102 protein-coding genes and 3 tRNA genes (2 of these 105 only partly in view) are annotated in these 115343 nt (G+C 53.3%); 44 read left to right on the top strand and 61 right to left on the bottom strand.

The window, feature by feature from the left end:
* A protein-coding gene (locus tag JRC49_09610) for a hypothetical protein (protein QTE70060.1) crosses the window boundary here: on the top strand, nucleotides 1-1002 show its 3' portion. Its footprint begins 666 nt before the window's first position; the window shows 1002 of its 1668 coding nt (coding positions 667-1668); its start codon lies off the left edge, out of view; its stop codon occupies nucleotides 1000-1002.
* Between the two features lie 110 nt (nucleotides 1003-1112).
* The gene (locus tag JRC49_09605; GenBank protein QTE70059.1) at nucleotides 1113-2621 is read left to right on the top strand and encodes an SIR2 family protein; all 1509 of its coding nucleotides are present in this window, start codon (nucleotides 1113-1115) and stop codon (nucleotides 2619-2621) included.
* A gap of 149 nt (nucleotides 2622-2770) precedes the next feature.
* Here JRC49_09605 and thyX read toward each other — a convergent pair whose 3' ends face one another.
* The 11 genes from thyX to JRC49_09550 all read right to left on the bottom strand — a co-directional run bounded on the left by thyX (nucleotide 2771) and on the right by JRC49_09550 (nucleotide 10732).
* Nucleotides 2771-3394 (bottom strand): FAD-dependent thymidylate synthase, encoded by a 624-nt coding sequence (gene thyX / locus JRC49_09600; protein QTE70058.1) that lies wholly within the window; start codon nucleotides 3392-3394, stop codon nucleotides 2771-2773.
* Between the two features lie 24 nt (nucleotides 3395-3418).
* Nucleotides 3419-5365 carry an HD domain-containing protein gene (locus tag JRC49_09595; GenBank protein QTE70057.1) on the bottom strand — a complete coding sequence of 649 codons (1947 nt, stop codon included), beginning with the start codon at nucleotides 5363-5365 and terminating at the stop codon, nucleotides 3419-3421.
* Nucleotides 5366-5370: 5 nt separating this feature from the next.
* Complete coding sequence (locus JRC49_09590; GenBank protein ID QTE70056.1) at nucleotides 5371-6576, bottom strand: hypothetical protein; 1206 nt, start codon at nucleotides 6574-6576, stop codon at nucleotides 5371-5373.
* Nucleotides 6560-7642 carry a hypothetical protein gene (locus JRC49_09585; protein QTE70055.1) on the bottom strand — a complete coding sequence of 361 codons (1083 nt, stop codon included), beginning with the start codon at nucleotides 7640-7642 and terminating at the stop codon, nucleotides 6560-6562. The genes JRC49_09590 and JRC49_09585 overlap by 17 nt, the downstream gene beginning before the upstream one ends.
* 514 nt (nucleotides 7643-8156) lie before the next feature.
* A complete protein-coding gene (locus JRC49_09580; GenBank protein ID QTE70054.1) occupies nucleotides 8157-8399 on the bottom strand; it encodes a helix-turn-helix transcriptional regulator in 243 nt (80 codons plus the stop codon).
* 31 nt (nucleotides 8400-8430) lie between these two features.
* A tRNA-Ile gene (locus JRC49_09575) sits at nucleotides 8431-8504 on the bottom strand.
* Nucleotides 8505-8512: 8 nt separating this feature from the next.
* A tRNA-Arg gene (locus JRC49_09570) sits at nucleotides 8513-8586 on the bottom strand.
* Nucleotides 8587-8591: 5 nt separating this feature from the next.
* Nucleotides 8592-8665, bottom strand: a tRNA-OTHER gene (locus JRC49_09565).
* A 327-nt stretch (nucleotides 8666-8992) separates the two neighbouring features.
* Nucleotides 8993-9139 (bottom strand): hypothetical protein, encoded by a 147-nt coding sequence (locus tag JRC49_09560; GenBank protein QTE70053.1) that lies wholly within the window; start codon nucleotides 9137-9139, stop codon nucleotides 8993-8995.
* A 68-nt stretch (nucleotides 9140-9207) separates the two neighbouring features.
* Nucleotides 9208-10503, bottom strand: coding sequence for an SPASM domain-containing protein (locus JRC49_09555; GenBank protein ID QTE70052.1), 1296 nt, complete (start codon nucleotides 10501-10503; stop codon nucleotides 9208-9210).
* 70 nt (nucleotides 10504-10573) lie between these two features.
* Complete coding sequence (locus tag JRC49_09550) at nucleotides 10574-10732, bottom strand: hypothetical protein (protein ID QTE70051.1); 159 nt, start codon at nucleotides 10730-10732, stop codon at nucleotides 10574-10576.
* A 452-nt stretch (nucleotides 10733-11184) separates the two neighbouring features.
* On the opposite strand from JRC49_09550, the gene JRC49_09545 reads away from it, so the two are divergent.
* Nucleotides 11185-11742, top strand: coding sequence for a hypothetical protein (locus JRC49_09545; GenBank protein QTE70050.1), 558 nt, complete (start codon nucleotides 11185-11187; stop codon nucleotides 11740-11742).
* A gap of 880 nt (nucleotides 11743-12622) precedes the next feature.
* Here JRC49_09545 and JRC49_09540 read toward each other — a convergent pair.
* From JRC49_09540 to JRC49_09530, 3 genes are all read right to left on the bottom strand, one after another.
* A complete protein-coding gene (locus tag JRC49_09540) occupies nucleotides 12623-13684 on the bottom strand; it encodes a DUF4179 domain-containing protein (protein ID QTE70049.1) in 1062 nt (353 codons plus the stop codon).
* A gap of 329 nt (nucleotides 13685-14013) precedes the next feature.
* Entirely contained in the window at nucleotides 14014-15522 is a 1509-nt protein-coding gene (locus JRC49_09535; GenBank protein QTE70048.1) for a hypothetical protein, read from the bottom strand.
* Nucleotides 15523-15679: 157 nt separating this feature from the next.
* Entirely contained in the window at nucleotides 15680-17983 is a 2304-nt protein-coding gene (locus JRC49_09530) for a leucine-rich repeat domain-containing protein (protein ID QTE70047.1), read from the bottom strand.
* 306 nt (nucleotides 17984-18289) lie between these two features.
* On the opposite strand from JRC49_09530, the gene JRC49_09525 reads away from it, so the two are divergent.
* Together JRC49_09525 and JRC49_09520 are read left to right on the top strand one after the other, a co-directional pair.
* Complete coding sequence (locus tag JRC49_09525; GenBank protein QTE70046.1) at nucleotides 18290-18529, top strand: hypothetical protein; 240 nt, start codon at nucleotides 18290-18292, stop codon at nucleotides 18527-18529.
* Nucleotides 18530-18659: 130 nt separating this feature from the next.
* Nucleotides 18660-19355 (top strand): HAD family hydrolase, encoded by a 696-nt coding sequence (locus JRC49_09520; protein QTE70045.1) that lies wholly within the window; start codon nucleotides 18660-18662, stop codon nucleotides 19353-19355.
* A 55-nt stretch (nucleotides 19356-19410) separates the two neighbouring features.
* On the opposite strand, the gene JRC49_09515 is transcribed toward JRC49_09520, so the two are convergent.
* Together JRC49_09515 and JRC49_09510 are read right to left on the bottom strand one after the other, a co-directional pair.
* Nucleotides 19411-24210: a hypothetical protein gene (locus JRC49_09515; GenBank protein ID QTE70044.1), complete on the bottom strand. Its 4800-nt coding sequence runs from the start codon at nucleotides 24208-24210 to the stop codon at nucleotides 19411-19413.
* Entirely contained in the window at nucleotides 24197-24712 is a 516-nt protein-coding gene (locus JRC49_09510) for an RNA polymerase sigma factor (GenBank protein QTE70043.1), read from the bottom strand. Before JRC49_09510 ends, JRC49_09515 begins: the two co-directional genes overlap by 14 nt.
* 230 nt (nucleotides 24713-24942) lie before the next feature.
* Here JRC49_09510 and JRC49_09505 point away from each other — a divergent pair, with 230 nt between their 5' ends.
* Complete coding sequence (locus tag JRC49_09505; protein ID QTE70042.1) at nucleotides 24943-25260, top strand: hypothetical protein; 318 nt, start codon at nucleotides 24943-24945, stop codon at nucleotides 25258-25260.
* 26 nt (nucleotides 25261-25286) lie between these two features.
* Nucleotides 25287-25871: a hypothetical protein gene (locus JRC49_09500; protein ID QTE70041.1), complete on the top strand. Its 585-nt coding sequence runs from the start codon at nucleotides 25287-25289 to the stop codon at nucleotides 25869-25871.
* A 279-nt stretch (nucleotides 25872-26150) separates the two neighbouring features.
* Here the strand turns inward: JRC49_09500 and JRC49_09495 are convergent, their stop codons facing one another.
* Entirely contained in the window at nucleotides 26151-28490 is a 2340-nt protein-coding gene (locus tag JRC49_09495; GenBank protein QTE70040.1) for an FAD-binding protein, read from the bottom strand.
* 138 nt (nucleotides 28491-28628) lie between these two features.
* Between JRC49_09495 and JRC49_09490 the strand changes: the two genes are divergently transcribed.
* Nucleotides 28629-29372, top strand: a complete 744-nt coding sequence (locus tag JRC49_09490) for a MerR family transcriptional regulator (GenBank protein QTE70039.1) — start codon at nucleotides 28629-28631, stop codon at nucleotides 29370-29372.
* 445 nt (nucleotides 29373-29817) lie between these two features.
* On the opposite strand, the gene JRC49_09485 is transcribed toward JRC49_09490, so the two are convergent.
* The 3 genes from JRC49_09485 to JRC49_09475 all read right to left on the bottom strand — a co-directional run bounded on the left by JRC49_09485 (nucleotide 29818) and on the right by JRC49_09475 (nucleotide 32527).
* On the bottom strand, nucleotides 29818-30846 hold the full coding sequence (locus JRC49_09485) for a hypothetical protein (GenBank protein QTE70038.1): 1029 nt from the start codon (nucleotides 30844-30846) through the stop codon (nucleotides 29818-29820).
* A gap of 171 nt (nucleotides 30847-31017) precedes the next feature.
* Nucleotides 31018-32007, bottom strand: coding sequence for a hypothetical protein (locus tag JRC49_09480; protein QTE70037.1), 990 nt, complete (start codon nucleotides 32005-32007; stop codon nucleotides 31018-31020).
* Nucleotides 32000-32527: a sigma-70 family RNA polymerase sigma factor gene (locus JRC49_09475; GenBank protein ID QTE70036.1), complete on the bottom strand. Its 528-nt coding sequence runs from the start codon at nucleotides 32525-32527 to the stop codon at nucleotides 32000-32002. Before JRC49_09475 ends, JRC49_09480 begins: the two co-directional genes overlap by 8 nt.
* Before the next feature lie 508 nt (nucleotides 32528-33035).
* On the opposite strand from JRC49_09475, the gene JRC49_09470 reads away from it, so the two are divergent.
* From JRC49_09470 to JRC49_09455, 4 genes are all read left to right on the top strand, one after another.
* On the top strand, nucleotides 33036-33890 hold the full coding sequence (locus JRC49_09470; GenBank protein ID QTE70035.1) for a hypothetical protein: 855 nt from the start codon (nucleotides 33036-33038) through the stop codon (nucleotides 33888-33890).
* Between the two features lie 477 nt (nucleotides 33891-34367).
* Nucleotides 34368-36827, top strand: coding sequence for a DUF4214 domain-containing protein (locus tag JRC49_09465; GenBank protein QTE70034.1), 2460 nt, complete (start codon nucleotides 34368-34370; stop codon nucleotides 36825-36827).
* A gap of 73 nt (nucleotides 36828-36900) precedes the next feature.
* Nucleotides 36901-39684: a DUF4214 domain-containing protein gene (locus JRC49_09460; GenBank protein QTE70033.1), complete on the top strand. Its 2784-nt coding sequence runs from the start codon at nucleotides 36901-36903 to the stop codon at nucleotides 39682-39684.
* A 170-nt stretch (nucleotides 39685-39854) separates the two neighbouring features.
* Complete coding sequence (locus tag JRC49_09455) at nucleotides 39855-40772, top strand: magnesium transporter CorA (GenBank protein QTE70032.1); 918 nt, start codon at nucleotides 39855-39857, stop codon at nucleotides 40770-40772.
* Between the two features lie 132 nt (nucleotides 40773-40904).
* Here the strand turns inward: JRC49_09455 and JRC49_09450 are convergent, their stop codons facing one another.
* From JRC49_09450 to JRC49_09410, 9 genes are all read right to left on the bottom strand, one after another.
* Complete coding sequence (locus JRC49_09450; protein ID QTE70031.1) at nucleotides 40905-41228, bottom strand: antibiotic biosynthesis monooxygenase; 324 nt, start codon at nucleotides 41226-41228, stop codon at nucleotides 40905-40907.
* A 149-nt stretch (nucleotides 41229-41377) separates the two neighbouring features.
* Entirely contained in the window at nucleotides 41378-42544 is a 1167-nt protein-coding gene (locus JRC49_09445) for a hypothetical protein (protein QTE70030.1), read from the bottom strand.
* Nucleotides 42545-42617: 73 nt separating this feature from the next.
* Nucleotides 42618-43766 (bottom strand): hypothetical protein, encoded by a 1149-nt coding sequence (locus JRC49_09440; protein QTE70029.1) that lies wholly within the window; start codon nucleotides 43764-43766, stop codon nucleotides 42618-42620.
* Nucleotides 43767-44014: 248 nt separating this feature from the next.
* Entirely contained in the window at nucleotides 44015-44881 is an 867-nt protein-coding gene (locus JRC49_09435; protein QTE70028.1) for a hypothetical protein, read from the bottom strand.
* Between the two features lie 16 nt (nucleotides 44882-44897).
* Complete coding sequence (locus JRC49_09430) at nucleotides 44898-46052, bottom strand: hypothetical protein (GenBank protein QTE70027.1); 1155 nt, start codon at nucleotides 46050-46052, stop codon at nucleotides 44898-44900.
* Complete coding sequence (locus JRC49_09425) at nucleotides 46049-46510, bottom strand: RNA polymerase sigma factor (GenBank protein ID QTE70026.1); 462 nt, start codon at nucleotides 46508-46510, stop codon at nucleotides 46049-46051. The genes JRC49_09430 and JRC49_09425 overlap by 4 nt, the downstream gene beginning before the upstream one ends.
* 112 nt (nucleotides 46511-46622) lie before the next feature.
* On the bottom strand, nucleotides 46623-47012 hold the full coding sequence (locus JRC49_09420) for an MmcQ/YjbR family DNA-binding protein (protein ID QTE70025.1): 390 nt from the start codon (nucleotides 47010-47012) through the stop codon (nucleotides 46623-46625).
* On the bottom strand, nucleotides 47009-47764 hold the full coding sequence (locus JRC49_09415; GenBank protein QTE70024.1) for a hypothetical protein: 756 nt from the start codon (nucleotides 47762-47764) through the stop codon (nucleotides 47009-47011). Before JRC49_09415 ends, JRC49_09420 begins: the two co-directional genes overlap by 4 nt.
* A complete protein-coding gene (locus JRC49_09410) occupies nucleotides 47742-48182 on the bottom strand; it encodes a DUF523 domain-containing protein (protein ID QTE72857.1) in 441 nt (146 codons plus the stop codon). The genes JRC49_09415 and JRC49_09410 overlap by 23 nt, the downstream gene beginning before the upstream one ends.
* Before the next feature lie 265 nt (nucleotides 48183-48447).
* Here JRC49_09410 and JRC49_09405 point away from each other — a divergent pair, with 265 nt between their 5' ends.
* The 3 genes from JRC49_09405 to JRC49_09395 are packed head-to-tail and all read left to right on the top strand — an operon-like array spanning nucleotide 48448 to nucleotide 52912.
* Complete coding sequence (locus JRC49_09405; protein ID QTE70023.1) at nucleotides 48448-50193, top strand: leucine-rich repeat domain-containing protein; 1746 nt, start codon at nucleotides 48448-48450, stop codon at nucleotides 50191-50193.
* Between the two features lie 47 nt (nucleotides 50194-50240).
* Entirely contained in the window at nucleotides 50241-51851 is a 1611-nt protein-coding gene (locus tag JRC49_09400) for a leucine-rich repeat domain-containing protein (protein QTE70022.1), read from the top strand.
* A gap of 5 nt (nucleotides 51852-51856) precedes the next feature.
* Complete coding sequence (locus tag JRC49_09395; protein ID QTE70021.1) at nucleotides 51857-52912, top strand: substrate-binding domain-containing protein; 1056 nt, start codon at nucleotides 51857-51859, stop codon at nucleotides 52910-52912.
* A 154-nt stretch (nucleotides 52913-53066) separates the two neighbouring features.
* Here the strand turns inward: JRC49_09395 and JRC49_09390 are convergent, their stop codons facing one another.
* Together JRC49_09390 and JRC49_09385 are read right to left on the bottom strand one after the other, a co-directional pair.
* Nucleotides 53067-53540 (bottom strand): NUDIX domain-containing protein, encoded by a 474-nt coding sequence (locus JRC49_09390; protein QTE70020.1) that lies wholly within the window; start codon nucleotides 53538-53540, stop codon nucleotides 53067-53069.
* A gap of 171 nt (nucleotides 53541-53711) precedes the next feature.
* Nucleotides 53712-54572 carry a helix-turn-helix transcriptional regulator gene (locus tag JRC49_09385; protein ID QTE70019.1) on the bottom strand — a complete coding sequence of 287 codons (861 nt, stop codon included), beginning with the start codon at nucleotides 54570-54572 and terminating at the stop codon, nucleotides 53712-53714.
* Between the two features lie 323 nt (nucleotides 54573-54895).
* Here JRC49_09385 and JRC49_09380 point away from each other — a divergent pair, with 323 nt between their 5' ends.
* The 3 genes from JRC49_09380 (at nucleotide 54896) to JRC49_09370 (ending at nucleotide 59492) form a co-directional block, all read left to right on the top strand.
* Nucleotides 54896-56128, top strand: a complete 1233-nt coding sequence (locus tag JRC49_09380; GenBank protein QTE70018.1) for an endo-1,4-beta-xylanase — start codon at nucleotides 54896-54898, stop codon at nucleotides 56126-56128.
* Nucleotides 56129-56289: 161 nt separating this feature from the next.
* Complete coding sequence (locus tag JRC49_09375; protein QTE70017.1) at nucleotides 56290-57639, top strand: MATE family efflux transporter; 1350 nt, start codon at nucleotides 56290-56292, stop codon at nucleotides 57637-57639.
* 122 nt (nucleotides 57640-57761) lie between these two features.
* Nucleotides 57762-59492, top strand: a complete 1731-nt coding sequence (locus JRC49_09370; GenBank protein QTE70016.1) for an ABC transporter ATP-binding protein — start codon at nucleotides 57762-57764, stop codon at nucleotides 59490-59492.
* A 309-nt stretch (nucleotides 59493-59801) separates the two neighbouring features.
* Here JRC49_09370 and JRC49_09365 read toward each other — a convergent pair whose 3' ends face one another.
* A complete protein-coding gene (locus JRC49_09365) occupies nucleotides 59802-60023 on the bottom strand; it encodes a hypothetical protein (GenBank protein QTE70015.1) in 222 nt (73 codons plus the stop codon).
* A gap of 905 nt (nucleotides 60024-60928) precedes the next feature.
* Here JRC49_09365 and JRC49_09360 point away from each other — a divergent pair.
* The 7 genes from JRC49_09360 to JRC49_09330 all read left to right on the top strand — a co-directional run bounded on the left by JRC49_09360 (nucleotide 60929) and on the right by JRC49_09330 (nucleotide 66958).
* Nucleotides 60929-61675, top strand: coding sequence for a hypothetical protein (locus JRC49_09360; GenBank protein QTE72856.1), 747 nt, complete (start codon nucleotides 60929-60931; stop codon nucleotides 61673-61675).
* Complete coding sequence (locus tag JRC49_09355) at nucleotides 61672-61932, top strand: PqqD family protein (GenBank protein ID QTE70014.1); 261 nt, start codon at nucleotides 61672-61674, stop codon at nucleotides 61930-61932. Before JRC49_09360 ends, JRC49_09355 begins: the two co-directional genes overlap by 4 nt.
* 4 nt (nucleotides 61933-61936) lie before the next feature.
* Nucleotides 61937-62377: a S24/S26 family peptidase gene (locus JRC49_09350; GenBank protein ID QTE70013.1), complete on the top strand. Its 441-nt coding sequence runs from the start codon at nucleotides 61937-61939 to the stop codon at nucleotides 62375-62377.
* A complete protein-coding gene (locus JRC49_09345; GenBank protein QTE70012.1) occupies nucleotides 62370-64037 on the top strand; it encodes an ABC transporter ATP-binding protein in 1668 nt (555 codons plus the stop codon). Before JRC49_09350 ends, JRC49_09345 begins: the two co-directional genes overlap by 8 nt.
* Nucleotides 64034-65155 carry a nucleotidyltransferase family protein gene (locus tag JRC49_09340; protein ID QTE70011.1) on the top strand — a complete coding sequence of 374 codons (1122 nt, stop codon included), beginning with the start codon at nucleotides 64034-64036 and terminating at the stop codon, nucleotides 65153-65155. Before JRC49_09345 ends, JRC49_09340 begins: the two co-directional genes overlap by 4 nt.
* Before the next feature lie 11 nt (nucleotides 65156-65166).
* Nucleotides 65167-65817 (top strand): GNAT family N-acetyltransferase, encoded by a 651-nt coding sequence (locus tag JRC49_09335; protein QTE70010.1) that lies wholly within the window; start codon nucleotides 65167-65169, stop codon nucleotides 65815-65817.
* Between the two features lie 91 nt (nucleotides 65818-65908).
* The gene (locus JRC49_09330; GenBank protein QTE70009.1) at nucleotides 65909-66958 is read left to right on the top strand and encodes a WYL domain-containing transcriptional regulator; all 1050 of its coding nucleotides are present in this window, start codon (nucleotides 65909-65911) and stop codon (nucleotides 66956-66958) included.
* A gap of 350 nt (nucleotides 66959-67308) precedes the next feature.
* Here JRC49_09330 and JRC49_09325 read toward each other — a convergent pair whose 3' ends face one another.
* The 7 genes from JRC49_09325 to JRC49_09295 all read right to left on the bottom strand — a co-directional run bounded on the left by JRC49_09325 (nucleotide 67309) and on the right by JRC49_09295 (nucleotide 73038).
* On the bottom strand, nucleotides 67309-68229 hold the full coding sequence (locus JRC49_09325; protein QTE70008.1) for an ABC transporter permease: 921 nt from the start codon (nucleotides 68227-68229) through the stop codon (nucleotides 67309-67311).
* Nucleotides 68226-69128 (bottom strand): ABC transporter ATP-binding protein, encoded by a 903-nt coding sequence (locus JRC49_09320; GenBank protein QTE70007.1) that lies wholly within the window; start codon nucleotides 69126-69128, stop codon nucleotides 68226-68228. The genes JRC49_09325 and JRC49_09320 overlap by 4 nt, the downstream gene beginning before the upstream one ends.
* A 366-nt stretch (nucleotides 69129-69494) precedes the next feature.
* Complete coding sequence (locus JRC49_09315) at nucleotides 69495-69929, bottom strand: DUF3021 domain-containing protein (protein QTE70006.1); 435 nt, start codon at nucleotides 69927-69929, stop codon at nucleotides 69495-69497.
* Between the two features lie 2 nt (nucleotides 69930-69931).
* Entirely contained in the window at nucleotides 69932-70366 is a 435-nt protein-coding gene (locus JRC49_09310; GenBank protein QTE70005.1) for a LytTR family transcriptional regulator DNA-binding domain-containing protein, read from the bottom strand.
* A gap of 18 nt (nucleotides 70367-70384) precedes the next feature.
* Nucleotides 70385-70831 carry a flavodoxin family protein gene (locus tag JRC49_09305; GenBank protein ID QTE70004.1) on the bottom strand — a complete coding sequence of 149 codons (447 nt, stop codon included), beginning with the start codon at nucleotides 70829-70831 and terminating at the stop codon, nucleotides 70385-70387.
* 117 nt (nucleotides 70832-70948) lie between these two features.
* Entirely contained in the window at nucleotides 70949-71698 is a 750-nt protein-coding gene (locus JRC49_09300; GenBank protein ID QTE70003.1) for a transposase, read from the bottom strand.
* A gap of 197 nt (nucleotides 71699-71895) precedes the next feature.
* Nucleotides 71896-73038 (bottom strand): hypothetical protein, encoded by a 1143-nt coding sequence (locus tag JRC49_09295; GenBank protein ID QTE70002.1) that lies wholly within the window; start codon nucleotides 73036-73038, stop codon nucleotides 71896-71898.
* A gap of 171 nt (nucleotides 73039-73209) precedes the next feature.
* Here JRC49_09295 and JRC49_09290 point away from each other — a divergent pair, with 171 nt between their 5' ends.
* The 3 genes from JRC49_09290 to JRC49_09280 all read left to right on the top strand — a co-directional run bounded on the left by JRC49_09290 (nucleotide 73210) and on the right by JRC49_09280 (nucleotide 76885).
* Nucleotides 73210-73668: a GNAT family N-acetyltransferase gene (locus JRC49_09290; GenBank protein QTE70001.1), complete on the top strand. Its 459-nt coding sequence runs from the start codon at nucleotides 73210-73212 to the stop codon at nucleotides 73666-73668.
* 70 nt (nucleotides 73669-73738) lie between these two features.
* Nucleotides 73739-75685 carry a VanW family protein gene (locus JRC49_09285; GenBank protein ID QTE70000.1) on the top strand — a complete coding sequence of 649 codons (1947 nt, stop codon included), beginning with the start codon at nucleotides 73739-73741 and terminating at the stop codon, nucleotides 75683-75685.
* Nucleotides 75686-75979: 294 nt separating this feature from the next.
* Nucleotides 75980-76885 carry an MBL fold metallo-hydrolase gene (locus tag JRC49_09280; GenBank protein QTE69999.1) on the top strand — a complete coding sequence of 302 codons (906 nt, stop codon included), beginning with the start codon at nucleotides 75980-75982 and terminating at the stop codon, nucleotides 76883-76885.
* Nucleotides 76886-76944: 59 nt separating this feature from the next.
* On the opposite strand, the gene JRC49_09275 is transcribed toward JRC49_09280, so the two are convergent.
* From JRC49_09275 to JRC49_09260, 4 genes are all read right to left on the bottom strand, one after another.
* Nucleotides 76945-78177, bottom strand: coding sequence for a hypothetical protein (locus tag JRC49_09275; protein ID QTE69998.1), 1233 nt, complete (start codon nucleotides 78175-78177; stop codon nucleotides 76945-76947).
* Entirely contained in the window at nucleotides 78168-80084 is a 1917-nt protein-coding gene (locus JRC49_09270; GenBank protein QTE69997.1) for a hypothetical protein, read from the bottom strand. Before JRC49_09270 ends, JRC49_09275 begins: the two co-directional genes overlap by 10 nt.
* Before the next feature lie 5 nt (nucleotides 80085-80089).
* On the bottom strand, nucleotides 80090-80587 hold the full coding sequence (locus JRC49_09265) for a sigma-70 family RNA polymerase sigma factor (GenBank protein QTE69996.1): 498 nt from the start codon (nucleotides 80585-80587) through the stop codon (nucleotides 80090-80092).
* Between the two features lie 154 nt (nucleotides 80588-80741).
* On the bottom strand, nucleotides 80742-81893 hold the full coding sequence (locus JRC49_09260) for an MFS transporter (protein QTE69995.1): 1152 nt from the start codon (nucleotides 81891-81893) through the stop codon (nucleotides 80742-80744).
* Between the two features lie 316 nt (nucleotides 81894-82209).
* On the opposite strand from JRC49_09260, the gene JRC49_09255 reads away from it, so the two are divergent.
* On the top strand, nucleotides 82210-82362 hold the full coding sequence (locus JRC49_09255; GenBank protein QTE69994.1) for a DUF4177 domain-containing protein: 153 nt from the start codon (nucleotides 82210-82212) through the stop codon (nucleotides 82360-82362).
* Nucleotides 82363-82438: 76 nt separating this feature from the next.
* Here the strand turns inward: JRC49_09255 and JRC49_09250 are convergent, their stop codons facing one another.
* The 3 genes from JRC49_09250 to JRC49_09240 all read right to left on the bottom strand — a co-directional run bounded on the left by JRC49_09250 (nucleotide 82439) and on the right by JRC49_09240 (nucleotide 84688).
* Nucleotides 82439-82849 carry a peptide deformylase gene (locus JRC49_09250; protein ID QTE69993.1) on the bottom strand — a complete coding sequence of 137 codons (411 nt, stop codon included), beginning with the start codon at nucleotides 82847-82849 and terminating at the stop codon, nucleotides 82439-82441.
* Nucleotides 82850-82986: 137 nt separating this feature from the next.
* Nucleotides 82987-83556 (bottom strand): alpha/beta hydrolase, encoded by a 570-nt coding sequence (locus JRC49_09245; GenBank protein ID QTE69992.1) that lies wholly within the window; start codon nucleotides 83554-83556, stop codon nucleotides 82987-82989.
* 220 nt (nucleotides 83557-83776) lie between these two features.
* Nucleotides 83777-84688 (bottom strand): AEC family transporter, encoded by a 912-nt coding sequence (locus JRC49_09240; protein QTE69991.1) that lies wholly within the window; start codon nucleotides 84686-84688, stop codon nucleotides 83777-83779.
* Nucleotides 84689-84970: 282 nt separating this feature from the next.
* Here JRC49_09240 and JRC49_09235 point away from each other — a divergent pair, with 282 nt between their 5' ends.
* Nucleotides 84971-85531, top strand: a complete 561-nt coding sequence (locus JRC49_09235; protein QTE69990.1) for a hypothetical protein — start codon at nucleotides 84971-84973, stop codon at nucleotides 85529-85531.
* A gap of 147 nt (nucleotides 85532-85678) precedes the next feature.
* Here the strand turns inward: JRC49_09235 and JRC49_09230 are convergent, their stop codons facing one another.
* Entirely contained in the window at nucleotides 85679-86344 is a 666-nt protein-coding gene (locus tag JRC49_09230) for a Crp/Fnr family transcriptional regulator (GenBank protein ID QTE69989.1), read from the bottom strand.
* A 157-nt stretch (nucleotides 86345-86501) separates the two neighbouring features.
* On the opposite strand from JRC49_09230, the gene JRC49_09225 reads away from it, so the two are divergent.
* Nucleotides 86502-86747 carry a hypothetical protein gene (locus tag JRC49_09225; GenBank protein QTE69988.1) on the top strand — a complete coding sequence of 82 codons (246 nt, stop codon included), beginning with the start codon at nucleotides 86502-86504 and terminating at the stop codon, nucleotides 86745-86747.
* A gap of 139 nt (nucleotides 86748-86886) precedes the next feature.
* On the opposite strand, the gene JRC49_09220 is transcribed toward JRC49_09225, so the two are convergent.
* From JRC49_09220 to JRC49_09200, 5 genes are all read right to left on the bottom strand, one after another.
* Complete coding sequence (locus tag JRC49_09220; GenBank protein QTE69987.1) at nucleotides 86887-88380, bottom strand: hypothetical protein; 1494 nt, start codon at nucleotides 88378-88380, stop codon at nucleotides 86887-86889.
* Between the two features lie 216 nt (nucleotides 88381-88596).
* Nucleotides 88597-89058, bottom strand: a complete 462-nt coding sequence (locus JRC49_09215) for a leucine-rich repeat protein (protein ID QTE69986.1) — start codon at nucleotides 89056-89058, stop codon at nucleotides 88597-88599.
* Between the two features lie 253 nt (nucleotides 89059-89311).
* Nucleotides 89312-89866 (bottom strand): hypothetical protein, encoded by a 555-nt coding sequence (locus JRC49_09210; protein QTE69985.1) that lies wholly within the window; start codon nucleotides 89864-89866, stop codon nucleotides 89312-89314.
* Nucleotides 89867-93202 carry a leucine-rich repeat domain-containing protein gene (locus tag JRC49_09205; GenBank protein ID QTE69984.1) on the bottom strand — a complete coding sequence of 1112 codons (3336 nt, stop codon included), beginning with the start codon at nucleotides 93200-93202 and terminating at the stop codon, nucleotides 89867-89869.
* A gap of 138 nt (nucleotides 93203-93340) precedes the next feature.
* A complete protein-coding gene (locus JRC49_09200; GenBank protein QTE69983.1) occupies nucleotides 93341-94033 on the bottom strand; it encodes a hypothetical protein in 693 nt (230 codons plus the stop codon).
* A 249-nt stretch (nucleotides 94034-94282) separates the two neighbouring features.
* Between JRC49_09200 and JRC49_09195 the strand changes: the two genes are divergently transcribed.
* Nucleotides 94283-94666, top strand: coding sequence for a hypothetical protein (locus JRC49_09195; GenBank protein ID QTE69982.1), 384 nt, complete (start codon nucleotides 94283-94285; stop codon nucleotides 94664-94666).
* A 45-nt stretch (nucleotides 94667-94711) separates the two neighbouring features.
* Here the strand turns inward: JRC49_09195 and JRC49_09190 are convergent, their stop codons facing one another.
* Nucleotides 94712-96550: an ABC transporter ATP-binding protein gene (locus JRC49_09190; GenBank protein QTE69981.1), complete on the bottom strand. Its 1839-nt coding sequence runs from the start codon at nucleotides 96548-96550 to the stop codon at nucleotides 94712-94714.
* A gap of 154 nt (nucleotides 96551-96704) precedes the next feature.
* On the opposite strand from JRC49_09190, the gene JRC49_09185 reads away from it, so the two are divergent.
* The gene (locus JRC49_09185) at nucleotides 96705-98063 is read left to right on the top strand and encodes a M20/M25/M40 family metallo-hydrolase (GenBank protein QTE69980.1); all 1359 of its coding nucleotides are present in this window, start codon (nucleotides 96705-96707) and stop codon (nucleotides 98061-98063) included.
* 515 nt (nucleotides 98064-98578) lie between these two features.
* Nucleotides 98579-99067 carry a hypothetical protein gene (locus JRC49_09180; GenBank protein ID QTE69979.1) on the top strand — a complete coding sequence of 163 codons (489 nt, stop codon included), beginning with the start codon at nucleotides 98579-98581 and terminating at the stop codon, nucleotides 99065-99067.
* On the opposite strand, the gene JRC49_09175 is transcribed toward JRC49_09180, so the two are convergent.
* On the bottom strand, nucleotides 99068-99916 hold the full coding sequence (locus JRC49_09175; protein ID QTE69978.1) for a patatin family protein: 849 nt from the start codon (nucleotides 99914-99916) through the stop codon (nucleotides 99068-99070).
* Between the two features lie 150 nt (nucleotides 99917-100066).
* Between JRC49_09175 and JRC49_09170 the strand changes: the two genes are divergently transcribed.
* Complete coding sequence (locus JRC49_09170; protein ID QTE69977.1) at nucleotides 100067-100573, top strand: sigma-70 family RNA polymerase sigma factor; 507 nt, start codon at nucleotides 100067-100069, stop codon at nucleotides 100571-100573.
* Complete coding sequence (locus JRC49_09165; GenBank protein ID QTE69976.1) at nucleotides 100560-101603, top strand: hypothetical protein; 1044 nt, start codon at nucleotides 100560-100562, stop codon at nucleotides 101601-101603. Before JRC49_09170 ends, JRC49_09165 begins: the two co-directional genes overlap by 14 nt.
* 64 nt (nucleotides 101604-101667) lie before the next feature.
* Here JRC49_09165 and JRC49_09160 read toward each other — a convergent pair whose 3' ends face one another.
* The 3 genes from JRC49_09160 to JRC49_09150 form a co-directional block, all read right to left on the bottom strand.
* A complete protein-coding gene (locus JRC49_09160) occupies nucleotides 101668-101943 on the bottom strand; it encodes a DUF4298 domain-containing protein (protein ID QTE69975.1) in 276 nt (91 codons plus the stop codon).
* Between the two features lie 81 nt (nucleotides 101944-102024).
* Entirely contained in the window at nucleotides 102025-102855 is an 831-nt protein-coding gene (locus tag JRC49_09155) for a zf-HC2 domain-containing protein (GenBank protein QTE69974.1), read from the bottom strand.
* Nucleotides 102842-103291, bottom strand: a complete 450-nt coding sequence (locus JRC49_09150) for a sigma-70 family RNA polymerase sigma factor (protein QTE69973.1) — start codon at nucleotides 103289-103291, stop codon at nucleotides 102842-102844. Before JRC49_09150 ends, JRC49_09155 begins: the two co-directional genes overlap by 14 nt.
* Nucleotides 103292-103581: 290 nt before the next feature.
* Here JRC49_09150 and JRC49_09145 point away from each other — a divergent pair, with 290 nt between their 5' ends.
* The 3 genes from JRC49_09145 (at nucleotide 103582) to JRC49_09135 (ending at nucleotide 106304) form a co-directional block, all read left to right on the top strand.
* Nucleotides 103582-104220 (top strand): hypothetical protein, encoded by a 639-nt coding sequence (locus JRC49_09145; protein ID QTE69972.1) that lies wholly within the window; start codon nucleotides 103582-103584, stop codon nucleotides 104218-104220.
* A 96-nt stretch (nucleotides 104221-104316) separates the two neighbouring features.
* A complete protein-coding gene (locus JRC49_09140) occupies nucleotides 104317-104997 on the top strand; it encodes a response regulator transcription factor (protein ID QTE69971.1) in 681 nt (226 codons plus the stop codon).
* Nucleotides 104994-106304: a HAMP domain-containing histidine kinase gene (locus tag JRC49_09135; GenBank protein QTE69970.1), complete on the top strand. Its 1311-nt coding sequence runs from the start codon at nucleotides 104994-104996 to the stop codon at nucleotides 106302-106304. The genes JRC49_09140 and JRC49_09135 overlap by 4 nt, the downstream gene beginning before the upstream one ends.
* Before the next feature lie 47 nt (nucleotides 106305-106351).
* Here JRC49_09135 and JRC49_09130 read toward each other — a convergent pair whose 3' ends face one another.
* From JRC49_09130 to JRC49_09120, 3 genes are read right to left on the bottom strand one after another with little or no spacing between them, the layout of a single operon-like run.
* Complete coding sequence (locus JRC49_09130; GenBank protein ID QTE69969.1) at nucleotides 106352-108172, bottom strand: ABC transporter ATP-binding protein; 1821 nt, start codon at nucleotides 108170-108172, stop codon at nucleotides 106352-106354.
* A complete protein-coding gene (locus JRC49_09125) occupies nucleotides 108162-109991 on the bottom strand; it encodes an ABC transporter ATP-binding protein (GenBank protein ID QTE69968.1) in 1830 nt (609 codons plus the stop codon). Before JRC49_09125 ends, JRC49_09130 begins: the two co-directional genes overlap by 11 nt.
* Nucleotides 109992-110007: 16 nt before the next feature.
* Entirely contained in the window at nucleotides 110008-111153 is a 1146-nt protein-coding gene (locus JRC49_09120) for a hypothetical protein (protein ID QTE69967.1), read from the bottom strand.
* A 195-nt stretch (nucleotides 111154-111348) separates the two neighbouring features.
* Between JRC49_09120 and JRC49_09115 the strand changes: the two genes are divergently transcribed.
* The 3 genes from JRC49_09115 to JRC49_09105 all read left to right on the top strand — a co-directional run bounded on the left by JRC49_09115 (nucleotide 111349) and on the right by JRC49_09105 (nucleotide 114037).
* On the top strand, nucleotides 111349-112104 hold the full coding sequence (locus JRC49_09115; GenBank protein QTE69966.1) for a C39 family peptidase: 756 nt from the start codon (nucleotides 111349-111351) through the stop codon (nucleotides 112102-112104).
* Nucleotides 112105-112257: 153 nt separating this feature from the next.
* Nucleotides 112258-112776 carry a sigma-70 family RNA polymerase sigma factor gene (locus JRC49_09110; protein QTE69965.1) on the top strand — a complete coding sequence of 173 codons (519 nt, stop codon included), beginning with the start codon at nucleotides 112258-112260 and terminating at the stop codon, nucleotides 112774-112776.
* On the top strand, nucleotides 112769-114037 hold the full coding sequence (locus JRC49_09105; GenBank protein ID QTE69964.1) for a hypothetical protein: 1269 nt from the start codon (nucleotides 112769-112771) through the stop codon (nucleotides 114035-114037). The genes JRC49_09110 and JRC49_09105 overlap by 8 nt, the downstream gene beginning before the upstream one ends.
* Nucleotides 114038-114113: 76 nt before the next feature.
* On the opposite strand, the gene JRC49_09100 is transcribed toward JRC49_09105, so the two are convergent.
* Nucleotides 114114-114260: a hypothetical protein gene (locus JRC49_09100; GenBank protein QTE69963.1), complete on the bottom strand. Its 147-nt coding sequence runs from the start codon at nucleotides 114258-114260 to the stop codon at nucleotides 114114-114116.
* A 171-nt stretch (nucleotides 114261-114431) separates the two neighbouring features.
* Between JRC49_09100 and JRC49_09095 the strand changes: the two genes are divergently transcribed.
* Together JRC49_09095 and JRC49_09090 are read left to right on the top strand one after the other, a co-directional pair.
* Nucleotides 114432-114941: an AAA family ATPase gene (locus JRC49_09095; protein ID QTE69962.1), complete on the top strand. Its 510-nt coding sequence runs from the start codon at nucleotides 114432-114434 to the stop codon at nucleotides 114939-114941.
* A gap of 43 nt (nucleotides 114942-114984) precedes the next feature.
* A protein-coding gene (locus JRC49_09090; protein ID QTE69961.1) for an NAD(P)H-hydrate dehydratase crosses the window boundary here: on the top strand, nucleotides 114985-115343 show its beginning. Its footprint extends 1135 nt past the window's final position; the window shows 359 of its 1494 coding nt (coding positions 1-359); its start codon is at nucleotides 114985-114987; its stop codon lies beyond the right edge, outside the window.

Raw genomic sequence — 115343 nt, 5'->3', positions numbered from 1 at the left:
GGCTATGCTGGTGGCGATCAGACATTAATGAAACTTCTTGAACGCATAGATCTAGAAAGTATATATTGGTGTTCTTTAAACACACGCGAATCAGAACGCATCGAAAATCTTTTATGCAAAAGTCCTGGTGGATATTTGGTTACAATAAAAGGTTTCGATGAAATCATGTTTGATCTTGTTGATAACATGAAAGAAGGAATGAGTTTTGAAAAGCCAACTGATCGTATGAAATATCTATGTGATCAATGGGTTAACAGCTATAATGAACAGTATCTCAAAATAAATGATGCAGTCTTGGATGAAAACACCGACCAAAACAGCTCTCCCGATAAAGTGATGGAAAGCTCTATGGTTTCTGACAATTCTTTTAAATCTGGAAAAGATGTCTCTGTTGCTAATGATTTAATTCCCGACTTAAGCTTTCTAGAATTACTAGATCAACTATCCGATACTTCTGACAATTCAGATCCTGTTATTTCAGCTGCTCAATTGAGAAGATCTGCCTTAAGGCATTATTATAATAAAGAGTTATCTCAAGCTTTGGAACTGTGTGATAAAGCCATTAACCTCCAACCAAGAGATGCCAATCTTCAGTTTTTAAAAGGAACTCTTTTGCACAACAATGGGGAAAACGACAAAGCGTTATCATATATGATTCAAGCCAACTTACTAGAGCGCAACAACTCAAAATATCATTATACTATGGGTGTCATTCTACAAGAATTGGAACGTTATCCAGAAGCCAGAAGTGAGATAAAAAGAGCAATTGCCCTGGAATTTAGCAATGCAAAATATCATGATTCTCTTAGTATGGTTCACCTAAAAATGCAAGAATACCAAGAAGCTTTGGAAGAATCGGACACTGCTATAAAGCTAGAAACCGATAATCCAGATTTCTACATGACTAGAAGTATGGTATATGATAAATTAGGGGAAAATAAAGAGGCTGAAAAAGATCGTATGAAAGCCAGGCAATTAAAAAATCTAACTACCATCTTATAAATCATGCTTATATGGATTTCATTAATAGTATTAGATAAAACCTCCTTAATGATAACAATAATTCATACAAAGAGGAATCGTTAATTAACATGAAAGTCGAGGTATCAACTATGAGAAACATCCAAATGAGCGCTCAACGTTTTATCGATCATGTGAAAGATGGTTATAATGCTTATCAGCGTTATTGTTTTATCCTTGGTGCAGGTGCATCCTATACCTCTGGCATTCGCACAGGTTTAAGTTTAATACCTGAATGGCGAGATTATTTATTGTCGAAGGGACTAGATTATATATCTGAGTGTGCATCAGACTGTGGTTTCCCACAGGATAAGTGGGAACACATATTCAAACCAGATTATAAACCACAAAGCGATGATTACTTTACTCTATTTGATTTACGTTTTGCAGGTTCGCCGGTTGTTGCTTATCATTATTTGCAAGATCTTATGGAAAGCGCCGAACCAAGCATAGGTTACTATATGCTAGCAGTCCTTATGGAACATACAGAAAACAAATTGGTTATAACAACAAACTTTGATTCTCTAGTTGAAGATGTTTTGCATATGTATCATGCCAAACATCCCTTAGTCGCAGGTCATGAAAGTCTGGCTCCTTTTATAGGTACAATCGAGAATACGAGTCGTCCTATTATAGCTAAGGTACACAGAGATCTTATGCTTAGGCCACTAAATAGAGAAGAAGAATTGGATAAGTTGGCTGATAGTTGGAAAGAAGTATTACAAAAGATTCTCACAAAATACACGCCTATAGTTATTGGATATGCAGGTGGAGATCAGACACTTATGAAACTTTTGGAAGAAATGTCATTGGATAACATCTACTGGTGTACAATAAAAGATCATGAGTCCGATCGTATTGAAAATTTATTAAAAAAGAGTAAAGGTGGATATCTGGTTAAAATCAAAGGGTTTGATGAGATAATGTTTAGTTTGGCATCTCAAATGACAATAGGTTTGCCAATTGAAAACCCATCTGATAGAATCAAAAAGTTTTTTCATCAGCGTCAAGAAAGCTATCAATTCCAATTCAATAATCTTAACAATATTATTCTAGATGAAAGCACGGGCTTTAATAATCATATAAACACCGAAGCAAAAGCTTCTACTTCAAACAACAAGACAATTTTGCATCTAAACTATACATCCTCTTCAGACAATACAGTTACTGTCATTAATCAGTTAGATATGCTAGACAAACTTGCAGGGACGCCAGAAAAGGATGACACAATAAGTATAGCAACAACCCTTCGCAGATTAGCAACAAGGGACTTCATACATGGTAATATAAAAGATGCCTTGAGTAATTGTAATAAAGCTATCGAATTACAACCCAAAGATGCTGATCTACATCATTTAAAAGGATTAATCTTACACCTGAATAATCAGGACTCATTATCTCTTAACTCTCTTGATGAGGCCATCAAATTGGATAAAAATAATGCCAGTTATCACGACGCTCGTAGTACTACTCTATTTACTTTAAAACGCTACGATGAAGCACTAGAAGAATCTGAAAAAGCCATTAAATTAGATCCTCACAATCCTGATTATCGTAGCTTCAAAAAAATAATACTCGACAAAATTCACAACCAAACATAAACAGGAGGAACAAAACCCATATATGTCCGTTCCATACACCCAATTATATGTCTAATACTATTCTCTATTGCTATCCCCTTCATTGTATTTCAGGTATTTTATCTTCTTTTCACACTAATAGATAAAAATGAACATGAAATAGTATTTTCCTAAATATCATCGAAGATTATGGGCACTTTCTTTCTAAATTCAAATAATATAGCCTGCGCAATCTGCCGCATCTGCGGATGAGCAGCTTCACTAGTCCGTAATCTGAAGAAATGTCTCCATTCTCTTAGATTCATGGTCATTACAATTTCAGTCTTCAAGCTGTTAGGTAATACACTTCTTGCTTCCTGTGGTTCAGCTCCTGCTTCTAGAAGAGCAAAATAGGATTTCTCTGCGTTTTCCATAGCTTTTTTCCATAGTTCTAATTCTTTTTTTCTATCTTCATTTTCCCAAAAAACAGGCAGGATAAAAGTTAATTCTGCACCAAATTTCGCATTACTGTAATTGCAATATCGGGTACTTTCTTGCGAATAGCTAGCCAATCTATGTCTGACAATCTCATGTGAGACACCACGGTCACACACAACACGGACCGTAATTTTCTCGTGCTCAATGACAGATTCATGACCACGTTTGAGAATATTCTGGATAAATCTTTTGGCTGACTCTTCGCTTATACGATCTTCACTTTTATAACAAGTACGTCCGTATTGCTCTATTTTTTTTATGATTTTATTTCCATCCAACTCTTCTTCAATAACAAAGCTAGGTTTAATAATCTTCATTCAAAATCCTCCTATCTACTTGTATTACTTCACCCTTTTCCGCTTGTTTTTTCTATCAATCCCACATTGATCATTATATGGACAAGGCGTAGCATTTTCTGAGTATTGACACCAATCAACAGGATAACCAGTATGTAAAAATGCCACTTTTGTTTTTCTTCTCCTCAGCGAATCAAAAACCCCTTCCATATCATTTGTTCCATCCACATCACGATTCACTATCCCAAGGACAGCCTCAATAAACACATTTTTCTTTCGCAATATTTTTTTCAAAAAATCTTGTGCATCTTTTACTGCTTTACCTGTCACATTAACCCCAATAATCAAAATAGGCTTGCGATTTTCATAACATGCTGCATACTCTTCCCATGCCTCCTCCTGTTTTGAAAAACTATCAGCCTTTTGTGACGGAATAAAGTACATCATCGGAAGTCCTGTTATCATTGCAACACGTGAAGCCAATAAAACACCACTATTAGCAATACCAACAAGAAAATACTTATCTTGCTTTATACTTTCTGGGCTTTTATCAAAAGAATGTGTATAAATATAGTTTACGAATGCCTTAGCTGTTTCATCTAATATTTCTTCATCGGCAAGCAGACCATTACAATCAAGATGATTACGCATGCCTCTGTTCCCTATTTGACGATGAACTGAATAAATAAGATTATTGTTCTTGATACTCTCTTGTATTTTCTGTGTCAATTCATTATAAAAGCTTTTAGGATCCTTTGGCAATTTATTTGTTTGAGTATTTGAAGATTCGCCACTTACATAAACTTCTTTTTTTTGTATATCACCAACATTTATATCGTCTGCTGGAACATATATGGTCTGTTTATCGCTGATTCGATCAATACTGATTTGGACATCTTTAGCTAAAATGTCTTTTTTTTTATCTTGTACAGAACCCTGATTAGCAATAGATAAATAAGCATCATAGTTTTTCTTTAAAATGGGATCATCAAATACTAACTCAGGTTCCTCTATATTGATATTTATTCGAGCATCACTTATACACTTTTTTACAGTCTTATACTCTTTTTGTATTTTTTCGTGTATTTCATGCAGTAATTTGTAACAATCTACTTTGTCTTTATCGTCATGAATAAATGCAGAATTAACCTGCAATTCAATCTTGGGCATTTCAAATTTAACTTGTTTTATTAAATCCAGTTTTTTCCAGTAATCTTTAGCCTCCGGTGGGAAATTTCGTGTATCTATTCCCCCTTTTCTATGTTTTGAACAGTCCAGTTCATCTGCTAATCTGAGAACGGCGGCAAGAACACGTGTTTTTATTTCTTCTTGAGAGCGAACACCTATAACGTGTGATTCATAAAATTCCTTCTCAAGAGTATTGATACGTGTATTTGTCAGTTTTATATCGCTATGCCCTAAAACAACCTGTCCGATAGCCTCCCAATAATCACTTTGATCCATTAATAGAAATGAAAGTACTATATGTAAATAATTATGAATATCTTGTGTTAATGATTCCTTTATCACATCACTGATTTCTTGACAATCCTCTAAATCATTAATACCCGCATATAAACTTCTGATACATCTTTGAGCCGCATCCTCAATTTGTTTATCGCTATATGGATTTATCGCAAGAGAAGCTTCCATAGAATGTATTTGTCGAGCTTTGGGATTATAAATCATATCAATATCATGCAATAAACATGCATATTGAAACACAAGTAAATCATCAATCTCAAATACATCCAATGATGACGACAATATCTTTGATCCATATTGTAATACACGAATAACATGATGTGAATAATCATGTGGTGTATACGCTATAGGAGCATACCACTGTTTTTCATCTAACCTATGTCTTATTAATTCAGTAAACTGATCCAAATCATTAAGTGCTTTTCCTTCAGCATTATCTAGCTCCATAATTCTTTCATTAATAGCTAATTTGCTAAACTCGGCTCCATTCCTTGTTACTGTTGGCATAGTACTTATTTCCTTTCATTATGATTGATATCACATTGATAATACTTTTTATCATAAGCATTAACTTGAAAAAGAGATGAGATGCTAAGGTTTTTATTATAATCGAATCGATAATCCGCTTGTTTTTTCCCTTTTTTATCAGCTTTTGCAAATCGTGGAAATTTATAATACGATATACCCGCGCAACAAACCACTTTGGCCGAACAAAGATCACAGATCATCTTCATTCGTTCATACTCTTTCCCTAAACACATAAAGTCAAAAATCAAAACATAGCGATTCCCCTGTTTGATACGTGCAAGAGTTCTTCCATCGTTAGCCATTATTCTTGGACCTACATTTTTGACATACACAACAGGTTTTTTATATATTGCTGACAATCCAGCTGCTAAACATGCACCTGTTATACTTGCACATATAAAGGCATCAAACTCTCTCATGTTTTCCTTATTTGTATTACTGAACATTGCAAGGCTTCTTTGGATCATCAATGCCATTCTGTTAATAACTAAATTATATATAGAACCATTTGTTAATATTTTTTTTGCATCAAAATATCTATTAACATATACATTTGACGAATCATTTGGCTCCCATTTCTCTGGCTTGTTCGTCTTGATTATTGTATAAATATATTTATTGATATCATCGTCAATTGTCGAAAAAACACTATGCTTAATCCCTATATGTTTATTTAATACAGCTAATGTATTACTAAAGCCACAATACAAACAAGTATCAGACAATATCTCTGTAACAAACTCACACTCATTTGATTCTAGCTTCTCAGATTCTCCAGGAGCAATCTCCTTGATTGATTTGGAAATTTTATATGCCGCCTCACTTATGCGATCATTTAACGGAAAAATACTTTTTTCCCATTCGACTTTTTCTATCTCATCTACATTTTTCATTTTCCTATCTGATAGAAAGAGAACACCTCTATATGTCTTTTCATATAATGTGGAAAAAATAGCACAAAGGGAGCGCATTCCATTAGCTGACACTCTACGCATATCCCATACCAATATTTTTTTTGAAGACCCCCGTTGTATTAATTCCTTGACAGTTTCCTCTATCGAGACCAAATCTGTTATCTGTGAATCAATACTACCTCCACATAAGCTATAATCTTGCTGTAATAGTCTGGATATGCCATCTTGATTTGCACATACATAATCATATATTTCAAATTCATAGATATTTACCATTTGATTCTTGCCCTCCAATCTCAACAGAAATATGCACACCAGGGAAAAAATGCGAATATACTTGGAGAGTACCATTTTGAATCAATTTATCTTGTATTCTTAGATTTAAGACAATACCTCTCAATTTTGTCTTATTGAATCCACTAATAACCCCATTGCTTACAACAAAATACTCACTTAAAAACTCTCTTGATATATTTATAAGTGTGTTTTCACTATGTATATGAAGGTTGCCCCCTGCATGTAAAACTAAAGTACTTAAGATGTATGGGAAGCCATTTAGCCTATCATCAATATGTATTAATATACACTCTAGAATCGCCGCCAAATTTCTTCGCCTTGTATCATTTTTAAAACTCAAAAATTCATTTTTTGTAAATAATTTCGGAATAAGCGGAAGTTTTATCTCTATCTTACGTAATTGCGGCGACTCAATCACGTTTTTTTCTTCAACGTAGTAAAGCTTGGAAAGCACGGAATTGTAATACCCACCTCCGGAATCACTACATGCTAAACTAATGCCTGTTTTCTTATAATTCTGAAATGAAAAATAAAAACAACTTTCTGTTGTAGTATACCCGTATCCATATGCATTTTCTATTATTTCTGAAAACCCTCCAGCAAGCTTTTCATAATCGTCAAGCTTTAATTGTTTCATTGCTCTTTGTTTTTCATAGGAATTGTACAATTCTAAAACACTTCTATGGAACTCATTTTGTACACTATAGGGAAGATATATTTTGTTGCTAATACTATGTAATGGCACATTGACTCGATGTATTTTATTAGTGTTATGCCTTCTTCTTATATCCAAATCAGATGAATAATGATAGACAATATCAGTTATAAACAAATTCCCATGTTCAGAATGCAAGAAAAACTGTGTATCATCAAGATAGGATCTTAGTTTTGTTGCATTTCCAAAGACAAGCAACACCGTAGCTCCTTTTCTTGTTTTTTGATATTTGAAAAACGTTAACAAATCACATAAAACCCCTGGTGTAATATGACTAGTTCTATCAAGATATAAAACCAACTCATCATCATACGATGACACAAAAGCCATCAATTTGTCTACTATAAATCTATAAAACACCTTATAATCAACATAATCCGGAAATTCTATTTTCATTTTTCACAGCATGATGTTTCTAAAAAGAAACCCATACTCTCCTTTCCACTATTTTACTATTGTTCTGATATATTCTCCTATTAATATGCTAATATAATAATATATGGTTACATATTAAATCAATGAAAAAATTGCAAATATCCTTCGATATTTACATAAAAACTTGAAAAAAACAGCAACAAGTCTTTCAATCTCATATATTTCCTGTTCAAAAAAACACAGAATAATTACGCCCATAAATAGTATATTATAATCATTTCCTCTTTCATCATTATTTATAGCTTTATCCAAAAAAACGCCCGGCATCTGCCGTGCATCATGTTTATTATCTGTTCGTTTTGCTTATCTATCGTTATCAGTTAGGACAGCTATATGAGCAGATAGTACTCGGTTCTCCAGGGATCCATTCGCTACACAGTATTTCCACTTGTGTATAACATGCATATCCTTATTCTTCTCCCTTTGGATAGTCCACCGCGAGAATCTCTTCCACGGACACATCCAGAATGCTAGCAAGCGCCACCAGGTTATCCACGGTCGGCAGGCTGATGCCGTGCTGCCATTTATAAATGGCCTGCGGGGTCGCGAAACCCAGGAGTTCCTGGAGTTTCCTGACGGAAACGCCGGAGCGTTTCCGCAGGATACAGATGTTCTGTCCGGTTTTGTTCAGATCCACTACCGGAATCCGCATATGGATTCCTCCCTTCCCTATTCTCTGTCTGTGCTGTCGGCTGGATTCGAACCAGCGGCAAACGGCTTATAAGGCCGACACTCTTACCCACTGAGTTACGACAGCATATGAAGTGCTGCCGGCTGGATTCGAACCAGCAACCTCCGCATTAGAAGTGTAGCTCTCTATCCCATTGAGATACGGCAGCATGAGTGCTGCCGGCTGGACTCGAACCAGCATCTTCCGTGATTACAAGAACGGATCTCTACTCATTGAGATACGGCAGCATATGAAAAACACCCGCTCCCAAAGGAACGGGTGTCAGTTCATCTTGTACAGATCAGTTATTCCTGAAGGAGCCGATCTTATCCACGATGATGCCAGATTGCGTTCCATATGGGCACAGCAAAGCAGCGGTCGTTCTGCTTATGCGACCTTGTGACTGTATGCCCATATTAAACAGCTGATACATCGCTTTGGCTCCTTTCTTCTCTCTTTGATGACTGAATTGTATCATACAGGAGAGCGGTTGTCATTATACCGGTAGTATAATAATTGCCAGGAGAAGATGAGAATAGAAAAACAGGATCCCCGGAGTTTTCCGGGGATCCTGTTTATTGCTTGTCCGTTTTATCTTTCTGTGATTTCCTGTCCTTTTGCTTTACCCACATCACAATCACAAAAATGATCAGGGCATAGAGGATAATGTTTCCTACAGTGGTAAGCCAGGCCAGTGTGTTCACTGTATCGGCGTCAGTCATAGGCATTCCCCCTCCCTTTCGGGTTTGTAAATAGAACGAATCAGAGGGCTGTTTTGTTTCTCTTTATTTTATTCCGCATTCATATCGTATACCTGGGCAAGCCTGGCAAAGTGCTTCATGTACTTTGCGTTCAGGTCTTCGTAGTAGATGCACTTGTCTCCGGATTCCAGCTTCCTCATACGAGGGCAGCCACCCATGCAGACGGGAAGGAGCTTACAGGCACTGCACTTGGGATCCCGGGTGGGGTCGTCCATGAGGTAGCGGATCTCGTTCATTTCATTGACGTCGCCGCCCTTGATATTGCCGTAGCTCAGGCTGTCCACGCCGATATCCGACCAGCACTTGTACAACTTGCCGTCCGCATTGATGACCATACCGCCCAGGGTATCGGCGCAGCAGATGTTATCCCGGATGACCGGGTATTTATTCATGATCATATAAGGATCATCGATGTTCATCAGGTTATCGTACTCGTATTCCAGGAAGCCCTTCTGGGTGAAACATTCGCCCACACAGTAGCTGCCGTCATAGTCACGGACAGGAGCAGCATAGGGAATGAAGTTCTTCAGGTTGTGCTCCCTGACAATATCGATAATTTTGTTCACCGCGTCGGGATTATTACGGTCCGTGTTCACCCGAAGTGTCACCTGGGGAATGATCCCGTCAATATCAATGATGTTTTTGATGATGGTATCGTAGGTGCCCTTACCGGAACAGTGAGGCCTGCGTTTGTCGTGATTCTCCCTGTCTCCGTCTATGGTGATCTGGCAGTCATTAATCTTCTTCGACACCAGTAGCTTTGCGGTTTTGCGGTTCAGCAGGTAGCCGTTGGTCACAATGGAAGCGGTGTATTCCACCCCGTGCTTCTCGCAGATGTCGATGAAGGCATCTGACATTTTCTCCACAATGTTCAGAGCCAGCAGGGGTTCCCCGCCGTACCAGGCCACATGCATCCTGTCGATTTTATCCGCCGCTTTCCGGACATATTCTATGACTGCCTGCTGGATGCTGTTATCCATGATGATATCCCGGTGGATTTTATCCTCATAACAGTAGACGCAGCGGAAATTACAGCAGGTGGTGGGGGCAATCGTCAGGCCCAGCGATCCCGTGTTATACCGGCTTTTATACATCCGGTTGCGGATAATGGCCAGCTCGTTACAGTCCGCCGGAACCAGGAAGCCGTTTTTGACCAGTTCGGTCACCACCGGGGACGGTTCTTCCCCGGGGTCTTTTCCGACTGCGTCCAGGTATTCCTGATAATCTTCCTTCGTCAGCTGCACAAGGGAGCTGTGGAAGCTGTTGTACGCGATATATTCCTCCCCGTCCGGGTAGAAATAGTTGTAGTTGGATGCCTTCAGCATAGGAATAATCTCCAGTCAGTATATAAAAATAAAAGGTACAGAAGAGCAATAGTGCGAAACGCACATTCAATTAGTCTTCTGTAGGAAGTTTACGGCCGGGAGCCTTTTGAGGCATCTGGCCGGCAACCGTGGGATAATGGCAGCGTACGGACTTTATCGGGCACTTGGGCAGACAGATAGCCATCGGCTTGACTTCGTTCACACGGGAAGATTTCACTAATACTTTCATCGGTAATTCTCCTTTGGATTGTATGTAATGGCGTTTCGCACTATTGCACGGATATAAGGATATGTTCATTGCGGGTACAGGTGTACCCGGGGGAAAAACAACTCTGTTTGGATTGTCAACGAACATGTTTAAAGTTTACACTAGATGTGTACTTTTTGCAATCCGTTACACCCATTGTATACAACAATGGGATGTAATTCACGGGAACACTCCCGGAAAAGGACAGGGCAATGAGGATGAGATTTCCTATAGCAGATATCCATGAATTAATGGTTACCTCGTTAATTCCGGTATTATATACTATGTTTCTATTTGAAAAAAACTTTCGATTTTCATAATTGTACATTTTCTGTATGTTTAGTACAACTTGTTGCATTTTTCAGGTCAGTATTTTATACTGTATTCAGCGCGCTACAATTACATATTTTTCGCATTAAGGAGTGTGTTACGTAATGAAAAAGAGTATCAATCGTCTATCCATTCTTATGGTCGTTCTCCTGTTAACCGTCTGCCTGCTTCCTTCTTTTGCTTTTGCCGGCACAAGATATGAGCCCGTCCAGATGCGCAGTGATCTGTACACCTACAGGAACAAGATTGTTACCACTTATCAGGGAGAAACCACCTCCCACGGTTCATCCTCCATCATTTATCAGTATCAGAACCGCACCAGTGTGACGCAGACAGCCAACTTCCATAACAAGTACTCAACGTCCTATTCCCTGTCCATCGGTCTCGGTGCCAAGAAAAGCGATATATCTGCTCAGATGTCCGGCAATATCGGCGGCGGCGAGGAAACCGGTATTGACATCAACACCAAGCTCAAACCCGGCCAGACCATCACCGCTTACAAGCGCATGGATACCAAAACTAAAAAATGGAAGCACGTAATAACCCGTCAGTACAAGGAAATCGGCACCTCCACCTGGAAAAACTGTTCTATTCCTGCCACTTCCACTACCTATAGCTACGAGAAGAACACTTATCCCCATCTCTGGACAACCTTGAAGTAATAATCAATTTGCAGCAAACGGCATCCCCGGTATTGCCGGGGATGCCGAATCTACGGAATTTGACTCACTAATTAATCCCAAAAAAGTTCTTTCACCAGAGCAGCATCCTACTGATCAGATGTTATTTAATTATACATCTGCCAAAACTAACAGGGAGTTTACTTAACATGAAAAAAGCGCTCAAACAATTATCAGTATGTCTCTTAACCTTTGCCTTACTTGTAACATCCTGTATGTTTCCGTCTTGCTCATTCGCCGGATCAAGGATCGAGCCAGATACAACTCAGGAAGAATACAGATACGTTATTGATACAACATATATTACTTCCTCCACAACTACTACAAGTACAGCCAGATTGAGCTCATACACAAACAGTTTTGCCAATTCCAAAACGATAACCAGAAATTTTTCTGATGGATACTCATCCTGGTCTACAAGTCTTGGCGCACGTGCTGCAGTTGGCGATCTGTATAGTAAGCCAGCCGATTACAACAGTAGAGCAGCAAACCGAGCCTCTTTCTCTGTTACACTCAGACGCAAGCAGCACGTTGATTTCTTCGGTTATAAAAAGAAGACAACCTGGACGTGGAAACACACTATCCAACATCAACGCAGAAGCGCTAACAGCACAGAATGGAAAACCATTGATACCAGTTCATCTTATAGTTATATCACGAAGCATTTTACCACCTTCGGATATAGAATACAGTAATCATTCAGAACTGAATTATATGACAAACCTCCGGTATATCACCGGAGGTTTGTTTTTCTCGCAACCACATAAAATAAGACAGGGCTTCCGCCCTGTCTCCGGGATGGTTCATTCTTATTTGTTCCGTTGGTTTTGTTTGTTGGTTCTTCTTATCTCTCCTTTCCTGGTTATTGTCCGCTGGTCTCTATGACTATGGCCTCATCGGTATGGGCGCCGGTGCGGGCGTACATGGGGACGAGGCTCAGGGCACTCACGTTATCCATGCGGGGGAAGGTGATTTCGTAGACTATGTCATCACCGTCCATGAAGACCCGGTTTTCACCGTAGACGTCAGTCATGGGCTGGTGGTTCTTGTACAGGTCCCAGTAGATGATCAGGTCGGTGGAAACTTCCCCGGAGCCGGTTTCCAGGTCGTTCCGGGCTTTGGACTGTTCATCTGAAGTCAGGCGGATGGTCACCTGCATATCCGCCTGGCCGGCGGTGGCAGCTGCCTTTGCCTTCCAGGTGTCTGTTTCCAGGGTGCCCTGGAGGGTTACCGCGTCCTTGTTCCGGGCTGCGGTAAAAGGAATGCTGGCTTTTTCAGTTTCCTGCCAGTTCTCTTTATAGTTTGCATTATCCTGGAACTTAATGGCATGGTTGCAGGAGATGGAGATGGCAAAGGACTGGGAGTCCGTTGCTTTCTCTTCCGGAATGACTGCTTCCAGCCAGCCGATCAGGGAACCGTCCTTCTGTTTGATTTCCATTCCGCCCACGGTACGGGTTTCGGTGCCGTCCTCCAGGAGGATGCCTTCTATCACATCATAGGGGCCTTCCAGCCAGCGCTGGCCCTGGCCGTTCAGCCAGTCATGCTCCTTCATATAATCCGCCTGGTCAATGGCAGGGGCTTCCCCTGTAATCCAGTTCTCCACCTCATGGGTCCATTGGGTCTCTTCGGGAGCGCCCTCATTGAGCTGGATCAGGTCAGCGTTGGAACCCACTTTATAAGAGACAAAAATGCGGCTGCCTTCGTAGTAGGCCTGGTTCACTTCCACGGCAATGCCGTCTTCCAGGGTCTGGGAGGCAGCGGGCTTTTCCGCGATCTGGTCCAGGACGGAAAGGCGTTTGTCTGCGTACTCGCCTTCCCGGGCAGCCACTTCGCCGAATACTCCGCCGTCTGCCGCGAACGCGGCAGATATGGAAAGCACGATCACGGAGATCGCCAGTAACACGGTCATGGTTTTCCTAATCATTTTTACCTCCTTCAGATACGGGCAATGGGTTTTTTCTTTTCCCCGCACCTGACAATAGAACGAACGAAAGGGGGATTTTGTTCCTTCTGGGCTGGTTTGTATGCCAGGAATGACAAAAAAGAGGTAAAAACCTCTTTCAATTCATAATTCACAATTTATAATTCATAATTGTTATAGGGTTTTTCCCGGTACGAAAGGAAAAAGAATAGGATGCGGAAGACATCACTGTTAAACAGTAAACGACAGCAAAAGGAAACGTCAGTAAAAGCGGCAGGAGCTGTTACGCTCCTGCCGCCCGGCAGATTGTGAAGAATTGTAAAAACGAAGGGTTATTCCTTTGGTTCCGTGAAGGCGCGTTTCATCAGGAAAGCAGCGCCGGTACCCATGAGGAGGGGCGGAACAGCCATGACCAGGTTCAGCAACAGTTTCGGGTCCAAACCGGATCCTTCGATTAATGCGTATGGCCCCTCTGCTATGTAATTGTTCCAGACATTGTTATAGAACAGCATACCGGCCCGAAGTGTTTTTCCATAGTCATAGGATATGCTGGACAATATTTTTCCCCAGGTGCAGGCGCCGGCAAGCAGGGCCAGGGAAAGAAACAGACTGACGCGGCGGGGGCTTTCTTTGAACCGGAGGATAAAGGCCAGGATCACAACAAGCAGGATGACCCGCTCGTCAAACGCCGCCGTGAGCGCATGCGGAAACACCGTATCTATCATTCGCAGCTTGCTGAACAGCAGATACTGTTCCAGAAGACAACTCATTGTCGCGGAAAGAACCAGGGCGACGATCCCGAACAGATGATCCGAAGCTCCTTTCAGCAGGCATACAAAACTCCAGGCAATCAGTCCGCCGGCTGCGGCTCCTCCCAGAGCACTCAGCAGACTGCAGGAAAGCGCATTCATCACGTTATTGCTTATCGTCCCTGCTGCCGGTTTATAAAGGAAATGTGCCACAGCCAGGCATACTGCCGCTATCGGAATCATCATGATTTCCGGACGGGTTGTCTTTTCCCGCAGTCCTTCACTCCGGGTCTTTTTACGCAGCAGAACAACCGCAATGACGCCGATTGTCACCTGCAGCACAGTCTTGACCACCGAAAGCGCAGCACTGTGCGCAATCCCCCCGCTCAGGTACATTAAATAGTCCCGGTCATCCGTCAGCAGCGAAACAGAAATCCTGGAGTGGATACCTGCATCCATGGCATTCATGCCGATATTCTTCAGCAGCCAGACCAGCACAGCCGCCAGCAGGCCGTGGAAGGGATTCTTTTTCAGGTACGCGAATATCCCCGCGGCAAAGCAGAAGATGCCCAGCGTCTGCAGGCCGCTGCCCATAAGATAAGCAATTGCGCAGGTGAACCCACTGGGATCCGGTACCGCCTTTATTATCGGGGCACCGATCATGGCCGCGGGAAGTCCTACGGGAATCAGCCACAGGCAGGCTGCCGTCAGCAATTTGCCCGGCGTCTTTATCTTCCGGTACACACAGCACATCGCGGCAGCCAGTCCGCCGCAGGCCAGCAGGAGCAGCAGCCTGATCCCGATGGTATTGAACGCAGCGGTTGCCAGCCATTCACTCCTGATATCACCATAGTTCCTCAACCCGACAAACGGGCTGTTTATGCCGTCTATAGCGTTATAACGCAGCATGGAAGTATAGGCTGTTTTCAGGAAGAGATACACCATCACCAGCAGGGCGATGATGGCCGGAATGGTAATTATCGGCAGCTTATACCAGGGCCTGGTCTTGTTTTCTGCCGCCTCTGCGGCAGCTGCTGTGTTTTCCTGTTCCTCCGGGACGATTCCTGTTGTGTTCTCCTGCATGTCTTCCATACCGGCACCCCTTCATTCTGTTCTGTGTGGCTTCCTGAACCTTTATCAGTATCCTATCATGAAATCAGCACAAGCGGTGTAACAACTGTGTAAATTGTGAGGGGTAGCAATCCAAAGGAAAAGCAGCCCATCGCTGGGCTGCTCATTGGATTGGTTTTTACTTCTGGCATTCCGGCATGAAGTCCGAAACGGCGATGGGTTCAGGGGTGGCGTTGGGATCCTTTGCGGGGGCTTCGCCGAGGGACTCAAAGGCGTCTTTCAGCTGTGCGGCATATATCTGGGCGGTGCTGTTCTCATAGCCGTAAAGGACGGCGTTGGGAGAATAGCCAATGATGTTGAAATCCATTGTCGCACGGTAGTCGTCGGAGAACCGTTCATCATCCGTAATGATGACCGCGTCCGGGTTCAGGATCGTCACCTTTTCCAGGTTGTCACAGTGCGCAAAGGCGTATCCGGCAATGAAGTTCACGGAAGCCGGCACCGTCACGCTCTGCAGGGAGGGCGAGAAGGTGAAGCACATCCATTCGATCGTTTTGATTCCTTCCGGGATCTCAATGTTCTTCAGGTGCTGGGCAAACTGGAAGGCATAGGGGCCGATGGCCTTCATTTCCGCCGGGAAGTCATTTACTCCCAGGGTTTCCTTTGTAAGGCCGGACGGATAGCAGATCAGGGTACCGGAGTTGTCAAAGAGCAGGCCGTCCACAGAATGGAAAACGGGATTTCCCTTCGCGACCCTGATTTCTGTCAGTCCACGATTGTCTGAAAAGTCGTTGCCGCAGTACATTTTCACGAACGTGGAAGGAAGCTCAATCGCGGTCAGGCCGGTATCCTGTATCGCGGAACCGCCGAGCTCCGTGACGCCCTCCGGGATGGCATACTCGCCGCCCTGGTTCCTGCCGGCCGGATAGTACAGCAGTTTCGTTTTGTTTTTGTTGAACAACACTCCGTCCACAGAGACAAAATACGGATTGCCTTCCGCAACGTTGATTGCCTTGAGGCTGTGGTTATAGGCAAAGGCCTGCATGTTCCCCAGCTTTTCCAGGGAGGCGGGCAGGGTAATATCCTCCAGTTCCCGGCATCCATAGAAGCAGTAGCATTCAATTTCCTTCAGGGTTTCGGGCAGGTTCACCTTCGTCACATAGGAACTTTCGAAAGCCCACTGGGCCAGTACTTCAACGCCGTCCGGCACGGTCACTTCACCGCCCATGCCGTTGTATTTCACCAGGGTCTTTCCCTGGATGACAAAATCATCCTCATTGGTTTTCGCGGGTTCGGTCACGGTCTCAGGAATGTCCCGCACCGTCTCCTCCACGGTTTCCGCCGCGGATTCCGTCTCGATTTCATCCACAATTTCCAGTTCAGGATTCAGGGCTTCAAAATTCAGGCCGCACTTTTTGGCATAGGCCTGCAGCCCGCCGCCCGCGTATCCGCACAGGACCGCGTCCGGGTTTGCATCCCAGAAAATATTATGTGTTTTCGGATCATCGACCCTGATATCTTCCGGCTGGATATCCGGATTCAGGATGGTGACTTTTTCCAGCTGCCTGCAGAAAGCAAAGGAATAATAACTGATATATTTCACAGAGGCAGGAACGATAACGGTCTTCAGGGAGTGAGCACCGAGGAAAAGCTTCCCGCCCATCTCTTCCAGGCCTTCCGGAAATTCCACCGTTTCCAGATACCGGTTGCCCCAGAAGGAGTTATGGGCAATCCGTTTCAGCCCTGCGGGGAAATCGTCCGCCTTCAGCTCCCTTCCTTCCTTTACGTTGGGATAGCACATCAGGGTATCGGAGGTATACAGAACGCCGTCCACGGAACGGAACACTTTATTCCCGGGATCCACGTTGATTTCCCGCAGGCACGGAAGCCCCACAAAGCTAACATAGTCTCCGCCGACACTCCGCAATGTGGAAGGGATATTGAGTACTTCCAGGAGGGGATCGCCGAATGACGTTTCCGCCAGCTTTACGGTTCCTTCCGGAATGGAATACTCCTTGTCCTTCTTTCCGTCCGGATAACAGACCAGGGTTTTGCCGTCCGCCGTGAACAGGACGCCGTCCACCGCGATATAATGGCCTCCCGGCGCCACGCTGAACGCCTCAAGGGCGCTGTTGGCCCCAAAGGCCTGCACTTTATCCTCCAGTCCTTCCAGGGAAGCCGGCAGGGTGATCTCCTTCAGGCTGTTACAGGCATAAAAGCAATGATGGCCGATCTCCTTCACGGTCTCGGGCAGGTTTATCTTTGTAATAGCGGTTTCCTGGAATGCTTCATCACCCAGTACTTCAATGCCTTCCGGCACGGTCACTTCGCCGCCCATGCCGGTGTATTTCACTAGGGTCTTCCCTTTGATAATAAAATCGCTGTCCGTGGTATCCTCCGCATATGCAGCAAAACAAATGCCGCATACCAGCAGGATGCTGATCAGCAGAGTCAGAAGTTTACGTCCGGTTTTACGTTCCATTTTTCCATATCCTTTCTATCCCCCGCTTAAGCGTTTGCTTGTTTTCCTTAAGCGGTTCCGCAGCCCTCCCGGTACCCGAAGGGCAATGCTTCATGTTACATACCCATCATACCCATCCGGTGTTTCAGAGTATTCACACGGATGTAACAACCATGTAAATTGAGTTTTTATAGTGAACGAGACTGCCTTCCCGATCGTTAGATGGTTTGAAGAGGTATTGCCGCGGGTCTGCTCCGGTTTGCCCGGCAGGCCCCGGGCCATACCTGAAAAAAGGCCGAAAGGCATTTACAAGGAGGACTTGAACACATGAAAAAAGAATCCCGGCGTATCATTGCCCTGATCCTGGTGATCATCTCCATCGCTACCGTTGCGGCGACCGCCTTTGCCGCGGAAGTCTGCGACTGCGGCGGCAAACTGTTCTACTCATATGGTGCATGGGAGCCGCTCCCCACCTATCACGGAGCGCCGCACCTCCATTACAAGAGAACCGTTCACGTGCACTGCAACAAGTGTTCCTTCAACTGCACCTATACAGAGAGAAAATAATATCGAGGAACAAGCGAACCACAGAGGAGAGCGGCATCACCGTCCTCCTCTGTTTTACTTTCTCCTGCTTCTTGATTACCGCTCCGTTCCCCTGTATAATTCCTTCATCCATAACCGGGAGGTATGCGCTATGCGGATCAAAGCTGTGGTTTTTGATATCGGCCAGACCCTTGTCCATTATCCCATCCCGCTGAACTGGTCCGCCCTGTACCGTCCCGCCTTTGAACACATTAAACAGAAGCTGGGGCTGGACCTTTCCGAAGAAGCGTATGAGCATATCGGGAAAACCCTGGCAAAATACAACGCCCGGATCAATCCCCGGGAAAAGGAAGTCTCCTCGGATCTCATCTTCTCCGAGATCCTGGAGGGAACCGGCATTCCCGAAGAGCTGAAGGAAACCGTCAAAAAAGAGTTCTATGATTATTTCCGCTGCGAGGCCCACGTCTATCCGGAAGCGGAGGAAGCGCTGGCGGAGCTGGCCGGACGGGGCATCATTACCGCGACCCTGTCCGACGTGGCCTACGGCATGGACAACAAATACGCCCTGGAGGATATCCGGCCGCTGCTGAAATATATCCGGTATCCATATACCTCCAACGACACCGGCTGGCGGAAAAGCAGCAGCAAAAGCCTCCTCACCCTGGCGGAAAAGATGGGCGTGCAGCCCCGGGAAATCGCCTTTATCGGGGATGAGATCAAGGACGTGATGTGCGCGAAAGGCGCCGGCGCGGTATCTGTGCTCATCAACCGCACTGGCGAAACAAAAGACTACGGGCAGGATTATGAAATAAAGGATTTGAGGGAAGTTATCGGGTTGATTGGGTAACAACGCGAAGCATAACAATGAGAAGAGCACGAGAAAACTCTCGTGCTCTCTGTTTTTATTCCCTGCGGATCTCTTTGGAGAAATTCAGTTTGTGCGCCATGACATCCTGTGTGCCTTCTTTATAATCGGAGTATTTTACTGAGAAACCGACCTTTCCATCCGCCAGCTGTTCTTCGGTTACGGTCCACTTGCCGGTCCATTCCTTCGTTTCACCGGCAGCGAAGTCTTCATTGCTGTATTCCGCAACCACGTTTCCGTCCGGATCATACAGAGTAACCGGTCCGGCCAGTTTATCCCCGCTGACATTGGTCACGGTAATGGTCATGTCGATGGTTTCCGGTCCGCTGAGCTTTTCCTTTCCCAGCTCCATTTCTACTCTTACGGGCTTTCCGCTCCGAGCGGCGGGAGCAGGAGAAGCAGTTTCCTGCGCGGCTGCTTCCCCCCTAGTGATGGGACTGTAGAAACTCACTGTATGCGATTCAAACTCTTCCGTGCTTTCGTTATATTCGGAGAAGTACAGGAAGAAATAGATCTTTCCCTCATTCAGCTGTTCCCTGGTCACGGTGTATTTCCCGGACCAGGTCCTCGTTTCACCGGCTTCCAGTCCTGCCGTGCCGAATTCATCAATTCGTGTCATGGTCTGGTCAAACAGTATCATGGATTCAATCAGTTTATTCCCGCTGGTATTGGTCACCGAAACACTCACATCAATGGGCCCCGGTTTGTCGAGTTTGCTCGTTCCCAGTTCCATTGAAACCGTAATAGGCCATGCCAGCTTCCGGGTTTCCTGACCATCCGCTGTCGCTTCCTGCAGCTCAACCACATTCATAAGCGTGAGATGAACATCCGGGTGAATATACCATTGCCCGTCATCTGCCTTTTTCATTTCGAAATCAATGTAATAGGCAAGATCTTCCCCTTTGGGTATCCGGAGTGACACACTGCCATGAATGCTGCGGGTATTCTCATTATCTGTTTTGCGGATTTCGCCGGGATAGAATCCCTTCAGCTGTCCAAACTCCAGCAGGTAATCCATCACACTCTGAGTACCGCGGTTATCTTCCGCGGGCACACACCGGGCCAGCATACCATCCCTGTCGTTGTTCATCCAGCAGGAGTAGAACTCATTCAGGCAGTTTATGATTTCCTCCCTGGCAGGATCGTTCCTGCTGGAATACTCTTCCTCGGCGGCTTTGTTCTCCGCCTGGAGCATATCAGACATGATTTGCTCAATGCTCATGTAGCTGATATACCACTGTCCGTCTGCTTCTTTCGTCGCTGTGATATCGACAGGATACAGGATCTCCTGGCCGTTCTTCTTCCGGATTGTCAATTCACAGGCGGCTCCCCGGGCATCTTCTTCCGGTGCGCCATAGAGCTGGCCGATTTTCCATTCGATCGGTTTATACCCGTCTATGACCATAAACTCCACAGTCGCCACGTGGCGTTCATCATTCCTCATGGAGGGCTGGCACAGTGCCAGCATGCCTTTTGTATTTCCCTTATTCCAAAGGGTCAGGAAGTCCGTTATGCTGTCCACAAAGGGCGGGATCTCTTCCGCTTTTGCCTGGCTTCCCTTTTCATTCCCGGTCAGGATGAGATCCTTGTCCGTAATGCTGTACGGAAGATCCACGGTGATTTTGGTGTCCCATATTTTATGCGGTTCAAAATACCAGAGGCCGTCGGTTCCCTTTTTCGCTGTGAAGCGGAAGAAACCGTCCTCGTCTTCCGACTGCATGGAGATGCTGCATCCCACTGTCACAACCGGCAGTCCGCTTTCCTTTACCCACTTGATCTCCCAGCTCTTCGGCGTCCGGTTTTCCAGCAGCTGGTTCAGCTTGTCCCATTCACTCCTCCACGGAGTAGTGCACAGTGCCAGCAGGCCGTCTTTATCCTTCTTCTGCCAGCAGGAAATAAACTCATCCAGGCGGCCGGACAGGGTAGTGTGCCATTCATCTTCCGGTAAGGGGGCCATGCCGTTCGCCGTTTTGGCATAGCTGTTTGCAATTTCGTCAATGCTCGCGGGAATGATGTACCACTGTCCGTCTGACTCTTTCTTTACCACGATATCCGCAAGGTTCATAACCTTGCTGCCATTCGGCGACCGGTGAATTCCCTCGCAGGCCGCGCCCCGGATATCGTCTTCCGGCTTTCCGTAAAGCTGGCCGATTTTCCATTCCAGCGGTGTTCCGGGCAGGCTCTGCAAATAGATCATGAAGTTCTCATAACCCGTGTCTCTCATGTCCGGCGGGCAAAGCGCCAGCATGCCGTCCTTATCGCCTTTACTCCAGCAGGTATAGAATTCGTTGATCCTGCTGACAAAGGCCGGAATCTCCCCTGCTTTGACAGTACTGCCCGTCTCATTGGATGAGAGGATGACGTCCTCATCCTTCATGTTGAACCAGACCCTGTAAGCTGAATTGCCTTTCCCCAGTCCGGCCGGTTCAAAATACCAGAGGCCGTCTGCTTCCTTTTTCATTTTAACGAAATAGAAACCGGCGTCGGCCTCCGACTGCATACGGATTTCACATCCCACCGTCACAACCGGCCATCCTTCACCCTTTATATCGGTGACCTGCCAGACCTCAGGAATACGCTTGCCCAGGATCTGATTCAGCAGAGACCGTTCACTTCTCCAGGGCTCTGTGCACATTGCCAGCATGTCGTCCAGCTCTTTCTGCTGCCAGCAGGTAAGGAAGTCGTGTACGCGGCCCTTGATCTCAGCACGCCACTCGTCATCGGTTTCTGTGGCTGTTTTTTCCGCCGGTTCCACGTCCGGGCAGACCAGATTCAGCGGAACTTCAACTTCCCAGTTTCCTTCCACAACCGCGTCTGTGAACGTCACTTCAAACTGCATATGGAACTTCTCCAGGTCCTCCTGCGAACAGTTCAGGATGAGTTCCTCCCACTTCATGATGCCGCTCTTGTCTTCGTTCCAGTCGGCAGTTTCATACAGACCCTCTGTCTGACATTCATCGTCACAGGCCAGCAAAACCCACCAGTTGCTATCCACAAATGTTGTTTCGCCGGAAACAATACTATGCGCATTTGGATTATGGAACTGTGCATGGATCTTTCCGTCCACCAGGCCGACACCGGTCAGAAGCACGTCGTCCAGGACGGGGATATTCAGCTGCGGCGTAGTATAATCCAGCACCTTCACACCTTCCCGCCTGATCACCGGACCGTCGTAGCTGATCCAGGGGACAAGTTCCGGGGAAAGGATCCCTTCGCTTGTTATTCCGTACTCCTGCAGCAGCGGGGCAGCATCCAGTTTCACGATACGCTCAACATAGAAGTGTAGCATATCTACAGATAATCCCCGGTCCGCCTTATTCACCGGCCCATCATATACCGTATAATCGCAGTAGTAGTATTTGTGTTCTTTTTCATCGGCAAACAGGAACGGGTTTTCTCCTCCGTACGAGGATAAGGACGCATTGAGGCAGCAGTAACCCTCTAGCCTGGATCCGGAATACTTTCCTTCCACATCCTGTACAGCATAAATCATCCAGGATTCACGGTCCTTCACCAGACCGGAGACCAATTCCAGTTGGATGCCGTCCTTTTCACAGCTGAGGTTGATTGGGCGCATCTGATCAGCGACTTCCGGATAATACTTCCTGAACGCTTCGATGACGGCCTGCTCCGCATCGATTTCGTTTTCCGCCGGTTCAATATCCGCGCAGATTGTGCGCAGCGGGAAACGGATTTCCCAGTCGCCGTCCACGATATTGTCCGTGACGGTCATATTGACCACCGGTTTCAACTTCTCCAGGGTTTCCGGAGTGCAGTTCAGGATCTCCTCCTGCCAGTCGGACGCTCCGTCGCCGTTTTCATCCCAGGATGCCCCGTCAAACAGGTCTTCTGTCCAGTAATCCGAGTCATAATCCATAGAGACAACCCAGTTGTTCGACGCCCGGTCACCAATCCCATGCGCGTCCGGGTTATGGAACTGGATATGCAGGCTGCCGTCAATCCAGCCGATGCCGGTCAGCTTCACATTATCCAGAACGGGAATATCCAGCGGTTTGGTATAGTCCAGCACTTTCTTGCTTTCCCGCGGCACTTCTCCCTCCGCGGTGTACACAGGCTCCAGCTCCGGTGAAAGGATCCCCTCGCCGGTTGTTCCATGTTCCTTCAGCAGCTCCAGCATATCCAGTTTTGCCGAGCATTCTGCTTCATAGAAGGGCATGGAAAAGGTTACCATCCGGTCGTTCGTATCCACCGGCTGTTCATACTGTGCACGGACGCAGTAGTAGTATTTATGTTCCTTTTCATCCGCGTAGAGGAGCGGTGACTCGCCGGTATAAACACTTCCCATCATGTAGTCAAAATCAGCGTAACCGTTAATCACTGCTTCGGGATACCTTCCCTCCACATCCTGCAGGGAATATACGGCCCAGGTTTCATCCCCCTTCACCGCGCCGGAAATCAGCTCCAGGCGGATGCCGTCCTTTTCACTGCTGAGGTTGATCGGCTTCAATTGATCCGCGATCTCCGGGTAATAGTCCCGGATCTGCCCGCGGATTGCTTTTCCGGCATCCCCTTCCGGCAGGCCGTCGGTGCCTTCTCCCTGTCCGGGAGCCAGGGCCGTGACGATGGGCTGCGCGGTGTACAGATCCTTATCCCGGATGGGGTCCGGGCTGCCGGGGGTCCTTGTCAGGGCCGCGACGCCGATTCCCGCCACCAGCAGCAGGGCCATGAAGGCCGGTACGAACCGGCGCAGGCTGTATTCCCTGCGTTCAGCCTTTGTGTTCCGGATCTTCCGCAGGACGTTCCAGGTGTTTTCATCCGTCCATTCTGTATTGCCAGCCCGTTCATTGAGGGTCTTTTTCATATCAATCTTCTTCATCGAAATACCATCCTTTCAGATTCCCCTGCAGGATTGCCTTGGCCTTGCGGATACGCGTATTCAACGTATTGACGTTGGTACCCAGTGTCATGGCCGCTTCCTGCAGCGACAGCCCTTCCCAGTAGCGAAGTACCAGCGCGCTCTTCAGCTGTTCCGGCAGGGCCTGAACCGCGTTCCAGACCGTTGGATCATAATCCGGCGGCAGCTCCGTTTCCTGCGTTTCCATTTGTTCCGCCGCATGGGCGAAAACGGATTTGAACCAGGAACCCCGCTGCATGCTCCGGCAGGTATTCACGGCGATCCGGCTGAGCCAGGTCTTCTCCGAGCAATCCCCCCGGAAACCGGCATAATGTTTCCAGGCCTTGAAAAAAGTCTCCTGGGCCGCGTCTTCGGCCAGGAATGAGTCGTTCAGCAGGCACAGGCACAGGCGCTTTATGTCTGTACCGTATGTGGTCATCAGATGAACGATTGCCTGTTCATCCGATACAGGTGCGTTGGACATTCTGTTTCCCCCTTCCACATATACAGACGCACTGCCGAACAAAAATTGTTTTGGCATCTGAAGAAAATTGCAAAAGGAATTATATCAGAACAGGGATGAGCATAACAGTGACAAGGTCATGATTTACACCATTGTTACACCGTTGTGATGACACGTTAATCCGCTCCGTGCTATATTCATTATGACGAAGAGGATCAGTACTGTGTGACAAGATACGGAGGTGCAGTCAGATGTTCCTTGTACATCCTCAACCAGAGAACAAACCTGAGCAGGGATACGCTGTACGCCCCGCCGGAATCCTGTACCTTCGCGAAACAGAACGGTTCGGACGCCGCAGTCTCCTGCTGTCTGTCTCCGTCACGCTGTGTTACCTGCTCTTCCGTGATCTGGGTGCACAAAGCGTGATTCTCTGGTGTTTAGTCACCGGCATATTCACGCGCGTTGTCTTTTTTCTTCCAGGCTGGATCCACAGGTTGATACTGTACCTGAAGGTATCCCGCCTGTCCCTTAAAGCATCCCGTCTTTGCGGAAAACTGGAAGAAGAATAATATACAGGATAAGGAGGGAAAACCAAATGCGTTCCAAAGAGAACATGCCGCTCAAACTGAGGTACGCGCCCAATGCCTTACTGTTTGTTGTCTGCTTTATCATATGCATTGTGCTTTTCCATGATCTTATGGCCCAGAGCCGGATCCTTTGGTGTTTGGTTACCGCCGCAATTACAGGCAGCGTTTTCGGCCTGGTGTACTGGATCCGCAAGATGAACCAGCAGTCCATTGACGAAGCGAATCAACGTATGGAGCAGGTGAAAAAAGAAGTGGAAGCAGACCGGCAGCGTCGTCTGGCAGAGAGCAGGGAAAAGGAATACGCTGCGAAAAAGGAAGAAAGGCTGAGGCAGGAAAGAACCCGCCAGCAAGTTGAAGAACTGCTTGCCCGGCCGGGAAATGAATACTATCTTGAGACAGACATTTTCCTCACAGAAATTGCTGAAGAAACTTCCATGCTGAAGATATGGAACATCTGGCAGAAACATCAGCTGGCTGAAGCGAGCCCGAAAGCGAACGAATTTATCCTGAAATACAAGGAAGCCGAAAGAATGTACGGAAAGCTCAGCAATATTGCCTCCCTTAAAAGAGAGCTGAAAATGCTGCTGCGATAACAGAATTTGCAGGATACCGGGGGACGGTTCCTGCAGTATCCATCCAGTGGTGTTCCGATTGCGTTCCCGAATGTGAGCGGGCGGGGAGATTCTTCCACGCGGCCGCTATGCGGCCTTGGTCAGAATGACATAAACAACGCTGCGGACTTCTCCATGGTACTGGTCTTTTGTGCAAAGTATATATCATTATGAATTATGAATTGTGAATTATGAATTAAGCGGACACCGGGCAATCCCGGTGTCCGCCTTTTGGTTTGTTTATCTCTTTTTTGTTTTGGCTTATTCCGCCAGGATGGTTTCCGCCAGCTGCTTGCCGGCCAGGTAGCCGGAGGTGAAAGCCCAGCCCTGGTCAGCGCCGCCGTAGGTCACATATTCCTTCTTCTCGGTAAACATGATACCCAGGCAGTCGGTGCCGACCGCGTACAGGCCCTCCAGGGGCTGGCCGTCGGTCTTCAGCACGCGGAACTGTTCGTCCACGTCCAGGGCGCCGGTGGTGGAATAGATCCACGGCGCGCCCTTCACGGCGTAGTAGGGGCCGTTGCCTTCGATCTTTTCGTACACGTTGTACTCACCCTCCATGGGGCGGCCGCTCAGGTCATAGATGACGGGGTTCTTTTCGATGCCCTGGGGCGGATTTTCCTTCGTGTCGCAGTAGCTGTTGTAATCCGCCACGGTCTTGGCCAGGGTCGCGGCGTCCACGCCGATCTTTTCCGCCAGCTCCTCAATCGTGTCAGCCTTGAAGATGATGTCCATCTCCATGCCCTTTTCCAGCACGTCATACAGTTCCGGAATCGGGGTGTTGGCGGGCCAGCCGCCCTGGTTGATGAAGATACCGATGTTACTGAACTTGAGGCCGGTATCCCGGATGGACTGCATCTGCTCGTCAGACCAGATGGTGTAGAAGTAAGCTCCGGCCGCCCAGTTGCCGTAGGCGGTCAGGGTCGTCTCATCCTTGAAGCGCACACCCTGGCGGTTCACGGCCAGGCTGTTGGGCGCCACTGCCAGCATCATGGGGATATCGTTCAGGGAAATGGTGGCGGGCTTGCCGGTAAAGAAGTCCGGATACTCCTGCTGGATGATCGGGAACTCATGCATCACCTTGTAGGCGCCGCCGATGTGGCTGACCGGGGGCATGCCGATGCAGTAGGTCGCCGCGCCGTTGTCGATGGCGGACTGGATCATCTTACCGTCGTTCTGGGTCATGCCGTACACGTTCCAGCGTCCGCCGCCGGACAGGTTGTAATACTCGTCAGAGAAATACTTGTCTTCCATCTCTCCGTTGCCGGCAAAGCCGCCGGTAGCAGAGACAACGTACTGGGCGTTGATGACATAGGTCGTTCCGTCCGCGCCCACCGCGTTCACGCCGGTCACCCGGCCGGCTTCGTCGGTGATCAGGGAGGTTGCCTCGGTCTGCAGCATGTACTTGCCGCCCTTCATGGTGTAGTTGCCCATGAACTTGTCAAAGTAGGCCTGCACGATGGACTTGTCCACCATGAAGCCGTCGCCGTAGTTGCAGCAGATCAGGTAGGGATCGGACAGGCCCTGCACCGGCGCACCGAACACAAAGCCGTTGTCAATCAGGTAATCCACCGCATCGCCGGAGGATTCCATCATCATATCGATGGCCCATTCCTTGGCGTCGCCTTCGGTGTATTCCATCCAGGCAGCCTTCAGGGCCGCGGCATCCACATACTCTTTGCCGTCGTTCTTCTCCACGAAGGACTTGGGGTTGATGGACATGGGAGAAGAGGTGGTCACAGAGGTGCCGCCGTACTTGGCGGCCTTGTCGATCATCAGGACGTCGATTTTGGTGGTGTCGCCTTCATAGGCGTCATACAGGGTATCCACAATGCGGTTGCCCGTCATGATGCCGGCGCCGCCCATACCGATCACCAGCACCTTGGTGTTGATGGTCTCCGTGGCAGTGCTCTTGGCAGGCACGGTGTAGAACGCGCTCACAGCGGCAACGTCGCCGCCGGCCGCGGTGATGGCCTGCACCAGGCAGTCTTCCGTCGCCGCCTTGATGGCGCCGCTGGAAACGGTGGCACCGGTGATGGAGTCCACCTTCACGGACTGGTTCTCGATCATCGCGGGAATCAGGTTCTCAATGGCGGTGTTCAGGATAATCGCGGTATCCCCGTTGTCGCCCACTTCGATGGAGGCGATCTTTCCGCCTTCGATGACCGTCTTCACGTTCATCTGGTAGTTCATGGAGAAGCTCCATGCCTGGGCCTCATAGGTGCCGTCGGCAATCTTCAGCTCCGCGGCGCCTTTGCCGGAGGCCTGGGCCATGATTTCCGTCATGGCGGCCTTCACGGCGCCGGAGGTCAGGGTCGCGCCGGACACGCCGTCAATGGCGGCGGACTGGGCTTCCTTCACCTGTTCAGCCAGCGGCTCAAGCGCCGCGCCGCCGATGCCCGCGGTTTCACTGTCGCCGGTGACCGCAACATCGGTGATTTTGCCGCCATCGATGACGACCTCAACCTTCACAGGACCGCCGAAGCCCTGCTGTTCCGCACTGTAGCTGCCGTCGGTCAGCGCGCTTTCCGCGCAGGCCATACCGGCCAGGACAGGCAGAACGAAGATTGCGGCAATCAGGACTGCCAGCATTTTCTTCATACTGTTTTCCCCCTTTAAATTCACCCGTTTGACGGGCTTTTTCTGAGTTCATTGTAAACATTGGAACAGTTCCAATGTCAATACATCTGTGTTATAATCCAGGCAGAGCCATGATTCATATATCGGAGGGGATCCGGCATGAAAATCAACGATGCCTCCCGCGCCACCGGCGTATCCCGGGACATGATCCGTTTCTATGAAAAACAGGGCCTCGTCTGCCCTGCCCGCCTGCCCAACGGCTACCGGGATTACTCGGATGAGGATTTATACCTGCTCACCGTGATCCGGTACCTGTCCAACCTGGGCGTACCGCTGCGGGTGATCTCCAAAGCCTTTGAAAGCGGCCAGACGGATCTCCTTGTCGGAAACCTGAAGGACGAGATCAGCCGCCTGACCCTGCTGCGCAGCCAGATCGAAGTCCGCATTGCCGCTGCCAAAGAATCCATTTCCTGCTTCAACATGTTGTCCGCCGGTATCCCCTGGGAGGTCTATGAGGCGCCGGCACGTTATCTGTTTTCCTTCGGCAGCCTCCGCTATCCGGTATACCGTTCCGGCCCGGAGCCCGGGGATTCCTTTGCCTTCTATTACCGCCAGCGCTACGGAGTGGGAGAAACCATCACCCTGCAGGGACAGGCCGACCGGGGCATCATGCTGTACTGCTCCCTGCCCGGCACGGAGCGGATCCCGCCCCAGCAGTGCCTGCGGACAGTCATCACCCATCCGGCCGGAAGCCATAAGCTCCTGGGCGCGCAGGAACTGGAGGCGTCCCTCCGCCATGCCTGCTCTCTGACCGGCAAAGAGGAGTTCACCGTGCTCATCCACCAGTTCTTCCAGAAGAAAGGGGATGCGGCGTTTCTGAGCGCTGACATCCTTTTAGGATGACAGCGCTCAGGGTAATTCACAATTCACAATTCATAATTCATAATTCATAATTAGTATGGTTTTCCACGTCATGGTGTTCCTGATACCAGAGGGTTTACATCTCCGGAGGAGCCTCTCCGCAATCTCAATAGTCGTTGCTCCTTTGCCGGGGGCTGCCGCCCGTTCTCCACTGAAAACTGTCCACTGGACAGTTTTCCGGGCGTTCCGAACCCATGGAGACAACTCCTTTTCGATTGACCTCAGAACCGATGAGATTCCCTCCACTGGAGGTCATCGGTTCTTCGCCCACTGGCGGTCGGAATGACAATGTGGACGAATGGGATTAATCATAACAACAGGATAACGCAGAACGCAAAAGTGCGAAGCGCGTGACAAGGCGCGGGGACGTGACAGGGGGGACAGACACATCCGCCGCGCCCTTCCTTGTCATGCGCTCCGCGTTTTTTTATTTCTTTTTTGACTTCACGATTTCTTTCAGGTACACGGTTTCCTTCGTGTGCTCTCCGCTTCCCTCATATACGGGCACCAGCTTCAGGTCGGCACCGTTGTCCTTGCCGGGCACCAGGATCTCATAGGTGACCATAGCCGGGCCGGTGGTATACATCACCACGTCACCCGTGTTGAAATAACTGCCGTTCTGGTACAGGTTCCAGCCTGTGATGATATCCGGCATGGTCATCTCCGTAAAGTTCTCACTGTTCCAGGTATTCACGGCGTTTTCCCATTCCTCGCTGACGCCGGTCAGGGTAATGGTGCACCGCAGCTCGTCCCGGCTGGAGATAATCTCCGCCTTCGCGTCATAGGCATCCGTGTGCAGGGTGCCTGTCTTGCACTGGACCCGTTCATCCTTGCTCAGGGTAAAGCAGATCTCGGTTTTTTCACCGCGTTCATAGTTGCGGTGGTAGGTAGTGTAATCCTGGAAGGCAATGGAATGGCTGCGGGAAAGAATCAGCTTAAAGGTCAGGGTATCCTTCTTGCTTTCCGGCGGGATCTTGCACTTTTTCCAGCCCACGAGGGTACCGTCTTCCTTATATTCACTGTCCCCGTCGACGATGTCGGCGTAATTTCCGTCCTCCAGATCCAGGCCGTCGGACAAACCGAAAGACCAGGTTTCAGTCCAGCGCTGTCCCTTGCCGTCCAGCCACTCAAGGCCTTTCTGTGCTTCCGGGTTGTCCGAGGACATCTGCTCCGCGGCGATTGTATCCTCCTTGGTGTATTTCCACTCGGTAATTCCCTCTGGAGCGCCTTCATGAAGCTCCGCCTTCACCAGGTCCCCGGTCACCCGGTAGGAAACATAAACCCGGTCGCCTTCATAGTACGCCTCACCGATCTCCACAGTGATTCCGTCTTCCGTGGTCAGGGAAAGCGTCATGGGTTCAGAACCATCATCTTCCTCCTCCGCCAGAACCGGCAGAGCGGCAAACACGGCCAGCGCCAGAAGAAGCGCCAGCAAAGCAGACAGTTTTCTGTACATCGTAATATCCTCCGGTCATTCAATTCAAAATGATTTGCTGAATGGCGGAAACAGCCGGATACTCTCCCTGTTTCCGCGTTCAGTAATATGACGATGTGAGTCTGACAATTATTCCCAAAAAGAGAAATGACCGGCAGCCGTTTGCTGCCGGTCGTTCACTTTTATGTTTCCTTATTCCCCGTTAAAAATCTTCAACACATCCTCCAGTTCCTTGTCTCCGCCTTTCCAGATATAGATGTGTTCGTCACTGAATTCCCGGACGTCATTTTCCTGCGGTCCGTCCCGGTAGTACGGCCGCTTCAGGGTAACCGGCTCCTTCAGCGCCCTGCGCATGGCCAGATCTGTGTCCTCGGTGGACTTCCGGTCCGGGAACAGCACCGCGTCCTCCATTCCCTTCACGGCAACTGCCTCCGCTGTTTCCCCTTCGCTGAGGAGCGTGGCCGCTTCCCCTTCATCAGGCCAGAGCGTGGCATGGATCACATATCCGTTTCCGTGCTGCATTGTGAGGCTCACCCGGTATTCAAAGGGCACGGCGTCCTCCTCAGCAATCCGGAACCGGTTGTAGCCCATCGGTCCCCTCTTCCCGCTCTCAATCAGTTCATAGTCTCCGGAACCCCTGCACGCAAAGTACACTTCCGCCCGGAATGATTCATACTCACCCTCCGGGAGCCAGGACGGCGCTGTCAGCGTCTCCACGCCGGACATATACTCGAGGAAATCCTCCACGTTCCGGAACTCCTTTTTTGCCGGAAACGACTCCGTGTTCAGGATGTCCAGTTCGTTTTCCCCTGTTCCGTCATCGTACCAGGCTGTCACGAATTCATCTTCAGGTTTGGCCGCCATTTCGTTCTGCAGGTCTTCCAGCGCTCCCGCGATCTCCGGATCGCCTTCCACGATCACCGGATCCTGCGCGTCAGCGTTTGTCTCTCCCTTCCAGTTTACAGTCCGGTACAGCGAGGTCACGCCATATGCCACGGTGCCCAGCGTCAGGATCATCGCCAGGGCCAGCACCAGGCTCTTTGTCCACTTTCTCTTCACTTTTGTTTCTCCCTTCATCTCAGAGGCAATGATGCCCTGAGCCAGCCAAGGATTGGCCTTCAGGTAAGAAGCATGACGGTCAAGTGATTCGCGAAGCTCATTCGCGCTGATCTTCTTATTCATCGAGTTCTCTCCCTTCCAGCATATTCTTCAGCTTTTCCTTTCCCCGTTTCAGCCTTCCCGAAACCGAGGAGTGGGATATGTTCAGCGCATCCGCTATTTCGTTTACATTCATTCCCTGGTAGTAGTAAAGGAGGATCACCTCCCGCAGTTTGAACGGCAGTTTCTTCACCGCTTCCGCCAGCTCAGCGTCATTCTTTTCTTCTTCCGTCACCGCCTCGCCGGGAAGCATTTCCGGCGTCACACTGCGGTTCATAAAACGGAACCAGCCTGAATGATTCATGTCATAGCACACGCGGATGGCAATCTTCATAATCCAGGTCTTTTCCCCGCAGTCGCCGCGAAACTGATTCAGCGTCCTGTATAGCTTCAGGAAGGTTTCCTGGGCAGCGTCCTCCGCCTGGGACTTGTCGTTCAGGCAGTAGTAACACATCCTCAGTACTGATTCCTGGTACTGATCCACCAGTCGTTCAAAGATCCGGTCGCGATCCAGAGCAGTGTCCGGGCCCGTAACATTGCTCATGTTTCGTTCACCTCCTACACCAATATAGACGGACGAGGGAGAGAATATGTCGCATTCGGAAAAAAGTTTTTTCCGAATGCTCAATTCATAATTCATAATTAGTTCTGTTCTCAACGTAATGCTATCCCTGATACCAACAGGTTTACATCCCCGGAGGAGATTCCTCCATGCGGGCACTCTGTGCCCTTAGTCGGAATGACAATGTGGACGACTGGGTTTATTCATAACAGAAAGAAACCGCAGCATACAGGCTGTCATTTCGACCGGAACGGAACGCAGTGGAGTGCAGTGGAAAAATCCCTTGCTACGTCCGAAGGACGCATATAACCTGGAGCATCCATTTCCTTTCGCTCCCTTGTATTCATTATCTACGGTATTACTACGGTGTAAATAATGGAGATCGGAGAAATAGCCCCCTTTATTTTCCGCTTCCCGTCCTGTTTTCTTTCCTGTCTTCACAGTATCCTTTTTTCATACCGGGAGACTCCCGGATGAAAGGAGAAGTAAAATGCCTACCTGGCTGGGAATTCTGTTGCTTGGTAACCTTCTTGGCAGACGCCGCCGTTCCTTCGGCCGGAGCCTGCTCTTCGGCGGGCTCCTGGGCTGGCTCTTCCACCGGAATTTCGACCTGGAAGAGATGCAGGCGGACGTGCACAAGGCCGCCCGGAAAGTCCGCAAAGCTGTAAGGAAGGCGAAGCATGATTTCCGCGATATCGGCAGGGCCGTGCGGGATCAGGCCCAGATGAAAACAGATGAGCATGTCGACGCTGTCCTTGAGCAGGTCGAAGCCTCCCAGGCCCGGGATGAAGAGCGCCGCCGGAAAACAGATGAGAAGATCGCGGCTGCCCAGGCGAAGATCGAGGAGATCCGCACCCGCCAGGAGGAACGCGAACAGCGGAAAGCGGAGCGGCTGAACAATACCTTTGAACGGATGGAAGCCATCCGGGTACGCCATCATGAACGGCAGCAGGAAATCGCCGAGCATCTCGCCACCGTCCGCGCGGAAATCGCGGAACGCAAAGCGGAGCAGGAGCAGCGGAAGGCGGAACGGCTGAACAATACCTATGAAAGGATGGAGGCCCTCCGCACCCGTCAGGAAGAACGCAAGGCCGAACGGGAGCAGCAGAAAGCGGAAAAGCTGAACAGCACCTATGAAAGAATGGAGGCTGTCCGTGCCCGCCATCAGGATGTACAGGCGGAGCCCAAAGCTGAAGGCAATGAAGCCCTCCTCAACCGGGAGCTGGTCGCGGAACTGGAGCGGAATGCCCGTACCGCCGCCATGGCCGCGGATGTGCCGACCATCGACTTCCCTGAAGAAGAGAAATATTATGCAAGCAGAAAATATTCTTCTGCTTGCCAATGAATACTGAAAACTTAAGACTTTGCGATCGCCATATTCCATTTCTGCATCGTCATAAACTCGCAGAAATGGATGGCTGTAGCATGGGAGGCATTCGCCGTGCTGAAGCACGGATGCCTCCTCAATAACTTAAAAATAACATTGTTTTTCACTGTTATTATATAACATGTTACTATCAAATCGAGTTGGGATCTCAAAGCAGCGCGGAATGCGTGACTGTAGGGACTGACTGTCTGTCACTGTTCTTGAAAAGAATGTGACTGAAAGTCTGTCCCTCTGTCATACATTCCGCGATATTTTTCCTTTTTTTCTCCATCTTGTCTGTATGCACTCATACACATCTTTTACATTGTTTACACCATTGTTACATCGTTGTGATGACACGGTAATGTCATGTATGTTATCTTTGATTCCGGAAGCAGAAGCCGGACGGATCTGTCAGCCGTTCCGGACGCTAAAAGGGAAAGGGAGAACTGAATCATGAAGAAACTGTTGGTCTTCGCTGTTACGCTGCTGCTGTGCATCGCAATCATGAGTCCTGTCCTGGCTGAATACGGCTATACCAGCGTGTCCAAGATTCCCATGGCTGTGGACTTTACCTTCCGGGTAGAGTTTGACTCCAGGGGATTAGCATACGTTGTCACAGACTATCCATATCAATCCACCGGCGCAACTCAAATGATCCTGGTGTACACCAAGGACAATAAGCAGGAAGAAGTACCGCTGGTATACACATTTGACGAAAACAATACGTTTATCGGTCATGCCTATTACAGTGGCCACGACACCATAGCAGATGAGTATGTCGCCTCCAAACAGATCCAGGATGGTACATTGGAGCTTGAGGACAAAATCTACATCTGCACTTCACATAACAACGCAAAAGTGGACTGGGTCCTGCACTATTCCATCAGCAAAAAAGCATATGTCCAATATGACGAAAAAACCTTCTCCCAGGGCTACAACGCCATGGGTGCCGGCGGCGTACATAAAAGAATCAGCTATACCAACGGCAAAATGTCCAGCGTCGATGCCTATGCTCGAATCGACGAAGGAGACCTGCACCTCCTCTACGATAACAACGGAAATATCGAGTCTGCCTATGTCAGCCTGCATAAAGGCGCAAACAAAGGCTCCTACGACTATGACAAATCCACCGGCCTCTTCGGCGGCAAGACACTCACCGAACTGGGCTTCAGTGAAAACGACATCAACATCCCCGCGCTTGCGGCCTTTGGCACCAAGCCCGATCCGGACAAGACCAGGGCTTTTGTCTCCCGCTGCTATCAGATTATCCTGGGCCGGGATGCCGACAAGACCGGTCTGAACACCTGGTACAACGAGCTGGCTTCCGGCCGGAAAGCCGCCGCGGAAATCATTGACCAGTTCGTCAGCAGTGACGAGTTTAAAAACAAGAAGCTCAGCAAGGCTGACGCCGTGGAGATTCTCTACAAAGCCATGCTGGACCGGGCTTCCGATTCCGCCGGCAAGGCCAGCTGGGTCGCCCAGCTGGAAAGCGGCAAGCCCCTGCAGGCCGTTATCAACGGCTTCTGCGGCTCCGCTGAATTCGGCAACCTCTGTCAGAACTACGGCATCAAGCCCGGCACCGTGACAGTTCCGGACACCCAGCCTGAAGAGCAGCAGCCCGCCGCCTCAGATGAACAGATCAAGGCCTACGTATCCCGCTGCTACAAGATCGTCCTGGGCCGTGACGCGGACGAAGGCGGCATGAAGACCTGGGTCAACGAGCTGAACTCCGGCCGCAAGGCTGCCGCTGAAATCATTGACCAGTTCGTCAGCAGCGCTGAGTTCAAAAACAAGAAAGTCAGCAATGCCGACGCCGTGGAAATCCTCTACAAGGCCATGCTGGACCGGCCCTCCGATTCCGCAGGCAAGGCCAGCTGGCTCACCCAGCTGGATAGCGGCAAGCCCCTGCAGGCCGTCATCAACGGCTTCTGCGGATCCGCCGAATTCGGCAACCTCTGCAAAACCTACGGCATCAACCCCGGCACCGTGTCCGTTCCGGACACCCAGCCCGAACCCCAGCAGCCCGTTGCGTCCAATGAAAAGATCCAGGCCTTTGTGTCCCGCTGCTACAAGATCATCCTCGGTCGTGACGCGGATGAGGGCGGTATGAACACCTGGTCCGGTGAACTGGCCTCCGGCCGGAAGGCTGCCGCCGAGATCATCGAGCAGTTTGTGGCCAGTGCTGAATTCCAGAACAAGAAGCACGGCAATCCGGACGCCGTGGAAATCCTGTACAAGGCCATGCTGGGCCGCGGCTCCGACGCCAAGGGCAAGGCTGACTGGGTCGGAAAGCTGGAAGGCGGCCAGCCCCTGACGGCGGTCATCAACGGCTTCTGCGGCTCCACTGAGTTCAAGGCCATCTGCGACTCCTACGGTATCAAGCCCGGCACCGTGAAGGTAGAAACCACGAAAGCCCAGGCGGAAGAAACCCTGAGCGGACAGGCTGAAGAAGCCGCCCCCGCCGTGAAGACAACCGCCAACCAGAACGTCACCAAGGTGGAGATCGTCAACGCCTCCGAAACGGACGCGAACCTGGGCACCGCGGTGCAGGCCATCTACGTGAATGAAGAAAAGGCGAAGGAATTCATCGGCCGCTGCTACCGCAGCATCCTGGGCCGTGAAGCCAGCCAGGCAGAACTGGACAGCTGGATCGGCCAGATGCTGAACGGTTCCAGAACGCCCGACCAGATCGCCCGCGGCTTCCTCTTCTCCGGCGAGTTCGAAAGCCGGAACATCGGCGGCGAAGAGCTGGTGAAGATCCTCTACCGGGTCTACATGAACCGGGAAGCTGACGCGGAAGGCCTGGCCACCTGGACCCAGAAGCTGAACGAAGGCACCTCCCTGCAGGAGCTGCTGAACACCTTCTCCAGGACCGGCGAATTCAAAGCCGTCGTGAAGAATATGGCGAACTGAAATCAACCGGGCGGATCCGTCAGCCGCTTCGGATATTGAAAAAGAGATTCAGGGAAAGAAAGGATTAGAACAAATGAAACAATCGATGCGGAACCGACTCTTTGCTTTGATCATCAGCCTGCTGCTGGTATGCAGCTCCTGCTTTACCGCTTCCGCGCTGGCTGCCGGAAACAGCGACTTTGAAATTGACGGCACAGTCCTGGTGAAATACCATGGCAAAGGCGGAGAAGTCACCGTACCCGATGGTATTGAAATCCTGGGCAAGTGGGCTTTCGACGACACAGAAGTGACGAAAGTAAACCTGCCCGAAACCCTGAAGGAAATCGAAAACTACTGTTTCTTCTCCTGCGATAAGCTGACAAAAATCACCCTGCCCGCTTCCCTGAGGAAGATCGGAACAGCCCAGGCTTTTGCCTACAATACAGCGCTTGAGTCCATCGACGTGGCGGAAGGCAATCAGTTTTTCGTTTCCGTGGATGGCGTACTGTTCAACCGGAGCAAAACGAAGCTTCTGTACTATCCTGCCGGAAAAAAAGGCGGGGAATATGCCATCCCGGAAGGAACCGAAACAATCTATGCTTCCTCGATATCGGCTACCAGTCTCACCGCGATTGATCTCCCGGCCTCGCTCACGGACTTTTCTTACAATGTTCACTTTTCCAACAATCCCGATCTGAAGGAAATCAGGGTTGCCGAGGGAAACCTCTCTTACCGCTCTATCGACGGTATGCTGTTCGATAAAAAGGGTACGACACTGCTCTTCTATCCGGCCGGGCGTAAGCAGGAAACCCTGGGCGCCAATGATTTCCCGGCGGGAATGAAGGCCATCAGCGCCTATGCATTCCAGCATGCGCAGCACCTGAAAAACGTAACCATCCCGAACGGAATTCCCGCCATTCACTGGATGTGCTTCACCTTCTCCCCCTCCCTGGAGAGCGTAACCCTTCCGGAATCCGTAAAGGAAATCGGCGGATATGCCTTTGCAAACAACCCGAACCTGAAGCAGGTCACTATCCTGAATCCAAACGCAGTCATCGAGGAACTCGAAGGTGAAGGCAATTACAATATCTTCGATGAATCTCCCAACGCCGTCCTCTGCGGATATGCAGGCAGCACCGCCCAGGCGTATGCCCAGAAGCGCGGCCTGAACTTCAAAGCCATGGGAGATCCAGCCAAGATCAAGGCCTTTGTGGCCCGCTGCTACAAAATCATCCTGGGGCGTGACGCGGATGAAGGCGGCATGAGCACCTGGTCCGGCGAGCTGGCCTCCGGCCGGAAAGCCGCCGCGGAAATCATCGAGCAGTTTGTCGCCAGCACTGAATTCAAGAACAAAAACGTCAGCAAGGCTGACGCAGTGGAAATCCTCTACAAGGCCATGCTGGACCGGGCTTCCGATTCCGCCGGCAAGGCAAGCTGGGTCGCCCAGCTGGAAAGCGGCAAGCCCCTGCAGGCTGTTATCAACGGCTTCTGCGGTTCCGCTGAATTCGGAAACCTCTGCCAGAACTACGGCATCAAGCCCGGCACCGTATCCGTTCCGGACACCCAGCCTGAAGAGCAGCAGCCCGCCGCCTCAGATGAACAGATCAAGGCCTACGTATCCCGCTGCTACAAGATCGTCCTGGGCCGTGACGCGGACGAAGGCGGCATGAAGACCTGGGTCAACGAGCTGAACTCCGGCCGCAAGGCTGCCGCTGAAATCATTGACCAGTTCGTCAGCAGCGCTGAGTTCAAAAACAAGAAAGTCAGCAATGCCGACGCCGTGGAAATCCTCTACAAGGCCATGCTGGACCGGCCCTCCGATTCCGCAGGCAAGGCCAGCTGGCTCACCCAGCTGGATAGCGGCAAGCCCCTGCAGGTCGTTATCAACGGCTTCTGCGGATCCGCCGAATTCGGCAACCTCTGCAAAACCTACGGCATCAACCCCGGCACCGTGTCCGTTCCGGACACCCAGCCCGAACCCCAGCAGCCCGCTGCGTCCAATGAAAAGATCCAGGCTTTCGTCTCCCGCTGCTACAAGATCGTCCTGGGCCGTGACGCGGATGAAGGCGGCATGAACACCTGGTCCGGTGAACTGGCGTCCGGCCGGAAGGCTGCCGCGGAAATCATCGAGCAGTTAGTTGCCAGCTCTGAATTCCAGAACAAGAAGGTCAGCAATGCCGACGCCGTGGAAATCCTGTACAAGGCCATGCTGGGCCGCGGTTCCGACGCCAAGGGCAAGGCTGACTGGGTCGGAAAGCTGGAAGGCGGCCAGCCCCTGACGGCGGTCATCAACGGCTTCTGCGGCTCCACTGAGTTCAAGACCATCTGCGATTCCTACGGCATCAAGCCCGGCACTGTGAATGTGGGAACCATGAAGGCGCAGGCGGAAGAAACCCTGAGCGGACAAGCTGAAGAAGCCGCCCCCGCCGTAAAGAAGACCACCGGCGAGAACGTCACCAAGGTGGAAATCGTCAACGCCTCCGAAACCGACGCGAACCTGGGCACCGCAGTGCAGGCCATCTACGTGAACGAAGAAAAGGCGAAGGAATTCATCGGCCGCTGCTATCGCAACATCCTGGGCCGTGAAGCCAGCCAGGCAGAACTGGAAAGCTGGATCGGCCAGATGCTGAACGGCTCCAAGACTCCGGACCAGATCGCCCGCGGCTTCCTCTTCTCCGGCGAGTTCGAAAGCCGGAATATCGGCGGCGAAGAGCTGGTGAAGATCCTCTACCGGGTCTACATGAACCGGGAAGCGGACGCGGAAGGCCTGGTCACCTGGACCCAGAAGCTGAACGAAGGCACCTCCCTGCAGGAGCTGCTGAACACCTTTTCCAAGAGCGGCGAGTTCAAAGCCGTCGTAAAGAATATGGCGAACTAAACAAAACAAACGAAGAGCGCCGGAGCGATCCGGCGCTTCTTCGTTTTGTTCAGGTAGGAGGTAGGAAGTAGGAGGCAGGAGGTAGAAGATAACCTTTTTGCTGGCATTCACAGCGGTTTTGTGATATCTTTTGGATCAGGGAAAACAATCTGAAAAGCGGAGTTGATCGTATGTATTACCTGATCAAAGAGTCCCTGACCCCCTGCGCGCCTGAAGATCTCGCCAAGGGCGGCGCCCAGTATGTGGCCGTGCTGACCACGGAGGAGTGGCAGCAGCGCCGGGACTGCTTTGACATGCTCATTGATATGGACATGGAAACCGTTCCGCCGCAGGAAACGAAAGCCATCGTGAACCAGGATTCCCTCACGGGCACCTTCTCCATTCCGGACAGGACGGACATCAGCGGCGCGCGCCATGCCTTCTCCTTTGCCCTGGATGAAAAGGGCATCGTCCTGGTGGATGACAACGGATATGCGGAGCAGCTGGTCCAGACCATCGCCCGCACGAAAAAGTGGAAGCTGCCCGGACTGGAGCGTTTCCTGTACGACCTGCTGGAAACCACCATCGGGCAGGACCTGGCCCTGCTGGAAAAGTCAGAGCACAGGCTGAACCAGCTGGAGGAATCCATCCTGCGGGGTGAGATCGAAAGCTATCCCGCCGAGATGAACGACATCCGGGGCAATCTCCTGGACCTGCGGATCCACTATGAACAGCTGATCGACTTCAGCCAGGAGCTGGAAGAAAACGAGAACGACTTCTTCCGGGATGAAAACCTCCGCTACTTCCATATGTTCACCGAGCGGGTCATCCGCCTGCAGGATATGGTTACCGGCCAGCGGGAATATGTGACCCAGCTGCGGGACCTGATCCAGTCCCACCTGGACGTGAGGCAGAACCGCATCATGACCGTGCTCACGGTTATCACCTCCATCTTCCTGCCCCTGACCCTCATCGCGGGCTGGTACGGCATGAACTTCCGCTACATGCCCGAGCTGGAATGGCGCTTCGGCTATCCGGTCATCATCGTGGTCTCCATCCTGATCGTGATCCTGTGCCTGTTCTGGTTCAAAAAGAAAAAGTGGATGTGAGATTAATTCAGAATTCAGAATTCAGAATTCAGAATTATTTTGGGTATTTGGAATTGTCCGAAAACTCATAACAATACGAACACAAACAATAAGCGGGTCCTGCAATGCAGGGCCCGTTGATTTTTGTTACACTTATTCCCATTTGATGTACTTGCTGTCTTCTCCCAGATCCACGCTGACGTATTTCTCCGCGGTCATCTTCAGGTCAAACCGCACCCGGAGCTCGGCCAGGCGCTTCATCATCGGGGAGGCATGGTGAGCGTCCAGGGCTTCCTGGTTCTTCCAGGTATCGAGGAGCAGGATGGTGCCCGGCTCGTCCAAGGGCTGGAAATACTCATAGCGGACGCAGCCCGGCTCCCGGCGGATATCCGCCGCGATGCCTTCCGCTTCCATCTGCGCCACAAAGGATCCGGCGGCTCCTACCGAGCCGCGGTAGTAAATCAGCATTGTAATCATGGTCGTTGTCCTCCTGCCATTCAGTATTTTATGCAGTTGTCCTCATTTCTCTTCCCCTCCATATTACCTGTTATCCCGCCGGAATTCAAGTGGGTGGATCAATATCAAAAAAAGGCCCTGCACCGCAGGACCTTTTGATTATATATCTGTCACAGTTCCGGAACCCGGACCAGCATCTGCTGCACGCTCATAATGTAGTTATCACCCGCACTGGTCAGGTTTTCATTAATGATTTGGATATTCTGCCACAATCCTTCTTTTGAAGGGATCATTTCCATCTGCATCTTTCTCATCAACCTGCCATACCATTCCCCGGGAATCTCCTGCCTGTTGAGCGAGCGAACTGTTGTGCCCAGTTCATTCCCATCCGCATCCAGCCACAGATAACAGATGTTTCCGGGAATATCAAGCCCGCTGTAATAAGACACACAATATTTCCCTTCATACTCAGCGACATCCTCGAACCGCCGTCCCGTCTCAGGCTGCTTTTCCCAGAGGATCTCTCCATCAGCACTGAATTTAATCAGCGCCGTATACTCCCGCCAATCGTGATAATCATTAGGGTGGTCGTAGTCTTTTACATGCTGTTTATGTACAGCCAGATAGCCGCCGTCACTCGTCCGGAAGCACCCGTCCAGATCTGATATGTCCGTTGCTTCGCCGCGCTCTTCTGTCATGGATGGCAGGATCTTTTTCCAAAGCAGATTTCCCTGCCAGTCTATTTTCATAATGATCGCATCAGCAAAAGATGCGCCCACGCCGGGATCCCGGCCTGTCATAACCAGGCCGTCATCCTCTGTAAGCGTCGCATAAAAAGCGCCGTCTGTCCGGAACCGGAAGTTTCCATCCCAGTCAATGAATTCCGTAAAACCGTTCTTTTCCCCGTAATGCTTCAGCAGCCCGCGGGAAATCACCTGCGTATTGTCCACAGACGCCCCGCTCGGTATGACTTCCCTTCCGGTTTTTTTCCCATCCGGGGTAAAAAGCACGACTTTTTCTTTCATACGGACGGCAATATTTCCATCTTCCAGGACAACCACTTTATAAAACTCTTTCTCGTCCTGATCCAAATACTCCCAGGATACTGTTCCATCCGGATTCACACACAGGAGCCTGGCCCTCTGCCGTTCAAAATCCGCTCCCCCTCTTCCACTGAAGATCATCCGTCCGTCAGGCAGTGTGTCCTGATAATTCACATAAATCAGGAGCCCGGTCCCGCCTCCGCCAATCTTCACCATATCATCCGCAAAGCAGGCAGAGCAGGAGAATACGGATACAGACAGAAGGAGCAGTATTGCCAGCAGCTTCTTATACATGACAGGCACCTCCGGTTAAATTCATAATGATAATTATAATATTTGCGTGCGCAGGGAATCCTCCCCTGTGTTCCTAGAGCACCGGAACGGGCAGTAGTACCTGTTGCATGCTATCATACGTTTTCTTCTCATTGTTCAGGTCTTCATCCCAGAATGTGATGCTCTGCCACAGCCCTTCCTTTGTGGCAACCAGCTGTCCCAGGCTTGTGTCCACATTCCTTCCGGCTGCCAGTTCAGGAATATCCTCCTTACTGACCGACCGCCGGATGGTTCCCAGCTCGTTTCCATCGCTGTCCAGCCACAGGTAGAGCAGGATACCGGGATAGAAAGACTGCCCCTGTTTCCTGCAGAACACCACATACTTTCCGTTATACTCCACGATATCCGTAAAAATCATATCCGGGTTTTCCCCGGAATCAGCCGCTCTTTGGGTCCAGAGGATCTCCCCGTCAGCGCTGATTTTGACGACCTCCGCATAGTATGACATCTGTTCCGTATCGGGATGAAAAACGGATTGTTCATGCAAAGCCAGGTATCCGCCGTCACCGGTTCGAAAGCTCGGCTGCAGCCACCCGCTGTCTTCTTCCGTCATCACGGGAAGTGTCTTTTCCCACAGGATTGTTCCCTGCCAGTCAACCTTCATGATCTTTGCCGGAACGTCCAGACCCCTCCAAAGCGATTCCCAGCCCGTCAGGACAAGGCCATCCTCATCCGCAGTCAGGCTGTGCACCTTGTACATCAGGGGATCGGCCAGCGCAAACAGGGTATTCCCATCCCAGCCGGTAAACTCTTTAGCCTCTGTCAGCAGGCCATGGGTTGTGAGCTCGTATAAATAAAACCCGCGCGAATTATCCAAAGGTATCTCTTTTCCCGTGAACTGCCCGTCCGCGGAAAAAAGCCTCACAGTGCCGGGCTGCAGCACTGCGATGGTGCCTTCGTCCGTCACAACCGTTTCATGATAATATCCTGCTTTCTGATCCACATACTCCCAGGAGACCGTCCCATCCGGGTTCAGGCACAGGAGCCTGGCTTTCCTGTCGGAATCTGTCCTCTCTTCCATGAAGCCGCCATAGACCATCCGCCCATCCGGCAGCAATCCGGCAAACTTCATATTATCTATGCCTTTTTTGCCGATCTTCACTGTTCCTTCCGCCAGGGAGGCAGAGCAGCAGGCAGCGGCTAAAGAGAGCAGGAGCAATATTGCCAATATCTTTTTAAACATGATAACCCCCGGGATAAAAATGAAATCTGTGTTCAGTTGACGTAGCGTATTACAAGCGCCACCGCGAACAGGAGCGTAAGGGCTATGGCTGAATTCAGATACTTATCGATTTTCCTCATAAGTTTTCCTTTCTGAAGATCCGATCTGTGATCCATGATGTTTTCAATTATTAGACGAACGGCAGGGCAATTTGGTTTCCAAAAATGAAAAAAAGAAGGGTGGGCCGTTATATCCGGCCCACCCCGATATTATTGTTCCTGTGCTTCGCCAAAGCTGAAAGACGCCATTTCATTCATATCAACATACACCATCACGTCATTATTCAGCAAAAGACTGTTTTTGTGGTTGTTCTGCCGGATCGGCACCTGTCCGATGGTTTCAATGCTGCCGTCCGGTTTGCGCCGGATGATCTGCCCTTTCTTGACAAGAAAGTACATATCCCCGTCCTTCATGATCATTCCGCCGGATCCATGAGGCAGTTCATCCACCTTTGTCAGCTTTCCGCTGTCCCAGTCCAGGGTGCACAGGGAGAAGATCCCGCCGTCCTTCTGCTGGATAACCCAGGTCGTTCCATCTTCTTCAATCCAGTAGCTGAATATTCCGAATATGCTCGAAACAGAGCGGCAGGAAAGCTTCATCGTCGAAAGATCCAGCCTGCACAGCAGTTCTGTTTCTGATTTTTCGTTTGGATACACCTTCCAGAATAACCCGCAGGGCGTATTCCGCATGGAGCTTATACTCCAGCCCCGTCCCAGATGGGCGGTTTTCTTAAAACCCGGTATGGCAACCCCGTCCAGCGGAGCCCCGCGGCCGTTTTCACCGATGCCGGTAAACTGATAATTCTCCTTATTAACCGTATACAGAACGCCGTCCACGGCGACAAGGCCCTCATAATCCGGCCATTCATAACCGCTCTCATACAGGGTCAGCTCCTGATCACCCGGTTTCCAGGACCAGACGCCCGCTCTCCCTGTCAGGACATAAACCGTATCATCAATCCCGGTAATTTCCAACATGTTGTATTTGGAAAACTTTACATATTCCGCCGCAGCCGCCCCTGTCAGGCACAGCAGGCAGGCCACAGCAATCAAAAGGATACAGATACTCTTTTTCATCTTATTTCTCCATCCGTTATTTCTTCAGTTCAAGCGTCACAGGCGGCACACCGTCATCGCCTTTTTCCTCATCTGCCAGCTGGAACCGGATCCGTTCCGGGATGCTGTCGGCAGAAATCATGCTGGTGATACAGATCTGAGGCGATTGATCCGTATCAATGCTGTGGCTCATATTGATGCCATCGGGATACTCATTTCCGTCTTCATCCGTCCAGACAGGACGAATATAATCCTTCCGGTATTGCATGTGGCCCTGATCGGTAAAATCCAGGTAAAGGTACACGCCGGCCGCTGTCTTCGCCGCCTTCACGCTGTCCAGGTGCAGGCCAAAAACCACATAGTCCTCCGGAATCTGATACTCAACCGGTTCCGACTGGATGGACATGGGAACCTTCACATCCACCAGGTCATCCCCGATATCCTTTGTGTCCCCTGTCTCCAGGTCCACTTCCTCCACCCACAGGGACAGCTGGGCCGGAAGCTCCAGCGTTCCCTGCGCGGCGACAGATTCATTGTCCGGATAGCTGATTTCATTCGTGCTGAAGTATACGAGGCGGCCTTCTTCATCATATAAGGCGTCATACATTCCGCCGCCGCCATCATAGGGATCCTGCATATGCAGTCTCGCGCCGACAGAGTACAGCGGGCAGTTCAGCTTTTTAGCCACATCAATCCAGGTGGTCTCCGGATCCACGCCATACAGTTTCGCCAGCATCTCACCGAATTCATCATTGTTGCTGAGGGTATCCTCATAGAAATAGTCCATTACAATAATAGCTTTGCTGCCGTCCGCCGTAGTCACCAGGGTGGAGGCCATGGCCTCCTGCTCATCCGCGAACAGGCTCTGCACGGTAAAGGCCACCGGGCCGATGGTAAAGGTCTGCTGTTTCGTATTGTCCATAATCTCCTGGGCTTCCTTGGTTACCGCGTCTGTGTCGCCGTAGAAGATCTCAAAGAAGTCTCCCCAGCCCAGGGTCTTTGTGGCGGCGATGGCAATGGCCATGGTCGCCAGGATAATGCATGCCGTTATCAGCACCGCTCTCACGGTAATACGCCTCACGGGTTCTTCCTCCCTTACGGAGCAGGCGGCTGTCATCAGCGCGTCACGGCACTTATCCGGTGTCGCCTTGAAGGTATCCCGCAGGTTCAGGTTTTCCATATCACGCTTCATTCCGCTTTCAGCTCCTTTCTCAAAGCTTCTTTTCCCCGGCGAAGGCGTCCCTGGAGAGTGGCCAGCGGGATCCGCAGCGCAGACGCTGCCTCCTCATAGGTCATCCCTTCCGAATAGCAAAGGACAAGCGGCAGCCGCAGCTTTTCCGGTACAGCCGCCAGCGCGATCGCCAGGTCCGGGTCCGGAACGGAAGCGTAGGTTCCCTCGGGAATCTCTTCCAGTGGAACATTCCTGCGATGCTTTCTCTGTGCGTCGTAACACACGTTGATCAATATACGGATAATCCAGGTGCGGAAGTATTTCTCTTCCTTCAGCCTGCTCCGTTTTTCCCAGGCTTTCAGGGCGGCATCCTGCAATGCGTCCTGCACATCGTCATCGTTCCGCAGGATCGACCAGGCTACCCGGTACATCATGTCCGTGCAGGCTTCGATCTCCGCGATAAAGAATCCCCTGTCCACAGCTTCAGCTCCTCGTTCTGTAACGTTACATACATTAGACGGTCCGGAAGGCTAAATCCGGACACACGGGCAAAAAAAAATAAGAAGACAAAGCAGCCGCGCTCTGTCTTCCTCAGAATTCAGAATGATGACCGGCTTTTCGCAGTTTGGTTTCCGTCATGCGGAAACTCATATCCACCAGGGCGGTAACCTCCTCCCGCCCCGCGGAACCGTCCAGCAGGATGGTGATCCATTTATCCTTGTTCATGTGGTAGGCCGGGCGGAAACCCGGCTTTCCCCGGAGGGAGCCCATCAGCACCGGATCGCACTTGATGTTCACAATATCGGTTTCCCCGTCCCGGTTCATGCCCAGGGTCCGGTACGGGATCTTCATCATGATCCCGAACCATTTGCGGTTATCCGTGTGGCGGAAAACGCAGGTCACGTCATCCCGGGAAAAGGGATAGTCCGGTTCCACACTGAAGGCGTCAAAGATGTAGTCCGTCAGTTCCTGCCTGGTCATACCGTCCCCGCTTTCAGGAGCGTCTCCGCGTTGCGCATGGTCACGTCCAGGGCGTATTCTTCCTCCACGTTGTCAAACAGCCAGCGGATGCCTTCCTCCACCACCGGCCGGCGGGCACCGGGCCGCATCCCGTGCATGTCGCTGCCGATGAAGGAAATCAGCTTCTCCCTGGCCATCCACTGGGCCTGTTCCCGGGTGACCGGGTTGATGTTCCGCTCCAGATCAAAAGCGTTCACCTGCATCAGGACGCCGCTGTCCGCCAGTTCCCGGACGAGATCCCGGTCATCCTGCAGGGCACGGTAGCGCTCCGCGTGCGCCAGGATGGGCTTCAGTCCCCGCTTCTGCAGCTGGGCCAGGTTTGTGCGGAATTTCTCCGGCCGCTCATGGCAGCCCGTATACTCCAGGAACTCTGTCAGCACATAATTCGTGCCGTTCATCCGGAAGGCTTCCATGCGAAAAACCCGCTCCGCCAGCGTCCAGGCGCAGTACCACTCCGTACCCAGGTACAGCCGGATCTCCGGCACTTCCTCCGCCGCCCGTTCCTTCAGCAGTTCAAACTTTTCCCGCACCCCGGCCGCCACGGGCAGGAAGTTATTGTTCTCCCGGCCGTAGTGCGGCGTGGCAAACACAGCCACCGCGCCCTGATCCCGGTCCGCCTGCAGCATGCGGATGGCTTCCGTCATGCTCTGGGCTCCGTCGTCCGCACCGTAGATAATATGGCTGTGAATATCAATAAAACTGTGCTTCTCCATCTGCTATATCCTCAATGTCCAGCACTTTGAAGCCGGCCTTCACCGCCGCCTCCGCGAAAAGGCCCTGCCCCGGAATCTTCCTGCCGGAGAAGGAGCCGTCATAAATCATCTTCACTCCGCAGCTGGGACTGCGGGACTGAAGAACGATCAGGTCCGGTTTTTCCCGCTTCGCCAGCTCCAGGCCTTTTTCAGCCCCCAGCCGGAAAGCGGCGTCCACATTCTCCCCTGCCACGTTCATCACGGTTCCGTTCACTATCTCCGCGGACGGCCGGGGCACCGGCAGCCCGCCCAGCACCTCCGGACAGACGGGAATCACTGTGTGTCCCTCCAGCAGGCGCAGCAGCTTTTCATTCCGGTTGCTGCCGCCGTTATATTTACAGTTTTCGCCCAGCAGGCAGGCGCTGACCATGATCTTCATCATTATTTCCTCCGATATTTTATTGTATCCTCCTCCGCTTTTCTTGTCCACCTCCGGCCTCGCAGAAAAGCTTCTTTATTGTTCTTACCCTTTTACATTGTTTACAGTTTTTTCACAAATGCGCGGCCTTATTCATGTTATGATGGATACAGCATCCCACGAACGGGAAGAATCCGTTCAGATAACTCATTATATAATTGTCATCCTGTTCAGCATCACAGACCATACCATCTCCGGGGCATAAGGAGAGAAAAGGGGTCTTCATATGAAAAAACTGCCAGCATTTATGCTGATTCTCCTGCTGCTTGCCTTCGCCGGGGCATCCCTTGCCGTGGGTACGGAAATCCTGCGGAGCGGCGATTTTCAGTATATCCTGTTGGAAGATGGTTCCGCAGCCATTCTTACCGCAGAAGCAGACGGAAACCTGGTTATCCCTGCCAAGCTGGACGGACATACTGTGACAGCCATCGGCCTGGACGGACATCCCGATACCTATCTGCTGTACAAATCCGCCGGCCTGATTGAAAACTCCGGAACCGTCATCCGCGGTGTTATCAGCGGGAACTGCACGGGCGTCACCCTGCCGGACACCGTAACGTCCGTCGGTTCCTGTGCCTTTACGGACTGTGACAGGCTGACAGCCTTTTCCCTGCCGGAAAGCGTGGTTTCCATCGGAAAATCCGCTTTTTACCGGTGTACCGGCCTGGAATCCATCGTACTTCCCGAAAGCATCACCACCATAAAGGACTCTGCCTTTCAGCTTTGCAGTCATCTGACAGATATAACGATCCCGGATAACGTGGAAACCATCGGCAAAAAAGCTTTCGCCGGATGTACCAGTCTGCAGAATGCCAATCTGCCGTACAGCCTGACAAACATTGCTAAAGATGCTTTTGAAGGCTGTGGCAAACTGCCCCGTACTATTGCAGTATCCCCTTCTGACAAGTCCGGTATCAGGAATCTTCTCTTCGATCTGTACTATGGAGAAACGGTTGCCGATACAACCCTCCGGAAGAGCGGCATCTTCCAATACGTCCTGCTGCAGGATGATTCCGCGGCAATTATCCGGGCTGACGCGAACGGTGAACTGGTAATTCCGTCCGAACTGGACGGGCATCCCGTAACTGCCATCGGTCTTGAGAACAGAACCGTGCTGGAGGAAGTATATTCCAAGGCGGGTTTGTGGACCGATTCCGGGGATCTGGACTACAACAGCATCGCCGGAAAAAACTGCACCAGCATCATCGTCCCCGAAGGCGTCACACTGATCGGTATGAATGCCTTTACAGCCTGTGAACTTACTTCCGTCTCTCTTCCGGACAGTCTGACGGTCATCGGAACCAACGCCTTCCTGAGCTGTCTGGGGCTAACCTCCGTCACCATACCGGAACATGTGGTTATCATCGGAGACAGCGCTTTTGAAGAGTGCAATAACCTTACTACAGTCACCGTCCCCGACAGCCTGATGCAAATCGGATCAAGCGCTTTTGCCGAAACAAGCCTGACAGGATTTACTATCCCAGGCCGTGTGGTAAGAATTGAGGATTACGCTTTCTATAATACAGATCTGACTTCCGTCAGAATTCCGGATAGAGTCACGGTCCTTGAAAAGGGAGTGTTCCATAACTGCGATAACCTTGAGGAAGTCATTCTTCCGGAAGGTTTGACGGAAATCGGAGAAGATGCATTTGGCTTCTGCTCAAATCTTACCTCCATCACCCTCCCGGACAGCTTGACAGTCATTCAGGAGGAAGCGTTCGAGTATTGCTCTTCCCTTCAGGATATCAAGCTTCCGGACAATCTCACAACCATTGAGGCGCGTGCGTTTGACGACTGCCTACAGCTGACCAGTCTTGTGATCCCGGCAAGTGTTTCATTCATCGGTGAAAAGGCCTTCTACGGCTGTAACAAGCTTATTTGCAGGGTGCCGGAAGATTCCCGAGCCCTGCACTACTGCCAGGTACATGGATATAAATACATCATTGACAATCCGACGCCGGAGTCCGAATAATCTGGCCGTTATTTCCATAAACCCCTGAAAAACATGGAGGGATAAACATGAAAAAAGCTTTCCGCCTGATGCTTCTGCTGCTGATCATCTTCAGCCTGATTCTCCCGACCTGCGCCGTAATGGAAGAAGATGACCGGGCTGAAAGCGACTGGGAAACAGAATACGACGAAGCTCGTAATACATACTGTCGTCTGGATGGCGATACAATGACCCTGATGGAAGGCGTTGTAACCCTTGGCAATTATTATGGTGAAAAAAACGAATACGGATCCATTGAAAACGATCCGGAAATCGAAGCTTTGTTCAATAATAACCCGGGACAGTATTTATTCTTTTCAGGAGAGTGGATAGTTGAAGACCGCGATGATTTCCACAATATTATATGGCCGTCTTCTATCCGGATGATCGGAGAGAATTCCTTCGTGCATCTTAACTTTAATACACTGACTCTTCCGGCATCCCTGGAGCATATCTACGATGGAGCCTTTGTCTTTTGCAGCTTTAAAACCTTCAGGATCGAATGCGCCGTGCCTGTCGAGCAAATCTATTATTCCATGTACGACAGCTACGTCGACGCCTATGAGGTTCCGGAGGATCATCCACTGTATAAAACAATTGATGGAGTTCTCTACTCCAAAGACGGAAAAAGCCTCCTCCTGTATCCGGAGAGCAAGGAAGATGAACACTTCGACGTTCCTGCCGGTGTGGAGTGCATCGCTAAGCATGCTTTCTGCGGCAACGATTACCTGAAAACCGTTTCCCTGCCCATCGGCCTGAAAACATTGGAAGATTACGCCTTTTCCGGCTGCACCAGTCTGCAGTCCATTGCGTTACCCCTGACTGTAACCCATATCGGCGTAGATGCGTTTTATTGCTGTTTAGCATTGGAAAGGGTTTCCCTGCCGGCCGGCTTGGAAGCGGATAAGGATGACAGCTGGTGCGTCTATTATCCGGATGACAGCCTGTTCCGCGGAGATAACTGGGATACGTCCTCAAAAGCACCCTCCAGAGAATCATCCGAGAGCTGGATGTGGGCTGATGTGGATTTGGCCTGGCTGAAGGATGTGGATAAAATCCCGGTTTATGAAACAGAAAGCAGCGTGATCCCCATATCCGCCATACCCGGCGGCATACCGGTTCATATAGAGCAGGAAGCCTCATTCATGGCCAAGATCGCACGTCCTGTAACAAATGCGGAAATCGGCTGGGTGGATATCAAACTGCTGGATTACTGTGTCACCAACACCCTGTTTACAATGGAAATCAAGCCGACCAAAGAACTGATCGCTACATACAATATTGAACCGGATGATCCATACTGGGATTGGTACCAGGTGGAAGTGGAAGGTCCCTGGGCCCATTTCTCTTTCCCGGATCTGTACGTCCCGCTGTCAGCAGTGGAGCTGTATCGCGATCCCCTGCCGGGATCAGGCAGTGATGCACTTGGGATCATCTGGGACAATAACTACCTGAAAAAGCTGCCGCTGCTGGATGCTCCGGATGGAGAAAAGATTACGGATCTGCATATGGGCACTCAGGTGCGGATTCTGGAGGAACAGAAAACCTGGGCCTGCGTTACCACCGGATATGACACAGGCTGGATTAAAAAAGAATCTGTCAGGATCGTTCCCGTGACGCCTGGCACAGAGGAGGAATGAACCCCATGAAAAGACTGATCTGTATGTTGCTTGCGCTGACGCTGCTTCCCCTTTTCGCCCTGGCAGAGGGATCCACCGGTTCATGGAGCCAGATTAACCAGGCCATCAGCAGGAGTGATTCCTGGATGCATTTCGCGGAAGGCGATGCTTTCCACCTGGGCGAAACCACGCCGCTGGAAGGCAGCGACTCCCTGTATATCGGTTCCTGGGGAACCTATCCCAGCATAGACGGCAGCACGGTGTGCGTACCTATGGCCATGGAGCTGGCCCGGCAGTGGCTGAACCTGCCGGAAGAAGATATGAACGGCTTTGTCAACTTCTCCACCACTCCCTATGCCTATGACCGGCTCACCAAAGGAAGCGCCAATCCACTGGTAACGATCAAAAGCCGGGGCGTCATGATGGACGACACCCATCCGATTGACTTGGTGCTGGCCACCTATCCCAACGCGGATGAACGGAAGGCAGCGGAGGATGCCGGAGTAGATCTGGTCTACGTTCCTTTCTGTTGTGATGCCTTCGTCTTCATGGTAAATGAAAACAATATAGTGGAATCCCTGACCACCCGGCAGATCCAGCAGATCTACACCGGGGAAATCCTTTCCTGGTCACAGATCAGCGATAAAGAAGGCCCGGTCCTCGCCTATCAGCGTCCCCACGGCAGCGGCAGCCAGACCGCCATGGAAGAAATGGTGATGAAGGGACTGATTATCCAGAACGCAGAATCTATTTATGTTTCAAGCGGTATGTCGGAAGCTGTCGCCCAAATCGGCAACTATGAAAACAGCATTAATGCCATTGGCTACAGCTACCTCTATTATGTGAACACCCTGGTAGAAAATTCCGGCATCAAGGTGCTTGCGGTAGACGGCATTGAACCCACGCCGGCAAACCTGCAGAGCGGCGCTTACCCGTACAGCGTGAATTACTACGCCGTATACCGCAAGGGCGATACCCAGACCGAAGCCTTTGTCAACTGGCTTGTCAGCGATGAGGGTCAGATGGCTGTCGCCCAGGCAGGATATGTACCGCTGAGACCAACGGAACTCCCATTTATATAAATAGCAAAGGCGCTGTCCTTACGGACAGCGCCTTTGTTTTTAATGAATACTTAAAACTTAAAACTTAACAATATTATGGTTTCTGACCAGTTATTCAGTCTTCGCCCCGTCCACTGATTTTTACAGGTCTCCAGAATAATATATCAATGGAGTCTTATTTTCTGTACTCGTTCTCCTCGAACAGCGGAAGGCGGATTCCCTTGTAGTAGGCTTCCAGCCCGGCAATATGATCCTCCGCGAACAGGGGCGGCACCTCGTCCTTTCCGAAGAAACGAAGCTCAAAGGATTCCTCGTCAATCCTGGGTTCACCGCTGACCACTTCCGCGGTATACATGGCGGAAATCACATGCGCCGCGTCCCCGTTGGCCCAGACCATATCATGGTTGTGGAAGATGCCCAGGAAACCGGTCAGCTTCACTTCCAGTCCGGTTTCCTCCCGGGCTTCCCGCACAGCAGCCTGCGCGTAGGTCTCGTTCATTTCCACCAGTCCGCCGATCAGGCCCCATTTTCCGTTATCCGAACGGCGCTGGAAGAGGACTTTGCCGTCCTTTTCAATCACCACGCCTGCGCAGTTCAGGATCAGTTTCCGGGGACCGGTCAGTTTCCGAAGTTCGTGAATGTAATCCATAGGGCGCTCCTTTTAGTCGCTTCTCAATTCAGAATTAAGAATTCAGAATTCAGAATTATTTGTCAACATTCTACGGAATGAATATATCCAGGCATCAGATTCTGCCCTTTGATATGATTCGCAGTAAATATAATTATGAATTGTGAATTATGAATTATGAATTCGCTAAATCTACTTTACAGAAAGCGCACGGTACTCTCCCGGCGCCATGCCCTTTTCCGCCCGGAAGACCCGGTTGAAGCTGGAGATGCTCTGGAAGCCGGAGCGCATAGCCACCTCGGTCAGGGTCATTTCCTCATCCGCCAGGAGCTCCGTTGCCTTTTCCATGCGGATCATATTCAGCCACCGGCTGTAATTGGTACCGGTCACGCTGCGGAAGATCCGGGAGAAATAGTCCTTGCTGATACCTGCCATCTCCGCCATCGCGGCCTGGGACAGGTCATCCGCCGTCAGGTTGTTCTTGATATAATCCGTGACCGTCATCATCCGGCGCATCACTGTATCGGTATAGCTGTAGGTATCCCCGCCGCGGAGCTCGGGCGCGAACTCATCCCGGTAACGGTCCAGGGTCAGCATAAACTCCATCAGCAGCATGCAGCAGCGGAGCTCCCGGTCCGGGCTCGCCTCAAACCAGATCTCCTTCATTTTGTCCGCGATCACCCGCAGCTTGCCCACCAGTTCCGGATGGGCATTGATGCACAGCACGTGCAGATTCCGGTAGAAATGCATGATCCGCTGCAGGTCAAACAGGGAATTCATGAAGTTATTGCTGAACTGGATCACCAGCGATTCCTTCCGGTCCGCGTCGATGATCTCATGCACCTCCATGGGCCACATGAGCAGGAAATCGCCTTCCACCAGTTCATAGGTGCTCTGGTTCACCCGGAAGACGTTCGTCTTCCCGGGACCCACCAGCAGGATTTCGCCATAGGAATGCCAGTGCGCCTGGTAGCTCCGCTTTTCATAACCCGTGGAGAGGTTAAAGGCGCTCACCCGGTCAAACCCGTAGTTTTCATATTGGCTGTAATCCATAGCGTTATCCTCCGTTCCCCTCCATTAAACCGCCGGACAAGCCGGAAGTCAAGGCGGAAGGCTGTACAAAAAGTAAGAAGCCGCAGGTCAAAAAATGGGCAGTTTTTTCCCGGACCCCGGCTTTACAATACAATCGAAATTAGGGAGACCCTGATTAATTCCCCCGCCCATTTGCCAGCGCCTTTTTTGCCGTTATCTGCGCACAGCTTTCTCGATTTAGCGCCACTAAACCTTCGAAATCTGCGCTGGATCCCGACAAAAAATCCATCTGGCATCTGACGGACTCATTTAATCAGTCTTCCCTTAAAACCGGAGGGATCGCCATGAATCAGAATCAGTTTGCCCACCGCCGTGCGGCCGCCCGTATCCAGCTTCTCAACCCGGACGGAACCCCCGCGGCCCGTCAGCAGGTCCGTGCTGATCAGGTATCCCACCAGTTTCTGTTCGGCTGCGGCGCCTTTGACGCCGTTGCCCTGATGAAATCCCAGGATGAAAAGCAGCAGGCTTTCCTGAGCCAGCGAATGGACAAGTGGCTGAAGCTTTTCAACTACGGCACCCTGCCTTTCTACTGGGGACGGTACGAGCCGGAAGAAGGCAAGACCGCCTATCCGGAAACCATTGCCGCCGCCAGGTGGCTGCGGGACAACAGCGTCCAGGTCAAGGGACATCCCCTGTGCTGGCACACCGCCTGCGCACCCTGGCTCCTGAAATACTCCAATGAAGAAATCCTCCGCCGCCAGCTGGAGCGCATCCGCCGGGACGTGAGCGCCTACAAGGGCGTCATCAACCTCTGGGATGTGATCAACGAAGTGGTGATCATGCCCGTGTTTGACCGGTATGACAACGCCATCACCCGCATCTGCGCTGAAAAGGGCCGGGTCGGCCTGGTGAGGGAGGTTTTCACCGCCGCCAAGGAAACCGATCCGGACGCGGTGCTGCTGATCAACGACTTCAACACCAGCGAAGCCTATGCCCAGCTGATTGAAGACCTGCTGGAAGCGGATGTGCCGATCAGCGCCATCGGTATCCAGAGCCACCAGCACCAGGGCTACTGGGGGTTGGAAAAGCTGAACACCGTGCTGGAGCGGTTCTCCCGCTTCGGTCTCCCGATCCACTTTACGGAAAACACCCTGATCTCCGGCGAAATCATGCCTGCCCACATCGTGGACCTGAACGACTGGCAGGTGGACGAGTGGCCCAGCACGCCCGCCGGCGAAGAGCGCCAGGCCCGTGAGATCAGCGAAATGTATCCCGTCCTCTTCTCCCATCCGCTGGTGGAAGCCATCACCACCTGGGACTTCAACGACGGCTGCTGGCTGAAAGCACCCTCCGGCTTTGTGCATGAGGACAATACCGAAAAGCCCTCCTATCATGCCCTGATGGGTCTCATCCACGGTGACTGGGAAACCCACGAAAACCTGGTGACAGACGAAAACGGCTTCGTGACCCTCACAGGGTTTAAAGGCGACTACGAGCTGAAGACTGACAAGGGCAGCGCAAAGCTCACGCTGGACGGGAAAAACACCAATTCACAATTCATAATTCATAATTCATAATTATGATTTGTTGATTTACCAAGGTTTAACTTTCAAAGGAACACGGATGTATTCGTCACACTATATCATTTTTCAGTTTTAAGTTTTAAGTTTTCAATATTCATTAAAAACTCCAAAGGAGTTTTCCTATGTTCCACATCACTGGCCGTGGAAGGCGGCAAATGACCATGAATATGACAGAAGGCAAGCCCCTGGCGCTGCTTTCTGTTTTTGCGCTGCCGCTGCTCATCGGCAACCTGTTCCAGCAGGCCTATAACCTGGCGGACTCCATGATCGTGGGCCAGCTGCTGGGTGCGGACGCCCTGGCGGCTGTCGGAGCCACCGGTTCCATCTCCTTCCTGTTTTTCTCCATCTTCAACGGCATCAGCGGCGGCTGCGGTATCGTCACGGCCAAGTTCTTCGGTGCCCGGGAAGACAAGATGGTCTGCAAGGCCATCGCCAACTCGGCCTACATCACCCTGCTGACTTCCCTGCTCACCGGTACGCTGGCCTTCATCATGGTCCCCACCGTGCTGACCTGGATGGGCACCCCCGCGGAAATCCTGCCGGACGCCATCACCTACATGCGGATGACCTCCGCTTCCGTGCCGCTCATTGCCATCTACAACTACGCATCCTCTATGCAGCGGGCCCTGGGAGATTCCCGTACCCCCCTGTATTTCCTGGTCTTCTCCTGCCTGCTCAACGTCGGCCTGGACCTGCTTTTCGTGGGTGCCTTCGGCATGGGCGTATTCGGCGCCGCGTTTGCCACCATGCTGTCCCAGCTGCTGGCCGGTTCCGGATCCCTGCTCTACGCCTTCCGCAGAAACCCCTACTTCCGCATGAACAAGTCTTCCCTGGCCTTTGACAAGGCCATCTCGAAGCAGGCAATCCACCTCGGCCTGCCCCTGGCGCTGCAGTGGAGCCTCATCGCCATCTCCACCACGGCGCTGCAATCCGTAGTCAACACCTTCGGCCCCACCGCCATGGCCGCCTATACCGCCACCAACCGCCTGGAGCAGCTGGTGCAGCAGCCCTTCGGCTCCATGAGCATGGCGCTGTCCACCTATACCAGCCAGAACATGGGCGCCGGCAAGAACAAACGGATCCGTGAAGGCTTCCGGGACAGCCTGCTGGCCATGCTCGCCGTGGCAGGCCTCATGCTGGTGGTTATGCAATTGTGGGGCGGCTCCCTGGTCGGCATGTTCGTCAAGGAAACGGACGTGATTGCCCTGGGGCAGAAAGCCCTGCGGATTACCAGCTGCTTCTACGCCTTCCTGGGCATCATCTACGTCGCCCGGGGCGTGCTGAACGGCGTGGGCGACGCCATCTTCTCCTTCATCAACGGCATCGTGGAAATCGCGGGCCGCGTCGGCCTGCCCCTGCTGCTCCTCCACCTGACCACCGCCGGCGTCTGGTCCATCTGGATCACCGCGGGCGTGACCTGGATGCTGGCGGGCATCTCCTGTATAATGCGGTACGTAGCCTGGAGAAAAAAGCTGGAGAAGAAGGACACAACAATTCAGAATTAAGAATTAAGAATTCAGAATTCAGAATTATTGGATGACAGCCCTTGTATGGATTTATTCATGGCATATGGGAATTATTTAATTATGAATTATGAATTATGAATTGATTTTACCGGAGGTAAAAGATGATCAAGACCTTGTGGCGGCTCAGTCGTGAAGCCATCCGATACAGGACGCTGTATATTGTCGCGATTCTGTCCACCCTGGCCCTGACGGCAGTCAACCTGACCGCGCCGAAGCTGCTTTCCGCCATGACAGGACTGGTGGAAAAAGGCCTGACAGAGGAAGGACTGCATACCATCGGCCTGATGACCGCGGCGCTGGTAGCCCTGTACCTGCTGCGGATCCTTTTCCGCTTCCTCAGCAACTACCTGGCCCATAAGGCCGCCTGGTACCTGGTGGGCGACCTGCGCACCCGGACCTATGACAAGCTGGAGCATATGCACCTGGGTTATTTCCATGACAAGCAGACCGGCGACCTGATGAGCCGGATCGTCAACGATACCCGGGACTTTGAGCTGCTCTACGCCCACATGATCCCGGAATCCATCACCAACCTGGTTACCTTCACCGGCGTGCTCATCGTGCTGCTGACCATCAACTGGAAACTGGCGCTGATCACCTGCGCGCCCATTCCCCTCATCTTCCTTTCCGGTATCATTTTCTCCAAAAAAGTCCGCCCCTTCTTCCGGATTTCCCAGAAGAAAATGGGCGAACTGAACGGCAAACTCCAGGACAACCTCTCCGGCATTCATGAGATCCAGTCCTTCGGCCGGGAAGAATATGAAACAGAACAGGTTAACGAGCATAACTTTGAACATATCCGGGCGATGCTGCAGGCGCTGAAGCTCAGCGGCATCTTCCATCCCTCCGTGGAGTTCCTTTCCTCCATCGGCACCATCCTGGTGGTGGGCTTCGGCGGCTACCTGGCTTATAAGGAAGGCCTGAGCGTGGCGGACATCGTGGCCTTCCTGCTGTACCTGGGCCTGTTCTACGGGCCGGTCACCGGCCTGGCCAACCTGCTGGAGAACATGCAGCAGTCCATGGCCGGAGCGGAGCGCGTGCTGGCCGTGCTGGACGCGCCCACGGAGATCCAGGACCTGCCGGACGCCGGCACCCTGAAGGACGTGAAGGGCGAAATCACCTTCGACCACGTCAGCTTCTCCTACGGGGAAAGCATTCCCGTGCTGAAGGACGTTTCCTTTGTCTGCAAACCGGGCCAGATGCTGGCGCTGGTGGGCCCCACGGGCGTGGGCAAAACCACCCTCACCCAGCTGATTTCCCGCTTCTACGAGCCCACGGCCGGCCGGATCCTGCTGGACGGGCAGGACATCCGGCACGTGACCCTGGACAGCCTCCGGCAGAATATCTCCCCGGTGCTCCAGGATACCTTCCTCTTCAACGGCACCATCGCGGAGAACATCGGCTACGCTGTGCCGGACGCCTCCATGGAGGAGATTGAGGACGCGGCAAAAGCCGCAAAGATCCATGACGATATCATGGCCATGCCGGACGGATACAAGACCCTTGTGGGTGAGCGGGGCCTGCGCCTCTCCGGCGGCCAGAAGCAGCGGGTCGCCATTGCCCGGGCTATCCTGCGGAAGTCCCCGGTAATCATCCTGGATGAAGCCACCGCCTCCGTGGACGTGGAGACGGAGCAGCAGATCCAGCAGGCCATCGCCGGCGTCGCCGGAACCCGGACCATCATCGCCATCGCCCACCGCCTGTCCACCATCCGCAACGCCGACCAGATCCTCGTGATTGAGGAAGGACGGATTACGGAACGCGGCACACACGACGAGCTGGTGAAGCTGGGCGGAAGCTACAGCCGGATGAATAACATTCAGGCAAACTGAATGTTATTCACGCGGCAATATTGCGATCGCCGTTAACAAAGCCGCTTCGCGCCTTTGACGGCTGTAGCATGGGAGGCATTCGCCGTGCTGAAGCACGGATGCCTCCTCAACAATTAACAATGCAGAATGATATAAACTTCAACCTATGCAGCATGTTGGACAATCAACATGCTGTTTTTTGATGCTGCATCAAGTGGCCACCGCCGCTAGGCGGAACGTGACAGTTGGTCTGTCCCTGCTGTCACGTTCCGTTTCTGCGCTCCGCGGTCGAAATAATTCTGAATTTGTAAAAACTCCCTTTGGGACTTTTTACACTATTTCCCAGAACATGGTCGCGATTTCGAACTCCAGGTCCGCCTTGGCGCAGGCCATGATGGCCTCCTCGCTGGGGCCGGCAGTCTCCTTGCCGCAGTAGCTCCCGCCGTAGGGATTCCACAGATCCTGCTCCTGCTTCCACTCCTTCCGGAAGTCACTGATCTTCTCCCGGACGTTCGCGATCTTCCGCTCCGCCATATTCAGCACGCTCCTCATATTTCCGGTTCTTCCTGTGATCCTGTATTCCATGACTGCCACCTGTCCTTTCTTTTTTTCTGTTTCCCTCGGTTCATGTACATCATAGCGTAATAAATGTTGCAATTTTGCCCCATTTTCTGAGTTTTTACATCTTTCTTAAAATTTTTGTAATTTTTTTGTTGGGAAAGCAGTAGGGTTACATGGCGTTCTGACTGTTTTTTGTATGTATCCAGTATACACGTAAAGAACCGTATTTGTATTGACATGTTTACATCCGGTGGCAATAATGGTAAACGGCAACGAAAATGTACAGACTAATGCGAAAAGGAGGACACAATCATGGAAAAGTATGAAACTCTTGAAATGGAAGTGGTCCGCTTTGAAGCGGAAGATGTCATTTGCGAAAGCTTTTGGGCAGCATAATGGCATTGCAGACTGCGCGACAAACGCCGCGCAGTCTTTCCCGAACAATCCCGGCATGTCTGCTGTTTACAATAAGATTCTTCCAATAGCGTATATTGGCAAAAAATATACAAACTAAAGCGGAAAGGAGGACACAATCATGGAAAAGTATGAAGCTCTGGAAATGGAAGTGATCCGCTTTGAAGCGGAAGATGTCATTTGCACAAGCAGCGGTCTCCCGCAGAAGTGACATCACAGACTGTACGACAAGTGCCGTACAATCTATCATGCAGAAAGGAGGACACAATCATGGAAAAGTATGAAGCTCTGGAAATGGAAGTGATCCGCTTTGAAGCGGAAGATGTTATTTGCGAGAGCCAGCAATGGCCCACTAAGTAAGTAGCATCCCCGGCTGCACGGTTTGCCCGTACAGCCTTTCTGACCCATCCCCGGCATGTCTGCTGTTTATAATAGAAAATCACCCTGTTCCGCGCGACCGTTAATGCGAAAGGAGCCCCTCCATCATGACAGGAACCTACCTGATCGGAGATCAGATGATCGGAATCAGTTCCCTGTATTCCGCTGTACATGATTACTGCCGGGATTACCGGGCAGTGGGAGCGCCCGTTTTTTATGTGGAAACAACTCCGGCAGACCTGGTTTTTGAGCGGGAACGCTCCGAACAGATCGGCGAGGTGATCCCAGTGCAGTCCGAAGAGATCCGGAATAAAGAGCTGGAACTGCTGGCGGTTTACCGGAGGATCGCGGAACAGATGCCCTTCCGGGATACATTCCTGTTTCACGGCTCCGCCGTTGCGGTGGACGGCGCCGCTTACCTGTTTACCGCCAGAAGCGGAACCGGCAAAAGCACCCACACCCGCCTGTGGCGGGAGATGCTGGGGGACCGCGCCGTGATGGTGAACGACGACAAGCCCCTGATCCGCCTTACCGAAGACGGCGCGGTTGTTTACGGCACGCCCTGGAACGGAAAGCACCGCCTGGGCACAAACATCTCGGTTCCGCTGAAGGCCGTCTGCATCCTCGAGCGCGCGAAGCAGAACACGATCCGCGCCATAACCCGCGAGGAAGCGTTCCCCATGCTGATTCAGCAAAGCTACCGTCCCCTGGATCCGGCAGCACTGGCAAAGACCCTGTCCCTGGTGGACCGGTTGAGCCGGACCGTTTCCCTGTACCGGCTGGGATGCAATATGGATCCGGAAGCGGCGGAACTGTCCTACAACATCATGAAGGAGGCCACCCGGCAATGAAACTGAAAAAAGAATTCCTGTGCCACACGACCGACCAGGAGGCCATGCTGGTCCCTACCGGACGGGCCGGGTTTGCCGGTCTGGTGAGGGGCAACAAGACCCTGGGCATCATCCTGAACCTGCTGGAAAAGGAAACCACAGAGGCGGAAATCATCGCCGCGATGAAGGCGCGATTTGATGTGCCGGAAGAAGTGCTGGCCCGGGACGTCCGGACCGCGCTGCAGAACCTGCGGGACGTCGGCGCGCTGGCTGAATAAGAAAATGGATTATGAATCATACCTGGCGGAGCACGACAGCCTGACCTACCGGATGACAGGCGTGAGCATGCTGCCGCTGCTGCGGGAAGGCCGGGATCTGTTTACCGTGCGCCGGAAAGAGCCCGGGGAGCGGTGCCGGCCCGGGGATGTGGTGCTGTACCGCAGACCTCCGAGCCACTATGTGCTGCACCGGGTCATGCAGGTCCGGAACGAGGATTACGTTATCCTGGGGGACAACTGCATCGCGCGGGAATACGGCATCCGGGACGAAGATATCCTCGGCGTGATGACGGGCTACGTGCGGAAAGGAAAAGCCCACAGCACGAAAGAACTTCCCTGCCGGTTGTATACCTTCCTGATGCTGCACGCAGGCAGCCTCCGGATCTTCATGAAACGCTGCGGGAGCAAAATCCGGAGGATCACCGGGAGGATCGTCCATGCATAATCATACCGTTGCCTGGCTCTGGCGGACGCCGGGGCGGAAAAAAGGATACGTCGCGGCGCTGACGGCGGTACAGGTTCTGACCGGATTCCTCAACGTCGGTTTCGCGCTGCTGTTGCGGAATGTGATCAACAGCGCCGTCAGCCGGGACCAGGAGTCGTTCCGGTATTACGCGCTGCTTCTCTTGATCCTGACGGCGGGCTCCCTCCTGCTGCACATGGTCAACCGGTGGCTGACAGAGCTTTCCAAAGCGCAGCTTGAAAACCTGTTCAAGCAGCGGCTGACCGCGGCCATCCTGCGGAAAGAGTACGCGGCCGTAAGCGCCGTTCACTCCGGGGAATGGATGAACCGGCTGACAAACGATACGCGCATTGTTGCGGAAAACTATACAGAACTGATTCCGGGCCTCTCCGGCATGGGGGTCCGGCTTGTTGCTGCCGTCACGATGCTGATTGTGCTGGACCGCCATTTTGCCGCGATCCTGCTGCCCGGCGGCGCGGGGATGATCGCACTGTCCGTTTTGCTGCGGGGAGTGCTCAAACGCCTGCACACGCGGATGCAGGAATCGGACGGGAAACTGCGGATTTTCCTGCAGGAATGCATCGGAAACCTGATGATCGTCAAATCCTACGCGGCGGAAGAACACGCGGAACAGGAAGCCGCAAACCGGATGCACACCCACCTGCGGGACCGGATGCGGAAAAACAACCTGGCTAACCTGGGCACCTCCGGCGTGGCCGTGGCGATCAATGCGATGTACGTTTACGGCATCATCTACTGCGCCCGGGGCATAATGTCCGGCTCCATTTCCTACGGCACGCTGACCGCCGTGATGCAGCTGATCGCCCAGATCCAGGGCCCCATTACCAGCATCAGCGGATACCTGCCGCGTTGGTTTGCCATGCTGGCCAGCGCCGAACGCCTGATGGAGGCGGAGCAACTGGAAGATGAACAGACGGAAGAGAGAATGACGCCCGCACAGATCCGGGACTTTTATGACAGCCGTTTCCAGGCCCTCCGCCTCCGGGACGTCTGTTTCACCTATGCCGGAGAAGACCGGCAGGAGATCCTGAAGGACCTCAGCCTGGAAATCCGGAAGGGCGAAACTGTCGCCTTCTGCGGGCACAGCGGCTGCGGGAAATCCACCGTGCTGAAGCTGCTGCTGGGTATGTACCCGCCGGACAGCGGGGAAATCACCGTGGACGGACAGCCGCTGACCGCAGCCTGGCGCGGGCTATTTGCCTATGTGCCCCAGGGAAACGCCCTGCTGCACGGAACCATCCGGGACATTGTCTCCTTCGCGGATCCGGCGCATGCCGGGGATGAAGAACGCCTGGGGCGGGCGCTGCAAACCGCCTGCGCAGAGGAATTCGTTTCCGGGCTGGAGCAGGGCGCGGATACGGAGCTGGGCGAACGCGGCGCAGGCCTGTCCGAAGGCCAGACGCAGCGGCTGGCCATTGCGAGGGCCATCTTCTCCGAGCGGCCGGTGCTGCTGCTGGATGAATCCACCAGCGCCCTGGACGCAGAAACGGAAGAACAGCTGCTGAAGAACCTGCGCGGCCTGACAGACAGGACCGTAATCATCGTGACGCACCGGCCGGCGGCGCTGGCCATCTGCGACCGGGTGCTGCGGTTTACCGAAGAAGGAGGATGCGAAGCATGACGCCGGAGGAAAAGAAAATGGTGGCTGACGACCTGGTTTACCTTGCCGCCTGCGCGGTGAACGGGCAGATCCCGGAAAAAAGCCGGACAGACGGAATGGATCTATCCCTCGTATATGAAGCCGCGCAGAATCATAAGCTGGCGGCGGCCGCCGGCATGGCGCTGGAATCCGCCGGCATCCGGAACGGGGCTTTTGTGCAGGCCGTTGCCAAGGCCATGCGGAAAAACGCCCTGCTGGACGCGGACCGGGCGGAGCTGACCCGGAAGCTGGAGGAAGCAGGCATCTGGTATATGCCGCTGAAGGGCGCCATCCTCAAGGATCTGTATCCCCGCTATGGCATGCGCGAAATGGCGGACAACGATATCCTGGTGGACGCCACCCGGGCGCAGGACGTCGGCCGGATTATGCAGGAACTGGGGTTTGAAGTGAAAGAGGCCGGAAAAGGCCACCATGACGAGTATACAAAACCGCCTGTCAGCAATTTTGAAATCCACCGGATGCTGTTCAGCGGCCTGGACAGCGAACCCTGCCACCTGTATTACAGGGAAATGGATAAGCGCCTGATCCCGGACGAAGATGGTTCTTTCGGACGGCACTTCTCAACAGACGACCTTTACCTGTACCTGACCGCCCATGAATACAAGCACTATCAACACGGCGGCACCGGAATCCGTTCCCTGCTGGACACATACGTGTTCCTGAAGCATTACGGGGACAAACTGGATATGGACTATGTGGCGGCGGAAGCGGAAAAAATGGGAACCGCTGAATATGAAAAGAAGAGCCGGGAGCTGGCTCTCCGGCTGTTCAGCGGAGAGGCGCTGACAGAGGCGGAACAGGAGATGCTTGCCTATTATGCCTCCTGCGGCACCTACGGTTCATATGAACAGAAGATCGTGAACGAAGTCCATTCCTTCGGCGGCGGACTCAGTGGAAAGCTCCGCTTCTTCCTCTCCCGCCTGTTTATGCCCATGGATAAAATCAAATATGCCTATCCGTTAGTCTACCGGCATAAAATCCTGCTGCCTTTCCTGTATGTTTACCGGATCATCAAGGGACTGACAACCCGCAGGGGCGTTACCATGGCTGACCTGAAGGCGCTGAAAAAAACGATGTGAGGGAAAAAACGATGATTATCAGGGAAATCAATCCGGGAGACCGGAAACTGATCGGGGAAATGGCACGGCTGCACCGGGACTCCTTTCCGGATTACTTTCTTTCCATGCTGGGGCTGCCTTTCATGAAGGCCATTTACCGGGAATACCTGGAAAACCCAAGTGCCGGTATCGTCATCGCCGAGGAGAATGGCAAGCTTGTCGGGCTGCTGTCCTATATGGACAGCACCTCGCAGGTGCCGGTCAACGTCATCAACAACAGGCCTTTCCTGTTCCTGTGCAGCGCGTTTTCCCTGCTCCTGCGCAAGCCTTCCCTGTATCAAAATGTAAAGCGATTGCATGAATCCTGCCGAAAGGAAAAGACAAGGGTCCGTACACGTAAATATATCGAGCTGGGTTCCTTCTGCCTGTATCCGGACATGCGGGGAAACGGCACCGGAACGGAAATGCTGGAACGCGTCAAGGCCATGCCGGACTACAACACCTACGACTGCGTCAGTTTAACCACCGCCTCCGATGATAACGACCGGGTCAATCTCTTTTATATGAGGCGCGGCTTTGTGCCCACCGGAATGGTCACCATGCCCGAAGGAAAGTGCATGACCATCTACGAGTACAGTCCGCATCCGACAAGGCACCGGTCTGACGGCGTTGTCGCGCAATAATGTTGTAATTTTGCCCCATTCTTGTTAAAATCCAGAAAAGTCTATCCGTGATACGGTGTTTTCGTTATGGAATAAGAGAGGTTAAAGGGGCATGAACAACCAGAAAAAGTACCTCCACTTTCAGCTGCTTCAGATCCTGAAGGAGGAAACGGACAGCGAGCATCCCATGCGCCAGAAGGACCTGGTGCAGCGCCTGGGCGTGGACCGGGGCACGGTCAGCCGCGCCCTGGGGGACCTGCTGGACGATCCGCTGAACAGCCGGGTCCGCTCCGTCAACCTGGAGAAAGAGCCGGAGGACGGAGATGAGGACAAGCGCTCCTATCACTCCAACGTCTACTATGACCATGAGTTCTCCACCGCGGAGCTGCGCTGGCTGATTGACGGAATCCTCTTCAGCCGCAATGTGCCCCACACCCAGCGGGATGAGCTGATCGGCAAGCTGGTCACCCTCGGCGGAAAGCAACTGCGCCGGACCGGCTCCCTGGCCAAGGTGCGCCGCCTTTCCGGGAACGAGCCCGGGAACCCGGAGCTGTTCAGCAACATTGAACTGATCAACAAAGCCATTGAAGAGCAAAAGAAAATATCCACCGTTTACTGCTACCTGGGGCCGGACTTCACCCTGGAGCCCTCCGCCGCTTCCTCCGCCGGTCCCCAGATCCTGAACCCCTACGCCATGGTGGTGCGCAACGGATTTTATTTCCTGATCTGCAGCAACAACAAATACAACAGCCTGACCAACTACCGCATTGACCGGATGACGGAAGTGAAGATCCGGAAGGAAGCGGTGAAGCCCGTCCGGGAGCTGGAAGGCTTCCGGGCCGGCTTTGATATCCAGGAATACATGAGCCACAACATCAACATGGCCTTCGGCACGCCGGAGCGGATCACCTTTATCGCCAAGCCCCGGGCAGTGCGGGAAATCATCGACGCCTTCGGCCGGGGCGTAACCTTTACCCGCCGGAAGGACGGGGACCTGGACTGCGTGGTGTATGTGCCGGAATATGATATGGAGCGCTGGGTGCTCCAGTTCGGCGATATTGTAACGGTTACCGGGCCGGAAACGCTTTTAGACAAACTTAGGAAGTACTCTATGATTCTCGCAGAAAAGTATGCAAAAGAGGCTCCTGCGGAGCCCCAATGAATAAGAGTGTCATTCCGACCGGAGGCGTGGCCGTAGTGGAGGAATCCCTTACTATATTTCTATTAAGGGATATCCGCAACCTCAAAGGTCGCGACTCTCCACTAGAGAGCTCACTCCCTTTCGGTTGACCTCTCGGGGCTGCCGCCCGTTTTCCGCTGAGAAAGAGCCACTGGCTCTTTCTCCAGGCGCTACAAACCCTCTTACGAATTTCAGCCACTGGCTGCCCTCAGAGGTTCGCCCTCTCTTCACTTCGTTCCGCTCGGAATGACACTTTTTTGCTTCATACTGCATTTAGGATAAGTATTACTATCAGGCTTATTCCACGTTACTCATGATTTTCTTATGAATGATTACTTTTTCTTATAGTTCTTTGAATAAGTGTATACCATCACGATAAGGCTGAGGGTGAGGATTGCCAGGACGAAGGAGAGCATGGCCGTTGTGTTCAGGCTGCTGCCGAACATATCCGCCTTGAAGGTGAAGACGTCCTTCAGGACCTGAACGAACCTGCCCTGGTCCAGGCCGCCGATACCGTCGTCAATGTGGCCCAGCACGCCGCCCAGCAGCACATTCCGAAGCAGGATGGTGATGTGGCTGGCCGGGAACAGGTTGCACACTGTCCTGACGCCGCCGGAGAACTGGGAAACCGGAATATAGGCGCCGATCACAAAACCGGACACAGCGGACAGGATACCGAAGAAGGCGGAAGACGCGGAGCCGGAGCGGAAGAACAGCACAATGTTCATGAACAGGGCGGTGGAGGAAACGCATCCCAGGGCAGTCACGCCGTAGGCGCCGAGGATGCCCCTCAGGCCCAGGTACAGGTTCCCCCGCAGCTGCAGGATCACCAGGCCCGCGGTGAGGATCACAGAGGTCATCACGATGGCGGACAGGGCGGAAGCGGTGAAGTAAGCCAGCACGATCTGTCCCCGGCTCACCGGCGTAGCCAGGATATCCTGATCCACCCGGGTTTCTCGGTCGCTGGTCACGGTGCGCAGGCAGCTGAAGGGCACGGTGATTGCCGCGGATCCGAGGATGCCCACCAGGAGCTTGATGTCCGTGAACATATTCAGGTCATCGTCCATCACCAGTTCCCGGACCATCGGCATTTCCGCCAGAGCCTGGTTGATTGCATCCACAAAGGTATTCCGGAGGAACAGCAGGTACAGAACAAACACGATAACGGAAGTCAGCAGCGAGAAAAGGATCGCCTGCCTGTCCTTGAAATAAACCAGCATGTTGCGCTTTGTCAGTCCCAGATACATCTTCATACTGCCATCTCCCTTCCGGTCAGGTTAAGGAATACGTCGTCCATGGTGCCCTTGAGCACTTCATAATCCGTGATCTGCTCCCGGTTCCTGTAGAGGAAGTCCGTCACGGAATCCGCGTAGTAAACGTTGTAGTGGTCCGCCTCGTAGGTCCAGACGCAGCCGTCCAGCAGGCTGCTGCGGGCTTCATTCTGTTCCGCGTACCATACCAGCTTCGGGGAGGTATGGCGGCTCTTCAGCTCCGAGGGAGAGCCGGAGGCAATCACATGCCCCTTGTCCAGGATGACCACCCGGTCCGCTTCCGCGGTTTCCTCCATGTAGTGGGTGGTGAGGAAGATGGTCATGTTCTGCTCTTCCCGCAGCTTCCGGATGTGATTCCAGATCATCCGGCGGGACTTGGGATCCAGGCCGGTGGTGGGCTCATCCAGGAAGAGGATCTTCGGCTGGTTGATCAGGGCCCGGACGATGTCCACCCGGCGGCGCTGTCCGCCGGAGAGCCGGTCGTACTTCCGGTTCCAGATCTCATTCAGCTCAAAGCCTTCCATGAAAGGCTCGATGCGCTGCAGGACCTGCTTTTTGTTCAGGCCGTAGTAACTGCCCCGGGTGAAGAGGTTTTCCTTCACGGTCAGCTCCCGGTCCAGCACGGAATTCTGGAACACGATGCCGATCAGGTTCCGGATCGCGTCATCCTCCCTGCCCAGCTCGTGATCATAAACTTTCACGCTGCCGGCGGTTTTATCCAGGATCGTGCAGAGGATGTTGATCGTTGTCGTCTTCCCCGCGCCGTTTTCCCCCAGCAGGGAGAAGAACTCTCCGCTGCCGACTTCAAAGGAGATCCCGTCCACCGCGGTATGCTCCTTATACTTTTTCATCAGGTGATCCACCGTAATTGCCTTGTCCATCTTCAGGCCTCCTTCTGCTTGGTACGGATGTACCCTAACAGAAAAAAAGGCAGAAAAAAAGAGCAGATCGACCAACATGCATTTTCATGCGACCAACCTGCAGATTTAATTCATAATTCACAATTCATAATTCATAATTGGTGATATGCAAACACATGGGATTACCCAAAGCGTGCAGGTATCGTTCCTGTACGCAGCCGGAACTTGATAGGGGCTCCGTAAAACCACACTGTCATTCTGAATAAGGGCACTTGTGCCCGCGTTGAAGAATCTCCTCCGGAGATGTAAATCTTCCATTCACAGGAACACCTCTTGTCCAGAGATGCCTCAAATTCTGAATTCTTAATTCTGAATTCTGAATTGAGTTTATTCCTCGTCCCGGATCTCGTTGATCGCTTCGTTGATTTTCTTTTCATCCGCCTTGTTCATCCACAGGGAACCGAGCCAGACGAAACCGTAAATCAGCACATACATGCCGCCGATCACGGCCAGTTCCCCGGCGGTTTCATACCAGCCGAAGAGATAACCGCAGCCGGCCACCACCAGGAACAGGAAAAGGAAATGGAGCACAATCCGGAGCCTGGACCGGGAGACGCTTTTTCCCTCGTCCTCCAGAAGAAACAACGTCGCCAGGGAACACAGGAAGCCGGTCAGGATAATGGACAGGGGAATATACCACTGCCACCGGAGCATTTCAGCGCCGGTATTCAGATGGTTAATCAGGCCCTGTACGCCCACGCCGAACAGGATGCCGGTGGAGATCATCAGCGTCTGGCTGAAAATAATTTTCCACTTCTTCATGCTTACACCCCCAGTTTCTCCTTCAGTTCCTTCACGTAGCCCCGGGAAATAATGATCTGTTCCCCGTTCAGCAGTTCCGCCCTCATCCGGCCGTTCAGCTCGCTTTTGACGGAGCGGATCTTCCGGATATTGACGATCATCGCCTTGGCACTGCGGAGAAAGCGGCTGTCCAGCAATTCTTCCAGCTCATACAGCCGGTACTTCGTCTCATAGCAGCCGCCCTTGGTATACACAAAGGAGCGCTTGTCCACAGACTCAATATAGTAGATCTGGTCCGTGCGGCACATCATGGTTTTGCCTTCCGCCTGAACCGGCACCGTCCGGCACTGGTTCTCCAGCAGGTCCACCGCGCTCCGGATACTGTCCGTAAGCTCTGCCACCCGGATGATGGCGTTTTCCTCCTCATCCGGGCGAATACGCTTTACCTCAACCTTCATTGTGCTTTTCTCCGATGCTTATTGCTGCGGCAGTTCTTCATAGAATTTCACGGCGGCGCTGATTTCCTCCGCGGTGGGATGATCCTTGGCGATACCGCCCACCAGCTTGAAGGGGCCGAAGGTGTCAAAGCCCTGGCACCAATAGGAGCCGATCAGCGTGCACTTTTTCGCCTCCACCACCTGGCGGATCGTCTTCAGGAAATCACCCTTCTTGGCGCCCTGGGTATAGATGAGGAAGACGTTTTTCCCCTCCGGCAGGCACTCCTGGGCAAAAGCCAGCACCTGTTTCGCGTAGCCGCCGTAATAGATGCCGGAGGCCAGGCCGATCCGGTCATAACCGGACAGATCTGCCTTCTGCACTTTGGTCACGTCAATCAGGGTAACGTCGTTCTTTTCCGCGATGGCGTCCAGCAGTTTCCGGGTATTTCCATGATGCTCGGAATAAAACACGATTGCAGTTTTCATAGTTTTTTCCTCCCTGCTCAACAAGACAAGGGGACGGTTCTTTTGTCTTGTTGCATTTCATTCATTCTTTGATTGAGCAAGACAAAAGAACCGTCCCCTTGTCTTGTTCCCTGGAATTCATCCACGCCTGACCCATTCAATAACAGCCTTGCTGATCCCAGTCAACCGAGAAATCTGACGGATAGACAAACCAGCCTTCAACGCTTTTTTTATTGCTTCATCACGTCTCTGTTTCGGCCAGCCTTCAATTTCCTGTACATGCTCACATTCACAGACTTTGCACAATTTACTGATCGCATCCCGATCCGTCATTCTTCTTCTGTACGATTCTTCCAGATGATCCTCTTCACAATTTCCGTTTACAAATGTAAGAAGTTCATTACCACTCAGATCAGTATAATAGCTTATATCATCCGTCAGAGCAAACTCATCTTTTACTCCTGCACATCCAAGCCAGCGGTATTCCATCGGATTGCGGCTCAGCCCCGCCTTCACAGGGTTCTGGCAGATATATCGCAGCACATCCAGAAAATATGCTGTCGTTTCTACCGGTTCACTCCTGTACCGATCCTGAAACAGATGTCCCAGTAAATCATATTTTTCATTATAGTGATATACATAAGACACTCCAAGGCGCTTAATTACAATCTCAAGTGGCTCTTCTTCCTCTTTCATCAACAAATGAACATGGTTTCCCATCAGGCAATAGGCATATAATTTGAAACCGCTTGCTTTCTTGGCGCGTTTCAGACTCAGCAAAAAGCCAAGATTGTCCTGGTCGTCAGCAAACAGGATGCGTCTGTCAGCACCCCGCATCATCACATGATACAGGCCGGTCGATGATTTTCTTCTCGCTTGTCTGGCCATAGCGGTATTCTCCTTTCACACAGTCAAAAAAATGATATGAAACCCCTATTGCTTTGTCAAGGCGAACAAAATAAAAAAAGCAAGACAAGGGGACGGTTCTTTCGTCTTGCTCTTCAGAATACGCCATGAAAAACATTGAAAAACTAAAAAAGCAACAAGACAAAAGAACCGTCCCCTTGTCTTGTTGCTTAGTTTGTTCAGAACACATGATCCCCGGCGAAGACCAGGGAACCGCTGCTTTTCACGCCGACACAGTAGTCCCGGCCGGTGCCGAGATCCATGATATCCGACCAGCCGGAAACGTCCGGCGGGTTTGCCCCGGCCAGCCCGGCGGAAAGCACTGTGCCATCCCGTTTCAGGCCCAGCACCCAGTTTTCCCCGATGACAATTTTCGCCATATCCGTCCAGGAACCAATCAGGTCAGACAGTTCCACGGGAGCTGCCAGTACGGTGCCGTCCTTCCGGACCGCCGCGCAGGCGGAGCGGATTTTTCCGTCCTCCGTGAAGCGGCAGGAGGCCGCCTCCAGGCTGACCACATCCGTCCATTTCTCCCAGTCCGGTTCCGGTTCTTCTTCCCCGTCCTGCTGCCAGCCCGCCGCAAAGACCCTTCCGTCGTCCGTAAGCAGCAGGAGCCTGCTGGCATTGTCCGCCACAGCCGTCACATGGGACAGCTGTTCCGGACCGAGATTCTCCGGGTAAATCCAGTTCAGGGTACTGTCACCGGTTTTCAGCTGGTAATCCGTGGTGATCTCCCAGACCCGCTGTTTTCCGCCGGCGGTATAGATCCTTTCCGTATGGTTTTCCCCGTCATCCGCGGAATGGTAGCAGGTGCCGTCCCGGCCCACAGCGTAGCAGGCCTGTCCGTTCGCGCAGACACCCACCTGCTGGATATCGCTGAGGACCTTTGCCCATCCGCGCAGATCCTGCCCGGCATTTTCCCCGGACTGACCGGCCTGTTCCACAGTGCCGTCCGTCCGCAGGGCGAGCATGCCCGCATCCGAGGCAGCCACGGACTCCACTTCACGCCAGAGGGAGTCTCCGGCGTCAATGAACTCCGCCCGCATCCAGCCTGTATGCTCTTTTTCCGTTCCGTCCTCATTCACGCCCGCTTTGGCGTTGATCTCATACCACTTTTTCCCTGCCCGGTCCATCCGTACGTCACGGATCCATACGCAGGTACCCTTCGGCAGGCGGTCCATAATGGTGCCGCCCATGACCCCTCTCAGCGCCACATCCCGGGCATTTACAAAGCCGAAACCCAGCGGTTCCGCCAGGGAAGAAGAAGCAATCGCCAGGATGAAAACCAGGAATATCAATAAAACTTTCACAGTTCGTCTCACAGTCATGTCCTCCGTCACGCTCCTTTACAGGAGCGTTCCTGCTATCCAACGAATCCGGATCCGGTTTTCTTCCGGAAACTTTTCAGGCTTGCGAACAAAGGGTTCGGGACATATAATGTTACAACGCACTTTGCAGCGGCAAAGTGTATTATCGAAAGAGAGAAACACCCTATGCAATACAAGTACGCCACAGCCGACGATATGGAACTGCTGATCCGGAGCCGGGAGGAAACCCTCCGGGCCGTCAACCGCCTCCCGGAGGATTATGCCTTCAGCGAGGAGTTCCTGGAAGCCAGCAGGGAATACTTCCGGGAGGGGGACCAGACCACTGTCCTGGCCCTGGAGGAAGGCCGTATCGCGGGCTGCGCCACGATGTGCTATATCGATATGATGCCGACGTTCTCCCATCCCTCCGGCCGGAGGGCCCACCTGATGAACGTCTATACCCATCCGGATTTCCGCCGGCAGGGCGTCGGCCGCACCATGGTTTCCATGCTGATTGACGAATCCCGGGACAGGGGTATTACGGAGATCAGCCTGGACGCTACGGAAGCCGGACGGCCGCTGTACCGCGCCCTTGGATTCAGGGACTCCAACGAGTGTATGGTACTGGAACTGAATCAGGAGTAAAATAGAGGAAGCCGGAAGGTTCCGGATTCGTTATCATAACGGAAAGAAAAATTGATCCGGGAGGAACAGTATGAAAGGTCAGGAACAGAACCGCGGGAGAACACAGAACCCGCATGCCGCCGGCCCCAGCCGGGGGTTTGTTCCGCCTGCCGCTGTCCATAACGTCCCGCAGAAGGAATCCCAGTGGTACAATCCCGCCCGGCAGCAGGAACCGCTGTCCTATTACACCCAGCAGAATTCCCAGGCGCAACAGATGCAGCAACCCCCGCAGGGCCGCCATGCTCAACCGGCGCAGCCCCCGCAGGGATATCCGCAGCAGTCCCGGCAGGGTTATTCCGCCCCAGGACAGCAGCAACAGCCGCCCCAGGGATACTATGCGCCTCCGCAACAGCAGCAACCCCCGCAGGGATACTACGCGCCCCGGCAGCAGCAACTGCCTCCGCGGCAGAATCAATACGTCCCTCAGCAGCAGGCTCCGCAGGGTTATTATCCCGGACAGCAGGGACCCGCTGTACCCTACGCCCGGCCCCAGCCGCCCAAGCCCCCGAAGAAGCCCGTCAAATTCCTGCCCATCGCGATCCTTGCGGTGCTGATTATTGTTGCCGCCGTCCTGGGCGCCAACGGCATCCATACCGCCAGGGAACAGGCGGCCGAGCAGGCGGCCATCCAGCAGAAGGCGGATATGATCCAGGCCAAGGTAGAACCCTACCGCAACCGTTTCTGCCCCGGGGTTTATGTGAACGGCATTGACCTGGGCGGCATGACCTATGAGGAAGCCAAAAGCGCCGTTGAATCAGGCATCCAGGCCCAGCATGCCGACTGGAAGGTCACCCTGACCTACGGCAGCAATCACGCCGATATTACCGCGTCAGACCTGAACTTCACCGTGGATGTGACCGGTGTGCTGAACGAGGCCATGCAGCAGGGACACAACGGCACCGATGAGCAGCGTTATAACGACATGCTCCAGCTGGAGCAGACGCCCTACCGCACCTCCACCGCCCGGCCCTCCGCCGGCAACACCCAGCGGATCGACGACCTGCTGGCCATCATCAAAAACTCCATTGACCGGCCGGCCCAGGACGCCTATGTGACCCCGGACCAGGAAAACATCAACGCGCCCTTCCAGTTCTATGACGAGGTGAATGGGCTGACCCTGGATACCGCCCCCATCCGGGAGTGGATCTTTGAGAAGCTTTCCACCATGGAAAACGGCACCTATGAGATAAAGCCCGATCCGGTACAGCCCTCCGTCCGCAAGGCGGACCTCATACAGAAGTATTCCCTCCGGGCCTCCGCCACCACGAAAATACATACCAGCTCCACTGAGGACCGGAACAACAATATCCGCCACGCCCTGTGCGACTTCGTGAACGGGTATAAACTTGCGCCGGGCGAAACCTTCAGTTTCAATACCGTCGTGGGATACCGGACGGCGGAACGGGGCTTCTATCCCGCGCAGGAAATCGCATACGGAAACTATGTGGAAGGTTACGGCGGCGGCGTCTGCCAGGCCAGCACCACCCTGTACCAGGCGGCCCTGTGCGCCGGCCTGCAGATTGTGGAACGCAAGCCGCATTCCGAAAAGGTCCGGTATACGGAGCTGGGCCTGGACGCCACGGTCTACATGGAGAAAGGTTACAAGCATAACAAGGACTTCCGGTTCAAGAACAACACAGACGGGGATATCTACATCTTCGCCACCGTGGAAAAAGACCCGACAGAAAAGAAAAAGAACCGCCTGCGGACACGGGTGGACATCTACGGTCCCTACATGGGCGACGTTCATTATGAGCTGCAGTCCACGATCATTGAAACCCTTTACGCCGAACCTGAGTATAAGAAGGACAAGAAGCACGAATACACCACTTACCCCGGCGAACTGTACCTGTATTCCGAAGGCCGCGAAGGCTACAAGGTGAACGTATACCGGACAAACACCGTCAACCAGCAGTCTGAATGGCTGTATACGGATACATATGAAGCGAAGAAAGCGGTATATTACGAAGGAGTGTAGACAACGAAAGGGCGTGAGAAAACTCACGCCCTTCGTTGTAATGCAGAATTCAGAATGCAGAATGCAGAATGATATATTGTTTATCACTAAAGGTGCAACAAAACAGTAACAAGGTTCCGTTCAGGCTAAAGGTGCTTCCAGCTGTATGTATCATTCTGCCTGTGCGGAAAAGTCCCCAAGAAACATCAATACTGCCGGTAGAATCCATGGTATACTTTTTCCACTGATTGTGAGTTCCGTTTTGCTTTCCGGAAAAGTATAATGATTCAAAAGCGTTTCGGAGGAAACCAAATCATGGATAAGAAAATCCCGTATTTCAAGGCTGAGGAGATTGCCGAAAAGAGCTGGATGATCACCAACGCGTTCGTGGAGAACTCCTACGCCAACTGCTACCTGATCGAGGGCGAAGACTATGCCCTGCTCATCGATTCCATCCTCGGCATGGGCAACCTGAAGGCCTTCTGCGAAACCCTGACGGACAAGCCCATCCGGGTAGCCAACACCCACAGCCATTCCGACCATGTAGGCGGCAACTTCCACTTCGACCACTGCTATATGCCGGACCGGGATATCGCTTCCTTCCAGGACTGCGTGGGCGTCAAAAAGGAACAGGTCATGGAAATCGCCAAAAAGACGGCCCTGCCGGAATACAAGGACCTGATCGAGCCCGACGATAACTTCGTTGACTGGAACGCCATCAAGGTCTACCCGATTTATGACGGGGACATGTTTGACCTGGGCGGCCGGATCATTGAGGTGGTGGACGTGGGCGGCCACACTGCCGGCGAAGTGGTATTCATCGACCACAAGTCCCGCATCGCCTATTCCGGCGACGCCTGCAACGGTAACACCCTGCTGGAGTTCCCGAATTCCCTGCCGATTATCTCCTACCTGCGGAACCTCCTGCACCTGAAGGAACACCAGAAGGAGTTTGACAAAATGTACGGCGGCCACGAGATCTTCGACGCCTCCATCGTGGACGAGGCCATTGAAACCGTGGCAAAGGTAGTGGCCGGCACGGACGATAAGTGCGAGCGTCCCGGTATGATGGGCGGCACCGTCTTCTATGCCGCCGAAAAAGTGAAGGACGGCTATCCCCGGGTGGACGGCAAGCACTTCAACATGAGCTATGTTCCCGAAAAGGTGGCTGTCCCGGAGGAAACAAGGCAGATTATCCGGCTGCCCAAAGAAAAAGAATAACCGGCACAGAAACAAAGGCGGACTGCCATCATGGCAGCCCGCCTGTTCTTTATGGAAGATTACAGTTCGGGAATCTTTACAAGTACCTCTTCCATGCTGTCCATCTCTTTCATATAGTTCCTGTTTTCCGCTTCGAACGTGCCTGCTCCCCACAGCCCGTTCTTTGTTACAATCAAATCAAATGAACCGATTTGTCTCACATTTTTCTGATCAGCCAGCCGCGGCAGGTCTTCCTTCTTCATCACCAGTTCAGTAGTCCCCAGCTCATTGCCTTCCTCATCCATCCACAGGAAAACATGGGGAACATTCATGCTGTAATCCGTGGAGCGCCTTTGCTCAATTTCAGTCACCAGCATACCGTTGTATTTCGTAAGACAGCCGATCCAAAGATCCGTCCTGCCGTCAAAAGCCGTTGAATTTTTCCAGAGCAGACGGCCGTTGGCACTGAACTTAACGACCGCATATTCGCAGAACTCCGTATAGCCGTTCTGATTATGCGGACCGGTTTCCTGCAGAAGGCCCAGATAACCGCCGTCATCTGCTTTCACCAGATCCGTAAGCATTCCTTCTTCCGCGCCTTCCAGCATGAGGGGCAGAACCGTTTCCCAGAGCAGATTTCCCTGGTAATCAACCTTCGCGATCCTGGCACAGGGTCTCAGGCCTGATTCACGTCCGCCAAATACCCTGCCGTCCTCTTCCTCGATCATAATATCAACAACATTCATCGGACTCTGCCTGTTTTCATAGCTGAGGATCACATTTCCATTCCAGTCAATAAATTCATCATAATCTTCTGCATCTTCCGGTATGCACCATATCCGCAAGCCTGAAGTTCTTACACCGTGAGGCATAAATTCCGCGTTCGGAAAAACAAATTCCTTTCCGGTCGGTTCTCCTTCCTGCGTAAAGAATTTCAGTTTCTTACCCACCGGGTTCTGATACGGGGAATTATCGTGCAGTGCTCCGATGGTTCCGTCTTCCAGCACCGCCGCGCCCCAGAACCTGCAGCTGCCCTCCTCCGGATCAACATACTCCCAGCTTACTGTCATATCCGGATTCATACACAGCAGCCGCGCCCTGGAATCCGCATAGTTGCCTACAGTACCCATATCCCCGGAAAAGAGCAGCCGCCCGTCCGGCAGGGTACATTCATAATACAGGCAGTCATAGCCTTCCGTGCCGATATCCACCACTTCATTCGCCAGGGCGGATCCCGCCAACAGCGCCATGCACAGGCACAGCAGCAGCGCACGCCGCAGGAATCGCATCATTTTATCTTTCATTATTGCCATTTTTCCCTGTCCTCCTTCGGATTCCGCCAGCTCTTATCGGTTTCCGAGCCCATTAACGTTCCGTCCAGAGCCACCCGGAAATTCATATTGTCCAGTCCGCCGAAGGTATCCTGTCCCAGTTCCTCATCCGGACGGGTCAGGAACACCCGGTAATAGATCAGGCCACCCGGGCGGCTCCTGCCCGGATAATCCGGCAGCGTCTGTTCCTGCACCAGGTTTGTCACCACTGTCCAGCCATCCAGCGCATTCCCGGGCATCTCCCAGGCCTTGCACACTTCCATCCGGACCAGCTTTTCCGCTTCCGCTATGCTGATTTCCCGGCCGTCCTGCTTCCGCTGTGCAGTCATATCATTGGATGTAATCCGGTATTCCTTCATCAGCAGATCCGCAAGCATAGTATTTTCTGCGCTCCGGTTCTGCGTTTCTCCCAGCAGGGTACGCATCATAGCTGCCGTGTTCACCGTGGAAGCATAGCCTTCGGCGCCGAAAACTTCTGCCACAAAAGCGTCTGTCTCCTGCTCCGTCGGGTTGGTCTTCCACCAATAGGCATGATCCGCCTGCAGCCCGCAGGTCCGGATTTTACTGACCAGCTCCTGTTTCTTTTCCGGGCTCCAGTTGATATACCAGCCGCTGTGCTGTTCCGTTTCCGCGGCGAACACCAGCAGCTGCCATTCCAGCGTCCGGTCCTTCTCCAGGTAGCTTACGGATCCTTCCACCCTGCCGGTAGCCATGTTGACCAGCACGCCGTACTGCAGTTCCACGGCAACGTCATAATGCTTATGAAAATCAATCCGGTACAGCAGCCCGTCTTCCTCGCCGGTTCCCATGTCAATAAAGTCATAGAACCATTCCTTCAGGTTCGCGTCGGTCACACCATACTTCGTCTTCACTTCCGCTTCAGCCAGGTCCAGGGCCTGCCTCATGGCAATCTTCTGCACCGGTTCCACCCAGTTCAGGTATTCCAGGCGGAAAGCTTCCTTGTCCAGATCCTCAATGCGGGTATGGCCGTATTCGTCCACCAGCATGGAAGCGCGGTATCCGCCTTCCGTCTTTTCAATGGTATATCCCGCCCTGACAGGATTCATATCTTTCCGCAGGTCGGTCGCCTTCTCCATGGACTCATCGCTGACTTCCCCGGAGACAGTCCACATGCGGCAGGTTTCATCCCATTCCACCTGGGGCACCATGGCTTCCACAGCCTCCGCGTCCCACTGCCAGCGCCAGTAGTCCGTCATCTGGTCCTTCAGGGCCTTCACGGCATATTCCTCATTGATCACAGGCTTCTCCGGCAGGGTATCCGGCACGGTTTCAATCCCGATCTCATCCCGCAGGTAATAACCCAGCGCGTCGGTATAGGCCTGCATGCCTTCCCGGCTTTCATCCCAGTCCGGATGCTCCGCCAGATACCGTTCATAGAACACCAGCAGCGTATCGGGCGCCAGGCCCAGGCTGTCCTCCTCCATGGGAGCGTTGTAATACAGACTCTCCCGGATCACTTCACCGTAGGTATTGTTGATAATCCGGTCCGCGGCGGCTTCCCTTTCCTCCTTTGCCAGGGTTTCATCACTGGCCGCGGTATACAGTTCCTCATCTATCTCAAAATTGCATTCCTTCATGGTGCCGATAAACTGAAGCTTATCCTCCAGCTGCCAGCGTTCCAGCACGCCTTCCCGTTCCATCTCGGCAACTTTCGCGTAGTATTCATGCACCAGCACACCCACCGCGACGCCCACAACGGAAATCAGCAGCAGCGCCACGGCAATCACAACACCAAAGGACACTTTCGTCCGCTTTTTCATCTCTTCTCCTTTCACGATTTGCCGAACCATCCGGTTCTTCCAGTAATCGGAAGGCTGACAGCCCGTGATCGAAGCGTCCAGGGCGCGGTATAATTCATTTTCCTTCATTTCTCTCAGCCTCCTTCCAGTTCAAGTTTCAGCAGTTTCCTGGCCTTTTCCAGGCTCCGGCTGACCGAGGCCTGGCTGATGCCCAGGGTTTCCGCAATCTCATTCGTTCTCATCCGGTTCCAGTAATACAGGATCACGATCTGCCGTTCCCGGAAGGGGAGTTCCTTCACCATGGTGAGGATTTCCCGGTCCGCAGGATCCGGTTCCGCGATCTGGATTTCATCCAGATCCGCCTTGTGGTCTATATGCTTCCACCACCGGCTGCGGTGATAGTCGTGGCACAGGTTTATGGCCACGCGGATCAGCCAGGCTTTTTCACTCTCCCGCCGGAATCCGCCGCTTTGCCATGCCTTGAGGAAAGTTTCCTGTACTATATCCTGCGCCATCGCCGTATCACCCAGCGTCAGGCGGCATAAACCCAGCAATATACCTGAATAGGCATCCACCAGGCGGTTCAGTTCCTCTTCGCTCATGGAGCCCGGTACCTGGGTCTCCTTTCGCATATGCCCCGCCTCCTCACTTTCCGGATTATCCGTCTTCCCCGGGGCCGCCGGATATCCGTTTCTCCGGGCCTTTCCTCGCCCGTTCACTTATCAGACGGAAAAAAGCAAAACTTTTATTCACGCGGAATAAAAATTTTGCCAATTCATTTTCTGATTATGTATTCCGTACAGCAGAACGCTTCATCGTTCTGCTGTACAACACCGCCGATACCGCGCAGAGCACAGCGCACAGAACCATCGTTCCGGGGATGCTCACATCCGCCATTCCGTTCAGGCCCAGCTCCATCGGCACCGCCAGGCTGCCGCCCACGATGGCGTTCAGGCTCATGGCCGTTGCCCGGTCCGGTGTTTTGATCATTTCATTTTGCATAGAACCGGTCAGCGGGCTGATCAGCGCGCCCGCCGCGGAAATCACCGTAATCAGCATCACGGACAAAAGTCCGGAGGTCGTCACCGCCAGTGCCCCCGCACAAAGGGCTGTCGTCAGCAGAAGTCCCAGGCCCATGCGTTTCCGGCCCAGGCGTTTTGTGATCCTGTGGCTGAGCGGCCCGCACAGGCCAGCCAGCGTCATCACAAGAAACGCCGCGCCAATCATCCGGTCACTCATGCCGCAGCGCACATACAGCTTCTGATTAAAGAAAACCATCATACACTGCATTGTCTCCCCGGCAAGCGTGCAGCACAGCACCAGCTGGATCATGCCCGGCACCCGGAAATGTTCTTTTACCAGGGCCAGCATGCTCCCCTTCTGCTGACACGCTTCCTCCGGCTTCACCTCCGCCAGGAAGAAAGTCAGCACCGCCGCCAGGCCGTAAGCAATCATGGTCCACAGCGCGGCAGCACGGTACTGCCCGCTGAGGAACACCGTATAAACCAGGCCTGAAAGCAGCACACCGGCCTCTCCCACCGCCTGGCACCATCCTTCGTATTTCTGGTTTTTCTCCGGAGGCGCGGAAAGATACAGCATGGAGGAATCCACGCCGCTCAGTCCGCTGAGCACCACCGCCAGCAGCACCCGCTCCGCCAGGAAGCCCGCGAATCCTTCCGCCTGCCAGAAGATAACCTTGGTCACCAGGAACAGGACATTGCAGGCAATCATCGTCCTCCGGTAGCCGATCCTGTCCGCCAGCCAGCCCCAAGGCACCTCCAGCGCCATGCTCAGCGCCAGATTGACCGCCTCGATCGTCCCGATCTGCAGCATACTCAGCCCCGCCGCCTCCCGGTAAAGCGTGGCAACAGAAGCATAAAACACCATACCCTGCAGGAACGTAATCACGCAAAGCAGGGGAATATTCTTTTTTTGCATAACAAAAACACACCTTATCTGATATTCTGAAGCGCACAAAAACAGACCTCTCCCGGGTCTATATCACTTCAGCGTATCAGGTGGGCGTGTTCATCAATCAGGATTCTCCTTCGTATCATTCTGGAAGCAGTATAACCGCTGTCCGGACGGATGTCAATGCGGCAGGCACCGGTAAAAAAGGAAAATATTTACAGGACATGCAAATTACCTCGGCTTATCTTGCCCCTTTCGTCCTTTTTTTCCTCCGGCATTTCAGGTATACTTTCATTGTAACAGGGGCAGACCCTGGCACGAGTGGAAAAGGAGGAACTGAATCATGTATGAGTATTATGTGGAGGCCTGCAACGTCAGGGAGGCCGAGGGCCTGATGAATCAGTTGGCTGCGGAAGGCTGGCGCGTCATCACCGTCACTCCCGATATCGCCAGGGGGCACGGTGTGGTCATCACTTTTGAGCGCCAGAAGGGCTAAAAAAGAAAAACCGGAAATCTCCGGTCAATCAGAAAAAGACTGCCGCGTTTTATGCGGCAGCCTTTTTTGTTTCAGGTCAGATCAGGATTCCTTCGCAGTGATCCAGCTCATGCTGGACAATCTGGGCAGCGTAGCCGGACAGGGTTCCGGTCCGCTTGTTCATGTCCATATCCTGCCAGGTGACGGTAATGCTTCTGTACCGTTTGGTCTTCCGGACGCCGTCCAGGGACAGGCACCCTTCCTCCGTTTCGTACTCCCCGTCCTTATTGATGATCTTCGGGTTCAGCATCACCATGATCAGCGGGCCGTTGCAGAAGGCAATGATCCGTTTCCGCTTTCCGATCATGTTCGCCGCCAGCCCGACACACCGATCCGCGTTGGCCTGCAGCGTGTCCACCAGATCTTCCGCGATCGGCAGATCCGCAGCTGTCGCGTTCAAAGACTTGCGCTGCAGAAAAATCGGATCGTGAATGATCTCCCTTACCATTGTTTCTCCCTCCATGCAATCCTTTGCAGTGTACCACATAGTATAGGAAAAAAAACGTTTCGTTTCAAGCGACTTTGTCACAAAAAGAGACTTTGTCACAAAAAAAGCGGGAACCGAAGTTCCCGCGTGATCACGATTTACCGTTCCTCGCCTGCCGCGAAATAGCGAACCAGCCGCATGATCTTTCCCAGCTCCCGGATGTCCCGTCCCACATGGCCGGTTTCCAGGGAGTGATTGGCATCCGGCGTTTCATACAGCGGGATCCCCAGCCGGTGGCAGTTTGCCCGGATGACGTCCGACTCCGCCCAGGTGTCCGCGGTTCCGTGGAAGGCAATCGCCTTGATACCGGTATAGGCGAAGGTATCCTCCACCGGGGTGAAAAGGATCTGGCGGCAGTCAATGCCGTGTGCCTTGGCGTAGGCAGGGCCGATCACCGTACCAACGCTTTTGCCGACGAAGAGGATATCTTCATACTTGTTCCACCGGATCTTCTTCAGCATGGCTTCCGCCTGCTCCGCGGCCATCCTGACGCACTGTTCCTTTTTCTCCGCGTTGCCCTTCACCCCGGCCGGAAAACCGGAATAGGGCACGCAGACCACTTCCCAGCCCATCTTCTGCAGGAGGCTGCGGCTGTAATACAGCAGCGGCTTGTCACAGGTATAGCCAATTCCCGGGAAAAAGCATGCCAGTTTTTTCTTCGCTTTCATCTGTCCGGATCCTTCATTTGTTTCTTTGTCCGCGCACCGTTGCGCTTCCGGTGATTATGTTCCCGCCCCGCGGGTTTTCTTGATTCAGGTTATAATCTATAATGTCCGTACTTTTTCTCTGACTTCAGTATATGAAATATGTGCGTACACTTCAAGGACTTTGTCACACAAACAGGAAAAAAACAAAAAACGCCTCTTCCGAAACGTTTTTTGTCCCTTTTTACCAGATCAGGGAAGACAGATAGGTAATCAGCGGAATGGAGGCAAGGGAGAGCACCGTGGAAAACACCACCGTCTCCACCGCGTAAGGATAATCCTTGCCGTACAGCTGGGCATACACCGCCACATTGGAGCCCACCGGGCAGGCGGCACAGATCAGCAGCACGGTCCTCATTTCCTGCATGCGCTCCGGCAGGAGCCACAGAAGCAGCAAGGCGATCAGCGGAATTGCCAGCAGCCGGACAGCGGAAATCAGCCCGAGGGATTTGCGCTTCAGCATCCCGGGGATATCCGTCTGCGCCAGGTAAATGCCGACCGTGAACATGGCCAGGGGCGTGTTCAGCCCCGCCACCGTGCGCAGGCCGCCGCTGATGATCTCCGGCAGGGGCAGCTGTAACGCGAACAGCGTAACGCCTGCCAGCAGCGCGATCACAAAAGGCGCCCGGATCAGCTTTTTCGGCTGCAGGCCCTGCAGCACCGGCTGGCCGTTCAGCCGGGAAACCCCGTAAGTCCACTGGCCGATATTCAGCAGCGCGATAAACGGGGCGGCATAAAACACCGCACCCTCCCCCAGAGCGGCAATCACCAGGGGGATACCGAAAAAGCCGGGATTCGAAAAGGAAGAAGCAAAGGCCCCGACCGGGTCCTTCCGGAATACAAAATGGGAAACCAGCACAGACACGAGCAGCAGCACAAAGGACGCGGCGGCGCTCCATAAGAGGCCGTATACATGCTCCGCCGTCCGCTCCACCAGGAACCCGTTGATGATGACCGCAGGCAGGGAGACGTAAATCAGGATATTCCCGATCGTCCGGCTGCCTTCCCGGGTGATCTTGCCGCACCGGAAAAGCAGGAACCCGATGCCCGCCAGCAGGAACATCTGCAGGATCTGTCTGATCAGAATCAAAAACATATGTTTATCCTCCGGCGGCCCGGTCCGTCATCGGAACCCACCGCCGGAAGCATTATAACCGGCCGGTCCCTTCAGCCGCAAGCTTCTCTTTCCGGATTTCTTTTCCCCTTATCCCTCTTCCGCCGGACGCAGGCCTGATTCCGTTTTTCTGTACTTTGAATGTTTTTTCCCTGAAAACCCCGTTTGAAAACCGGCTGCCGGATCGTCTATATATAGAAAACATTTACTGATTGTGCGATGATGAAAGAAAGAATCGCTGACGCTCTTTGAAAGGAGTTTACCATGGAATCATATGAACTGAACGCCTGTGTTGACAGACTGAACACATTGAAGAAAGACGCCCAGAGAACCCAGAAAAAGGGGCTGCCCTTTATCATGGCCTCTGTGGTCATCTGGGGACTGATCTTTATCGCCCGGCTGGTCAGCAAGGACCTGCGGACCGCGAACATGGCAACCTTCGTCTGCTGCTGCCTGCTGTTCCCGATGGCCTTCCTGTTTTCCAAGGCGCTGAAAGCAGAGGTCTTCCGGAAAACCGGCAATCCCATCAACGGCCTCATTATCCTGAGCACCCTGAACCAGCTGCTGTACCTGCTGATCGCCATGTGGGCCTTTGACAGGAAGCCGGACGCCATGCTCATGATCTATGCCATGATCTTCGGGGCGCACCTGCTGCCATACAGCTGGGCTTATGACAGCAAAGCCTACCTTGTCCTGTCCATCGTGGAAACCGTGGGTGCCCTGGTCATCACCCACCTGTGCGGCAGCCTGGCAACCACAGCCTTCATCCTCTGCGGGGAGATCCTGCTGAGCGTGCTGCTATACCGGGAATGTCAAAAGATGTGAGGTAAGGAAACGCCATAAAAAACACCGCCCTTTTCTGCCGGAAAAGGGCGGTTGTTATGGGGGGGTGGGAGGCTTTCTCCCTACTGTTTGCGTTTTGGATTATAGCAAGTCCCCGGATGAAATTCAGTGATTTTGTCACACACCAATTTACTTTTTTGCGGTTTTCTCCAGTTTCTCAAGATCCTTCAGTACAACAGTCCCCCGCCGGTTTTCGATCAGGCCTTCCCCGGCGAAACGCTTGAGCATCCTGCCCACGGTTTCCCGGACGGAATTGACCTGGCGGGCCAGCTCCTCCTGGGTCATCCGGATATCCCGGATCCCGGTTTTCTCATAGGTTTCCAGCAGGTATTTGGCCAGCCGCTTGTCCAGCCGGGAGAAAAGGGTCTGCTCAATCGCGGCAACCACCTGGGAGAACCGCTGGGTTGCCAGCTCATAGGCGAAGCAGCGTACATGGATATTATTCTCGCAGAGCTCGCCGAACAGTTTCACGGGGACAATCAGGATACTGGCAGGCTGCTCAACCACCATATAGGATTCAAAGTTGATCTGTGCCAGCACGCTGGCAGCGGAAATGATGCAGTTATCCCCCTCCTCCAGCCGGAACAGGGTCACTTCCCTGCCTTCATCCGAAAGCAGGTAAGCCCTGGAAGCCCCGCTGAGAAGGTGGACCATGCCCACGCATTCCACATCCGGACCAAAAAGCCGCTCGCCCGGCGCGTAATACCGGATATAGGCGGACTGCGCCACCTGCTGTTTCTCACTCTGCGTAAGTTCATCCCAGTAAGGGAGCTGTTTCAGCGTTTCTGCGTTCATCGGATGTCCCTCCTGTCAGATTCCCGGAATGAATCCCGGGGATTTTATTTGCCTGTGTTTATCTTCTTTGCGTTTTTCAATTGTTTTTGTATTGTTTTTTGTCGGTTTTCATGTCACAATTTGGTTTCCCAGGCGTCTATTAGTATGAGGTGATCAGATGCGGATTGATACATTCGGTCTCCCGGTACCGGTCAAATACCGGGATACAGTGAAAAAGCAGATCCCGCCCAGCTTCCGGCGTCCGGATAAAACGGAAGCCCGGGAGCAGGAAATGGAAAAGCTGCGCAAGATCTACGGTTTCCAGACCATGAGCGAACAGGAGATCGAGGAACGGGCCGCCCGGATCTGGAAGAAATTCACCCGGAAAGTCGGATGGGATAAAGAAGAAGAAAAGGAGAAGTAATTTCTCCTGCGCGATGGATTATAAGCATTATCTTTCAACGTCAGTATAACATTTTTTACACAATTTGACAATAATGTGACCACATCACACAAAACCGGCCGGCATTTCTGCCGGCCGGCGCTGTTTTCAGCTCAGCATTTTACACTCCGGTATCGGGATCCGTTTCCTCCGCAGGAGTCTCATTCACGGGTTCCTCCGCAGGCGTTTCATCCTTTACTTCCTCTGCGGGCTTTTCGGCTTCCGCTTCCTGCGCGGCCTTGCCGATCAGTCCGCCGGTGGTTACGTTCCGGATGGCCTTGGGGATATCCAGTCCGACGGCTTCCTTCACAGCCTCAAAGGTCTGCAGCATGGTGCCGGCAGTGTCCCTCGCCATGGAGGTGGCTCCGCCTTCACCGAAGAGAATGATCTTTTCGGTCTTGCTCAGGGGCTCAGACACCGCGCGGGCGATGTCAGGCAGCTTTTCGGTAACCATCTGCATCATGGCAGCCTGGCCGTAGAGCTGCATGGCTTCGGCCTTTCTCCGCATGGCTTCGGCTTCCGCTTCACCCTTCATCCGGATGGCTTCCGCTTCCTTCTCGGCGGCATACAGGGCAGCGTCCGCTTCCGCCTGCTTGCGGTACTTCTCCGCCTCAGCTTCGGCAATGGCGCGGTCCTTTTCAGCCTTCGCCTTTTCACGGATCTCCACGTTCAGCTTTTCACGCTCGATCTCAACCGCCTGCCGCTTCAGTTCCGTTTCCTTTTCAAGGCGGGTCATTTCAGCAGCCGCGTGCTCGGTGGCAAAGGTCTTGTTGATACGTTCCTGCTCGATCTTGTAGGCCATTTCAGCCTTGGCGCGGGCTTCTTCCGTTTCCTGCTTGAAGGCAGCCTTCTGCACTTCCAGGTCACGATTCTGGCGGGCGATTTCAGCTTCAGCCTGCATTTCGGCAAACTTGGATTCCTTTTCAGCAGCGGCTTCGGCAATACGTTTGTCCTGTTCCTTCTCGGCGACGTTGCGGGCAGCCATGGTGTCGATCACGTTGCCGTCCTTGTCGGAGAAGTTCTGGATCGTCAGGTTGATAATTTCCAGGCCCATGTTGGCCATGTCAGCCATAGCGGCCTTAATGGATTCCTGGGCAAACTTGTCGCGGTTCTGGACCAGTTCAGCGATGGTCATCTGACCGATGATTTCACGCATGTTACCTTCCAGCACGTCCTTGGCCAGGGCTTTGATCTGCTCGCCGTTATAATGCAGCAGCTGCTCGGCCGCGGTAGCGATGGACAGGTCGTCAGAACCGATCTTGATGTTCGCCACGGCGTCCACCAGCACGGAAATGTATTCCTTGGTAGGCACCGGCTGGGCCGTGCGGATATCCACCTGGTTCAGGCACATATCCAGCTGGTCAATCCGTTCAATGGCGGGGATATAGAAGGTGGCGCCGCCGCGGATGATCCGGTATCCGAACTTCTTGGCGGAAACCGTGCCGTCCGAGTTGCGAACCTTGTAGTTCCGGCGGATCAGGCCGGAAATGATCAGCGCGGTATCCGGGGGAGCAATCTTATACCGGGGAATGAACTTGAGCAGGATGATAATCGCAACAATGGCGATCAGGATCCAGTGCCAGCTGTTCTGAATGAAATTGAGAATTGCGTCCATGGGTTTACTCCTTTCAATGATTGATGTATGTCAGTTTATTGTTCCCGTGTTACATCCACCGTTTCGAAGGGGCTCACTCTCCGTTCATATGATCGCTTTGACGGTTTCCTTACCGTCGAAGTTATTTTATGGTTTCTGCGATACATAATACAGCACAAACGCTGAAAAATAAACCGGTCTATTTTGCAAGACCGGAAAAAAACAAGCTTTTTTCCATCAGACCGTCAGGTGCGCGTACGGCAGTTCGTTGCTGATGCAGTATGCTTCCGCGTAACTGCCCTCCGCAACGTAGATCATCTCCAGGCTTTCACTGCCGTCAAACACGGAATCCCCGATAGAGGTGACCGTGTCCGGCAGGATAATCTCCCTCAGGCCCGGGCAGAAGGCAAAGGCGTAATTGCCAATGGAAGTAACCCCGTCCTCCACCACAATCCGGGAGATTTTGTGATCCTCCCAGGGCGTATCCACACACAGCATGCGGCGGTTTCCATCCGCCCCGCGGTCTCCGGGGATTCCTTTATAGTCATTCATCCGTCCGCTGCCGGTAATTGTCAGCGTACCGTCCTTCAGGTTCCATTTCAGGTTTTCCCCGCAGGAGCTTTTCATGCCGTATATCAGCATCAGCAAAACCGCGACAAGCAGCAGCAAAATCCACATTTTGCTCTTTCGGATGTCCATTGAAATATCCCTCCGGATAGTCTGTCGTTCTCTGTCAATTAATGAACGCGGCATGAATCCCTTTTCTTCCCTGTTCCACGCCCCGGCCGGAACAAATTCCTCATTGCTTCCTGACAAAAAGTATACCGGCCCGGTTGTATCAAAGTCATCAAGCTGTTGTAACAATGGTGTAAATTGTGGACCCTGCCTCCGGCCCGGCACAAAAAAGGACAGTGCGGTCTGTCCGCACTGTCCTCCCGTTTTTCCGTTTCTGTCACGCTTTATCCGGTTTATGAACGCCGATATACCAGTTCTCATCCACTTCCGCGATCTCGTAATAGGCCGCCTGGAGATATTCCTCCTGGAGGAGCGCCGCCTCCGGGTCCTTTTCCGTGTGCGGAAGATAGAACATCTTGATCCGGCTGTAGTTCTCCCCGGCCAGCTCAATGTTGAGGATCTCGCCCTTGCTGCCGTCATACTTGATCATCGTCAGCCCTTTGAGCAGGGAAAACGCGTCCAGCATGGCGCTCTGTTCTTCCTTCGCGAAGTACGCGTCATTTTTCAGCTCTTCCAGGCTGTGCAGGCTCGAATTATACGGATGCACATGCCTGAACAGGTAATTGCTGAACTCCTGTTTCCCCAGCATGATGGAAGCGGCGGCCGTCAGCCGGCTGTTCGTTTCCGGATCCGCAAGCAGGCTGCGGCAGTCCTCCATGGTTGTCCGCTCCGGTTGTTTCCTGCCGGACATGGACGCAAACGCACCGGCCGCGATCAGGATCAGCACGATCAGAATCAGCCAGAACCGATATCTCTTCACAAACTTTTTCATTTACTTATTCTCCGCGTAAGAATACTTCAGGTTGTTCCGGATGCAGAAGCTTTCTGCGGCGCTGTCCCGCCCGACAACCAGGCGAAGATTGGGACAGTATTCAAACGCCGTTTCATCCAGCCTGGTTACGGAATCCGGAATCCTGAGTTCGTACATGCTTGAACAACCGCCAAACGCATGCGCCTCAATGGACGTTACAGTATCCGGGATTTGGATATCCGTCAGCGAATTGCAATTCTCGAGGATTGCAAACTCAATGCAGTCAAGGGTCGATGGCAGTTTGATCTTCCGCAGGCTGAAGCAGCCCTGAAACGCACAGGATCCGATCGTTTTGACCGACTCCGGAACCTGAATTGCAGTGATCGCGGTTTCCCCGAAAGCTTCACTGCCGATAGAGACAAGCGTTTCAGGCAGGTCAATCTCTGTCACCTTATCCAGGTAGGTAAAAGCGCGGTCTCCGATAGATGTGACGCCCTCTTCCACAATAATGGTATCGATCGGTCTTGCGTCCCACGGCGAGGTGACGCCGGCAACGGAGTTCCCAGACATTTTGGTGGTATAATTGTCCATTGCTCCGGTGCCGGAAATGGTCAGCGTACCGTCTTCCAGCTTCCAGGACAGATTCGCACCGCAGCGGCCTTCCTCGTATACGCTGCCGGAATTCTCCGGCTTTGTACCGTCGATATATGTATAGGGCAGTCCCTGTTTGCGGCAGTATTCCTCCGCGTAGCTGCCCCGGGCAACAATGACGTTCTCCAGGCCTGTACATTCCCCAAAGGCCTTGCTGCCGATGTCAAAGACGGCGGCGGGCAGGTTAATCTCCCTCAGGCTGCTGCAGTAGCAGAACGCATATGTGTCAATACGCTGAACAGTCTCTGGCAGGACAATATCCCGCAGGACGTCACAACCGCAGAACATATCTGCGGGAATCAGCTTGATACCGGCAGGCAGCTTCACGCTTTCCAGGGAATGGCAGCCGAAGAAGAGGCTCGCCCCGATGGAGGTGAGGGAATCAGGCAGGTCCATATCCACCACTTTGGTAAAACCGAAAGCATAGGATCCGGCTGCTTTCAGCGTATCCGGCAGATGGATCGTCCGAAGCATTTCACAGTGGTAGAACGCATAGCTTCCGATCCGTTCCACGCCTTCCTCAACCACTACCCGGTAAATTGTGCGGCCGTACCAGGGCGCCGTTGTGCGCAGGAGGAATGACCCGCCGTATTCATCAGGCTCGGAATAAATTGCATCATAATCATCCATTTTCCCAAACCCGGAAATGGTCAGCGTACCGTCATTGTCCAGCGTCCAGATCAGGTTTTTACCGCAGACGCCGTGCGGCGCTTCTGTCGGAATGGCTTCCGTACTGCTGCCCGTGTAGATATATTCAATATCCCTCAGGCTGCAGTACTGTTCAGCGTAGCTGTCCTTCGGCACAATAACAGTCTTCAGTTTTTCGCAGCCGTCAAAAGCAAACTCCCCAAGCGCCTGGAGGGAATCAGGCAGGGTGACGGTATTCAGCGCCGTACAGTTATGGAATACATACATTCCGGCGTTGGTGACAGACTCCGGCAGGGTGATCTCCGCAAGCTTCGTACAGTTTTCAAAAGCCGCCGCCCCGATGGACGTCAGGGAAGCAGAAAGCCGGATTTCCGTCAGGCCGGTACATTCGCTGAACACAAACATTCCGATCTCGGTCACCGAATCCGGCAAAGCGGCCGTCGTCAGTTTCTCGCAATGCTCGAAAGCGCCCTCCCCGATGGAAGTGAGGGATCCCGGCAGGGAAACCTCTGTCATGGCGCAGCCGGTAAAGGCCTGGGACCCGATATACGTAACTCCTTCCTCAATCACAACCCGGGCGATGCCGCTGTTGCTGTCGCTCCACGGTGCGGAGGATCCGTACTGTGTTTTGCCGTTTTTATCCGGTTCTTTCCGGATCTCAACATAATTTTCCATCCTGCCCGTACCGGAAATCCGCAGCGTACCGTCTTCCTCCAGCGTCCAGGTCAGGTCTTTGCCGCAGGTGTTTTTCGCCTTCTCCACAGCGATCGGTACGGGTGCCGGCGTCTCCTCCGGAACAGCGCTGCCGCTGTTATACGGGAGGTTGTTCTCAACACAGTACTGTTCGGCATAGCTTCCCGGTACCACTGCCACGTCCTTCAGCTTTTCGCAGCCGGCGAACGCGTCTTCCCCGATTGTGCTGACAGAAGCGGGCAGGGTGATCGTTCTCAGGCTTCCGCACTGGCTGAACGCTTTCTTTCCGATTTCGGTCACGCTTTCCGGCAGGGTGATTTCACGCAGCAGGATGCAGTTTTCAAAGGCAAATTTCCCGATCACTGTCACTGTATCGGGCAGGACAACCGTTTTCAGCTGTTCGCATCCCCAGAACGCGAAAGCGCCGATGGAGGTAATACCGGGCTCCACCACCACCCGCGTGATCTTCTGGCCGTCCCACGGCGCGGTCGTCTGCTGGCTGCCGCCCATCATGCGCATATAGTTATCCATTGCTCCCGTGCCGGAAATCATCAGGGTGCCGTTTTCCAGCTTCCAGCCTATGCCGTCCCCGCCTTCGCTGCCGAAGACCACAGGCGCCTGTGCGTAGGCGTAGGGCAGGCCGGCTTTCGCGCAGAACGTTTCCGCATAGCTGTCCCTTTCCACAACCACCTTTTCAAGGCTTTCACAGGACGCGAACGCACCGGCCTCAATCCTGGTCAGGGAAGCAGGCAGGTTGATTTCCTTCAGGCTGAAGCAAGCATAAAAAGCCGTTTCCGCAATGGACTTCACGCTGTCGGACAGGGTGATTTTTTCAATGGCATTGCAACACTGGAACGCGCCGTATTCAAGCTCCGTAAGCGCTTCCGGCAGGATGACGTTCCTCAGCCCGCGGCAGTCTCCGAACGCGGAAACACCGATTGTCTCAACGCCCTCCGGGAAAAGAAAGTCCGTCATGTTTTCACAGTAACAGAACGCTTTATCCCCGATGGATTTCAGGGTGTCCGGCAGGGAAACGGTGATCAGCTCCGTATGGCAGTTAAACGCGTTGGCCCCGATGGACGTAACGCCTTCCTCAATCACAAGGGATCTGAACTTCAGTCCGTCCCAGGGAGCGGTTGTGCCGGGCAGGGTATACCAAAGATAGGGCTTCTGTACGCTTTCATCCGTCCTGAAATCCGGCATTGCCCCCGTGCCGGAAATCGTCAGCGTTTCGTTTTCCAACTTCCAGGTCAGATTGTCGCCGCAGGTACCCTCCTCATCCGCCAGGGCAGGCGCGGCAAACACTGCTGTAAGCAGCAAGGCGAACAGCAGGCAGGTCCATAATCTGTACCTGAATGGTTTCATGCGCAACCCCTCCGTGTCAATCTGACAACTCCATTATATAGGAAGAAATGTATCAAGGTCATTAACGCGATGTAACAACGTTGTAAATTTTTTACCGGAAAACCACGGCAGCCGGAGGAGGAAATCCTCCGCCGGCTGTCAGTTCCAGTCATCAATTGTCAGCTGCTCCGGTTCCCGGACAAGGCCGTGGCAGTATCCGTAATACCAGCATTCATAAGGCTTTGAGCACTGTTCCCCGCAGGGGACGTCCGGTTCTTCCCGCTCCTTGGTCATACGGTTCAGGTCCCAGATGTTGTCATTGATCCAGTCGTAGTACTCCCGGGCCTGTTTTGTGACGTCATTGGAGACGAAAGGGTTCTCCTCATCCGGCCCATGGGTCACGATAAAGATCCGGTCAATCCGCAGGCCGGTTCTCCGGATAATGTAATACTGGAAGGCCGCGTCCCGGATAAACTGCTCATAGACCGCCGGCGCGTTCTTTACCTCATACAGGTCATGGCCGGTTTCCGTTTTCCGCAGGAGATCCACGGCACAGTAGTTGTTGTAATTGCTGAAGGCCGCCTCGCAGATCACCGGCACACCCCGGAGCAGGGCATCCTGCGTTCTGGCCAGCATGGCCTGCTTGTCCGGAATCCGGGTACCCGGCCGGTACACGGTCATTTCCTCATAGGGGCCGAACATGGCCATGGCCCGGTCGCCGAAATCGTTGCCCGCGTCCAGCCGGACCTGGACCTCCGGCGGAATGACCCGCAGCCCGGGCTTATGCCTGTCCAGCCAGAGCATCTTCCGGCACTGCATGCCCCGCATAAAATCCGTTTTGGTAATGGCCATGGTTTCTTCCTTCCGGCACGTTATTTCCCGCAGATTATACCATTTTTGCCAGGCAGGAACAATCCGGACCCGCCGCAAAGCGTGTATTGCGCATCCGCGTCACGGGAACTTCTGAACGCCTATTTTTCACCAGCCGGACAATAACCCCCCTGTATTGTTCCGTCTTCGCCCTGTTATCCCGGATCCGGACATGGTATACTTGCACCGTCGGATAACAGACCCGGATTGATTGAAAGGAGGATCATTCCCATGCGGACCGACTGGGTCATGAGAAGTTTCCCGGAAGAAGAGAAAAAGCAGCCCCCGCGTCAGGAGGACAAGCCCATCTCCCCCGCGGTCGGACTGGGGATCGTGGCATTCCTCATGTTTCTTCCTTTTGTGGGCAAACTTTTCAGCGCTGTCCTCCTCGTATTCGGGACCATCTTCCGTTTCCTCTCCGGCATACTGAAGGAATTCTTCCGCGCCGCTCCTGATGTAGCTGCTTTCCTGACCGGCATCTGCATCGGCCTGAGGCTGTATTACCGTTTCCGCAGGAACAAAAACACCGCTGAAGAGGCGAAGGCACAGCAGCCTTCCGCCTACGTACCGGAAGAAGAGATTCCCGCACCCCAGGTTCATCACGCGATCAAATAAACAGGGCCCCGTTCGACTGAACGGGACCCTTTCTGTTGCTTTTCCTTACGCTTCCGCTTTGCTGAACTGGGTTTCATACAGCTCCTGGTAGGTGCCGCCGGCATGAACCAGGTCCTTATGCGTACCCCGCTCCACGATTTCTCCGTCCCGGACCACCAGGATCTCATCCGCCGCCAGGATCGTGGACAGCCGGTGGGCGATCAGGATGGAGGTACGCTCCTCGATCAGCGGATTGATGGCCGCCTGGATCGCCGCCTCGGAGATGGAATCCAGGGCGGACGTCGCCTCGTCAAAGATCAGCAGGGCCGGATCCTTCAACAGCACCCGGGCAATGGAAATCCGCTGTTTCTCACCGCCGGACAGCTTCAGGCCCCGGTTGCCCACCATGGTATCCAGGCCTTCCGCCTGGTTCCGGATGAAGTCATAGATGTTGGCCTTTTTGCATGCCTCGATCATCTCTTCCTCCGTAGCGTCCGGCTTGGCATAGAGCAGGTTCTCCCGGATAGTGCCGTTGAACAGGTAGGTCTCCTGGGTCACCACACCCACCTCGTCCCGCAGGGAATGCAGGGTATAATCCCGCACGTCCGTGCCGTCAAAGGTGACGCTGCCCTTCACGGGATCCCAGAGCCGGGGAATCAGGTTGACAATGGTGCTCTTTCCGCTGCCGCTGGGGCCGACAATGGCCACGCAGTCCCCGCTGTGCAGGGTGAAGGAAATATCCTTCAGGATCATCCGCTCCCCGTCATAGGTAAAGTCCACATGGTCAAAGACGATCTCGCCCTTCGCGTTCGTCAGTTCCTTCGCCCCGGGTTTGTCGTCAATCTCGGGCTTCATGTCATAGTATTCAAAGATCCGGGTAAACATGGCCATGGAGCGGATCCAGTCCACCTGGATATTCAGCAGGCTGTTCACCGGGCCGTACATGCGGCCGAGCAGCGCCACCAGCACCGTGATGTCACCGACGCTCAGGGTGCTGTCGTGCTTCATGATCAGGATGCCGCCCACCAGGTACAGCAGCATGGGGCCGATGGTGGTCAGGGTGCTGAGCAGCATGAAGAACCAGCGTCCGGCCATCCGCTCCCGGATGTTCAGTTTGATCATCCGCCCGTTGGCTTCCTCATAGCGTTCGTATTCGGATTTTTCCCGGCCGAAGAGCTTCACCAGCAGCTGGCCGCTGACGGAGAGCGTCTCGTTCAGGATGCCGTTGATTTCATCGTTGCAGGCCTGGGCCTCCCCCGCCAGCTTCCACCGGCGTTTGCCGGCCATGCGGGTGGGCAGGGTAAACAGCGGCACCACCGCGATACCCACCAGCGCCAGGATCCAGTTTTTCCGGAACATGGCAATCACCGCCACCACCAGGGTGATGGTGTTGGACAGGATGCTGGTGAAGGTGCCGGTCACCACGCTCTCCACGCCGGAGATATCGCTGGTCATCCGGGTGATGATGTCGCCCTGGTTGGCCGAGGTGAAGAAACGCTGGGACATCTTCTGCAGGTGCCGGTACATCTGGTTCCGCATATCAAAGGAGATATGCTGGGCGATCCAGCTGTTCAGGTAGGTTTCCGCCACGCTGATCAGGTTGGAGGCCAGGTACAGCAGCAGCGTCAGGACGATCAGCCGGATCAGGGCGGAAATCCCCGCGCCGAACCAGCCGCCCAGGTCCTTGCCGGTGAGCACGTCGATGATGTTACCGGTGAGGATGGACGGGAACAGGCTGCAGACCGAGGACACCACAATGCATACCAGTACCAGCAGCAGCTGTTTCCAGTAGGGCTTCAGGTAGGAGAAAACCCTGGCAATCAGCTCCTTGGTAATCTTCGGGCTGTTCTTTTTTTCTTCTTCTGTGAGGTAACTGCCCCTCCGGGGGCCGCCGGGACCTGCCATATGGATCCCCTCCCTTTCCGTTCCATTATATGCGGCCGCCGGCGGCGGAGCAAGAATTTGTACCATCCGGGTCTGTCTTTTTTTGTTTCCGGAATTCTGGTATAATCGGCAAAGATATTAACTTTACATTTTTCCGCGGGAAGGGGACTGGCGGATGGACATCTGGAACAAGAGCAGGGAACCCAAGGAAAGCGTTTCCTACATGGTGGAGAAGATCACCCACATCTGCCGGAAGATCGGCAGGCGTTCTCCGGGCAGCGCCGGTGAGCAGGCGGCGGCGGAATACTTTGCCGGCGTCCTGGAAAAGAAATGCGGCTGTGCGGAGGTGAAAACGGAGTCCTTTGAGGTACATCCGGATTCTTTCTATGGATATTTTTACTTTTCCGCCTTCTGCGATATCCTCTGCGGGGTGCTCTTTTTCAGCGAACCCCTCCTGAGCATCCTGTTCGGCCTGCTGGGCGTGCTGCTGTTCATCTACCACTTTGTGCTTTACCGCAAGCCGCTGGATCCCTTGTTTCCCAAAAAGCAGGGCACCAACGTCACCGCCGTGCGCCCCTGCAGCGGCGAAGTGAAACAGCGCATTTTCCTGAACGGCCATACGGACGCGGCCTGGGAATTCCCCATCAACTACCGTTTCGGCGGCATTGCCTTTGAAATCCCGGGCATCGCGGCCACCGTCGGCGTGTTCTGTTATATGATCCTGTCCTTCCTGTCCCTGTGCGGCGTGGACGTGTATACCGCGGGACTTCGGTGCCTGGTTTTCATCCCCTTCTTCCTGCTGCTGACCATTACCTATAACCCGCTGCGGGTTGTGGACGGCGCCAACGACAACCTGACCGGCTGCCTGATGGGCGTGACCCTCCTGAAGGAAATGGAAGAGCAGGGCATCCGGCTGGAAAATACCGAGATCGGCGTCATCCTGACCGGATCGGAGGAAGCCGGCCTGCGGGGTGCCAAGGCCTGGTGCGAAGCGCATAAGGATGATTACCGGGACGTGCCCACCTGTGTGATTTCCTATGACTCCATCTATAACCCGGACTGGCTCATGGTCAACCGCCGGGACCTGAACAACACCGTGGACTCGGATGAAGACCTGTGCGACTACTTCCTGCTGGCGGCAGAAGACGCCGGCGTTCCCTGCCGGGACGGCAAGGTGCCGCTCTTCGGCGGCGCCACGGACAGCGCGGCCTTCACCCAGGGCGGTTTCCGGTCTATCGGCATCACCGGCCTCAGCCACAGGCTGGAACGGTTCTATCATACCCGGCTGGATACACCGGAAAACCTGAGCCCCGGCGCGCTGGAAAACTGCTACCGTGCTACCGCGGAGTTTGTTTATGCGGCAGACCGGGACCTGATCCTGGTTCCGAAGGAGCCGGAAGAACCAGTGGTGGAACTGGCGGAAGAAGCGGATCTGCCGGAAGAAATCCCGGAGGAAGCCTTCACTGAAGAGGCAGAAGAAGAACTGCCGGAAACCGAAGAGGAAATCCTGCCGGAAGAAAACACAGAAGAATAAAAAAAGACGGGCTCCGTTCCCCCAGGACGGAGCCCTTTATATAAACAGCGGCTTGTGATGATGGAGAGGTCTGTCAATTCTCTGATTCTCGAGGAAGAAAAAGGTAGTTCCCCCGGGGTCCCGCAATTGTCCGAAGCTCAGGAATCACGCGTTCGATGCACAGCACCCAGGCGTGTCCGGGCCTGGTAAAGGAAACAGAAAGCTCTCCGGTCACAGAATCGCGCCGGATATGAAAGGAATAGCTGTCAAATCGGTTCCCCTGTTTTTTGATCATCACAAGCCGGTGTTTTCTCATCTTTTTTTACCTCCCTACTTATTAGACGATAAAAACAGGCATTTTGATTCATGGTTTTGTAAAAAAAGTGTAAATTCTTTGTAAATTGTCCGAATTTTTGGATGCAATCTGCTTTTTTGCATGAATTTTTAATCTGATTCTCCTTTTTTTCACATCGATTGCGTGATACACTTTTCCAGTATCATAGGAATGATTTATCCATCAGGGGGATATTGATCGTATGGGGAACAACAATCAGGGCTGGAACTGGAACTGGAATTGGAACTGGGAATGGGACAAACATTCCGGTGAACACCAGAAGTCCTATAAAAAGCAAAACCGCCGCCATCGGAAAATCTGGCCGGCGATTATTATGTTCTGCCTGTTCGGCCGTCCGCTCATCCGCGTGGCCGCCAGCGTCTTCCGTTCCCTGGCCCGTGGTTTCAGCTCCGGCATCTCTGCGCTTTTCTCCGTTTTCACTTCCGCTTTCCGGGCCACTTCCGGCACAGCGATCCTCGGCGGGCTGGTTGTCGGGGTGATCATCGGCCTGTATGTGTACAGGCATAAGTTTGGCCGCAGGCAGGATACCGCGGATGAAGAGGAAGAGATCACAAAAGAAAAAGAACCGGAACAGATCGATTCTGTCCCGATTCCCATGACCCTGGGCAATACGCCCTCCTCTTCGGACGAGGAGTTCGTACCCCAGGTCTACAATACCTTCGGAAACTGATTACTGATCCAAAAATTGAAGAAGCTCCGGCAGGCGCTTTTCCGCCTCCCGCCTTCCCAGGCGATAGACCCGGTCGAGTTCGGCCGGGTTCTTTTCTGTATGGCCGATCCGCAGCGCCTCCGGCGGACGGATCACAAAGGAACTTCCTTCCCTTTCCCGGCGGCTGATTTCCTCCATCTGCCGGTTATACATTTCATGCCGGACAGCCATGGCCTCAATGATCCGGGGATACCGGCGCAGGAATAGCTTCATCACGGCCAGGCCGGAAGCCGGCTTTTTCCGGTAGCCTTCCGGCTGGGTAAGGACAATCACATTCCGGTCATACCCCATCTCTTCCATCCAGGCATAGGGCACGGCGTCCGTAATTCCGCCATCCAGGTAAAAGCGGCCGTCAATTTCCACCGGCCGGGAAACCACGGGCATGGAAGCGGAAGCCCGCAGCCACCGGAAATCCAGGTCGCTGCCATCCCTGCAAAGATGATATACACACGCTCCGGTCTCCACGTCCGTGGCTCCGGCAAAGAACTCCATGGGATTTTCCGCAAAAGCTTTCCGGTCAAAGACATCCAGTTCATCCGGAAGCTCCCGGTAGCAGAAATCCGCTCCGTACAGATCTCCCGTGCGGATCAGGGAACGGATACTGCAGTAACGGGGATCCGAGCAGTATTTTTTGTTATACCGGAGAGGGCGGCCGATCTGGCCGGACTTGAAGTTGCAGCCGAAAGCAGCCCCGGCGGATATTCCGGCAGCTCCGTCAAACCGGATTCCCTGCTCCATCAGCACATCCAGCACGCCGCAGGTGAACAATCCCCGCATGGCGCCGCCTTCCAGCACCAGGCCTTTTTTCATGCGCATTCTCCTCCCTTTCTCCACATAGTATACCAGAACCGGCGGCTTTGTCCGGTTTCTTTGGTGTATAATATGAAAATCAAAAACACCGGCCCGTTGGCCTCTTTTTCCTGACATGTCGTCTAATCAGTGTTGAAAGGAGGGAGCGCATTGGATCAGGATCAGCGCAAAGAATGGCTGAACAGCCTCGTCACCCGCTGGGAGAAACCGCTGCTTCGGCTCTGCTTTGCTTTTCTGTGTGATACCGCGCTGGCGGAAGACGCCGTACAGGAAACATTTTTTAAAGCCTGGAAGGGCGGTGACCGATTCCGTGCGGACTCGTCGGAAAAAACCTGGCTCACGCGCATAGCCATCAACACCTGCAAGGACCTGCTGAAAAGCGCCTGGGTACGGAATACGGACCGGTCCGTGACCCCTGACCTGCTGCCGGAAGGCTCTGTCCCCTTCGATGCGCGGGACGACACCGTTACGCGTGCGGTACTCGCCCTTCCGCCCAAGCTGAAGGAAGTGACGCTCCTGCACTGGTATCAGGGCATGACGCTGGATGAGATCGTCCGGGTGCTGAGAATCCCCCGTTCAACCGTCAATTATCGATTGAAAAAAGCAAAAGCGATGCTGAAGGACAAACTGGAGGACTGGTACTATGAAGACGAATAAGGAAACGCTCCGTTCCGCAATGGACAGGCGCCTATCCTTTCTGGACGAGCTTCCCTCCTGCCGTGCTGCGCTGCTCAGCCGCATCGCACAGGAGGAGGCACCTGTTATGAAGAAAAAACTCTCTGTTGGTTTGGTATTCGCAATTGTCCTGGTTTTACTCACCGTGGCTGCCCTGGCGGCCGGCCTGCTGGTCTCTCCCCGGGCGTCCGCTTCCCGTACGGCCGATGCTGCCCTCAAGGAACAGTTCGGCATTACGGAAGAGATGCAGACCTTCTTTTCCCGTGAGGAAGAACCCCTCGAGGACGGCAGCTTCCGCGTCACCTACACCGGCGTTTACGGCCTGGACTACGTGCTGGGCACCTACACCGCGCTGGTTAAGGACGGCAAGGCGGAAATCACCTGGAGCCGTGAAGGCGCTGACGTTTCCGGCGGCTATGAAGCCGACGCCTGGGGCGCTGAACAGCTGAAGCAGATGATGACCGACGCCGCCAAAGATAACAAATTATCCTACACACAGAAGGCTGCGGCCATTGCCGAAAAGCACACCGGCCAGGAATATGACATCCCTTCCGAAACACCGGAAGCCGTTCCGGATGATCTCCCCGAGGATCACGAGCTCACCCAGGATGATATAGACCGGCTGAACCAGCGGGAGGGTGAAAAGACTTCCGCACTCGAAGCCCGAAAGCTCTCCGAGGATGAGATGATTGCCATCGGCCGGGAGTTCATCATCTCCAGTTACGGCCTGAACGAAGAGCAGATTTCCCGTCTGGAGCTGTACACCAACCGCGGCCCGACCATGGAACTGCTGGCCCTCATCGGAATCACTGAAGTTCCTGAACAGAACCCCAACGAATGGTATGAAACCATCAACGGCGCTCCCTGCTTCGAGGTGGAATACCTGCTGTACAGCGAAGGCGATGACACCCAGCGCACCGAGAAAGACGGCTATTACATTGTCTACGTCAACGTGGAAACCGGCGCCGTCGAGCAGTTTGAGTACAACTCCGCCCTGGGCGGCTGGGGCTGATCCGGCAATACCCCCATAAAGAAGAAGCTCACCCCGCGGTGAGCTTCTTTTCTTTATGTCATGATCAGCCGAGGCGTTCCTCCAGGTCCCGGAACCGCTCCAGCACACTGTCGATCCCGTCTTCGGACAGGACACCCCGCTTCAGGCCTGTGGGCAGTTTTCCCGCGGCGTCCGCGTCAAAATCCGCCTTCCATTCCCGGCTGGTATAGTACTTTTCCAGTTCTGTCAGTTCATCCCGGACAGCGTCCCAGGCGTCCAGGGCGTCTTCCATCTGTTTCGCCGCGGCTTCCGCCCGGTCCAGGATCCGCTCATAATAGGTAATCCTGTCCAGCCTCTTCATCTTTCTCCGCCCCTCATTGTGTTTTCCCCATTATAGCACAAAGCGCAGGGGTTTCGCCCTGCGCTTTGGATTTCTGTACAATTATTTCCATTCCGGAACAGCATTGTACAGTTCTTCCCATCTGCGATCATATTCTTTCATTACTGTCCCGTCTTCCGGCAGATTCCAGCCTCTGTATTCTTGTTCTCTTTTTTCCTTCTCGAAGGCATAATACGCTTCCATCTCCGCGGAAGCAGCGGGAATCGGATCCCCCTTCTTCCAGAGCGTCACACAGTCATGTCCCGGTTTTCCCTGCCGAATTTCAGCCAGATCCTGTATATTGATGATTCCCTGCCGGGTTTCAATTGATGCAAAACGGTATTTCCGGAAATTCACAGGATTCCGGTTGGCGCTGCCCCATGTCTCCGCGGGAGCTACCGTAAAATAGAGATACAGTACATTTCCATCCGCTTCCCTGCGTTTTTCACAGCAGGTGGAATCATATTTTACTCCCCTGATGCCGTAGTCCTCCACAGTCACGTCGATCCCTCCGTCCGCCAGGCAGACGAAATCCAGCGTGTACAGGCTGTTATCCACCGGTACTGAAGACCAGACCCACAGAGAACCATACACAGACGCGCCGCCAATCAGGATCGCCAGGCTGATCACTGCCGGAAGCACAATCTGCAGAATCCTGCGTCTGCGTTTCTGCCGGCGGGCTTTTTTCAACGCGTCCACAATGGTTTTCTGTTCTTTCTCATATTCAGCACGGGTTTCTCCGGGCATCTCCGCCTTCATTTCCTCATACTGCTTCCTGCATTTTCCGCAGGAATCCATATGTTCTTCCACCAGCGCCCGACTTTCATCGCTGGCGACCCGGTCCAGCACCAGGGGCATTAGGTCACGGACCACATTGCATTCATTCTTTTTCATGTTGATTCTCCTTCATTGCTTCCTGCAGCATGCACCGGGCCCGGTAGTAGGTCACCCGGGACCAGGCCTCGCTCTTTTTGAACAGCTCCGCAATCTGCGGATGGGACAGATCACAGAAAGTGCGCAGGGTAAACACCTCGCGGTAAGGCTCCTCCAGGCTGTGCAGGTACCGGTGGGCGATCATCGCCTGGTCCTTGTGCACCAGGTTTTCCGCGAAATCATCCGGCGAGGGCACTTCCTCCGGCAGGGGATCCACCGGTTTCCGTTTGCGAAGGGTATCGATATACAGATGCCTCGCGATGCTGCACAACCAGGTATTCACGCTGCTTCTTCCATCAAAACGGTCAATGTTTTTCACCGCCTGGTAGAAGGTTTCCTGCGTCAGTTCCTCCGCCAGCTCCCTGCTGCCGCTCAGGCGCGTCAGGTAGGCGGTCACCGTCCCGCTGTAGCGGACATAGATCTCTTCCAGATCAGCCGTGGCGAACCCCTCCCTTCCGCAGTTTTGAAAGCGGCTTTCATCCTGTTAGTCGCAGCACCGGATCAACCGTTACAAACTTTTTCAAAAATTTTCAGTTCATCATATCACATTTTCCGAACAGACAACGGAAAAAAAATTTTGTCTTCAAGGTTTCTTTAAGGTTCCCGTGCAGAATATGAGGTGCCGGGAGAAACCACCCGGCCAAAAACCCGAAGAAAACAGCAATCAATGAACGGAGGTATATGATCATGAAGAAGACACTTGCACTGCTGATGGCCCTTGCCCTGGTCATCAGTGCCATCGCCCTCCCGGCGCTGGCGGAAAACAATACCGTGGACCAGACCACATCCGCAACTATGCAGACCGCCCGGGGCGGACGAGGCGGAAAAGGACAGATGCCCGGACAGAATAACCGGAACAGCCAGATGCCCCAGATGCCAAACCAGAACGGACAGAATGCCCAGCCCCCGCAGATGCCTGATCAGAGCGGCCAGAATGGCCAGCAGCAGATTCCTGACCAGAACAACCAGCAACAGCTGCCCGGTAAGATCGGCCGGAAAGGATTCCGCGGCGAAAATACTGCAGCCCGGACCGAGAAGCTTGAGCAGTGGCTGACCCAGCTGGTGACCGACGGCGTCATCACCCAGGAAGTTGCCGATGCGATCCTGACCCATGTGAAGGAACAGCTCACACAAGCCCAGACCGGCACCGCCGCACCCGCGGAAAGCGCCGAAGCCCCCGCAGAGGCCGCTCCGGAAGGCAATCCGGAAGAGCAGCTGCTGAAAGAAATGCTGGACAGCGGCGTGATTACCCAGGAGCAATACGACCAGTATGCCGCCCGCTTCTCCATGCCTGAAGCACCTGAAGCAGGAGCTGCCGGAACCTGATCCATTCCTTTCACCGGACTCCCGGATTATCCGGGAGTCCCTTGTTGCCGTTTCAGGCATGGCTGTGATATCATCGAAGCACGGAGGAAATAAAATATGCGCGTTTTGCTGGTAGAGGATGACCGGAAGCTATCCGCGGCGGTCTGCAAGCTGCTGGAGAAGGAGCGGATCACCGTTGATCCGGTCTATAACGGAACCGACGGCCTGGACTGGGCTCTGGGCGGCGGCTATGACGCCGTCATCCTGGACGTCATGCTCCCGGGCATAGACGGTTTTTCCGTGCTGCGCGAAATGCGGAAGGAAAAGATTGCCACCCCCGTGCTGATGCTGACCGCCCGTGCCGCGCTGGAAGACCGGCTGACCGGCCTGGACAGCGGCGCGGACTACTATCTGCCCAAACCCTTTGAATCCGCAGAGCTGGTCAGCTGCCTGCGGGCCATCACCCGCCGGGGAGACAGCACACCGGTGATGAACCTGTGTTTCGGGGATATTGAGCTGGAGCAGAAAAGCGCAAAGCTCCGTAACACGGAAAACGCGCAGGAAGTCCGGCTCGGTGCGAAAGAATACCAGCTCATGGAAATCCTCCTCCGGAATCCGGCACAGATCCTGACAAAGGAAACCCTTTTCGAAAGGGTCTGGGGCCTGGAAAGCGACGCTGAATACAACACGCTGGAAGTATATATTTCCTTCCTGCGGAAAAAAATGGGCTTCATTGGTTCCCGGATGAAGATACGGGCTGCCCGGGGACTGGGTTACACCCTGGAGGAGGAAGCATGATCAGACGACTGCGCCGGCGCATGACCCTGATGGTGGTCGCTGTGCTGATCCTGGTCTCCGCCGGTATCGTGCTGGCCATTCACCTGGCCAATGAACACAGTATCGCCGCCCAGGCGGAAGCGACGCTCTCCATGCTGGCGGAAAACAGCGGTTCCCGTCCGGCGGACACCGGACGGCGGGAAGATATGCCCGCAATGAAGCCGGATGAGAACGACCCGGGCCGCGGCGCACGGATGAACCGGGGCAAAAAAGACTTCCGGGGTGAGCCGCCCGCCCTCCGCAGCGGTACCGAAGCCGATGCCGCCGGGCTGAGCAATTCCTATACCATTTCCCTGAGCGCAGACGGATCCGTCGCCTCCTGGACTTCGGACCGGACGGATCTGTATTCCGACGAGCAGGTATCCGTCATGGCGGAAAGCATCCTGGCGGAAGGAAAAGAAAGCGGCCGGATCGGCACCCAATTCTACCGGAAAACAGAACAGAACGGACAGACTATGCTGGTCGTACTGGACGCACGGCTGGATTACCTGTCCGCCTCCAACGTGCTCCGTTCAACCATCCTGATCGCGGCGGCAGCCTGCGTCCTGCTTTCCTTGCTGGCTGCACTGCTGATCCGGCGGATGGTACAGCCGGTGGAGGAAGCCTTCACCCGGCAGAAACAGTTTGTCTCCGACGCCAGCCATGAACTGAAAACGCCACTGGCCGTCATCTCTGCCAACGCCGAGGTACTGGAACAGGAGATCGGGGAAAATGAAAACCTGGGATATATCCGTTCTGAGATCCAGCGCACGGACGCCCTGGTCAACAACCTGCTGACCCTGGCCCGACTGGACCGGAAGGAAGGGACAGCAGAGATGAAGCCCTTCGATCTCTGCCATGCGGTGCTGAACGTGGTACTGCCTTTCGAAAGCACGGTCTATGAAGCCGGCAAAACGCTGGAAACGGATATTCCGGAGGGTATTGAATGCACCGGAAACGAGGAAATGATCCAGCAGCTGACCGTGATTCTGCTTTCCAACGCCCTGAAGTATTCCAACGAAGGCGGACGGATTGAAGTAAGCCTGAAAGCCAGGGGAAAGCTGCGGGAACTGCGGGTGTTTAACACAGGCGATCCCATTGCCCCGGAGGATCAGGAAAAGATCTTTGACCGCTTCTGGCGGGCGGATCCCGCTCACGGCAGGGAGACCGGCAGCCACGGACTGGGGCTTGCCATCGCCCGGAACATTGTGGAAACGCACAAGGGCCGGATCAGCGTGGAAAGCAGCGAAGGAAAAGGAACAGCGTTCAGCGTGATATTGAACGCTTAACAGATATAATGAAAGCCCCGCATCAACCAACGATGCGGGGCTTGATTTTACTGTTCAATATAGTACTGTGCCTGGGCGTCCCAGAGTTCCCGGTATTTGCCCGCCGGGTTCTCCAGCAATTCCGCGTGGGTTCCCTGCTGGACGATCCGGCCTTTGTCAAACACGGTAATCTCATCACAGAACTGGCAGGAGGAAAGCCGGTGGCTGATATATACGGCCGTCCGGTCTTCCACCATGCCGCTGAAGCCGGCGTAGACCTGGGCTTCGGCAATGGGATCCAGGGCGGCGGTGGGCTCATCCAGCACGATAACCGGAGACCCTTTGTACAGTGCCCGGGCCAGCGCGATTTTCTGCGCCTCGCCGCCGGAGATTTCCACGCCCTTTTCCGACAGATCCCGGTAGAGACAGGTCTCCAGGCCGTCCGGCATTTCCCGGTACCGGTCGTACAAAGCTGCTTTCCGGATACATTCCTCCGCCTTTGCCGCGTCATAGTTTTCACCGGCCGCGATGTTTTCTCCCAGGGAGAAGGCGAAGAGTTTAAAATCCTGGAAGACGAAGGAAAACAGCTTCATATAGTCATCATAGTCGTATTCCCGGATGTCCCTGCCGTCCAGCAGGATCTGTCCTTCCGTCGGATCATAGAGGCGGCAGAGCAGCTTCACAAAGGTGGTCTTGCCCGCGCCGTTTGCCCCCACCAGGGCCTGCTTCCGGCCCGCGCGCAGGGTGAAGTTCACATTTTGCAGCACGTCCGTCTCACTGCCGGGATACCGGAAGGAAACATTCCGGAACTCAATGGTATGCTCCGTTCCGCTGACCGGCAGGCTTCCCTGCTGTTTGGCGTCCGGAAGATCCAGGTACTCAAACAGCTTCTCCAGGTGTCCGGTATAAACCCGGTTTTCGGAAAGAATGAAGAACAGGTCGCTGAAACTCTTCACCAGCTGCATCAGGGCACCCACATACAGCACCACGCTGCCAACCGCGAAGGCTCCCAGGCCGGCCTTGGCAGCGACATACAGATAGCACAGCGCGTTGCAGATCCCCCGGATCAGTTCCATTCCGCCTTCGCAGGCGCTCATTCTTCCGGTTTCCCTGTTGTTCAGGTTCATCTCATTCATCTTCCGCATTTCCCGGTCCGCAATCCGGTCCTGGCGGTACAGCCGGACGTCCTTTGCCCGGGCGGTTTCCGCGTACAGGGCGTGGCCGTAGAACATGAATGCCCGGTTGAACCAGACGGTGCCATCGGTCCAGCGTTTAAAGAATTCATCCTCCTTCTTCCGGAGGCGTGAATTGACCAGGCCGGACAGGATCATGAGCCCCGCGGCGGCGATAATCCAGAGCCGGGAATCCAGCAGGGTATTCCCTGTTCCGGCAGTAAAGAGGGAGGCGGTCAGCGCCACGGAAGCCGCAATGCCAACAATCACCTTCACCAGGGACGGGGTATCCCAGACCAGCTGGCCCAGCCCGTTGCCGAACATGAACAGGTTTTCCTGCACTTTCTGCCGCTGCTTCTGGATCTCCTGGTCCTCCAGGTCCGCGTAGCGCATGTTCATCTGCTTATCGGAAAAGATCTTTGTAAAGGAGTTCCACATTTTGGATTCCTTCTCGCTGACGACCCGGCTCATGGCATTCCGGATCAGGGAGAAGGCAAAGTTGATGCCCACCGCCAGCAGCACCAGCAGGATCAGGGTACCGGTATCCCGGTTTCCCTCGATTTCATTGATAATCCTGGCCGAGAACCAGACGGTCACCAGCGGCGCCAGGGCTTCCAGTACCGCGATAATTACCTTGCCCCGGATCAGCCCGGGACAGTATTTCCCCAGCATCCGGTATCCCCGGCGGGTAATGGCGATCCGATTCTTAAGCTTCATCGTGATCCACCTCCCCTTCCGGGTTCTCACGGTAGTATTTGGCCTGTGTCTCGAAAAGCTCATAGTACCTGCCCTTTTTCGCGAGCAGTTCCTCATGGGTTCCCTCTTCCGCGATCTGCCCGTGATCGATCAGCACGATACGGTGGCAGAAGCGGGTGGAGGCCAGGCGGTGGGATATGAAGATCGTGGTCTTCCCCTGCATAACCTCATCATAGGTTTCATACAGCCGGTTTTCAGATACCGGATCCAGCGCCGCCGTCGGTTCATCCAGCACAATCACCGGAGCGTTCCGGTATAAGGCCCGGGCCAGCAGCAGCTTCTGGGTTTCGCCGCCGGACAGGTTGATGCCGTCGTCCCAGAAAGCCCGGTTGTATTTGCTCTTCACGCCTTCGGGCAGGGAGGAAACCTTCTCCCACAGGCCCGCCTGCTTCAGGCAGGTTTCCACCCGTTCGTGATCTACATTCAGCTCTTCCTCCTCCGCCACGATCTCCTCAATCGTGACCGGCAGCAGGGAGTAATCCTGGAATACCGCGCCGAAAAGGCGGTAGTATTCCTCCCGGTTATATTCACGGATATCTGTTCCGTTATAGGTTACCGTGCCTTCCGTGGGCTCTGTCAGGCCGCAGAGCAGCTTCACCAGCGTGGTTTTGCCGGCACCGTTGAGGCCGACCACCGCCAGGTGCTCTCCCGCCTCCAGCGCCAGGCTGAAGTGATGGATCACGTCTTCCCCTTCCGCGTCATAGCGGAAGCTGACGTCCCTCAGTTCAATCCTTTCCGGAGAATCCAGGCTGCCGACCAGCTTTCCTCCCTCCCGCCGGTAGGTTTCCGGGTATTCCAGGTAGGAGCGGAAGCGGTTCATGGCCTGGTTCAGCCGCTGCAGGTCCGTGACCTGGCCCAGCAGGCTGCCCAGCCAGGCGGAGAATCCCGCCACCACATTGAAATACAGCACAAACTCCGCTACGGAGATTTTCCCCTCCAGCGCCAGGTACAGCAGGAAGGCGTAGGTGACGGCCTCCCGGAGGAAACCCAGGGCGCTGTCCGCCGCGGACACGCCAAAGAGCCTGGCCGTATAATTCCGGTACCAGCCCAGCAGGCCTTTCAGGTTTTTATCATAAATGCCGTTCAGCCAGTCCACCATCCGGTAAAGCCGGATATCCTTCGCGGCCCGGAGGTCATCCGACGCTTCCGTAACGTACCGCAGCCGCTGCTCATAACCGGACTTTTCGCTCACCGTTCCCTCGATCCATTTGTTGATCCGCCGGTTCAGGAAAAAGCTGACCAGCGTGGTCAGGCAGAGGAAAAGGATCAGCAGGGGATGCAGGGTAAACAGGATGCCGGCAAACGCCAGGAAGCCCAGCAGGTTGGAAAAGAACAGCACGACGGCGTCATAGGTCTGGGCGTAATAGGAAAAGTTGCCGTTGCAGCTGCCGAAGCTCTCGCTCTGCAGCTTCCGGAAATGCTCGTTCTCCTGGTTCCTGTAATCGGTGGTCAGGCCTTTGCGGGTGATCAGCCGCAGGAAGAAGGTGTTCATTGTGAACTTGTTCCAGTAGATCAGCTGGTCCATGTATTTCTGCAGGCCGCCCAGCAGGGCCAGCGCACCGGTCAGACAGGCTGTGACAAGGAGCAGCTGCCGCAGGGGCTTTCCCTCCGTGATCTGCTCTATGACCACCTTAGGCAAAAAGGCGGTAATCACCGGCACCAGGCAGTTGACCAGGATGACCAGCAGGCAGAAAAACAGCAGCCTGGGACAACCCTGCCTGGTCGACCGGATACAGTAGGCCAGGTTCCGGCGAAATGAGTATTTCTTTTCCTGTTCCATGGGAATCCTTTCCTTGTTATACGGCGGCTGCCTTCCGGGCAGTCTCCATCAGTTCACGCTCAATCTCAATCTCATTGGGATTCGGGTAGGTGCGGGCGGTTTTTTCAAACATTTCCACGACTTTCTGTGCCTTCTCCGGATCCTTTTCCGCCAGCAGGGCATAGGCATACTCCGTGCGAAGCACAGAGGGGAACTTCTTCATGGACTTCATGAACTTCACCTGGTCCTTCGTCCGCAGGCCCTCCAGCACCTCCGGCCGGTTTTCCCGGATCAGTTCCACATAGATCCGGTCGCATACCAGCATTTTCCGGAGCACGCCCGGAATGCCGTTAGGATGGGAAAGCAGGCGCTCCATCAGGGCGTCGGCCTCCTCAAACTTTCCCTGGTCCATCAGGCGGCTGCAGGCAAACGCACCAAGGGAAGAGGTGATTCCGTTCTTCATCCCCTCCTCATCGGGAACAGCGAACCACTCCTCCGGCATATCCCTGAGACAGACGCCTTTGGCTGAAAGCTCATTCATCTTCAGCGTAATCCAGAAAGCCCGGACAGCCTCCGGGTTCCGGGCAAGATCCCATGCGTTGCGGCCGTCATTGTTCGCCAGGCCTGTCCTGATCGGCAGGCCGTTCATCAGCGCGTAAGCAATACCCGTCACCAGCATCAGCAGCAGGAACGGCCGAAAGAGCGATCCGGCCGGGCACAGCAGGGTCAGTCCGCCGCATACCGCCGAAGCAATCAGGTTCATGATGGCCCCGCCATAGTTGTACAGCTGCACGGGCATTTTTCCGTCCTTCAGTTCCGGAGGCGCCATCAGACACTGTCCGCCGGTTCCGGCAACGGACAGCCGTTTGAACCGGATCCGGTCACTGTCCTTCATCCACATAAAACTGGAAACGCGGAAGGAAATAAACCTGTATCCGGTCAGCAGGCCGAACACCAGATGCCCCGCCTCATGGATAATGATCTGCAGGAACAGCGCCACGTACATGGAAACGATCAGCACCAGGATCGTCAGGATCTTCTCCCTGCTCAACGTTCCTGCCGTTTCCGTTTTGTTCAGGAATTTCATAAACAGCACACCGCATATCGCGCCGATCAGCACAAAGCCTACCGGGATCAGGATCTGCCCTATATTTCTTTTCTTCGTTTCTTTCTGATTCTTCATGCATCTTTTCCCTTTGCAGTGAATTGTTCCAATATTGCCTTATCCGGGCAAGTATACCATACATCGCCGGGAATCTGAACCAGCGAAAGAAAAGATTTGCGTAAAAACCGCAAATATGTATTTTCATCTTTTGCGATCTATTCTATAATAACCCCGTCGGCATTCTTTTTGTAAGTGAATACGGAGGTGATTGATTTGAGAAGAACCGTTTTGTTTCTCCCGATCCTGTTGCTGTGCGTGCTCGGAGTGATCCTCTCCTCTTGCGCGGAAAACCGGACGATTCTGCCTCCGGGCGGATATCCTACCGCACTGGATGACGAAGGCGCGGACGCGTATGGCGGCGCCCTGGATCATACGGATTCCCGCTATTACACCATCGTGGATTACTTCTGGCTGGAGCCGGAGGATGACCTGCGGATCCTGCCCCAGTTCCGTACCTACCAGCAGACCACGGAATATACCTGCGGCGCCGCCTCCGCCCTGATGGTCCTGTACCGTTTCGGCGAAGAGACCTATGACGAAATGGCCCTGGCCGAGGCCATGAAGACCGACCCGGAAAAAGGAACCACCGTGGAAGGCATGGCAGAGTTCTTTACAGGCATCGGCTGGGATGTGGATTATCACGCGGACACGGAATACCGCTTTGAGGATATCGAAACCTGGCGGGCTTATCTTGCGGAGAAGCTGGATGCCGGGATCCCGGTCATGGTGGACTGGGAGGACTGGGCCGGCCACTGGCAGGTTATTGTCGGCCTGGACGGCTGCGGCACGGAAGACCCGTATGACGACGTACTGATCCTGGCGGATCCCTATGACATCACCGATCACTGCCAGGACGGATTCTATATCTTCCCCTTCGGCCGTTTCTTTGACATGTGGCGGGAAGGCCCCTGCGCTGCCAAGGACGAGCCCTACGTCCAGCCCTTTGTCGTGGCAAAGCCGGCCGCCTGAAACCTCCTGCCCCGTGTATCCTTCCGCCGGGCTTCCCCGGCGGAGTTTTCTTATATCATAACCGGCATAAAATCTTTTCAATCTTTTTTCCGGAGCCATCCGAAATAATCCGGACATTCTTCCGTCCAATTTAGTGAAAGGGGTGAGCAGCAGATGCAGGGGATCAAGGCGCCTGATCCAAACCTGGAGCAGACATTTACGGAAATGGTCAACACCCACCAGACCGCTTTGCTGCGTATGTGCTACCTGAATCTTCACGATCGGGAGATGGCAGAGGACGCTGTGCAGGAAACATTCATCAAGGCATACAGGGCACTGCCCTTCTTCCGCGGAGCCTGTAATCCAAAAACCTGGCTGATGCGGATCGCCATCAACACCTGCAGGGATATACAGCGGGGTTCCTGGCTGAAGCATATCAGCCGCACGGTCGCGCTGGACCAGCTGGCGGAACCTTCCGAGTACTTTTCGGAAGATGCGGTAGCCGTGAACCTGGAAATCGCCCGCCTGCCTGTGAAGCTCCGGGAAGCCGTGCTGCTTTACTATTATCAGAACATGAAGATTGAAGAGGTCGCCGATGTCCTGGGAATCGGAATCTCTTCAGCCTCAGAACGATTGAAAAGAGCAAAGGAGAAGCTGCGTACCGCGCTGAAGGAGGTGTATTTCAATGAGTGAGCAGAGAGATAAAGCTTTCGTGCAGCATGCCATTGATACCGGCCTTGAATCCATGCAGGGCAATCCCTTCCTGGCGCAGCGGATCATGAACCAGGAAAGGACGGAACAACCGGTTATGAAAAAGAAAATATCCCTCGCGTTTATCCTCGCGATGGTCCTGCTGGTGGCCTGCATTGCCACTGCAGTGGCGGGAGCCATCAATGAAGACTTTAATGCCTGGCTGTATCAGGTCTGGCCGGAAGCGGCACTGAAGCTGATGCCTGTCAATATGACCTGTGAGAACCAGGGCATCCGGATGGAGCTAATCAGCGCCGCAGCCGAAGATACCGACGTATACATGATTTTCTCCATGCAGGACCTGGAAGGCGACCGACTCAGGGAAGACACAGAATTCAACCTGAACTGCGAATGCTATATCCCCAGCCTGGACAACTCGGAAAGATACAGTCTGGACGCATTGTATCCGTGGGGCGAAGGATTACACACAATTCAATCGTACAGCTACGAAAATCTGGATTACAACGCAGAAGACAAAAAGCTGATCTGTGGTGCTTCCACCACCTTTTATGCCGGCAAGATTCCCACAGTCAGCGGAATCACCACCCAGATTTTCCAGATCATCAACCAGTCCACTTCCCGGATCGACCTGATCCCCTATTATCAGCAATATGGCAGTCAGGTCACAACCACAACCGTGCCCCAAAATGCGCAGGTCATGCTTACCTACGATTGTGAAGACTATCCTTCATACCCGGAGGTGGTTCCTGACCTCTATTCCGGTCCCATTCCTGATGCCATGCATGTACTCGACTGGAACAACAGCCTGGAGATCCCGCTGGCGGATACGGTTTACCTGTCCGGTATCGGCATGGTAGACGGTCTCCTGCACGTCCAGCTCCACTATATCAATCACCAGCCAATTACCGTTGGTGATTTCCAGGAAGTCATGGATCTCGAGCATTATCATCTCGATTCTGATTCTTATTCCTATTATCCTGATGCCATACGTCTCTGGATGCACGATAAAGATGAAGGCCATATTCAGGAAGAATACCGGCCGGAAATCGGCCAGATCGGCACCCTGGGATGGGGATCCCAGCCCGAAAGCCCCTATACCCCGGAATGGGTTGAAATGATTTTCACCTTCGACCCTGAAACGGCGGATTGGCCGGAGTTTTACGCCGAAATAAAGGATATCCATCCGATCAACGGCTATTGGGAAATCGATATTCCCGTACGGCTGGTCCGGAACGCCCAGTAAAAAAAGTCTCAGCCCGGCGCTGAACACCAGCGCCGGGCTGTTTTTTATACTTATGTCATGTCGTCAGAACCGTATGTCAGTCCCCGTCGGGCCCGCACTCATTCTTTGCGCTGCCGTCCCTGTAAGTCTGCTCATACGGATCGGGCCATTCTCCCTCTTCGGGATCCGGAGGAATCACGTCCGTATATTCCTTCGCCAGCTGATCTCTCTTCAGTTCACTCACGGTCAACAGCCTCCTTTCCTCTATGAATGCTCCGGCGGTTTCGCCGTCCTGACACATACTTTTTTTCTCTCTGGAATCAGTATACCACATTTCTGGCAAACCGTCTCTGTTAATGATATAATTTCTGTTAACCAATGACCGCGGAACAATATGAAGGAGACCGTACGACAGATGGAAAAGGGACGCATCCTCTTTTTAAACGGCGTGACCAGCTCGGGGAAAACCTCCATCGTGGAAGCGCTGCAGGCCCGGAAGGACGTATTCTTCTACGTTGTGGCCAACGACCTGTTCCAGGAAATGATCGGGGAAGACTATCTCCGGGAGAATTACTGGAAGTATCTCGGCGAAGTGATCATCATGATGTATCATACGGCGAAGCTGTTTTCAGACATGGGCAAGAACGTGCTGATTGACGGCATCCTGGTGGAGCGGGAAGGCGTCGCGCCGCATTATGAGCGGCTGCTCAGCATCCTGAAAGACAATCCGCTGGATGTGGTGGAAGTGTACTGCCCGCCGGAAATCTGCCGGGAACGCAACATTGCCCGGGGAGACCGGTATGAATCCCAGTCTGACGAGCAGGCAGCGCTGATGGCACCGGATATCCGCTACAGCCTGCGTGTGGATACCAGCATCCATTCACCTGAAGAATGCGCGGAACAGATCATCCGGAACCTGTTCTGAGCAAACCTGCAATCAAAGCCTTGAACGAAAAGAGGACGGTATCATGATCAGGATCCTGTCTGTGGAGAACATGCGGAATAGCGACGCGGCAACCATCGCCGCCGGAACCCCGGGCCGGGAGCTGATGCTCCGGGCCGGCAAGGCCATCTTCGGCAGCGTGAACTGGAAGCCGCCGGTGGCCATCCTCTGCGGCAGCGGCAACAACGCAGGAGACGGATACGTCATCGCGAAGCTGCTGCATGACGCAGAAATCGCCTGTGTCCTGATCCTGCTTTCCGAAAAGTTTTCCGAAGACGGCGCATATTATTACAGCCTGTGCAAAGAAGCCGGCATCCCTTCCCTGACCTGGGACGCTTCCCTGGACCTGTCGGAATACGGCACCATCGTGGACTGCCTTTTCGG

Source organism: Clostridiales bacterium FE2011 (assembly GCA_017569305.1).
Lineage (GTDB): Bacteria > Bacillota > Clostridia > Christensenellales > Aristaeellaceae > Aristaeella.
The sequence above is the reverse complement of the archived record's forward strand: the minus strand, read 5'-3'. Positions and strand labels throughout refer to the sequence as shown.

Bases quoted from the DNA above. Each gene is read 5' to 3' on its own strand.
- JRC49_09605 (QTE70059.1), top strand. From the start codon at position 1,113: ATGAGAAACATCCAAATGAGCGCTCAACGTTTTATCGATCATGTGAAA.
- thyX (QTE70058.1), bottom strand. From the start codon at position 3,394: ATGAAGATTATTAAACCTAGCTTTGTTATTGAAGAAGAGTTGGATGGA.
- JRC49_09595 (QTE70057.1), bottom strand. From the start codon at position 5,365: ATGCCAACAGTAACAAGGAATGGAGCCGAGTTTAGCAAATTAGCTATT.
- JRC49_09590 (QTE70056.1), bottom strand. From the start codon at position 6,576: ATGGTAAATATCTATGAATTTGAAATATATGATTATGTATGTGCAAAT.
- JRC49_09585 (QTE70055.1), bottom strand. From the start codon at position 7,642: ATGGCTTTTGTGTCATCGTATGATGATGAGTTGGTTTTATATCTTGAT.
- JRC49_09580 (QTE70054.1), bottom strand. From the start codon at position 8,399: ATGCGGATTCCGGTAGTGGATCTGAACAAAACCGGACAGAACATCTGT.
- JRC49_09560 (QTE70053.1), bottom strand. From the start codon at position 9,139: ATGACTGACGCCGATACAGTGAACACACTGGCCTGGCTTACCACTGTA.
- JRC49_09555 (QTE70052.1), bottom strand. From the start codon at position 10,503: ATGCTGAAGGCATCCAACTACAACTATTTCTACCCGGACGGGGAGGAA.
- JRC49_09550 (QTE70051.1), bottom strand. From the start codon at position 10,732: ATGAAAGTATTAGTGAAATCTTCCCGTGTGAACGAAGTCAAGCCGATG.
- JRC49_09545 (QTE70050.1), top strand. From the start codon at position 11,185: ATGAAAAAGAGTATCAATCGTCTATCCATTCTTATGGTCGTTCTCCTG.
- JRC49_09540 (QTE70049.1), bottom strand. From the start codon at position 13,684: ATGATTAGGAAAACCATGACCGTGTTACTGGCGATCTCCGTGATCGTG.
- JRC49_09535 (QTE70048.1), bottom strand. From the start codon at position 15,522: ATGGAAGACATGCAGGAGAACACAACAGGAATCGTCCCGGAGGAACAG.
- JRC49_09530 (QTE70047.1), bottom strand. From the start codon at position 17,983: ATGGAACGTAAAACCGGACGTAAACTTCTGACTCTGCTGATCAGCATC.
- JRC49_09525 (QTE70046.1), top strand. From the start codon at position 18,290: ATGAAAAAAGAATCCCGGCGTATCATTGCCCTGATCCTGGTGATCATC.
- JRC49_09520 (QTE70045.1), top strand. From the start codon at position 18,660: ATGCGGATCAAAGCTGTGGTTTTTGATATCGGCCAGACCCTTGTCCAT.
- JRC49_09515 (QTE70044.1), bottom strand. From the start codon at position 24,210: ATGAAGAAGATTGATATGAAAAAGACCCTCAATGAACGGGCTGGCAAT.
- JRC49_09510 (QTE70043.1), bottom strand. From the start codon at position 24,712: ATGTCCAACGCACCTGTATCGGATGAACAGGCAATCGTTCATCTGATG.
- JRC49_09505 (QTE70042.1), top strand. From the start codon at position 24,943: ATGTTCCTTGTACATCCTCAACCAGAGAACAAACCTGAGCAGGGATAC.
- JRC49_09500 (QTE70041.1), top strand. From the start codon at position 25,287: ATGCGTTCCAAAGAGAACATGCCGCTCAAACTGAGGTACGCGCCCAAT.
- JRC49_09495 (QTE70040.1), bottom strand. From the start codon at position 28,490: ATGAAGAAAATGCTGGCAGTCCTGATTGCCGCAATCTTCGTTCTGCCT.
- JRC49_09490 (QTE70039.1), top strand. From the start codon at position 28,629: ATGAAAATCAACGATGCCTCCCGCGCCACCGGCGTATCCCGGGACATG.
- JRC49_09485 (QTE70038.1), bottom strand. From the start codon at position 30,846: ATGTACAGAAAACTGTCTGCTTTGCTGGCGCTTCTTCTGGCGCTGGCC.
- JRC49_09480 (QTE70037.1), bottom strand. From the start codon at position 32,007: ATGAATAAGAAGATCAGCGCGAATGAGCTTCGCGAATCACTTGACCGT.
- JRC49_09475 (QTE70036.1), bottom strand. From the start codon at position 32,527: ATGAGCAATGTTACGGGCCCGGACACTGCTCTGGATCGCGACCGGATC.
- JRC49_09470 (QTE70035.1), top strand. From the start codon at position 33,036: ATGCCTACCTGGCTGGGAATTCTGTTGCTTGGTAACCTTCTTGGCAGA.
- JRC49_09465 (QTE70034.1), top strand. From the start codon at position 34,368: ATGAAGAAACTGTTGGTCTTCGCTGTTACGCTGCTGCTGTGCATCGCA.
- JRC49_09460 (QTE70033.1), top strand. From the start codon at position 36,901: ATGAAACAATCGATGCGGAACCGACTCTTTGCTTTGATCATCAGCCTG.
- JRC49_09455 (QTE70032.1), top strand. From the start codon at position 39,855: ATGTATTACCTGATCAAAGAGTCCCTGACCCCCTGCGCGCCTGAAGAT.
- JRC49_09450 (QTE70031.1), bottom strand. From the start codon at position 41,228: ATGATTACAATGCTGATTTACTACCGCGGCTCGGTAGGAGCCGCCGGA.
- JRC49_09445 (QTE70030.1), bottom strand. From the start codon at position 42,544: ATGTATAAGAAGCTGCTGGCAATACTGCTCCTTCTGTCTGTATCCGTA.
- JRC49_09440 (QTE70029.1), bottom strand. From the start codon at position 43,766: ATGTTTAAAAAGATATTGGCAATATTGCTCCTGCTCTCTTTAGCCGCT.
- JRC49_09435 (QTE70028.1), bottom strand. From the start codon at position 44,881: ATGAAAAAGAGTATCTGTATCCTTTTGATTGCTGTGGCCTGCCTGCTG.
- JRC49_09430 (QTE70027.1), bottom strand. From the start codon at position 46,052: ATGAAGCGTGATATGGAAAACCTGAACCTGCGGGATACCTTCAAGGCG.
- JRC49_09420 (QTE70025.1), bottom strand. From the start codon at position 47,012: ATGACCAGGCAGGAACTGACGGACTACATCTTTGACGCCTTCAGTGTG.
- JRC49_09415 (QTE70024.1), bottom strand. From the start codon at position 47,764: ATGGAGAAGCACAGTTTTATTGATATTCACAGCCATATTATCTACGGT.
- JRC49_09410 (QTE72857.1), bottom strand. From the start codon at position 48,182: ATGAAGATCATGGTCAGCGCCTGCCTGCTGGGCGAAAACTGTAAATAT.
- JRC49_09405 (QTE70023.1), top strand. From the start codon at position 48,448: ATGAAAAAACTGCCAGCATTTATGCTGATTCTCCTGCTGCTTGCCTTC.
- JRC49_09400 (QTE70022.1), top strand. From the start codon at position 50,241: ATGAAAAAAGCTTTCCGCCTGATGCTTCTGCTGCTGATCATCTTCAGC.
- JRC49_09395 (QTE70021.1), top strand. From the start codon at position 51,857: ATGAAAAGACTGATCTGTATGTTGCTTGCGCTGACGCTGCTTCCCCTT.
- JRC49_09390 (QTE70020.1), bottom strand. From the start codon at position 53,540: ATGGATTACATTCACGAACTTCGGAAACTGACCGGTCCCCGGAAACTG.
- JRC49_09385 (QTE70019.1), bottom strand. From the start codon at position 54,572: ATGGATTACAGCCAATATGAAAACTACGGGTTTGACCGGGTGAGCGCC.
- JRC49_09380 (QTE70018.1), top strand. From the start codon at position 54,896: ATGAATCAGAATCAGTTTGCCCACCGCCGTGCGGCCGCCCGTATCCAG.
- JRC49_09375 (QTE70017.1), top strand. From the start codon at position 56,290: ATGACCATGAATATGACAGAAGGCAAGCCCCTGGCGCTGCTTTCTGTT.
- JRC49_09370 (QTE70016.1), top strand. From the start codon at position 57,762: ATGATCAAGACCTTGTGGCGGCTCAGTCGTGAAGCCATCCGATACAGG.
- JRC49_09365 (QTE70015.1), bottom strand. From the start codon at position 60,023: ATGAGGAGCGTGCTGAATATGGCGGAGCGGAAGATCGCGAACGTCCGG.
- JRC49_09355 (QTE70014.1), top strand. From the start codon at position 61,672: ATGAAACTGAAAAAAGAATTCCTGTGCCACACGACCGACCAGGAGGCC.
- JRC49_09350 (QTE70013.1), top strand. From the start codon at position 61,937: ATGGATTATGAATCATACCTGGCGGAGCACGACAGCCTGACCTACCGG.
- JRC49_09345 (QTE70012.1), top strand. From the start codon at position 62,370: ATGCATAATCATACCGTTGCCTGGCTCTGGCGGACGCCGGGGCGGAAA.
- JRC49_09340 (QTE70011.1), top strand. From the start codon at position 64,034: ATGACGCCGGAGGAAAAGAAAATGGTGGCTGACGACCTGGTTTACCTT.
- JRC49_09335 (QTE70010.1), top strand. From the start codon at position 65,167: ATGATTATCAGGGAAATCAATCCGGGAGACCGGAAACTGATCGGGGAA.
- JRC49_09330 (QTE70009.1), top strand. From the start codon at position 65,909: ATGAACAACCAGAAAAAGTACCTCCACTTTCAGCTGCTTCAGATCCTG.
- JRC49_09325 (QTE70008.1), bottom strand. From the start codon at position 68,229: ATGAAGATGTATCTGGGACTGACAAAGCGCAACATGCTGGTTTATTTC.
- JRC49_09320 (QTE70007.1), bottom strand. From the start codon at position 69,128: ATGGACAAGGCAATTACGGTGGATCACCTGATGAAAAAGTATAAGGAG.
- JRC49_09315 (QTE70006.1), bottom strand. From the start codon at position 69,929: ATGAAGAAGTGGAAAATTATTTTCAGCCAGACGCTGATGATCTCCACC.
- JRC49_09310 (QTE70005.1), bottom strand. From the start codon at position 70,366: ATGAAGGTTGAGGTAAAGCGTATTCGCCCGGATGAGGAGGAAAACGCC.
- JRC49_09305 (QTE70004.1), bottom strand. From the start codon at position 70,831: ATGAAAACTGCAATCGTGTTTTATTCCGAGCATCATGGAAATACCCGG.
- JRC49_09300 (QTE70003.1), bottom strand. From the start codon at position 71,698: ATGGCCAGACAAGCGAGAAGAAAATCATCGACCGGCCTGTATCATGTG.
- JRC49_09290 (QTE70001.1), top strand. From the start codon at position 73,210: ATGCAATACAAGTACGCCACAGCCGACGATATGGAACTGCTGATCCGG.
- JRC49_09285 (QTE70000.1), top strand. From the start codon at position 73,739: ATGAAAGGTCAGGAACAGAACCGCGGGAGAACACAGAACCCGCATGCC.
- JRC49_09280 (QTE69999.1), top strand. From the start codon at position 75,980: ATGGATAAGAAAATCCCGTATTTCAAGGCTGAGGAGATTGCCGAAAAG.
- JRC49_09275 (QTE69998.1), bottom strand. From the start codon at position 78,177: ATGGCAATAATGAAAGATAAAATGATGCGATTCCTGCGGCGTGCGCTG.
- JRC49_09270 (QTE69997.1), bottom strand. From the start codon at position 80,084: ATGAAGGAAAATGAATTATACCGCGCCCTGGACGCTTCGATCACGGGC.
- JRC49_09265 (QTE69996.1), bottom strand. From the start codon at position 80,587: ATGCGAAAGGAGACCCAGGTACCGGGCTCCATGAGCGAAGAGGAACTG.
- JRC49_09260 (QTE69995.1), bottom strand. From the start codon at position 81,893: ATGCAAAAAAAGAATATTCCCCTGCTTTGCGTGATTACGTTCCTGCAG.
- JRC49_09255 (QTE69994.1), top strand. From the start codon at position 82,210: ATGTATGAGTATTATGTGGAGGCCTGCAACGTCAGGGAGGCCGAGGGC.
- JRC49_09250 (QTE69993.1), bottom strand. From the start codon at position 82,849: ATGGTAAGGGAGATCATTCACGATCCGATTTTTCTGCAGCGCAAGTCT.
- JRC49_09245 (QTE69992.1), bottom strand. From the start codon at position 83,556: ATGAAAGCGAAGAAAAAACTGGCATGCTTTTTCCCGGGAATTGGCTAT.
- JRC49_09240 (QTE69991.1), bottom strand. From the start codon at position 84,688: ATGTTTTTGATTCTGATCAGACAGATCCTGCAGATGTTCCTGCTGGCG.
- JRC49_09235 (QTE69990.1), top strand. From the start codon at position 84,971: ATGGAATCATATGAACTGAACGCCTGTGTTGACAGACTGAACACATTG.
- JRC49_09230 (QTE69989.1), bottom strand. From the start codon at position 86,344: ATGAACGCAGAAACGCTGAAACAGCTCCCTTACTGGGATGAACTTACG.
- JRC49_09225 (QTE69988.1), top strand. From the start codon at position 86,502: ATGCGGATTGATACATTCGGTCTCCCGGTACCGGTCAAATACCGGGAT.
- JRC49_09220 (QTE69987.1), bottom strand. From the start codon at position 88,380: ATGGACGCAATTCTCAATTTCATTCAGAACAGCTGGCACTGGATCCTG.
- JRC49_09215 (QTE69986.1), bottom strand. From the start codon at position 89,058: ATGGACATCCGAAAGAGCAAAATGTGGATTTTGCTGCTGCTTGTCGCG.
- JRC49_09210 (QTE69985.1), bottom strand. From the start codon at position 89,866: ATGAAAAAGTTTGTGAAGAGATATCGGTTCTGGCTGATTCTGATCGTG.
- JRC49_09205 (QTE69984.1), bottom strand. From the start codon at position 93,202: ATGAAACCATTCAGGTACAGATTATGGACCTGCCTGCTGTTCGCCTTG.
- JRC49_09200 (QTE69983.1), bottom strand. From the start codon at position 94,033: ATGGCCATTACCAAAACGGATTTTATGCGGGGCATGCAGTGCCGGAAG.
- JRC49_09195 (QTE69982.1), top strand. From the start codon at position 94,283: ATGCGGACCGACTGGGTCATGAGAAGTTTCCCGGAAGAAGAGAAAAAG.
- JRC49_09190 (QTE69981.1), bottom strand. From the start codon at position 96,550: ATGGCAGGTCCCGGCGGCCCCCGGAGGGGCAGTTACCTCACAGAAGAA.
- JRC49_09185 (QTE69980.1), top strand. From the start codon at position 96,705: ATGGACATCTGGAACAAGAGCAGGGAACCCAAGGAAAGCGTTTCCTAC.
- JRC49_09180 (QTE69979.1), top strand. From the start codon at position 98,579: ATGGGGAACAACAATCAGGGCTGGAACTGGAACTGGAATTGGAACTGG.
- JRC49_09175 (QTE69978.1), bottom strand. From the start codon at position 99,916: ATGAAAAAAGGCCTGGTGCTGGAAGGCGGCGCCATGCGGGGATTGTTC.
- JRC49_09165 (QTE69976.1), top strand. From the start codon at position 100,560: ATGAAGACGAATAAGGAAACGCTCCGTTCCGCAATGGACAGGCGCCTA.
- JRC49_09160 (QTE69975.1), bottom strand. From the start codon at position 101,943: ATGAAGAGGCTGGACAGGATTACCTATTATGAGCGGATCCTGGACCGG.
- JRC49_09155 (QTE69974.1), bottom strand. From the start codon at position 102,855: ATGAAAAAGAATGAATGCAATGTGGTCCGTGACCTAATGCCCCTGGTG.
- JRC49_09145 (QTE69972.1), top strand. From the start codon at position 103,582: ATGAAGAAGACACTTGCACTGCTGATGGCCCTTGCCCTGGTCATCAGT.
- JRC49_09140 (QTE69971.1), top strand. From the start codon at position 104,317: ATGCGCGTTTTGCTGGTAGAGGATGACCGGAAGCTATCCGCGGCGGTC.
- JRC49_09135 (QTE69970.1), top strand. From the start codon at position 104,994: ATGATCAGACGACTGCGCCGGCGCATGACCCTGATGGTGGTCGCTGTG.
- JRC49_09130 (QTE69969.1), bottom strand. From the start codon at position 108,172: ATGAAGCTTAAGAATCGGATCGCCATTACCCGCCGGGGATACCGGATG.
- JRC49_09125 (QTE69968.1), bottom strand. From the start codon at position 109,991: ATGGAACAGGAAAAGAAATACTCATTTCGCCGGAACCTGGCCTACTGT.
- JRC49_09120 (QTE69967.1), bottom strand. From the start codon at position 111,153: ATGAAGAATCAGAAAGAAACGAAGAAAAGAAATATAGGGCAGATCCTG.
- JRC49_09110 (QTE69965.1), top strand. From the start codon at position 112,258: ATGCAGGGGATCAAGGCGCCTGATCCAAACCTGGAGCAGACATTTACG.
- JRC49_09105 (QTE69964.1), top strand. From the start codon at position 112,769: ATGAGTGAGCAGAGAGATAAAGCTTTCGTGCAGCATGCCATTGATACC.
- JRC49_09095 (QTE69962.1), top strand. From the start codon at position 114,432: ATGGAAAAGGGACGCATCCTCTTTTTAAACGGCGTGACCAGCTCGGGG.